This window comes from Streptomyces sp. ME19-01-6, assembly GCF_033793745.1.
Taxonomy (GTDB): Bacteria; Actinomycetota; Actinomycetes; order Streptomycetales; family Streptomycetaceae; genus Streptomyces.
Map to the genome: position 1 here is coordinate 112907 of NZ_JARAXF010000016.1, position 115343 is coordinate 228249.

A 115343-nucleotide genomic window follows, 5' to 3' on the forward strand; every position below is an offset into this window, starting at 1 on the left:
GTACGGTCGTGGAGTCCTGGCTCATCGAACTAAGCCCCCCTCGGTGGTCGCGTCCTCTCGGTCCTGCACGTTTCCCCTCGGTCCTGAACGGTTCCCCCGCCGGTCATGGCCAAGATCGAATCTACTGTGTCGCGTGTGGTCGCCGTGACCAGTTCACCACCCGCCACTATGTCGACATGACAACTTGGCGGGAAGCATTCGATCACGAAGCGTTGCACTCGTGGGCCTCCCTGTGAAGTACGCCTGGCCCTCGTACCCACTTCGCGTAGGGGGTAGAGGCCGCTCATACCCCTTTCCTCGCTGGTCGGAGGGGGTTGGGGCGGGCGTTTGCCAAGGAAAGAAGTTCCACGGGAAGTTGGCCGAAAAGGAGTGGGCGCAGACGTGCGGAAGGGTCCTCCGCCGGGCGTACGACCCGCTCGGTGACCCTCACCACTGTGTGCCCGAAGCGCTACGGAGCGCGCCCTCAGCCGCGTCGGCCGCCCCTGTGCGCCCCGATTCCGGTGCGCCCATGTCGTCCACGATGTGGACTGATGACCGTGCCCGCGAGCCTGGCGGCGGTGCGCTCGGAGCGGCGCAGCAGCGTCCGGCTGACGGCGGTGACCGCGGCCAGCCCGACGGCGGCGCCCGCCGCCGCGCCGAACGGCGAGCCGCACACCAGCAGGACGACGGGCACCAGGACGCAGCTGAACGCGCCCCAGCGGATCACCTCGCCCGCCGCCTCGCCGGCCGGGGTCCGGGCGAGGTGGCCGCTGCCTTCGCGGGGCGCGTCGTACTCGAGCGTGACGGGCACGTATCTGCTCCTCGGGGGGCGGCGGACGGGGGCCGGGGCGGGCGCGATCACCGCGCGGCTACTACAACGCCGGGCGGGCCCTTGGGTCACTGAGAACCGTCCGCGCGGTGTACGCGGCACGACGGCTCGGGGCTCGCTGGAGGCTCACTCGGGCCGCGCGCGGAGCCGCACATCGGCACGGTCGGGACCACTTGGGGCATTGCGTTACGGGCCGCCCTCCGGCATGCTCCGTGGAACGCCTCGGGCGGTTCGCCGTCCAAGAGCTCTCTGGGCAGGAGGGGAGTGGCGCCGTACCCTTAGGGGTAAGGGGTTGGAAAGATGAATCCCGGACGGATTCGGTTCGTTCGATACGCTCCCCCGAGCGCCAGCGAGCTGCCGTCCCCGACAACTGCAACCCTTGAGCCCCCGCCGTTCCCTCCTCACGAGGACTTCCTTCGCCGAGACACCGATGGCCGGTCACGACATCCCCGAACCCGCGGACCGCAAGCGGGTCGCCGATCACATGGCGCACCCCGAAGCGGCGGAAGAATCACGTCATTCATGCGATCCGGCGTTCCACCACGGCGTCGTGGTGGGATTCGACGGTTCGACATCGAGCGAGCGCGCCCTCGCCTATGCGATCGGCATGGCCCGGCGCTCCGGCTCCGGGCTGATCATCGTCCATGTGGCCAACCGGCTGCCGACGACCGTATGGGCCGGGTGCGAGCCTCCCGTCTTCGTCGATGTGCCCGATCACCGCACCGAGGTGCTGGGCCTGGAGCTGGCCTGCGCGGACCATCTCGCCGAGGTGCCCTGGATCCTGGTGGAGCGGGGCGGGGACATCTGCCATGAGCTGGAGGAGGTCGGCCGGGAGTACGAGGCCGACGCGATCGTGGTCGGCTCCACGCACGGGCTGGTGGGGCGTATTTTCGGCTCGGTCGCGGGGCGGCTGGCGCGCAGGGCGCAGCGGCCCGTGGTGGTCATCCCCTGACGTCTCCCGGACCCGGATGGTTCCCGGCGGGGTCCCGGACGGTTCCCGGCCACGGGGGCGGGCGTTGGGAATCGGACACCTTCAACTCCCTTTGAGCGCCGGTGAGATGGCGCCAAGTCCGGCTTGACAACCGGCAAATCTACCCGTGCGTAGAGGTGGATTGTGCGTTTGTGACGGGTACAAACCGAGCGAACGGGCGTGCGTTACGTGCCGTCGGTCGGGAAGTGACGGTTCCCGTCGGCGGCTCACCTGCCGGCGTAAGGGCGACGCCGGCACAGGGGAGGCGGCCCCCGCGTGCGTGGTGGCACACGCGGGGGACCGCCGAGCACTCACCTGACGGGCGGTCATTCCACCGTGACGGACTTCGCCAGGTTGCGCGGCTTGTCGATGTCGCGGCCGAGGGCCAGCGCCGTGTGGTACGCGAGGAGTTGCAGCGGCACCCCCATCAGGATCGGGTCCAGCTCCACCTCGTTGCGCGGCACCACGATCGTGTGGTCCGCCTTCTCCTGCTCCTGGTGCGCCACGGCCAGGATCCGGCCGCTGCGGGCCTTGATCTCCTCCAGCGTCGCGCGGTTCTTCTCCAGCAGGTCGTCGTCCGGGAGCACCGCGACGGTCGGGACCTCGGGCTCGATGAGCGCCAGCGGGCCATGCTTGAGCTCGGAGGCCGGGTACGCCTCGGCGTGGACGTAGGAGACCTCCTTGAGCTTCAGGGAGGCCTCACGGGCCACCGGGTAGCCGCGCACCCGGCCGATGAACATCATGCTCTTCGCATTCGCGTATTCCGCGGCGAGCTTCTTGATCTCTTCCTCGCCGCGCAGCACCTCCGCGATCTGCTCGGGCAGCCGCCGCAGCCCGGCGATGATCCGCTTGCCGTCGGCGACCGACAGGTCGCGGATCCGGCCGAGGTGGAGGGCCAGCAGGGCGAAGGCGACGGCCGTGTTGGTGAAGCACTTGGTGGACACGACGCAGACCTCGGGGCCCGCGTGGACGTACACCCCGCCGTCCGTCTCGCGGGCGATCGCGCTGCCGACGACGTTGACGACGCCCAGCACGCGCGCGCCCTTGCGCTTGAGCTCCTGGACGGCGGCCAGGGTGTCGTAGGTCTCGCCGGACTGGCTGACCGCGATGTAGAGCGTGTCCGGGTCGACGACCGCGTTGCGGTAGCGGAACTCGCTCGCGGGCTCGGCGTCCGCGGGGATACGGGCCAGCTCCTCGATCAGCTGGGCGCCGATCAGGCCCGTGTGGTAGGCCGAGCCGCAGCCGAGGATCTTCACCCGGCGCACCCCGCGCGCCTCACGGGCGTCCAGGTTGAGCCCGCCGAGGCGGACGGTGGCGAAGCGGTCGTCGATGCGCCCGCGCAGCACCCGGTCCACGGCGTCGACCTGCTCGTGGATCTCCTTGTGCATGTAGGTGTCGTGGCCGCCCATGTCGTACGACTCGGCCTCCCACTCCACGGTGGTCGGCGTGGCGGAGGTCCGTGAGCCCTCGGTGGTGTACGTGCGGAAGTCGTCGGCCTTGAGGGTGGCCATCTCGCCGTCGTCGAGGGTGACCACCTGGCGGGTGTGGCTGACCAGGGCGGCGACGTCAGAGGCGACGAACATCTCCTTCTCGCCGATGCCCAGCACCACGGGGGAGCCGTTACGGGCGACGACGATCCGGTCGGGGAAGTCCGCGTGCAGCACGGCGATGCCGTACGTGCCCTCGACCAGCGCGAGGGCCTGGCGGACCTTCTCCTCCAGGGTGTCGGCCTGCGAGCGGCCGATCAGGTGGGCCAGGGTCTCGGAGTCGGTCTCGGAGGCCGGCTCGATGCCGTCGGCGGTGAGCTTGGCGCGCAGCTCGGCGGCGTTGTCGATGATGCCGTTGTGGACGATGGCGACCTTGCCGTCCGCGTCCAGGTGCGGATGCGCGTTGACGTCGCTGGGCGCGCCGTGGGTGGCCCAGCGGGTGTGTGCGATGCCGACGGTGCCCGCGAAGCGCTTGGGGAGCCTGGCCTCCAGGTCGCGGACCCGGCCCTTGGCCTTGGCGGTCTTCAGGCCGGGGGGCTGTGCCGCTTGCCCCGATTTGGTGGGCTTGGCGTGGATCGCGATCCCGGCCGAGTCATAGCCGCGGTACTCCAGGCGCTGCAGACCCTCCAGCAGCAGCGGTGCCACGTCGCGCTTCCCGATATATCCAACGATTCCGCACATGGTGGTGTCAGTCCCTCCCTGTTGGGCCGCTCATGAGTGCTCGGCTCGGCCGTGGACGATTCAGCCGTAGACGATGCGGCGCAGCTGGCGCAGCGAGAGGTCGGGCGGCGCCACCGCGCGGTGCGGCAGCTCGGCCGTGATCCGCTCGAAGATGTCCGCGTTCGTCAGCCCGCCGGACTGCAGCTCCCGGTGGCGGCGGCGGACGAACTCCTCGGTCGTCTCGTCGAAGTACGCCAGCACGTCCAGCACCACCCGGGCGGCCTCGCCGCGGCTGAGCGGCGTGCTGCGCACCAGGTGGTCGATGAGGTCATCGTGGGACATGCGGCGATCGAGCACCCGTAGATACTGCGGTGGGCCGCCCCGTTTCGCAAGAATCCTGCCCGATATCGGGCAGGAGAGAGGCGTGAGTGACAAGAAGGTGACTAAAAGCGGCGGAGCACGGCCTGTTTGACGGTGGCGAACTCCTCCTCCGTGAGCACCCCGTCGCGGCGCAGCTCGCCGAGCTCACGCAGCCGGCGCAGCAGCGCGTCGTGATCCGCCTCACTGTCGCCGTCGCCGCCGTTTCCGGTGCTGCCGCCGATCGCGGCAGGGCCCTTGGCCCATGGCGCCGGCAGCGCCACCGGGACGGCGTCGGCGGGCTCCGGCGGCCCGGCGGGGTGCGGCAGCCGGGCCGTGACCGCGGCCGCGACCAGGGCCATCAGCGGGTCCTTCTTGAGTCCGTACGTCACGATGGCGTACGGGTCGTACTTGGGCGCGGCCGACGTCGGGACCTTGAACAGGGCGAAGCGGAGGTAGCCGTTCTCCAGACCCTTGGACGGAGTCCACTTCACCGTCTCGACGTCCGACACCGGGAAGACGCGCGGCCCGCCCGACTTCTTCGCCACCTCGGTCTTCCAGTTCCACTCCAGGCGGATCTGCTCGCCGTCGAAGGAGGCCGTGCCGTCGCCCGCCGACGCCGACAGTGGCACCGAGGGGCCCGGCAGCAGATAGCGGTCGCAGGGCCCGGAGTCGACCTGCTCCAGCAGCAGGGCCTGGCGCACCTCGTCGACCATGTACTCGGCGACGCCCGCGCGCTCGGACTCCACCGGCAGCTGGTACGGGTCCGCGGCGTCCGGCAGTTCGCCGCCCGCCGCCTGCAGCAGCGGGTCCGCGCCCTCGCGCAGCTTCAGCCGCAGCCGCCCGGTCCGGCGCCCCGGCTCGTACGTGATACCGGCCAACGCCCCCAGTGGCACCGCGAGTTCGCCGAGCGCCTGGCGCACCGGGTTCACGCGCTTGTCCCGGCCGGGGACGATCCGCACGGTGTCGCCGTCGAAGCTCCACGTTCCGTCGCGCTGGGTGATTTCCGCCATGACGGGAATTCTGACAGGTCGACAGCCGCCTATTGGTCTGCACCTTGACGTCAACCGGGTCTCGCGCTACCCGGGATGCAGGCTTGGTCCACCTGACGAAGGGGGCGCCGTGGGACGACGCCGGATCCGCCTCCACCGGGGCGCGGCCTGTGCCGCTGGACCTGGTGCGGCCGGCCGCGCAGGGGCCGCGGTGGGACGCGCTCGGCATCGGCTACTACCGCTCGCTCCAGGTGCCGTGGCCCACGCGCTGAGCCGCGCGGGCCACGGCCGTACGGGCCACGGCCGGGTGAAGCGAACCGTCAGCCCGCGAGGCCCAGATCGCGGGCGATCAGCATCCGCTGGACCTCGCTGGTCCCCTCGCCGATCTCCAGGATCTTGGAGTCCCGCCACATCCGGGCCACCGGATACTCGTTCATGAAGCCGTATCCGCCGTGCACCTGCGTGGCCTCCCGCGCGTTGGTCACCGCGACCTCGGAGGAGTAGAGCTTGGCGATCGACGCCTCCTTCTTGAACGGCTCCCCGCGCACCAGCCGCGAGGCCGCGTCCCGCCAGGCCACCCGGGCCATATGCGCCCGCATCTCCATGTCCGCGATCTTGAACTGGATCGCCTGGTTGGCGCCGATGGGGCGGCCGAACGCCTCGCGGGTCTTCGCGTACGCCACCGACTCGTCCGCACAGCCCTGGGCCAGGCCGGTGCCCATCGCGGAGATCGCGATCCTGCCCTCGTCCAGAATCCTCAGGAACTGGGCGTAGCCGCGGCCCTTCTCGCCGAGCAGATGGTCCGCCGGGACCCGGCAGTCGGAGAAGGACAGCTCGCGGGTGTCCGACGCGTTCCACCCGACCTTGGAGTAGGGGGCGGCGACGGTGAGACCCGGGGTGCCCGCGGGCACGATGATCGTGGAGATCTCGGGGCCGCCGTCGGGCTTGCGGCCGGTGACCGCGGTGACCGTGATCAGCGCGGTGATGTCCGTGCCGGAGTTGGTGATGAAGCACTTGGTCCCATTGATCACCCACTCGCCCGTGGCCTCGTCCAGCCGGGCGGTGGTGCGGGTGGCGCCCGCGTCCGAGCCGCCGCCGGGCTCCGTCAGGCCGAACGCGCCCAGGGACTCTCCCGAGCACAGGCCGGGCAGCCAGCGGCGCTTCTGCTCCTCCGTCCCGTAGCGGAAGACCGGCATCGCGCCCAGCGAGACCCCGGCCTCCAGCGTGACCGCCACGGAGGAGTCCACCCGGGCCAGCTCCTCGATGGCCAGACAGAGCGCGAAGTAGTCGCCGCCCATGCCGCCGTACTCCTCGGGGAAGGGCAGCCCGAACAGGCCCATCCGGCCCATCTCGCGGATGATCTCGTACGGGAACTCGTGGTGCTCCCAGAACTCCCCGATCTTCGGGGCGACCACGTCGTGCGCGAACGCCTCGACGGTGCGGCGCAGTTCCTCGTGTTCGGGAGAGAGACGGTGGTCGGTCGACATGGCTCAGATCTCCTTCGGGGAGAGCGCACGGACGGTACGGGACGGGCTCGGGCGGCCCAGGTGCCGGGCCATCCAGGCGCTGGTCGCGGCGAGTCGGCGGAGGTCGACCCCGGTCTCGATGCCGAGGCCGTCGAGCATCCACACCAGGTCTTCGGTGGCGAGGTTGCCGGTGGCGCTCTTCGCGTACGGGCAGCCACCGAGGCCGCCGGCGGAGGCGTCCACGCAGCTGACGCCGTACTGCAGCGCCGCGAGGGTGTTGGCCAGCGCCTGGCCGTAGGTGTCGTGGAAGTGGACCGCCAGCTTCTGCGCCGGGACGCCCGCCTCGCTCAGGGCGGCCAGCAGGTCCACCACATGGCCGGGGGTGGCCACGCCGATCGTGTCGCCCAGGCTCAGCTCCTTGCACCCCATGTCCATGAGGCGGCGGGCGACCGAGACCGTCTGCGAGACGGGGACCGCGCCCTCCCACGGGTCGCCGAAGCACATCGACAGATAGCCGCGCACCCCGGCGCCCGCGGCCCGGGCCTCGGCGACGACGGGCTCGAACATCTCCAGCACCTCGTCCACCGAGCGGTTGAGGTTGGCGCGGGCGAAGGACTCGGTGACGCTGGCGAAGACCGCCACGTCACGCACGCCGAGCGCCAGCGCGCGCTCCAGGCCGCGCTGGTTCGGCACCAGCACGGGCAGCCGGGCCGGGGTGCCCTCCAGCAGCGGGATCAGCTCCTCGGCGTCGGCCAGCTGGGGCACCCACTTGGGGTGGACGAAGCTCGTCGCCTCGATGGTGGCCAGCCCCGCCTCGGCGAGCCGCCGGATGAACTCGGCCTTCACCGCCACGGGGACCAGCGTCTTCTCGTTCTGCAGGCCGTCCCGGGGGCCCACTTCATGGATGCGGACCCGGGCGGGCATCCCGGGGGCCGGGAAGGTCATGGGCAGGGTGTCGGGGAGGGCCATCACTCACGCTCCTCGGTCTCGTGCGGGGCGACCACCGCCAGCAGCTGGTCCATGGAGACCGTGCTGCCGGGGGTCACATCGAGCTCGGTGACGGTGCCGTCGTGCGGGGCGGAGACGACGTGCTCCATCTTCATGGCCTCGACCACCAGCAGGCCCTGCCCGGCGGTGACCCGGTCGCCGACGGCCGCCTTGACCACCGTGACCGTGCCGGGCATCGGCGCGGTGAGCTCCCCGGCGTGGGCGCCGGCGCCGCCGCCGCGCAGGGCCGCCTCCACCGGGTCGTGGTCGACCACATGCCAGGCGTCGCCGTCCCGGCCCAGCCAGTGGCTTCCGCCCTGCGCGGCGTACGCGAAGGTGTGGGTGACGCCGCCCCAGTCCAGCACGGCCCGGGAGGCGGCGCTTCCCTTGAGCAGCACGGTGAGCCGCGCTCGGACCGTCGCGTCGGCGACAGGAGTCCGCGGTGCGTCGGGGGCGTCCGGGTCCGCCACCCACACCTCCGCGTCCTGGGCCCGGCCGCGCACCCGGACGGTCACCGGGGCGTGTCCGGGCACCCGCAGATGGTGGACGGCCCAGGCGGGCTCGCCGCCCAGCCGCCAGCCGGTCGGCACGGAGAACGGGTCGACCCAGCCCGAACCGTCCGCCGCGGAGGGCTCGCCCGGCTCCAGCGCCGCCTGGCGCAGCAGGGCCGCCGCCGCGTACACCTCGTCGGGTACGGCGGCGGGCACCAGGCCGGGGGCCTCGCGGTCGACGAGGCCGGTGTCCAGGTCGCCGGAGGCCACGGCCGGGTGGGCGGCGAGGCGGCGCAGAAAGCCGGTGTTGGTGTCCAGGCCCAGGGTGGTGGTGCGGGCCAGCGCGGCGCGCAGCCGGCGCAGGGCGGTGGGGCGGTCGGGGCCGTGGGCGATGACCTTGGCGAGCATCGGGTCGTAGACCGTGCCGACCTCGGTGCCGACGGCCAGCCCGGAGTCGACCCGCACCCCCTCCCCGTCCGGCTCGGACAGCGCGAGCACCGTGCCCGCCGAGGGGAGGAAGTCGACCCTGCCGCCGCTGACCCGGGCGGTCTCCGCGCAGATACGGGCCTCGACGGCGTGTCCGGTGAGGGAGATGTCGCCCTGGGTGAGGGACAGATGCTCGCCGGCCGCGATCCGCAGCTGCCACTCCACCAGGTCAAGCCCACTTTTTCCCTTGACGGACACAGCCAGCTCGGTCACCGGGTGCTCGACCTGAAGGCGGGTGTTCATCTCCATGAAGCAGTACGCGGCCGGGTCGGCGCCCGGGACGATGAACTCCACCGTGCCCGCGCCCACATAGCCGCAGGAGCGCGCGGCCTGGACCGCGGCCTCGCCCATGAGCGCCCGGGTGTCGGGGTCGAGCAGGGGGCTCGGCGCCTCCTCGATGATCTTCTGATGGCGGCGCTGCAGCGAGCACTCGCGCTCGCCGAGGTGAATGACGTGGCCATGGCTGTCGGCCAGTACCTGGATCTCGATGTGCCGGGGGCGGTCGATCCAGCGCTCGACCAGCAGCGTGTCATCGCCGAACGCGCCGCGGGCCTCGCGCCGCGCGGCCGCGATCTCGTCCGCGAGCCGCGCCTCGTCCCGCACCAGCCGCATGCCCTTGCCGCCGCCGCCCGCCGAGGGCTTGAGCAGCACGGGCATGCCGATCTCCCGGGCGGCCTCCGCGAGCTGGGCGTCGGTCAGGGCGCTGCCCGTGGAACCGGGCACCACGGGCACCCCCGCCGCCCGCACGCTCTCCTTGGCGCGGATCTTGTCGCCCATCAGCTCGATCGCCGCGGCGGGCGGGCCGATGAAGGCGAGCCCGGCGCCGGTGACGGCGCGCGCGAAGGCCGCGTTCTCCGCGAGGAAGCCATAGCCGGGGTGCACGGCCCGGGCGCCGGCCCGGTCGGCGGCGTCCAGCAGCCGCTTGAGGGACAGATAGCTCTCGGCGGGGCTCGCCGGGCCGAGCCGGACCGCCGTGTCCGCCTCGCGCACATGTGGCGCGTCGGCGTCGGCGTCGCTGAACACGGCGACCGAGCGCACGCCGAGCCGCCGCAGCGTGCGGATCACCCGGACGGCGATCTCGCCGCGGTTGGCCACCAGGACTGTCTCGAACATCGGCCTCACACTCTTCAGCTCCACGGTCCCTCACATCCGGAAGACGCCGAAGCCGGGCGTCACGGGATCCTGGCCGGGCTTGCCGGGAAGCGGCGCGTTCGCACAGGCGGTGAGGGCGAGGCCCAGCACCGCGCGGGTCTCCAGGGGGTCGATCACGCCGTCGTCCCACAGCCGCGCCGTCGCGTAGTAGGCGTTTCCCTGGGTCTCGTACTGCTCGCGGATCGGCGCCCGGAACGCCTCCTCCTCGTCCGCGGGCCACTCCTCGCCGCGCGCCTCCATCTGGTCGCGCTTGACGGTCGCGAGCACGGAGGCCGCCTGCTCGCCGCCCATCACCGAGATCTTCGCGTTGGGCCACATCCACAGGAAGCGCGGTGAATAGGCGCGCCCGCACATCGAGTAGTTGCCCGCGCCGTACGAGCCGCCGATGACGACCGTGAGCTTGGGCACCCGGGTGCAGGCCACGGCGGTGACCATCTTGGCGCCGTGCTTGGCGATGCCGCCCGCCTCATAGCTGCGGCCGACCATGAACCCCGAGATGTTCTGCAGGAAGACCAGGGGGATGCCGCGCTGGTCGCACAGCTCGATGAAATGGGCGCCCTTCTGGGCCGATTCGGAGAACAGGATGCCGTTGTTGGCGACGATGCCCACCGGGTGGCCCATGATGTGCGCGAAGCCCGTCACCAGCGTCGTGCCGAACTCGGACTTGAACTCGGCGAACCGCGAGCCGTCCACGAGCCGCGCGATCACCTCCCGCACGTCGTACGGTGTGCGCGAGTCGACCGGGACCGCCCCGTAGAGCCCCGCCGGGTCGACCGCCGGCTCCTCGGAGGGCTCCACCGGCCACGGAAGCGGCCCGCGCCTCGGCAGAGGGGCTGGGAGCGTCGAGACGATCGTCCGGACGATGCGCAGGGCGTGGGCGTCGCTCTCGGCGAGGTGGTCGGTGACGCCGGAGACCTTGGAGTGGACCTCGCCGCCGCCCAGCTCCTCGGCCGTGACCACCTCGCCCGTCGCCGCCTTCACCAGCGGCGGCCCGCCCAGGAAGATCGTGCCCTGCCCGCGCACGATGACGGCCTCGTCGCTCATCGCCGGGACATACGCCCCGCCTGCCGTGCAGGACCCGAGCACGGCCGCGATCTGCGGGATCCCGGCGCCCGACATCCGCGCCTGGTTGTAGAAGATCCGCCCGAAGTGGTCCCGGTCGGGGAAGACCTCGTCCTGCATGGGCAGGAAAGCGCCTCCGGAGTCGACCAGATACACGCACGGCAGCCCGTTCTCCAGGGCGACCTCCTGGGCGCGCAGATGCTTCTTGACCGTCATCGGGTAGTACGTGCCGCCCTTGACCGTGGCGTCATTGGCGATCACCATCACCTCGCGGCCCGCCACCCGCCCGATCCCCGCGATCACGCCCGCCGCCGGGGCCTGCCCCTCGTACATCCCGTCGGCCGCCAGTGGGGCCAGCTCCAGGAACGGCGAGCCCGCGTCCAGCAGGGTGTCGACCCGGTCGCGGGGGAGCAGCTTGCCGCGCGCGGTGTGCCGCGCCCGCGCCTTCTCGCCGCCGCCCAGCCGCGCCGCGGCCAGCTTCTCGCGCAGCCGCGCGGCCAGCTCGCGGTGCGCGGCCTCATTGGCCGCCCAGGCGTCGGACGCCGGATCGGCGGCGCTGCCCAGCACCGGTGCCTGTTCCATGACTACGGGCCCCCTTGCCTCGTGGTCCTGACTGCCTCGTGGTCCTGCCCCGTGGTCCTGCTTCGTCCGGTCCGTCCCGCACCCGGGCGGGGTTAATGAGCGTTAACGCATCCACCAGGTTAACGACCACTAACGCCGCTGTCTAGAATCAACTTCATGAGCACGCAAGCCCCTGCCCCCACCCGCCGCGAACAGATCCTGAGGGAGGCGGCGCGCCTGTTCGCCGAGCGCGGCTTCCACGGCGTCGGCGTCGACGAGATAGGCGCGGCGGTCGGCATCAGCGGACCGGGCCTCTACCGCCATTTTCAGGGCAAGGAGGCCATGCTGGCGGAGCTGCTGGTCGGCATCAGCGGCCGCCTCCTGGCGGGCGGCAAGCAGCGCGCCGCCGAGGCCTCGGCGCATGAGCGGGACCCGGCCGCCGCGCTGGATTCCCTGGTCCGCGGCCATATCGACTTCGCTCTCGACGACCGCCCGCTGATCATCCTCCACGACCGCGAGCTGGACCGGCTCCGGGACACCGACCGCAAGCTGGTGCGCTCGCTCCAGCGGCAGTACGTCGAGCTGTGGGTCCAGGTGGTGCGCGAGGTCCATCCGCGGCTCACCGAGACCGAGGCGCGGGCGTGTGTCCACGCCGTCTTCGGGCTGCTCAACTCCACTCCGCACCTCAGCCGCCCCGGCGCCCTCCCGGGCCGCGCGGCCACCGCCGAACTGCTGCACCGCCTGGCGCTCGGCGCCTTCCGCGCCGCGGCGGACGGCGGCCCTCCGGACGGCGGCGCTCCGGACGCCGGGGGTGAAGCCCGGCCCGAGGCCTGAGGGGGCGCCTACCAGGCAGGGGCGGGCGGGTCTGGACAGCCCGCCGACCGGCCGGTAGCTTTCGCTGAGCAAGCGCTTAGCCAGCCGGACCGAGGAGGTCGCCGCAGATGCGTCGCACGGTGTTCAACGAGGACCACGAGGCGTTCCGGGAGACCATCCGCGACTTCATCGCCGCCGAGGTCGTGCCGTACTACGAGGAGTGGCGGGAGGCCGGACAGGCCCCGCGCGAGTTCTACAAGAAACTCGGCGAGCTGGGCATCTTCGGCATCGAGGTGCCCGAGGAGTACGGCGGCGCGGGCGAGACCAGCTTCAAGTTCAACGCGATCATCACCGAGGAGACCGCCCGGGCCGGGGTCAGCTTCGGCGGCAGCGGCGTACACACCGCGCTGTGCCTGCCGTACCTCCTCAAGTACGCCACCGAGGAGCAGAAGCGGCGCTGGCTGCCCCCGTTCACCTCCGGCGACATGATGACCGCCATCGCCATGACCGAGCCGGGCACCGGCTCCGACCTGGCCGGCATGAAGACCACGGCCAAGCTCTCCGAGGACGGCACGCACTACGTCCTCAACGGCGCCAAGACCTTCATCACCGGCGGCGTCCTCGCCGACCGCGTCCTGGTCTGCGCCCGCACCGCCCCCGCCACCCCCGAGGACCGCCGCGGCGGCATATCCATCCTCGTCGTCGACACCAAGAGCGAGGGCTACGCGGTCGGCCGCAAGCTGGAGAAGCTGGGCCTGAAGACCTCCGACACCGCCGAGCTGTCCTTCACCGACGTCAAGGTGCCGGTGGCGGACCTGCTGGGCGAGGAGGGCCGGGCGTTCGAGTACCTCACCCACAACCTCCCGCAGGAGCGCCTGGGCATCGCCGTCAGCGCGTACGCGCAGGCCGCGGCGGCCGTCGAGTTCGCCAAGTCCTATGTGACGGACCGCACGATCTTCGGCAAGACGGTGGCGTCCTTCCAGAACACCAAGTTCGCGCTCGCCGACTGCAAGTCCGAGGTGGACGCGATGCAGGCGGTCGTCGACCGGGCCCTGGAAGCGCACGACGCGGGCGAACTCACCGCGGCCGACGCGGCCTCCGCCAAGCTCTTCACCACCGAGCGCGCGGCCGTCGTGATCGACAAGTGCCTCCAGCTGCACGGCGGTTACGGCTACATGATGGAGTACCCCATCGCCCGCCTGTACGCGGACACCCGCGTCACCCGCATCTACGGCGGCACCAGTGAGGTCATGCGGTCCATCGTCGCGAAGTCCATGGGCTTGTGAACCCCGCGACATGGGTCTGCAAAACTCCTTAGACCATGAACGAAGCACCACAAAGACCACCGCGAGGCGCGCTCCAGAGCCTGCTCGACCTGCTCGACCTGGAACAGATAGACCTGGACATCTTCCGAGGCACCAGCAGCGCGGCACCCCTGGTACCGCGCGTCTTCGGCGGCCAGGTCGCCGCCCAGGCCCTGGTCGCCGCCGGCCGCACCGTCCCCGCCGACCGCCCGGCGCACTCGCTGCACTCCTACTTCCTGCGCCCCGGCGACCCGAACGCGCCCATCATCTACACCGTCGACCGCATCCGCGACGGCTTCTCCTTCACCACCCGCCGGGTGGTGGCGGTCCAGCACGGCCAGCCGATCTTCCACCTCTCGGCGTCCTTCCAGCGCCACGAGGAGGGGCTTGAGCACCAGGAGCCGATGCCCGCCGTGCCCGACCCGCTCTCCCTGCCGACGGGCGAGGAGTTGCTGCCCCGGTACGCGCACCTCTTCAGCGGCCCGAGCGTGGTCGAGCGGATGCTGGAGGCGCGCGCCGCGATCGACCTGCGGTACGTGGACGCGCCGCCCTACGCGAGCGTCGGGCAGCCGCGCGAGCCGAAGTCGCAGGTTTGGTTCCGGACCAACGGCAAACTGGACGGCGCCGCCGACGACCCCCTGACGCACGTCTGCCTGGCCACCTATGTCTCCGACATGACCCTGCTGGACTCGGTGCTCCTCGCCCACGGGCGCGGCGGCTGGGCGATCGGCGACATCGTCGGCGCCAGCCTGGACCACGCCATGTGGTTCCACCGCCCGTTCCGCGCGGACGAGTGGCTGCTGTACGACCAGGAGAGCCCCTCCGCGTCCGGCGGCCGGGGGCTGGCCAAGGGCCGTATCTTCACCGCCGACGGGCAGTTGGCGGTCTCGGTGATCCAAGAAGGCGTCATGCGCGTCCCGCGCGCCGGGAACCCGTCTCGACGCGCGTAGCGGGACGCTTCGCGCGTCAGGGCTGGGCGGTGAGTCCTGCCGCGTCCAGCAGATAGGCGACCATCGGGTCGTAGAACCGCGGGTTGGTGACATGGTCGTCCAGCGGCACCACCACCTGCAGCGTGCCCTCCGCCTCGCCGAGGAACAGCGCCGGGTCGTTGCAGTCCGCGTACCCCACCGCGTCGATGCCCCGCTGCCCCGCGCACCCCGCCCAGCCGTGGTCGGCGACCACCAGATCGGGCAGCGGCCGCCCCTCCTGCTCAAGACCGTCCAGGATCGCGGCCATGGGGGCGGGGGAGTGGGTGTGCCACAGCGTCGCGCCGCGCTCCAGCATCGCCACGTCACAGAACTGGAAGACGTACCCCTCGTCCGCCGTCAGCCCGCCGGGGATCTCCACGATCTCGCACCCCGCGGCCCGCAGCGCCGCCGCCGTGAAGCGGTGCACGTCCAGCAGCCCGCCCGGGTGCCCGGTCGCGAACAGCACCCGCTCCCGCGCCTCGGCCGCCTTGCGCAGCACCGAGGCCATCCGGTCCAGCGCCCCCACCGTGAGCTCCGGGTCGATGGTGTCCTGCCCGGCGCGGTGCTCCGGGTCGTCGACCACGCCGCAGCGCTCCGCCATGACCGCCAGCACGTCCTGTTCATCGGCCCAGCGGTCGCCCAGTTCCAGGCCCAGCCAGTAGTGGCGGTCGCCGTTCGCGAGCTTGCGGTAGTGGGAGAGGTTGTTGTCTCGGGGGGTGGCGACGTCGCCGGCGATGCGGGTGCGGACCAAGTGGTCGATCAGTTCGGCCCGGCTGGGCGCGGAGCTGGGTATCGGCATGCGATCCATTGTCGCCTCTGCCGCGAGGAAATGGGGGCATCCACTACTGTCCGGGCCCTGACAGGATCATCCGGGCCCTGACAGGATCATGAAGCCGACCCCGGCCGGGACTTACCCGCCCGGCGGCCGCGCCGAGGGCCTCGGCTCCGGCGCTGTCCGGCGCCGCCGCCGGGGGCTGCCTGCTCCGCGGCCGGTGCGCTGATCGTGACGGGGACACCGGACGGGACCTGCGCGCCGGTGATCCGGGCCAGCTCGGTGTCTCCGGAGCGGACCCGGGCGGTGTGCGGGGTGATGCCCGCGTCCGCCATCAGGCCGCTCATCGCACGGCGCTGCTCCGGCAGGACAAGGGTGACGACGGTGCCGGAGCCGCCCGCGCGGGCGGTGCGGCCGCCGCGGTGCAGATAGTCCTTGTGGTCGGCCGGCGGGTCGACGTTGACGACCAGATCGAGGTCGTCGACGTGGATGCCCCGGGCGGCGACATTCGTGGCCACCAGCACGCTGACGTGGCCGGCCTTGAAGTAGTCCAGGGTCCGGGTGCGCTGCGGCTGGGACTTGCCGCCGTGCAGCGCCGCCGCCCGCACGCCGCTCGCCAGCAGGTGCCGGGTCAGCCGGTCGACGGCGCGCTTGGTGTCCAGGAACATGATCACGCGGCCGTCCCGGGCGGCGACCCGGGTGACGACGGTGCGCTTGTCGGTGTCCTCGATGTGCAGCACATGGTGCTCCATCGTGGTGACGGCGCCCGCGGAGGCGTCGACCGAGTGCACGGCGGGATCGTCGAGGAACCGGCGCACCAACTGGCCGACGTTGTGGTCAAGCGTCGCCGAGAACAGCATGTGCTGGCCGCCGGCCGGGACCTGCCGCAGCAGCCGGGTCACCTGGGGGAGGAAGCCCATGTCGGCCATCTGGTCGGCCTCGTCGAGAACCGTGACGCGCACCTGGTCCAGCCGGCAGTCGCCGCGCTCGATCAGATCGTGCAGCCGCCCCGGAGTCGCGATGACCACCTCGGCACCGTCCCGCAGCGCCCCCGCCTGGCGGTTGATCGACATCCCGCCGACCACGGTGGCCGCCCGCAGCCGCAGCGTCCGGGCGTACGGGGTGAGCGCGTCGGTGACCTGCTGGGCCAGCTCCCGGGTGGGAACCAGGACCAGGGCCAGGGGGCGGCGTGATTCGGCACGCTGCCCGGCGGTGCGGGCCAGCAGGGCCAGCCCGAAGGCCAGGGTCTTGCCGGAGCCGGTCCGGCCCCGGCCCAGGACATCGCGCCCGGCCAGCGCGTTGGGGAGCGCGGCCGCCTGGATCGGGAACGGCACGGTCACGCCCTGGCGCACCAGCTCCGCGGCGAGTTCGTCCGGCAGGTCCAGCTCGGCGAAGGAGCCGACGGCGGGCAGCAGCGGGGTGGTGCTCGGCGGCAGGGCGAATTCGTTCCCGTCAGCGGGTATGCGGGCGGGTACGGGGCCAGGCGCGGCAGCACCGCCCACGGGGGAGGAGCGGCGCTTGCGGGAGCGCGGTGAGGCGCTGCGGGACGAGCGGGCAGGGCGATTCATACGGGCCTTCCTCGTACGGCGCGTTTCGAGGAGGACTCCCCAGCGGGATTGTTCTTCCCGGGGGCGAGAAATTCGTAGAACGTGCCGGAGAGCGGAGTGAATGACGGGGCCGTATGCCAAGGCGTCGATCGGCCGTCGGCTGGGAGCGAAATGCCACCGTCTCTGAGCCCGGCCGCGAGGGGGCCGGTGCGGTCACGCGCGAGCCGGGGCCCGCGCCTCTTCGGGCGCGGACCCCGGCTCGTTACTGCTGTAGTGCTACGTCAGGCAGGCACGATGTTCTCGGCCTGCGGGCCCTTCTGGCCCTGCGTGACGTCGAACGAGACCTTCTGGCCCTCGTGGAGCTCGCGGAAGCCCTGGGTGGCGATGTTCGAGTAGTGGGCGAAGACGTCAGCGCCGCCGCCGTCCTGCTCGATGAAGCCGAAGCCCTTTTCCGCGTTGAACCACTTCACGGTGCCGGTAGCCATGTCATTTCTCCTTTTGCTGGGGGCAGAGCCCGAATCCGAACCTCTCGGATCCCGCGTCGCCGCAATGACCCCATCCGGACACGACCGGTAAAAACGAAATGCGCCTGATGGCTACATGTCCCGTCAGGCGCACATAAAGTTCATGGGTACCAAAACTGCAACTGCTACGACGCTAGCATGGATCGCGTCCGGAGTGGGGAGCCACGCCGAGTGAATCTTCCTACACCGCCGGGCGTCCGATGTGGGACCCTGGCCTTACCGGCTCCCTCCCTCCTCTCCCCTTGAGGTCCTATGCGCTGCGTCATCGCCAACTACGCCTTCGATCTGACCGCCAACGAGGTGAAGGAAGCGATGAGCGGTGTCAAGCCCGAACCGATCACCGGTCCCGCGGTCCGGATCGGCCGCCGCACCTACCCCGCCAAGCAGGTCGGAGCGGTGATCACCCGCCAGGACCGCCGCGACTTCACCGCGGGCGAGGTGGTCCGCGCCATGAAGCGACTCGGCTTCGTCTGCGACCTGGCGCCCGCTGCCGCGCCCACCGAGGCCACCGCCACCGACCCCGTCGCGGCCGCGGCGGCGGCGCTGGGGAGCCCCGCGGACAGCTGACCGGCGCGCGGGGCGCGCCCGGGGGCGGCGCCCCCGCGCCAGGCGTGACCTGGACGCGGCGTCCAAAACGACGGCCGCGGCCGTCGGGAACGTACATGTGCCTGCCCGGCGGCGCTGCCTACCCTCAAAGTCATGACCACAGCAGACCGCCGCCCCCTCGGCCCTGTCGACTCCTCCCGCATCCCCCGCTACGCGGGCCCCGCCACCTTCGCCCGGCTTCCGCGCGTCGACGAGGTCGGCGGCGCGGCGGACGTCGCCGTGGTCGGCGTGCCCTTCGACAGCGGAGTCTCCTACCGCCCCGGCGCCCGCTTCGGCGGCAACGCCATCCGCGAGGCGTCCCGGCTGCTGCGCCCGTACAACCCGGCCCAGGACGCCTCCCCCTTCGCCCTCGCCCAGGTCGCCGACGCCGGTGACATCGCCGCGAACCCCTTCGACATCGACGAGGCCGTCGAGACCGTCCAGGCCGCCGCCGACGACCTGCTCACCACCGGCGCCCGCCTGATGACCCTCGGCGGCGACCACACCATCGCCCTCCCCCTCCTGCGCGCCGTCGCCCGCAAACACGGCCCGGTCGCCCTGCTCCACTTCGACGCCCACCTCGACACCTGGGACACCTACTTCGGCGCCGAATACACCCACGGCACGCCCTTCCGGCGCGCCGTCGAGGAGGGCATCCTCGACACCGCCGCCCTCTCGCACGTCGGCACGCGCGGCCCGCTCTACGGCAAGCAGGACCTGGACGACGACGCCAAGATGGGCTTCGGCATCGTCACCTCCGCCGACGTCATGCGGCGCGGCGTGGACGAGGTCTCCCAGCAACTGCGCGAGCGCATCGGCGACCGCCCCCTCTACATCTCCGTCGACATCGACGTCCTCGACCCGGCCCACGCCCCCGGCACCGGCACCCCCGAGGCCGGCGGCCTCACCTCCCGCGAGCTCCTGGAAATCCTGCGCGGCCTGTCCTCCTGCCACCTGGTCTCCGCCGACGTCGTCGAGGTGGCCCCGGCCTACGACCACGCCGAGATCACCTCCGTCGCCGCCTCCCACACGGCGTACGAGCTGACGACGATCATGGCCCGCCAGATCGCGGCGGGGCGGGCCTCCGGCGGCGCGTGAGGCTTCAGCGGCGGGGTGCGCTTGGGCGGTGGCACGACATAACGTCGGCCGTATGGTGATCGAAGACCTCAAGTACGGCCGGTGTGCTTCTTGCGGAAGCGAAGAGATCCGCCAAACGGAGATCTACGTCTCCGGTTCCGCGCGGTTCAGCCTCTGCAAGCCCGGTGGCTTCAAGGTGAGGCGGGCTGACCTCGCGGCCTTCGTCTGTGCCGGGTGCGGCTTTGTCCAGTGGCACCTGAAGCTCGACGACCGCGGGCGTGACTGGCTGCGGAGGACGCTGCCCCGCGTCCCGTCGCGCCCTGCCCAGCCGCCTCAGCCCCCTCACCCGCCAAGGTGACGGCGAGGGCCTGACCCGGCTGTCGGTAACTGAATCGATGCAGTCCGTAAGAATTTCGTATTGTCTGATGCATATTCGGGCGCTCGCGACGCAAGAGGTAACAGAGGGCGCACTGGCATTGGGCCGGACCGGGAGCGTCGCGGGGGCGGCGTGTGAGCTGGGCTGAGATGCGGGGCGTCGCTGGACCTACCATGGCGTCATGGCCGTCGACCTATTCGCAGGCATCCCGGTGAACGACTACGCAACGGCGCTGACCTGGTACGAGCGGCTGTTCGGCTCCTCGCCGACGTTCATCCCGAACGACACGGAGGCCGTGTGGGAGCTGGCGGAACACCGGTATGTGTACATCGAGCACCGGCCCGGACACGGCGGCCACGCCATACACACCGTCTTCGTCGACGATCTCGACACCCGTGTCGCCGGGATCGCTGATCGGGGGCTGGAGCCCAGGACTCGCGAGACCTACTCAAACGGCGTGCGCAAGGTCACGTACCAGGATCCGGACGGAAACGAGATCGGGTTCGGCGGCGCTCCGCTCTGACCTCGACCAGTCTCCGGGGTGACCCGCCGAAGGATCATCTCGCGGTCAGCAGGCCCGGGGCGTCGGACAGCGAGAACCACACGCTCTTGCCGGTGGGCCGCAGCCCGCCGTGCCACACCGTCCCCCAGGCGTCGGAACACGCCTGGACCAGCAGCAGTCCGCGCCCGTGCTCCGCGTCGGCCTCCGTCTCGGGGTGGCGCGGTTCGGGCGGCCAGGGGACGCCGCGCGGGTCATCGTCCCGTACGGGGACGTGGAGTTGAGGGCTACGGACCGTCGCTTCGAGGGTGAGCAGCGACACCTTGGTGTGGAGGTGGACGTTCGCGACGACCTCGCTGACCAGGAGGCGCGCGGTCTCGACGAGGGCGGGGTGGCCGGTGGCCGTGAGCAGGCCCGCGACCATGTCGCGGGCCACTTTGGCGGTTTCGGGGATGTTGGGGGCGCGGAGTCGGTAGCGGTGGGCCGGTTCCGTTGCCTCGGTGAGGAGTTGGGGTGGCAGGTCGGTCATCGATGGTCCCTTCCGGCGCCGCGCGATGTGCTGTCTCAGTAGCGGTACGATCACAGAAGGTAGGTTGGAAGTGTGCCCCGTAGCAACGTTACTGAGTAGATGTCACTCCTGTGGGTGGTCGTAGGGGTACTGCTATGCGAGGCCCGGAGGGCCGGAAGGATGGGTGAACGTACGCGATGCCCGCCAGGGACAACCCCACGGCTCGACAAGCGCGCTTGGGCGCCGAACTGCGCAGACTCCGCGAGCGCGCGGGTAAGACGGCACGTGAGGCCGCTGGGCTGCTCGGCACCGACCAGGGCAAGATCAGCCACATCGAGTCCGGGCGGATCGGCGTCAGCGAGGAGCGCATCCATCGGCTCGCGACCTTCTACTCGTGCGGGGACGATGCGCTGATCGAAGCCTTGTGCATCATCGCGCGTGAGCACCGCGGTCAACACTGGTGGGATGAGTACCGGGGCATCCTTGCGCCCGATTTCCTCGATGTGGCGGAGCTGGAACACCACGCCACCTATATGCGCTCGGTGCGGAGCGTCTCGCTGCCCGGGATCTTCCAGACGGAGGACTACGCCCGAGCCATGTTCAGCGGAGTCGTCCCCAGGCTGCCGCACGATGAGATCGAGGCGCGAGTCGAGCATCGCCTGCGGCGCCGGGTCATCTTCGACCGTGAGACCCCTCCGCCAATTGTCGCGATCATTCACGAGGCCGCGCTGCGGATGCGCTTCGGTGGCCGCAAGGTGGCGCGGACCCAACTGGAACGGCTCCTGGAGGTCGCGGAGTGGCCCACGGTGACGCTACGCGTGGTCCCCTTCACCAACGAGGACTTCATCGAAGTCACGCAGCCAGTGCTCTACGCGGGCGGTGCTGTCCCGCAGCTGGACACGGTTCAGGTGGACACGCCGCTCGGCGGGCGGTATCTACACGCTGAGGCCGACTTGCAGAGCTACCGGGAACTGCTCGACATCGCCGAGGGCGGTTCGCTCGGCGTCGAGGACTCCCGGCAGCTCATCCGTCATATCGCACGCGAACTATGAGAAGGCAGGCATGAGCGAATCACTGAACTGGCGGAAGTCATCGTTCTCCGGCGGCAATGGGCCGGATTGCGTAGAGCTCGCGCGGCGCGCCGACACCACCCTCATACGGGAGAGTGACGACCCCCACGTCGTCCTCACTCCCACCCGCCCCGGCCTGGCCGCGTTCATAGCCGCTGTGAAGGCGGGCGACTTCGACCACCTCACCCCCTGAACCGGTTCCGCCCCGAAAACCAGTTGGCGCCCCGCCGCACCCAGGGCAGACTTGCCGCCCGTCGCCGCCAGGACACGAGGAGGACCCGCGGAATGAGGACGAACCGGCTCGGCCGCAGCACGGTAGAGGTCACGGAGCTGGGGTTCGGGGGCGGGCCGCTGGGCGGGTTGTTCGAGGCACTGGACGACGAGACCGCCGGATCCGCGCTGGCCGCCGGGTGGGACCTCGGCATCCGGTACTTCGACACCTCGCCGCACTACGGCATCGGCCACTCCGAGCGCCGGATCGGCGAGCTCCTCCGTACCAAGCCGCGCGACGAGTTCACGCTGTCCACGAAGGTCGGCCGGCTGCTCGTCCCGCAGGACCCGGCGGGCCGCATGGACGAAGGGTTCCAGGTGCCCGCGACGCACCGCCGGGTGTGGGACTTCTCCCGCGACGGCATCCGGCGCAGTGTCGAGGACTCCCTCACCCGCATGGGCGTCGACCGCATCGACATGCTCTTCCTCCACGACGCGGAGAAGCACTTCGACGACGCCCTGCGCACCGGCTATCCCGCCCTCGCCGAGCTGCGGGCCGAGGGCGTCGTAGGAGCCATCGGCGCCGGGATGTGGCACACCGGGATGCTGACCCAGCTGGTCAAAGAGGGCGATGTGGACGCGGTGATGCTGTCCGGCCACTACACGCTCCTCCAGCACGGCGCCCTCGACGACCTGCTGCCCGCCTGCGTCGAGCGCGGCGTCTCCGTGCTCGCGGCGTCGATCTTCAACTCGGGTCTGCTGGCCACCCCGCGCCCTGCCGAAGGCGCGCACTTCGAGTACGCGCCCGCCTCGCGGGAGCTGCTCCGGCGGACGCATCGCATCGCGGATGTCTGTGAGGCGCACGGCGTGACGCTTCCGCAGGTGGCGATGGCGTTTCCGCTGCGGCATCCGGTCGTCGCGGGCATTGTGGTCGGCATGCGCACCGCCGAGGAGGTGCGGAGCAATCTCGGCTCCTTCGGGGTCGAGATCCCGGACGGCGTGTGGGCCGATCTGCGGGGCGAAGGGCTGCTCGACGAGCGGGCGCCGGTGGCCGCGTAGAGCAGGGTGCGAGGGTGGCGGTCGCGGCGGGTACTGCGAGGTCCGAATGCCGCCAGCATGCGCCGACGGGGGCGACCATGCTGGCGGCATGACTGATTCATCGACGACGGACTCGCTGGCCATCCTCACCGGCATGTATACGGCCGAGGCGGAGTACCTGGCGGCCGGAGGTCCGGGTGAGGCTCCATTCGACGTGCTCGCGCCCTTCTTCGCGCCCGACGTCGTACTGCACCAGGCAGACGCTCTGCCCTACGGCGGCACCTGGCGCGGGCATGCGGGCATGGAGCGGTTCTTCGTGGAGATGAGCCGGACTTGGGAAGTGTTCGACATGGTGGAGCAGGAGTTTCTGGCCACCGGTGAGACCGCGGTGGTGCTCACCCAGGTGCGCGCTCGCGCTCGCGCCAGCGGCCGGGAACTCGCCTTTCCCATCCTCCAAACGGTCGCGTTCAAGGACGGGCGGATCGCCGAGGTCCACCCCTTCTACTGGGACACCGCCGCCATTGCCGCTGCCTGCGCGGCCCCGACGGGGACCTGACCAGCCCGGCGAGGATCGTCCCGTGTGTATGCGCCGGGTGCGGTGGCCGCGTGTGCTCCGTGCTCGTCAACCAGACCGAGGGCGGGGCACAGCGGGAGTGCACCGAGTGCGGCAGCCGTGCGTTCATCGCGGACAGCGAGGAGTGCTGGAGCGAGGATGTTCGAGGCGGCGGTGGCCTTCTCGCTCGGCGGCGTCGGGGCGGTCCGCTGGGTGACGGTAGCGTTGCGATGCGTCAATGACGGCGTGTCGGGAATCCGCGCCGACTGGAAGATCAGCCACGGGCCGGCGGATCACCTGCTGGGCACGGTCCAGGTCGCTCGCGGCGCATCATGCGACTCGGACGTCTTCGGCCGGCGCGGCGGGCTCAGGTGCGGACAGATGTGTCCGTTTGGGCAGCAGGAGCGGGGTGCCGAGCAGGAGTACGCCGGACAGGGTGATCGCGGCGAGCGGGCTGGTGAGTGTGGCGAGAACGCCCCAGATCACCATCAGGGCGGCTTGGAGGAGTTTGCTGATGGCACTCCAGGTACTGAGGACCTGGGCGGTGTGATCCGCGGGAGTCCGTTGCAGGCGTTCTGTTGCGTAGATCGGATTGAAGATGCCCATGCAGGTGATCAGCAGGCCCTCGACGATGATCACGATGAGGAGTCCGGGGACGCCGGGACGGACGAACGCGAGACCGAGTGGGAAGAGCGAGCGCAGCCAGCCGGAGACGATCATGACCCGGTGCCGACCGTAGCGGGTCACGAGGCGCGCGGAGAGGCGGGCGCCCACGAAGCCGCCGAGTGCCGGGATGCCGAAGGCAAGACCGTATTGCCAGGCCGCGAAGTGGTACTGGCCCAGCAGGAGGACGGACAGGAGCGGGGCGGTGGCCATGATGAGGCCGCCGACCAGGATCGAGTTGAGGAACAGGCGCCTCAGTCCGGGGTTGCGGAGGATGAACCGCCAGCCGCCGAGAAGGTCGGCTCCGCGCAACCCGGTGACCCGGTCGCGGGGTGCCGCGACGTCGCCTCCGCGGATGCGGAGGACCCCGAGCGCGGACAGCAGGTAGCTGAGGGCGTCGGCCATGACAGTGATGACCGGGCCGAGCAACCCTATGAGCGCGCCCCCGAGGGGCGGGCCCGCCGCGGTCGCCACCCAGGTCGTGCCCTCGAATCTCCCGTTCGCCACCAGGAGGTGATCGCTGCGGACGAGATACTTCAGATACGCGCCGGACGCGGCAGTGAAGGCGATGCTCGCGGTCCCGGAGATGACCGAGACGACCAGCAGTTGACCGTATGAAAGCAAGCCGAGGACGTGCGCGATCGGGACACTTGCCATCGCGACGAACCGGATCAGGTCCATCGTGATCATCACCGGACGCTTGGCCCGCCGCTCAACCCACGGCCCGAGCGAGAACGCGACAATCGCCGCGACGGCAAGCCCGGCCGCCTCCAGGAGCGACACGGCGAACGCCGGCGAGTGCAGCACACGGACCGCGATCAGCGGGAACGCGCCGAAGGCGATCCACGTACCGTATGTACTGACGGCGAAGGCCGACCACAGCCAACCGAAACCGCGCCCCAACTGCACGCCCATGCGACTCCCTCGCGACAACCGATGTTCGGGTCTCCGCATCACACCGGCCGCACCGTCGCAGGATCAAACAACCGGCTCCCGGGCGAGCCACAACCATCGGTTGGGCATGCTTATGCTGGCTCCATGGATACCGAGGCGGTGCGCTCGTTCGTCCGCGCGGCCGAGCTCGGACAGCTGCAACACGCGGCCGACGAGCTCGGCGTCACGCAACAGGCCGTGTCGAAGCGGATCGCAACCCTCGAGCGCGAACTCGACGTCCGGTTGTTCACCCGCACCGCCCGAGGGGTCGAGCTGACACTCGACGGCCAAGCTTTCCTCCCACACGGCCGGAACATCATCGCGGGTGTCGATCGCGCCATCACCGCGACCAGACCGGGCTCGCGGGCCCTTCGGATCGACGTTCTCGGCCTGCGATCCGCGCAGGCCGTCGTCCTGCACGACTATTGGCGGTCGCATCCCGAAACCGACCTCGACGTGGTGACCCTCAGGGTCAACGACCCGCGCGCGGCGGTCACCGCCGTCCAGGCAGGCGAAATCGACGCCTCGTTCCGCTCGGTCACCGACCCGGCCACACTGCCGCGCGACGTGCGAATGATCCACGCGTTCGACTCCCCGCTGGAACTCCTCGTCGGCCCGAGGCACCCGCTCGCCTCCGCCCGAACAGTGACACCGCCCCAGCTGCGCCGGCACCGGATCTGGGTGCCGGGTATCGCGCCGAGAAGCGAATGGGCAGAGTTCTACGATCAGCTCGCCACCGACTTCGACCTCCGCATTGACGCCGCGGGCCCGAACTTCGGCAACGAGGTACTCCTCGACATCCTCGCGGACTCCGCAGACGTGGCCACCCTCGTGGGCTCGCGCGACCGGTACATCTGGCCGACGAACCACGACCTACGCCGCATCCCGATCGTGAATCCGTCGTTCGTATACCCGCTCTCGCTCATCTTCCTCCGAGCGAATCCACACCCAGGACTCCGGGCGATCATCAACCACTTCGGAAGCCTGGCACCGCGCCCCGAGACAGCCTGGCTCCCCTCCTGGGCAACGACACCGTGCCCTCGATACGAACGCCGGGAAGCCCCCGGATGACATCTTCGCCCCAGGCAACTGAAGTGCTTTTCCGGTACAACCCCCGCCCCTGACGCACTGTCTACGCGGGTGATCGGAGAGACCGACCGACGGGGATGCGCCGCAGGCCGTGGCCGGCGGGCCAGACCAGGCGGGTCAGCTCGCCGACGAAGGTCGCCAGTGACCGGGAGTCGGCGATGGTGTCCAGCAGGGGCTCGGTGCCGAACTCGGGGCCGGTGACCTCGTGGTGAGCCCGAACGCGGCGGCGAGGGCGTCGTAGTAGGCGGCCCACTCGGTGCCGGGGACGATACCGGGCATCCAGATCCGGTGCCGGCGAGGTCGGCGGGGGCGAGCCGGCGGCCGGGGCGCACGGAGGCGACGGCCCGTTCCTGGGCTCGCAGGAGGTCGCGGGCGTGGGGCAGGAACGCCTGTCCGTCGATGGTGAGCTTCGCCCCGCGCGGGGTGCGGGCGAACAGCCGCACGCCGAGGGTCTTCTCCAGCGTGGCGACGCGTTTGGAGACGGCCTGCCGGGTGATGGACAGTTCGGCGGCGGCGTCCTGGAGCCGCCCCGCGTCCGCGGCGGCCATGAAGGTGCGCACAGCATCGAGATCCACGCCGAGCGCACTATCCGCACAACGATCCGTTGTGCCTTCCTGGCTGATCGGTTGTTTGCTCCCGCCGCCCGCTCCTCGCTTTGATGCCGGTAGTCAGGGAAAGGAAAACACTCGCGTGAGCACTGCCCCTCCACTCAACCCCGCACACACCGCCCTGCTGGTCATGGACTACCAGCCCGCCATCCTCGCCGCTCTGCCCGAAGACGGGGTGCGCGAGGTCCTCCTGAGCCGTGTGGAAGGGGCCGTCGCCGACGTTCGCGCGGGCGGCGGCACCGTCGCCTACGTCCGCGTCGGCTTCACCGAGGCCGACTGGGACGCGATCCCGGCCGCCAACAAGTCCTTCGCCCCAGTGGCCCGGCACCGCCTCATGCACCACGAGGACCCTGCCGTCGCCCTCCATGAGCGCCTGACTCCCGAGGAGGGCGACATCGTGGTCCGCAAGGTCCGTTACGGCGGCCTGTCCACCACCGATCTCGACCGGCGACTGCGCGAGCGCGGCATCGACACCCTGGTCGTCTCCGGCATCAGTACCAGCGGCGCCGTCCTGTCCACCGTCATGGACGCGGCCGACCGCGACTACCGGCTCTACGTGCTGTCCGATGGCGTCGCCGACCCGGACACCGAAGTCCACCACGTCCTGCTCCGCCAGGTCCTTCCCACTCGGGCCCACGTCATCGACACCGCCGAGTTGCGCACACTGCTGCGGGCCGGCTGACCCGAACCGCCGGGCCGGTCCCTCACGCCCCGCGGGTCCGCCGCGCGACCCAGCCGGCCATCGCCCGTACGCCGACGCCGATCGCGCGCTCGTCCGGGGCGAAGTCGGGGTAGTGGGCCCCGGCACCGAGTGATCGACAGACCGCGGCCCGCCGGGCCCGGGCGGTCGCCCAGGGCCCAGCGGTTTCCACGGTGGGGTCAGCGGGGTCCGCGGCGGCCCGCCCGGCCCGGCGCGGTCAGCAGCACCAGGCCCACGGCCAGGATGGCCAGGCCGCACCAGGACACCACCGGCAGCCGCTCGCCCACGACCGTGACGCCCAGCACGGCCGCCACCGCGGCCTCGGCCAGGCTGAGGGTGGTGGCGACCGACGCCGCGGTGTGGCGCAGGCCGTGGCCGAAGAGGCGGTAGGCGAGGAAGGTGGGGAACACCGCGAGGTGCAGGGCCACCGCGGCGCCGCGTACGGTCCCGAGCCAAGCCGTGCCGGTGGCGAGCGGGACGGGCAGCACCAGCAGGCCCGCCACGCCGAACATCGCGCCCATGACCACACCGGACGGGTGCCCCCGCCGGATGAGCCGCCCGCCGATGAGCGAGTACGTGGCGTACGACAGCCCCGCGAGCGCGGCGAGCGCGATCCCCGTCGCGTCCATGCGCGCCGGGCGCCCCGTGAGCTGTGGGCCGAGAATCAGGACGGCGCAGCCGGTCACCGCGGCCAGGGTGGCGACGGCCCAGCGCGTGGTCGGCCGCGCCTGTCCCGTGGCCCAGGCCAGCAGGCCGGTGAAGACGGGCGCGCTGCCCAGCGCGATCACGGTGGCCACGGCCACGCCCGTATGCGCCACGGCCGGGTAGAAGGTGAGCGGATATCCGGCCACCGCGAGCGCGCCGAGGGCGAGGAGCCGCCGCTCGGCGCCGGTGGACGCGGTGAAGAGTGTCCACCGCCCGCGCGTGGTGAGGAGCAGCAGCAGGCCGCCGAGCGTCAGGCTCGCGGCGCCTATGGCGGCCGCCGAGGTGCCGGAGGGGGCCATGGAGGCGGCGGTTCCGGTGGTGCCCCAGAGCACCGCCGCCGTGAGGATGGGCAGTGGGCCGTCGGTGAGGCGGGTCACGGGTGACGGGGACGCGCCGGGTGAAGAGCCGGGTGCGGGGGAGACGCCGGGCGAAGATGAGGTCTGGTGTGCCACAGGTCGTGAACTTCCGTTGTCGAAAACCGTCTGGACCGGATTCGCGAACGGGCGCACGACAGCGGCTCACGGCGGCCCGCGAGATCAGCGGGCGGCGGCCGGGAGCGGCGAGATCAAGCCTTCAGTGTGTGCGCCCGGTCAGGCGCACGGCGGCGGCGTTACGGCGTGCCAGTAGATGTTCACCCGGCGATCCTAATCGACGGGGCCGAGCGGCCCTCGGCCCGTGTGTCCGCCGCCGAGGCGACAACCCCGCGACTCCGGTGCCCGGTGGCCGATGTCCGGGGCGAAGGGGCTGGACGTGTGTTCTGTGGTTGAACTTCTGAAGTGGCCCTTTGATCCGCCTTGTTCGCCTCCTTATGGTCGCTGCGACCGTCACCGGCGAACCACGACGGAGAACCATGACGTACTCCCCCCGGCTGCCCCGCCCCGCCCGGCTGATCGCCCCGCTGCTCGCGGGCGCGCTGATCGCCGCGGTGCCCCCGACGCCCGCCGCGCCCGCCGCCCCGCACCACACCGCCTGCCCGCAAGGCGACGGCTCCGACGGCTGGGCGCTGTCCGCCACCCGGATCGACCCGGACAGCGGCTTCGACGCCTTCGTCGGCAACGGCTACCTCGGCCAGCGCGTGGCCCCCCACGGCGCCGGCTACGCCGCCACCGGCGCCAAGACCGGCTGGCCGCTGTTCACGCCCCGCTACGACGGCTCCTTCGTCGCCGGTCTGTACGCACGGGGTCCCGGGACGACCGAGGGCAGGCAGGTCGCCGCCGCCCTGCCGACCTGGACGGCCCTGGACGTGACGACCGGCGGGCCCGGCGCACAGACGTACTCCTCCGCCACCCCCACCGGCCGGATCTCCCACTACCGCCAGACGCTCCACCTCCGCTGCGGCCTCGTCCGCACCTCCCTCACCTGGACCGCGTCCGACGGCCGCGCCACCGACCTCGTCTACGACGTGCTCGCCGACCGCGTCCGCGCCCATGTGGGCGCCGTACGGCTGCGCATGACCCCGCGCTGGAGCGGCGAGGCGACCGTGACCGACCGGATCGACGGGCGCGGCGCCCGCCGGATCAGCCAGACCGGCGGCAGCGGCTACAGCTACGAGGGCCGCACGATGGACGTCGCGTTCCGTACGGACGGCACCGGCATCGACGGCGCGGTCGCCTCCACGCTGCTCCCCGGTGCGGGCGTGGGCGACGAACGGCCGCACACGGCGCGCCCCGTCCGGGATCTGTCGGCCCGCCAGACCGTCACCTTCCCCGTCGAGCGCGGCCGCTCGTACGAACTCGCCAAGTACGTCGGCGTGGACACCGCGCTCACCGCCCGCACCCCTCGCGCCGCCGCCCGCGCCGCCGCGCGCCAAGCGGCGGAACGGGGCTGGTCCGCGCTGCTCGCCGGGCACGCCGCCGCGTGGGAGAGGCTGTGGCGGGCGGACATCGAGGTGGCCGGGCGCAAACAGGGCGAGCTGCGGCAATGGGTGCGCTCGGCGCAGTACGGACTGCTGTCCGCGACCCGCGCGGGCGCCCGCGACAGCATCTCCCCGACCGGTCTGAGCAGCGACAACTACGCCGGACTGATCTTCTGGGACGCCGACACCTGGATGTATCCGAGCCTGCTCGCCGCCCATCCCGAGCTCGCCAGGACCGTCGTCGAATACCGCTACCGGACGCGCGCCGCCGCCCGCGCGAACGCGCGCGGGCTCGGCCATCCCGGTCTCTTCTACGGCTGGACGAGCGCGAGCGAGGGCGATCTGTGGTCCGAGTGCCACAGCTGGGAACCACCGCACTGCCGTACCCAGAACCACCTCCAGAGCGATATCGCGCTCGCGGCCTGGCAGTACTACCTGGCGACGGGGGACGCGGAGTGGCTGCGCGGGCGCGGCTGGCCGGTGCTCAAGGGGATCGCCGAGTTCTGGGCGGGCCGCGCCACCCGCAACGGCGACGGCAGCTACTCCGTCAAGGACGTCGCGGGCCCCGACGAGTACAGCAACGGCGTCGACGACGCGGTCTTCACCAACGCCGGCGCCGCCACCGCGCTGCGCGCCGCGGCCCGCGCCGCGCACGTCCTCGGCGAGCCCGCGCCCGCCGAGTGGACCCGGATCGCGGCCGGGCTGCGCATCCCGTACGACGAAAAGCGGCAGGTCTTTTGGCAGTACGAGGGCTATGACGGCTCGCTGATCAAGCAGGCGGACACGGTGCTGCTCATGTACCCGCTGGAGTGGCCGATGTCCGCCCGGGCGGCCGCCAACACCCTCGACTACTACGCCGCCCGCACCGACCCCGACGGCCCGGCCATGACCGACTCCGTGCACGCCATCGACGCGGCGGGCATCGGCGAGCCCGGCTGCGCGGCGTACACATATCTGCTGCGCGCCATCAAGCCGTTCGTGCGCGGCCCGTTCGCGCTGTTCTCGGAGGCGCGCGGGCAGAAGGCGGGCGCCGCGGACCCGCTGTCCGGCTCCCCGGCGCAGGACTTCCTCACCGGCAAGGGCGGGTTCCTGCAGATCTTCGCGTACGGCCTGACCGGCATGCGGATGCGTGAGGACCGGGTGCGCCTCGACCCGATGCTGCCGCCCCAGCTCGCCGCCGGGGTGACGCTGCGGGGGCTGCGCTGGCAGGGGCGTACGTACGACGTGGCGATCGGCGCGCACGAGACGGTGGTACGGCTGACGGGCGGCGCGCCCTTCACCGTCGAGACGCCGGAGGGGGACCGGCTGGTGAGCGCCGGTGCCCCCGCCGTCCTCAAGACCCGCCGCCCGGACCTGGTGCCGACCGACAACCTGGCCCGGTGCCGGGCGGCGACGGCGAGCTCCGAGGAGCCGGGCATGTACGCGGGCGCGGCGCTGGACGGCAGCGCGGCGACGGCGTGGGTGCCCGACGGGACGGCGGGCACGCTCACCGCCGACCTCGGGCGGACGTTGCGGATCGCGGAGGTCATGCCCGAGTGGACGGCGACGCGCCCGGTCTCGTACGCGGTGGAGACGTCGCCGGACGGGCGGCGCTGGCACGCCGGGGAGTCGGGGCTCGCGCGCTATGTGCGTGTCACGCTCCGCTCGGCGGACGACAAGAAGCGGGCGGGCATCGCGGAGCTGAGCGTGACGTCGGCCGGGTAGCGCCCGGGCCCGGCGGCTGAACGGCCCGCCCACACCGCCGCCGGGCCACCCGTACGGGGAACATGGACACTCCTTGCGGTGACGAGCGGATCCCTCACAACGCCGTCAGCACGCGCGGACCGTCCTCCGTGATGGCCACCGTGTGCTCGCTGTGCGCCGCGCGGCTGCCGTCCACGGTGCGCAGCGTCCAGCCGTCGGCGTCGGTCGTGTACGCGTCGCGGCCGCCCGCCATGAACATCGGCTCGATGGCCAGCACCAGCCCGTGCCGGAGCGGGTAGCCACGTCCCGGCCTGCCCTCGTTGGGCACCGGCGGGTCCTCGTGCATGCGGCGGCCGATGCCGTGGCCGCCGAAGTCCGCGGGGATGCCGTAGCCCGCGGCGCGCCCGACCGCCCCGATGGCGTGCGAGATGTCCCCCATGCGGGCCCCGACGACGGCGGCCTCGATGCCCGCCGCCAGGGCCTGCCGAGTGGCCTCGATGAGGCGCTGGTCGGCGGGGCGCGGGGTGCCGACGGTGAAGCTGACGGCGGCGTCGCCGCTCCAGCCGTCGACGATCGCGCCGCAGTCGATGCTGACCAGGTCGCCGTCGCGCAGCCGGTAGCCGTCGGGGATGCCGTGGACGATCGCGTCGTTCACGGAGGCGCAGATGACGGCGGGGAAGGGGGTGGGCGCGAAGTGCGGCCGGTAGCCGAGGAAGGGGGACCCGGCCCCGGCCTCGGCGAGCACGGCGCGCGCGGCCTCGTCCAGCTCGCGCAGCGACACACCGACCGCGGCGGCCCCTTGTACGGCGGCGAGCGCGGCGGCGACGACGCGCCCCGCCTCGCGCATGGCGTCCAGCGACGCGTCGGTTTTGATCTCCACCATGGCGGCCTCCCGGCGACCCGTACCTCGAACCAATTCTTATACCGGTATTAGTATCACGGGCATGGTGCGCACCCCTCTCACCCCGCTGGAACGTGAACGCGGCCGGTACCTCGGCGTCCTGCTCCGCCAGGCCCGCGGCGAACGCAGCATGACCGAGATCGCCGCCGCGGCCGGGATCTCCGCCGAGACCCTCCGCAAGATCGAGACCGGCCGGGCCCCGACCCCCGCCTTCTTCACCGTCGCCGCCCTGGCCGGCGCCCTCGGGCTCGCGCTCGACGAGCTGGCCCGGCGGTGCGCGGCGGTCACCCTCGTATCCGGGGAGGACAGCGCCGCGGCATAGCGGGGTTTGTTGCGGCAGGATGAAATCCGCACTCCAGAGCGTTGATGTCTTCCGGTAGCACAGGCAGACCGGGAGGTCACGGGTGGCGGACGCGATGGCGGACGAGGCGGATATACGGCAGGGCGATCCACGGCAGGGCGGCTGGGCACGGCGGCTGATCCGCTACTGCTGGCGGTACCGCCGCGACGTGACCCTGGCCCTCGGCGCCTCGCTCGGCGGGATGGCCGTGACGGCGCTGGTGCCGCTCGTCACGAAGCTGATCATCGACGACGTGATCGTCGAGCACCACCGCTCGCTCGCCCCGTGGGCCACCCTGCTGGTCATCGGCGCGCTCGTGGTCTACGGGCTCACCTTCCTCCGGCGCTACTACGGCGGCCGGCTCGCCCTCGACGTCCAGCACGATCTGCGCACCGAGATGTTCGCGGCGATCTCCCGGTTCGACGGCAGGCGGCAGGACGAGCTGAGCACCGGGCAGGTCGTCGGCCGGGCCACCAGCGATCTGCAGCTCATTCAGGGCCTGCTGTTCATGGTGCCGATGATGATCGGCAACGTCCTGCTCTTCGTGATCTCGCTGGTCGTGATGGCGGTGCTCTCGCCGCTGCTCACCGTCATCGCGCTCGCCCTCGCCCCCGCCCTGTGGATCATCGCCTCGCGCAGCCGCACCCGCCTGTTCCCCGCGACCTGGTACGCCCAGGGGGAGGCGGCGGCCGTCGCCGGGGTCGTGGACGGGGCGGTCACCGGTGTGCGCGTGGTCAAGGGCTTCGGGCAGGAGGAGCAGGAGACCGGGAAGCTCCGCGAGGTCGGCCGCCGGCTGTTCGCCGCCCGGCTGCGGACCGTGCGCCTGAACTCCTGCTACACCCCCGCCCTGCAGGCCGTACCCGCCCTCGGCCAGGTCGCCATGCTGGCGCTGGGCGGCTGGATGGCCACCCGCGACCAGGTCACGCTCGGCACCTTCGTCGCCTTCTCCACCTACCTCGCACAGCTGGTCGGGCCGGTCCGGATGCTCACGATGGTCCTGACGGTCGGGCAGCAGGCGCGGGCCGGCGTGGAGCGGGTCTTCGAACTGATCGACACCGAGCCCGCCATCGAGGAGCGCGCCGACGCCCGGGAGCTGCCGGCCGACGCGCCCGCGACGGTCGAGTTCGACCATGTCACCTTCGCCTACGACCCCGCCCGCCCCGTCCTCGACGATCTGTCCCTGCGGATCGAGCCGGGGGAGACCGTCGCGGTCGTCGGCGCCTCCGGCAGCGGCAAGTCGACGCTCTCGCTGCTGCTGCCCCGCTTCTACGACGTGTCGGCGGGCGCGGTGCGGGTCGGCGGCCACGATGTGCGCGAGCTGACGTACGAGTCGCTGCGCGCCGCGATCGGGCTGGTGCCGGAGGACAGCTTCCTCTTCTCCGACACGGTGCGCGCCAACATCGCGTACGGGGCGCCAAACGCCACCGACGAACAGATCCGCGCCGCGGCCCGAGCCGCCCAGGCCGACGGCTTCATCTCCGCGCTGCCCGACGGCTACGACACCGAGGTCGGCGAGCAGGGCCTGACCCTCTCCGGCGGCCAGCGCCAGCGCGTCGCCTTGGCCCGCGCCATCCTCACCGACCCACGGCTGCTCGTCCTCGACGACGCCACCTCGGCGGTGGACGCGCGTGTCGAGCACGAGATCCACGAGGCGCTGCGGGGCGTCATGGCAGGGCGTACGACCCTGCTCATCGCCCACCGCCTGTCCACCCTCGCCCTCGCCGACCGCATCGCCGTGCTCGACCGCGGCCGCCTCGCCGACGTCGGCACGCATGAGGAGCTGAGCGAGCGCAGCGCCCTGTACCGGCGGCTGCTGACCGACCCGGACGAGCTGAGCGGCATCGCCCGCGACCCGGCGGGCAGCGTGGGCCGCTCCGCGGGGGACGCGGTGGACGGCGCCGCGGGGCTCATGTGGGCCCCGTCGCTCGGCGACGGTGCGCCTGACGGGGCGACCGCCCGGGCGGGTGGCGCCGACGGCGCGGGCGGCCCGGCGGTGAACGGGAACGGCTACGCGGGTGGCGACGGCCATGCGGGCCGGGTCGCCCACCCGGGCGGGGCCGGGCAGAGGAGCGAGGACTCCCGCGCAGGCGGAGGCACCCACCCCGAGGGGCACGCGGGCTCCGGCGCGGACGCGCTCGCCGGGGGCTTCGGCGGGGAGGCTTCGGCCGCCGGGCTCGGCGTGCCGGGGCTGGACGGCGCGCCCGGCGCGCCGCATCACGACCCCGCGGCCGACACGCCGCACCCGGACGGCCACCGCCCGGCCACGGCCGAGACCTGGGCCGCCCGCACGGACCGCGCCGTGGCCCGCGCGGTCATCAGCAGCAGCCTCGCGCGGCGGGACGGCCGCCGCCGCGCGGAAGACGGCGATGGCGCCGGGCCGGGCGAGCCGGGTCGGCCGGAGTCGCCGCAGACACCGGCTTCGGCCGAGGAATCAATGGCACACACGGCCGCCGCCCGCGCCATGGACGGCGGCGCGCCCGACGGCGAGACCTGGCCGCTCGGTGACGGCCCGCGGCCCGTCCGGCGCGTCGTCGACGGCGTGACCCCCGAGCTGTGGGTGCGGCGCGAGGGCGCCGATGGAGCCGGGGTCGCCGCGGCCGGGCAGACCCGCCGCGCGAACGCCGCCCCCGCCGCGCCCGGGCCCGGGATGGCCGGGGCGCTCGCCGGGATGCCCGCCACCCCCGATCTGCTGGCCAAGGTCGCGGCGCTGCCGCCCGCCACCGACACCCCCGACGTCGACGAGGCGCTGGCCGTACGCCCCGAGCGGGCGTACGGGCTGCGGCAGCTGCTGCGCGGGTTCGGGGCGCCGCTCGCGGTCAGCCTGCTGCTGGTCTCGATCGACGCGCTCGCCGGGCTGCTGCTGCCGGTGCTCATCCGGCACGGCATCGACCAGGGCGTCCAGCGGTCGGCGCTGGGGGCGGTGTGGGCCGCCTCCGCGCTGGCGCTGGTCATCGTCCTCGCGCAGTGGGCGGCGCAGATCGGTGAGACGCGGATGACCGGGCGGACCGGCGAGCGCGTCCTGTACGCGCTGCGCGTGAAGATCTTCGCTCAGCTGCAGCGGCTCGGGCTCGACTACTACGAGCGCGAGCTGACCGGCAAGATCATGACCCGGATGACCACGGACGTGGACGCGCTGTCGACCTTCCTGCAGACCGGCCTGGTCACCGCCGTCGTCAGCGTGCTGACCTTCTTCGGCATCCTGGTCGCGCTGCTGATCATCGACGTCCAGCTGGCGCTGGTGGTGTTCGCGGCGCTGCCGCTGCTGATCGTCGGCACGTTCTTCTTCCGGCGCCAGAGCGTCAAGGCGTACGAGCTGGCGCGCGAGCGGGTCAGCGTGGTCAACGCCGATCTGCAGGAGAGCGTTGCCGGGCTGCGCATCGTGCAGGCCTTCCGGCGCGGGCGGGCGGGCCGGGAGCGGTTCGCGGGGCGCAGCGACGCGTACCGCCAGGCGCGGGTGCGCGGCCAGTGGCTGATCTCGGTGTACTTCCCCTTCGTGCAGCTGCTGTCGTCCGTGGCGGCCGCGCTGGTGCTGATCGTCGGCGCCGGGCGGGTCGGCGAGGGCACGCTGACGGCGGGCGCGCTGGTCGCCTACCTCCTCTACATCGACCTGTTCTTCGCGCCCGTCCAGCAGCTCTCCCAGGTCTTCGACGGCTACCAGCAGGCGACGGTCTCGCTCCGCCGCATCCAGGAGCTGCTGCGCGAGCCGACGAAGACTCCGCTCGCCGAGGAGCCGCGCGAGGTGCGGGCGCTGGTTGGCGAGGTGGCCTTCGACGGGGTGCGCTTCGGATACGGGGCGGCCGGTAAGGACAGCGAGGACACTGAGGAGGCGCTGGCGGGCGTCGACCTGACGATCCCCGCCGGGCAGACCGTCGCCTTCGTCGGCGAGACGGGCGCGGGCAAGTCCACGCTCGTCAAGCTGGTCGCGCGGTTCTACGACCCCTCCTCGGGGGCCGTGCGGGTCGACGGCACGGATCTGCGCGAGCTCGACCTCACCGCGTACCGCAACCGACTGGGCGTGGTGCCGCAGGAGCCGTACCTGTTCCCCGGGACGGTGCGCGACGCCATCGCGTACGGACGCCCGGACGCGAGCGACGCCGAGGTGGAGGCGGCGGCCCGGGCGGTCGGCGCCCACGCCATGGTGGCCTCCCTCGACGGCGGCTATCTGCACGAGGTCACCGAGCGCGGGCGCAATCTGTCCGCCGGGCAGCGCCAGCTCATCGCGCTGGCCCGCGCCGAGCTGGTCGACCCGGACATCCTGCTGCTCGACGAGGCCACCGCCGCGCTCGACCTGGCCACCGAGGCCCTGGTGAACCAGGCCACGGACCGCCTGGCGGGCAGGCGCACCACGCTGGTCGTCGCGCACCGGCTGACGACCGCGGCCCGCGCGGACCGGGTGGTGGTCCTGGACCACGGGCGGGTCGTCGAGGACGGTACGCATGAGGAGCTGGTGGCCCGCGAGGGGCGGTACGCCGAACTGTGGCGCGCCTTCACGGGGCGCGCCTTCACGGGGGAGACGGCGCCGACGGCCGTCGGCTGACGGCGGGCGGGTGCCGGACGCGTCGTCCGGCCGGCCGGGCGGGTGCCCCGTGCACCGGTCCGGCCGGGGCGTTCTGCCGCCGCGCGTGACCCCCGTGGTGACTCTCGGCATTCAGCCGATGTTACGCATCGTTACATCACGGTTCCATGCCGCTGGCCCTGGCTATCCCCTCCACCTCGCGCCGGTCCGCTTCCCGCTGCTCCGCCTCCGCCGCGACCCGCTGCTTGTGGCGCAGCAGGAAGTCCGGGTCGTCGGCCCGGTCCTGGGGGACCAGGACCTTCATTCCCTTGGCGTGCGGGCTGTCGCCGAGATCGACGACCACCCGCTCGTCCTGGGAGGTGAGCAGGCCGAACAGCACCAGCAGTTCCGCCTGCAGAGCGGGGGTGAACAGCTCTTTCTCCTCCGGCCCCATGCCGAGTTCGTACGTTCCCCCGCTGACGGCCGGTGAGGTGCTCAGCTCGCGCAGCAGCCGCATGAGCAGCTCCAGCGAGCGCGGATCGATTCGTTCCTGCAATTCGGTCAGATACTGCGTCAGCCGCTCGGCCCGTTCGCTCCGGTCGTGCCGTTCGTCTCGGTCCATGTAGGCAGGATGAGCCATCACAGCCCGCTACGAAAGAGGGCGGAGCCCATAACTCTGCGTATTGAGGCTTCAGTTGGCGGGTCTGGTGGGCCCACCTGTGCCCCGATAGGTTCTCGGCGATCTGTGCGAACTCGAGGCGCGAACTGAAGGGGAGGGCGAATGGCCAAGGCACTCAGATGGCTGCTGGCGCTCGTGATGCTCGTCGGGGCGGTCGGCGCGGGCGTCGGCAGCGCGACCGCGGCACCGGCCGCGGGGGAGCAGGCCGAGGCGGGACAGGCCGCGGCGGAGCCGGACATCAAGGACCGCATACTCGCGATACCGGGGATGAGCTTCGTCGAGGAGAAGCCCTATGAGGGTTACCGCTTCCTCGTGCTGACCTACACCCAGCCGATCGACCACCGGCACCCGTCCAAGGGGACCTTCGAGCAGCGGTTCACCCTGCTGCACAGGTCCACCGACCGGCCGACGGTGTTCTTCACCTCGGGATACAACGTCAACACCAGCCCGCGGCGCAGCGAGCCGACCCAGATCGTCGACGGCAACCAGGTGTCGCTGGAGTACCGCTTCTTCACCCCGTCCCGGCCCCAGCCCGCCGACTGGTCCAAGCTCGACATCTGGCAGGCGGCCGCCGACCAGCACCGCCTCTACCGGGCCCTGAAGCCGGTCTACGCCAAGCGGTGGCTGGCCACGGGCGGCAGCAAGGGCGGCATGACGGCGACGTACTACCGCCGCTTCTACCCGGGCGACATGGACGCCACCGTCGCCTATGTCGCGCCCAACGACGTGGTGAACCAGGAGGATTCGGCCTACGACCGCTTCTTCGCGTCCGTCGGCACGGCCGAGTGCCGCACCAAGCTGAACGCGGTGCAGCGGGAGGCGCTGGTGCGGCGCGAGGAGATCGTCGCCCGCTACCGGCAGTGGGCGGACGACGAGGGTCAGACCTTCGCGGTCGTGGGCAGCGCGGACAAGGCGTACGAGAACGTCGTCCTCGACCTGGTGTGGGCCTTCTGGCAGTACCACCTGGTGAGCGACTGCGCCGACGTGCCCGCGCCGACCGCCTCGACCGACGAGCTGTACGCCTTCATCGACGACATCTCGGGCTTCGCCGCGTACACCGACCAGGGCCTGGAGACCTATACGCCGTACTACTACCAGGCGGGCACGGAACTGGGCTCGCCCGTCTTCGACACCCCGCATCTGGACGGGCTGCTGCGCTACCCCGGCATCTACACCCCGCGCAGCTATGTGCCCCGGGAGATCCCGATGCGGTTCCGGCCGAACGCGATGCGGGACATCGACGGCTGGGTGCGGCACGACGCGCGGCGGATGCTGTTCGTGTACGGGCAGAACGACCCGTGGGGCGCGGAGCGGTTCCGGCTCGGCAAGGGCTCCCGGGATTCGTACGTGTACACCGTCGCCGGCGGCAACCACGGCTCGAACATCGCCCAGCTCGCTGCCGAGGAGAAGGCCAGGGCCACGGCCGCGGTGCAGCGGTGGGCCGGCGCCCGGCCCACGGCGAAGCCGCTGGCCCCGTACGACGCGCGGCTCGACCGCCGGGACGTGGAGCGCGAGCCGGCCCTGCGGCCGTAACGCGGCGACCCGATCTGCCGGCTCAGCCGCGGAGGGCGGCGAGATAGGACTCGGCGAGCGCGCCGAAGTCCGCTCGCCGCTCCTTCCACAGGGCGAGCGCTTCCGGGGACCCGGGGTCCAGGAGGTGGCCGAGGGGGCGTACGCGGCGCCGGAAGCCGACGCTCTCCCATCGCGCCGTGTCGCTTTCGCCCTTCGGGTCGACGACGACGGCGCCGCAGCCGTCCACCAGGGTCCAGATCGCCTCGGAGGCGAGGATCGGCCCGAGGCCGAAGCCCCGCCACGCCGGGTCGAGCTCGATGTGGTGAAGCACCAGCAGATCGCCGTCGGGCCGGGTCATGGTGTCGCGGAACGCCTGCCGATAGCCGCCGTGTCCCAGGTCGTAGATGCCGAGGACCTGGCCCGAGAGCTCTGCACCGTGGGTCTCCGCGGCCTCGAAGGGATGAGGGCCGAACCGGTCGTCCAGGCGCAGCCGGAAGAGCGTCATCGAGCCGATGACGCCCCCGACGGTGCGGCCCTTGAACCGCTTCGCCCGGATGGACACCGTCCAGTCGAAGAGGGTGTCGCCGTCCGCGCCGCCGACCGCGTGGGACAGGTGGTACTCCAGGCTGAGCGACCGGGGGTCGCCCGGCAGGTCCTCGATGGGTCGTCCGACGGGCCGTCCGGCGGGGCGTCTGGCGGAGATCATGCGTTCAGTATGGCCGGGTTCAGTACGACAGCCCGTGGCCGATCGGGTACAGCACCCGGTGCGGGGCGTCCGCGCGCCGTACCGGGACGGGCAGCCTGCCGCGCGGGTTCGTCCGGCCCGCGATGACCCGTGCGGCGGCGCGCAGTTCGACGTCCGTCCAGGAGTAGGTGGCCAGGGAGGCGGCGGGGGCCTTGCCCGGGGCGCCGGTCAGCCGGGCGATGTAGGCGATGTCATAGGGATTTCGCAGGGCCACATGGACCAGCGGAACGCCCGTGGCGGCGAGCGCGGAGACGAGGGCGCGCTGGCGGGAGCCCGCGCCGATGTTGTACGTCGCCACGACCAGCGCGTCCCGCCCCCGGGCCGCCGCGACCGCCGCCTTGATCCGCTCCGGCGTCGGTTCGGGCGTGGTGCCGGAGCCGGCGCCAGAGCCAATGGACAGGGACAGGGCTTCGGCGGTGAAGCCGAGGGCGGCCAGGGCGCGGGCGAGGACCGCCGTCGGCGGGCCGCCGGTGCCGGAGGGGGCGGCCGGGTCCGGGCCCACGACCAGCACCTTGCGGTGGCGGCGGCGGGACAGCGGCAGCAGGTGGCCGTCGTTGACGAGCAGGGTGGTGGTGCGCTCGGCGATCCGGCCGGCGGCGGCCCGGTGCTCGCGGCTGCCGACCGCGCGGCTCACGGCGCGGTCGCTGGTGTAGGGGGTGTCCAACAGGCCCCGGCGCGACTTGAGTTCCAGGATACGCAGGACGGATTCCTCGATGCGGGCCTCGCTGAGCTCGCCGCCCCGTACGGCCCGGCGGACGCCCGCCCAGGCGGCCCGCAGGTCCGGCGGGTTCAGCAGCTGGTCCGCGCCCGCCTTCAGGGCCAGGACCGGCACCCGGTCGTCGCCGTACTTCTTCCGCACCCCGGCCATGCCGAGCGAGTCCGTCACCACCACGCCGTCGAAGCCGAGTTCACCGCGCAGCACACCGGTGAGGATGGGCTTGGAGAGCGTGGCGGGGTCGTCGACGGGGTCGAGCGCGGGGAACCGCAGATGCGCCGTCATGATCGCGTCGACGCCCGCCGCGATGGCGGCCCGGAACGGCGGCGCGTCCAGCCGCTCCCACTCCGCCCGGGAGTGGGTGATGACCGGGAGGCCGACATGGCTGTCCACGGCCGTGTCGCCGTGCCCGGGGAAGTGCTTGGCGGTGGCCGCGACCCCGGCGCTCCGATAGCCCTCGACCTGGGCCGCGACCAGCCGGGACGCGGCCTTCGGGTCGGCGCCGAAGGAGCGTACGCCGATGACGGGGTTGGCCGGGTCGACGTTGACGTCCGCGACGGGCGCGTAGTTCTGCCGGATGCCGAGCGCGGCGAGCTCGGCCCCGGCGATCCGGGCGGCGGTGCGGGCGTCCGCGGTACTGCCCCCCGCGCCGAGCGCCATCGCGCCCGGGAGGAGCGTGGCGGGCGCGCCGACGCGGGCGACGATGCCGTGCTCCTGGTCGATGGCCAGCAGCACGGGGACGGGGGTGGCGCCCGCGAGCGCGGCCTTCTGGATGCCGTTGGCGAGGGCGGCGAGCTGGTGGGGGTCGCGGATGTTGTGCGCCCACCCCGCGTACATGATGCCGCCGACGTGGTACTTCGCGATCAGCTCGGCCGCGTTGGCGACGCCCGTCTCCTTGCGGTTCTGCGCGGCGTCGGCGGCGGTGGGGGCGGTGGCCGAATGGCCGTAGACCCGCATGACGAAGAGCTGGCCGATCTTCTCCTCGAGGGTCATCCGGCCCAGCAGCGCCTCGGCCCGCTCGCGGTCGCGGTCCCGGCGTTCGGCGCTGCCGCCCGCCGGGACGGCGGCGCGGCGGGTCGGCGGGGCCGCCCGGGTGGCGGAGGGTCGCTGCGGGGAACAGGCGGCGGCCGCGGCCGCGAGGGCGGCGGTCAGCAGGGCGCGGCGGGAGGCCGCCTTGGGGAATGCCGGGTCGTGCACCCGCACTCCTTCCGTCGGGGTCGAGGAGGGGGTGGCTGTGGTCCGTATGACACGAACATGCGGAAAATATGGGAGAAGTGAGGGAGCGTCAATCTGTGTCGCTCCACGTCAGCGAGGGGAACAGCCTCGTGCAGTCTCGGTCAATTGGCATATGACACCGATCGCGCGATGCCCGAACGATGTCCGGAAGTGACTCGCGACGGTCAGTCGGCGAAGCGCGGCCGCTCGGGCAGCCGGTCCTTGGGCACCTCGAAGACGGCGATCACATGGAAGGGCGCGAAGCACTCCGGCGGCGGCTCGGGGTGCGGGCCCGCGATCAGCTTCAGCGTGTCACCGGCGCGGTGGAGGGTCGCGGACGACCACTGGGCGCATCCGGTGGTCGTCGACCAGCCGACCAGGGTGGTGCGGGTGAAGTCGGTGCCCTCGGCCTTGTCGATGATCTCGCCCGACCGCTTGCCGAACTGCCGGGCGAAGGCGTCGACCCCCTCCGGCCCGCGCAGCACCGCCCGCACCTGCCGCACGGCGCCGGGCGCGCTCGCGAAGTAGACGAGCCCCGAGTCGACGCGGCCCTGGCGATATGGCGTGCCGGGCGGGGAGCTCGGAGTGCCGCCGTCGGCGCGGTTGCCGGTGGGCAGACCGACGGCGGCATGCTGCTGGCCGCAGGCGGCGGAGAGGGTGGTCAGCGACGCAGCCAGCAGCGCGGCCGACACCGCTCTGCGGAGACTCACCAGCAGCACCCCGCTTGGACGGCCCGCGCCCCGGGCCGGTTCCAGGGGGCACCGCCCAGCGGTAGCCGGGGGAGAACCGAGCCCCAAGGCTGCCGCGGACGCGCGGAATCGGTGAGGTGCGGGACGCATGCGGCCATGGTGGCAGCGGACGTCGCGAGTCCGGGGCGGGCGCGCCGTGGGGTGCGCCGAGTGGGGGTGCGCCCGGTGCCCGCGCGCGTCAGCGCGTGCGCTGCGGCCAGTGCTCTCGTAGCAGCCGTACGGTCTGCGTGATGGCCGGGCGGCGGGCCGCGCCCGTGCGCCACAGGGCGTAGAGGCGGCGTACCGGCACCGGTTCGAGAGGGACCGCCAGCACGCCGTGCGGCAGCGGGCCGCGGCCCAGGCGGGGCATCAGGGCGATGCCCAGGCCCGCCGCGACCAGGGCGATCTGGGTGTGGTTCTCCGCCGCCTGGTACGCCAGGTCCGGCTCGTGGCCCGAGGCGCGCAGCGTCCGCACCAGCCAGTCGTGGCACACCGACCCCGGCGGCTGGCAGATCCACCGCTGTCCCGGCAGGTCCGCGCGGCTCAGTTGGCCGCGCCCGGCCAGCGGATGCCCGGCCGGGACGAGCACATCGCACAGGTCGTCGCCGATGACCGCCCGCTCCAGGCCTTCGGGGGCGGGCAGCGGCGCGATGTCCCAGTCGTGCGCGACCGCGATGTCGATGACTCCTTGGGCCGCCAGGTCGACGGAGAGGTGCGGGTCGACCTCGACGAGGCGGGCGTCCAGGGACGGGTGTCGTTCGGCGAGTTCGGCGAGGACTTGGGGCAGCAGCCCGCGGGCCGCGGAGGCGAAGGCGCCGATGACCAGCCGTCCGGTGGGCAGCCCGCGCCGCTCCTCCAGGGTGGTCTCGGCCCGCTCCACGATCGCCAGCAGCTGCTGGGCGGTGGCGGCGAGGTGCTGGGCCTCGTCGGTCAGCGCGATGCCGCGGCCCTGGCGCTCCAGCAGGGTGGTGCGGGTCTCCCGCTCCAGCTTGGCGATCTGCTGGGAGACGGCGGACGGGGTGTAGCCGAGCGCGGTGGCCGCCGCGCTGACCGAGCCGTGCACGGAGACCGCGTGCAGGGCGCGGAGCCTGGCCAGGTCGAGCATCGCGCCTCTTTCCTTTCAGGGCTGCTTCATCCAACAATGAAGGAATCCGTGCTGGTGCTACAAGGTCGGCTGCCGTGATCCTCGACGTATGCGACCAGCACACATTCTCTTGGCCGTCCTCGTCACCGCCGTGTGGGGCGTCAACTTCGTCGTCATCGACATCGGGCTCGACCACTTCCCGCCCCTGCTGTTCTGCGCGCTGCGCTTCCTCGTCGCGGCGCTGCCCGCCGTCTTCCTGGTCGGCCGGCCCAAGGTCGCGTGGAAGTGGGTGCTCGGGGTCGGTCTGGCGCTGGGCGTGGCGAAGTTCGGGCTGTTGTTCATCGGCATGCACGAGGGGATGCCCGCCGGGCTGTCCTCGCTGGTGCTGCAGATCCAGGCGGTGTTCACGGCGCTGTTCGCGGCCGTGGCGCTCGGCGAGCGGCCGGGGCGCATGCGGTGGGCGGGTATGGGGGTGGCGCTTGTCGGTATCGGCGTGGCCGCTGTCGACGAGGGGACGTCCGGGCCGCTGCCGGCCTTTGCGCTGGTGATCGCCGCCGCCGTGTTCTGGGGTGTGTCGAACGTCCTGACCCGCAAGGCCGCGCCGCCCGACCCGCTCAGCTTCATGGTGTGGGTGAGCCTGGTGCCGGTGGCGCCGCTGCTCGGGCTGTCGCTGATGTTCGAGGGTGCGGACCCCGACCTGGAGGCGCTGCGCTCGCTCGACTGGACCGGGGTGGGTGTGATCGTCTACGTCGCCTGGATCGTGACCCTGGCCGGCTTCGGCGCCTGGAACTTCCTGCTGCGGACCTACGACGCCTCGGCGGTCGCGCCCTTCACCCTGCTGGTGCCGGTCTTCGGGATGTCCTCGGCCGCGCTGGTGCTGGGGGAGGGCATCAGCCCGCTGCGCTGGCTGGCGGCGGCGCTGCTGGTCGGCGGCGTGGCCCTGACCTCGCTGTCCCCGCTGTCCGTCAGGCTGCCTCGGCGAGCAGCCGCAGCAGATGGTCCCGGGCCGCGGGAAGCAGCCCCGCAAGCTCCGCCGCTTGTGGGTACCACCGCTTCTCGTACTCCCAGCACAGCCAGCCGTCCCAGCCCGCGCGGCTGAGCAGCTCCACGCACTCGGCCAGCGGCAGCACGCCCGCGCCCAGCGGCAGCGGGGTGGTGTCGTCGGCCGAGGCGATGTCCTTGACCTGCACATAGCCCAGGTACGGGGCGAGCGCCGCATGGGTGGCGGAGGGGTCCTCGCCACCCAGCCAGGGGTGCATCACATCCCAGATCGCGCCCACGCTCAGGTGGCCGACCTGCCCGAGGACACGGGTCACGTCGGCCCCGGTGCGGTGGGAGTCATGCGTCTCCAGGAGCAGCCGTACGCCCAGGTCGGCGGCGTACGGCGCGGCGGCCGCGAGGCGGCGGGCGGCGTTCGCGTCGGCTTCGGCGGCGTCGAGGTCACCGCCGCCGGGGAAGACCCGGACGTGGGCCGCGCCCAGGTCGTGGGCGAGTTGCAGCAGCTCCCGGAGTTCCTGGAGTGCGGGCTCGTCCGGCCCCGCCGCGGCGGCCCGTACATACCCGGCGACGGTGAGCACCGCGAGGCCGGCGGCCTTGAACTCCGCCACCGCGCGCGTCCGTTCGGCGGCCCCGATCCCCGGGTGTACCGGCTCCTCGGGGTGTGCCCGCAGCTCGACGCCGTGGTAGCCGGTGTCGGCGGCGAGCCGCACCACCTCCGGAATGGGCAGGCCGGGGACGCCGAGGGTCGAGAAGGCGAGCTGCATGCGGGCTCCGGTTGTTCGAATGGATCAGGTCTCTACTCTGTCATCTACCACCTACCCGACAGCCAGTCGCCACAGCGAGGTCACCTCCGCCGCGCGGGCCTCGTGCAGCGGGTCGTCCGGATCGGCGGCGCGGCGGTGGACAGGACGGGTGTCCAGCCGGTCCACGACCTTCAGCCCCGCCGCGTCGAACGCGGCCGACAACTCGGCGCGGGGGCGCAGACCGAGGTGTTCGGCGAGGTCGGAGAGGATCAGCCAGCCCTCGCCGCCCGGGGCGAGGTGGTCGGCCAGGCCGCCCAGGAAGCCGTGCAGCATCCGGCCGCCCGGGTCGTACACCGCGTACTCGACCGGCGAGGTGGGGCGGGCCGGCACCCAGGGCGGGTTGCAGACGACGAGCGGGGCCCGGCCGGGCGGGAAGAGGTCCTCCCGCACGACGTCCACCCGTCCGGCCAGGCCGAGCCTCGTGACGTTCTCGCGCGCGCACGCCAGCGCGCGCGGGTCCTGGTCCGTGGCCACGACGCGCCCCACGCCCCGGCGGGCGAGCACGGCGGACAGCACGCCGGTTCCGGTGCCGATGTCGTAGGCCAGCGACGGGTCGGCGGGCAGCGGCGCCTCGGCCACCAGGTCGACGTACTCGCCGCGCACCGGTGAGAAGACGCCGTAGTGCGGATGGATCCGGTCACCGCCCAGGGCCGGCACCGCGATGCCCTTCCTGCGCCACTCGTGCGCGCCGATCAGGCCCAGCAGTTCCCGCAGGGAGGTCACCGAGGGCCCTTCGGCCGGTCCGTACGCCTCCGCGCACGCCTGCCGTACGTCGGGCGCGCGGCGCAGCGGTACGCCGTAGTCGCCGTCCAGCGGGACGAGCAGCATGCCCAGCACCCGGGCCCGCCGGGACTGGGCCTGGCGGTGCTGGTGGAAGGCCTCGGCGGGGGAGGCCGCGGGGGCGCGCCGGCCCCGCGCGCGGCGCGGGCCGCGGTCGGCGCGGCGGGCCATGGCGCTCAGCAGCTGGCGGGCGCCCTGGTAGTCGCCGCGCCACAGCAGGGCGGTGCCCTCGCAGGCGAGGCGGTAGGCGGTGTCGGCCGTCGTGCGGTCGTCGGCGGTCGCCACCCGCCGGGGCGGGGGCGCCCCGCTCTCGGAGCGCCATTGGGCGTCGCGGGCCCGTCCGGCTTCGGTCCATTCGATGACCTGATGCGTACTCAGGGGGTGTACCTCGTGCTCTGGCTCGGTTCCGGCTGCTCACTCCTTATCCCGTGAGGGACCCTTGACGCGAGCGGTTTTCGGCCGGATGACGCCCCTTCAGGTCTCTGGCCGCCTTCGGGGTCCGGTTCTACGATGGGAGCGCTCCCGCGCATCTCGCGCACCTTATCCGGAGGAGAACAAGGGACCCCTTGGAGCCGCCATGATTTGTCATGAGCACAACCGTAGACGGTGGGTGGCACGGGCCTCGGCCGCCGCGTCCGCCGCCGTCCTGATGATCGCCATCCCGCTGGCGGACACCGCCGCCGCCCACGGCTCGGCCATCGGCCCGGCCTCGCGCAACTACGGCTGCTGGAAGCGCTGGGGCAGCGACTTCCAGAACCCGGAGATGAAGACCAAGGACCCCATGTGCTGGCAGGCCTGGCAGGCCGACGTCAACGCGATGTGGAACTGGAACGGCCTCTACCGGGAAGGCGTGGCGGGCAACCACCAGGCCGCCCTCCCCGACGGCCAGCTCTGCAGCGCCGGGCACACCTCCTCCGGCCGCTACAACGCGATGGACGTGCCGGGCACGTGGGAGGCCACGGCCGTCAGCAACAGCTTCACCTTCAAGAACCACGACCAGGCCAAGCACGGCGCCGACTACTACCGCATCTATGTCACCAAGCAGGGGTACGACGCCACCACCCAGCCGCTGCGCTGGAGCAACCTTGAACTGGTCGCCCAGACGGGCAAGATCGCTCCCGGAGTGGGGGAGCCCTCCACCGACCCCGCCCTCAACGGGGTCACCGTCTCCATCCCGGTCAACGCCCCCGGGCGCACCGGCCGCCATGTCGTCTTCATGATCTGGCAGGCCAGCCACTTCGACCAGTCGTTCTACTCGTGCAGCGACGTCATCTTCCCCGGAGGATGAGCCCGGCCCCAGGCTGACCCCGCCCGCCACGCTCGCGGCGGGCGGGGTTCGGGCTAGCCGGCAGCCCGCGGCGGGGCCGTGGACGCCCGGGCCATCAGCTCGGAGCGCACCATCGCCACCCCGCCCGGCGGCTGCGACTCGCGCCCCAGCGCCAGGCGTCCGGCGCGGGCGCCCGCCTCGTGGAGGGGCAGCCGGACCGTGGTGAGGGCCGGGACCGCGTCCGCGCTGAAGGGCAGGTCGTCGAAGCCCGCGACCGACACGTCCTCGGGGATCCGCAGCCCCTGGTCGCGCAGCGCAGCGCAGACACCGAGCGCGATGGTGTCGTTGGCGGCCACGACGGCCGTCAACGCGTTGTCCCGGCGCAGCAGTTCGAGCGTGGCGTCATAGCCGGAGGAGCGGTCGTACAGCCCGTGGACGGTCAGCCGGTCCACCCCCCCGTCCAGGCTGTCCAAGCCCGCCGCCGCCAGGGCCGCGCGATGGCCGTCGAGGCGGTCGCGGGTCGTGGTGCGCTCGGCGGGGCCGGCCACATACCCGATCCGGCGGTGGCCGAGGGCCAGCAGATGCTCGGTGAGCCGCCGGGCGCCGCCGCGGTTGTCGAACGTGAGGGTGATCGCGTCCTCGATCGGGGGGCGGCCGCACAGCACCACGCGGGTGCCGGACGAGGCCAGTCGGGACGCCTTGGCGGCGACCGCGGCCATGTGGTCGGGGTGCTCGACCGCGCCGCCGGTGAGCACGACCGCGGCGGCGCGCTGCCGCTGCAGCAGGGTGAGGTAGGTGAGTTCGCGCTCCGGGGAGCCGCCGGTGTTGCAGATCACGGCGAGCTTCTCGCCGTGGCGGCCGGACTCCGCGCCCGTGGCCGACCCCATCTCGGACTGCACGGCACCGGCGATGATCCCGAAGAAGGGGTCCGCGATGTCGTTGACGAGCACGCCCACCAGATCCGAGGTGGCGGCGGCGAGCGCGCTCGCCGGACCGTTGACCACGTACTCCAGTTCGTCCACCGCGCGCAGCACCCGGGCCCGGGTCGACTCGGCGACCGGGTAGTTGCCGCTCAGGACGCGCGACACGGTGGCCGCCGAGACCCGCGCCCGTGCGGCCACATCGGCCAGGGTCACTGCCATGATTCCTCCGTTGGATGGTCACCAGGTGGTGCGCCGCGCGCGCCCCTTCGCGCACGACCATGCTCTCACTGGCCAGGGTGGGTGCCGGAGCGGAATGCCGGGGGTCGAGCCCCGCCCGCGCACCCGTTCCCGACCCCTGTGCGAAGTTCCGATTCGAAAGTTTCACCAGGGGCCGGATTGTGCTCTCCAAGGTCTTGTCCGGTCATCCTGACCATGCCTAGGGTCCTCTTCAGCAAGCGCTTTCCCTTGGCGAGGAGCCCTGTCCATGGCCGCAGCCACCACCCGTATCCGTGCCGCAGTCGTCGGCACCGGAGGCATTGTCTCCGGAAGCCATCTGCCCGCGCTCCGCGCGCACGCCGACCGCGTGGACCTCGTCGCCGGGGTCGACGTGGACGAGGGCCGTCTGGAGGCCTTCCGCGCCCGGGCCGCCGAGCCCGACGGGACGGGCCCCGGATGCACCGTGACCGGCTACACCGACCTGGCCGCCATGCTGGAGGCCGAGCGCCCCGACCTGGTGCTCATCGGCACCCCGCCCTCCCTCCACCGCGAGCAGACCGCGGCGGCCCTGCGCGCCGGGGCCTGGGTGCTGTGCGAGAAGCCGCTCTGCCTCACGCTCGCCGAGTACGACGAGATCGCCGCGGCCGAGAAGCCCGACGGCGGCCCGTACGCGTCCGTGGTCTTCCAGCACCGCTACGGCTCGGGCGCCGTCCACGCCCGTGAACTGCTCACCAGCGGTGATCTTGGCAAGCCCCTGGTCGCCCACTGCCAGACCACCTGGCACCGCGACACCGACTACTACGCGGTGCCCTGGCGCGGCCGCTGGGACAGCGAGGGCGGCGGCCCCTCCATGGGCCACGGCATCCACCAGATGGACCTGCTGCTCCACCTCCTCGGCGACTGGACCGAGGTCCGGGCCATGGCCGGGCGGCTGGTCCACGACGTGGAGAGCGAGGACGTCTCCACCGCGCTCGTCCGCTTCGCAGGCGGCACCATGGCCACCGTCGTCAACAGCGTGCTCTCGCCGGACGAGGTCAGCCGGATCCGCATCGACTGCGCCGACGCCACCGTCGAACTCACCCACCTGTACGGGCACACCAACGACGACTGGGTCTACACCCCCGCCCCGCACACCCGCGACGCCGCCGACCGCATCGCCCACTGGCGCACTCCCGCCGCCGACCTGCCCAGCTCGCACGCGGCCCAGCTGGGCGTGGTGCTGGACGCGATGCGGGACGGGGTACGGCCCCCGGGCAGCGGCCCGGACGCGCGCCGCACCATGGAGTTCCTCGCCGCGCTCTACAAGTCGGCCTTCACCGGACGGCCCGTCCAGGCGGGCGAGATCGTCCCCGGGGACCCGTACTACGACGCCATGCACGGCAACCACCCCGACTGGGCGCCCGCGACCGCCGCCGCGTCTTCCGCCGCGTCCGCCAAGGAGCAGTGAGCATGACCGAGCCGATCACCGTCACCCACATCCACGGCGAGAGCGTCACGGTCGCCGCCCAGGGCGTCGAGCTGCTGGCCTACGTCTACAAGCCGGACGCCGACCCGTTCGAGTCGCTCAAGCCCTACACCCACCCGCTGCGCACCCTGGCCGGCAACGTGGTCTCCGGCTACCGCCCCAACGACCACCGCTGGCACAAGGGCCTGCAGATGACCGCGAGCCATCTGTCCGAACAGAACTTCTGGGGCGGCAACAGCTACCTCGGCCCCGATCAGGGGTACCGGCGGGTCGAGGAGCGCGTCGGCTCGATGCGCCACGACGGCTTCGAGGAGTTCACCGTCTCCGAGGACCGGCTGCGCTTCGCCGAGAAGCTGACCTGGGTCGCCCATCCCTCTGCACGACACAGCGGCGGCGGGGAGTGGGCGGAGGAGCTGCGCACCGTCGAGGTGCACTCCGTGGAGCCCGCCGAGGGCACCTGGGCCATCGACTGGTCCATCCGCCTCACCAACATCCGCGGCGAGGAGCTGCGCTTCGGCTCCCCGACCACCGCGGGCCGTGAGATGGCCGGCTACACCGGGCTGAACTGGCGCGGCCCCCGCGACTTCACCGGCGGCGACGTGTTCGGCCCCGGCGGGCGCGGCGGCGAGGGCGAGACGGGCGCGTCCGACCTGATGGGCACCCCGGCCGCCGAGGCGCCCTGGATCGCCTTCACCGCCGAGCACGACGCCGTGGACGGGCACTCCACCCTGCTGTTCGCGCACGCCCCTCAGAACCTGTCACAGGATGAGGGCGCCGTGCACGCCTCCCACTGGTTCGTACGCTCCGAGCCCATCCCCTCCGTCGCCTTCTCCTGGGCGTTCTTCGAGGAGTTCGCGCTGCCCCCGGGCGAGAGCTTCGCGTACCGCTACCGCGTGGTGGTCGCGGACGGCGCTTGGGACCAGGACCGCGCCGAGACCTACCTCAAGTCCCATGGGTGGTGAGCGGGAGATGACCGGGATCACCGATCCGCTGCCGGGCGGGGTGGGGCTGTCCCACATCAGCGCGTACGAGTGGGAGGCCGCCGACGGGGTGTGCGGCGGCAGCCCGCACCTCCACCTGGCCTGCACCGAGGCGTACGTGGTCACGGGCGGGAGCGGCGCCGTCCAGACCCTGACCGTCGAGGACGGCTATACCGAGACGCCGCTGGAGCCTGGCGCGGTGGTGTGGTTCTCGCCCGGCACGGTGCACCGCATGGTGCAGGGCGGCGGGCTGAGGGTGACCGTGCTGATGCAGAACAGCGGGCTGCCCGAGGCGGGCGACGCCGTGTTCACCTTCCCCTCCGAGGTCCTGGCCGACCCCGAGGCGTACGCCGCGGCCGCCGCCCTGCCCGCCAAGGAGGGGCCCGAGGCCGACGCCGCGGCCCGGCGCCGCCGCGACCTGGCGGTCACCGGCTATCTGGAGCTGCGCGAGGCCCTGGAGAAGGGCGACGACGGCCCGCTGCGCGCCTTCCACCAAGCCGCGGTGCGGCTGGTCGGACCCAAGGTCGCGGCCTGGGAGCCCCGTTGGCGCGACGGCGCGCTCGCCGCCGCGCAGCGCACCGGCGACCATCTGGCCGCCCTCGCGGCGGGCGACCCGGCCCATCTGGCCCGCGCCCGCGTCCGCGCGTCCGGGCCCACCCGGCAGGGCGGCTACGGCATGTGCGGCCGCCGCGACGAGTACGAACTCCCCGGCGTCACGCTGCCCTACTACGGCGAGTGACCTGACCCCTTCCCCACCACGGCGAACCCGCACATAATCGCCGGCCACCACATGTCGGAAAGATCAGAAGGGAGGCTGGCCACAGCATGCTTCGAATCAGGACAAAGGTGTCCTGCGCTCTGGCCCTCGCCTTCACCCTCGGCGCGACCCTCACCGGGTGCGGCGGAGGTGAGGGAGGCGGCTCGGGCGGCAAGGTCACGCTGCGCTTCACCTGGTGGGGAAACCCGGACCGGGCGGCCCGCACGGAAGAGGCCGTCAAGCTCTTCGAGAAGAAGAACCCCAACATCGACGTCCTCACCTCGTTCGCGGGCTTCGACGCGTACAAGCAGAAGCTCGCCACGCAGGCGGCGGGCGGCGACGCGCCCGATGTGATGCAGCTCGACTACCGGATGATCAACCAGTACGCGGACGGCGGTGTCCTGCTCGATCTGGGGACACACAACGAGCTGCGCACCTCCGAGATGGACAAGGGGCTGCTGGCCACCGGCGTCGTGAACGACAAGCAGTACGCGATCCCGGTGGCGCGCGGCTCGGAGACCTTGGTGTACGACTCGGTCCTGTGGCGCAAGGCCGGGGTGCCCGAGCCCAAGGTCGGCTGGACCTGGGACGACTGGGCCAACGCCATGATCGAGCTGTCGAAGTCCAAGGCCGTCAAGTCCGCCGGGCGGGCGGGCAGCACCGACCCGGGCCAGAGCGAGGACGTCTTCGAGATCTGGCTGCGCGGCCAGGGCAAGGCCCTCTATACCGACGACTACAAGCTCGGCTTCACGCCGGACGATCTGACGCGCTACTGGGAGTGGTGCACCAAGCTCCGCAAGCAGGGCGCGGTCAGCTCCGCCGAGCAGACCACCCAGATCGACGGCTCGGTGGAGAACACCCCGCTGGGCCGGCTGAAGGCCGTCTCGGACTTCAACTGGGACGCCCCCGCCAGCGGCTATCTGGCGATCGTCGGGGAGGGTGTGAAGCTCGCGCCGATGCCGTCGGGCGAGGACGGCACGCCCGGCCAGTACTTCAAGCCGTCGATGTTCTTCGGGGCGTCCGCGAAGACCGGCCACCCCAAGGAGGCCGCCCGGTTCATCGACTTCCTGCTGAACGACCCCGAGGCGGGTGCCATCCTCGGCAACTCCCGCGGCGTCCCGGCCAACGACTCCATCCGCAAGGTCGTGGCGCCCAAGCTGGAGGGGTTCGACCTGGTGGTCTCCGCCTACCAGAAGCAGTTCGAGGGCAAGCTCAAGGATCCGCCGCCCGCGCCGCCCAAGGGCGACGCGTCGCTGCAGACCACCTTCAGCCGCGACTACGACCAGGTGTCGTTCGAGCAGATGTCGCCGCGTGAGGCGGCCGAGGACTTTGTCACCGAGGCGAAGGCGGAGCTGAGGCAATGACCGCGACCGCAACCCGCCCCCAGCCGGCCCCGGCGAGCGCCGGCCGGTCCGGCAAGCGCCCCCCGAAGCGCGAGCGCCAGGGCGCCGCCTGGGTGTTCCTTTCCCCATGGGTGCTCGGCGCCAGTGTGCTGACGCTGCTGCCCATGGCGGTCTCGCTGTATCTGTCGTTCACCAACTACGACATGTTCAACGACCCCAGCTGGGTCGGCTTCCGCAACTACGTCCAGATGTTCACCGAGGACCCCCGCTACTGGCGGTCGGTCACCTCGACCCTCACCTATGTCGTGATCGCGGTACCGCTGCAGCTCGCGCTGGCCCTCGCGGTCGCGCTGGCGCTGAAGTCGGTCAAGCGCGGCAAGGGCTTCTACCGCTCCGCCTTCTACGCCCCCTCGCTGCTCGGCGCGTCCATGTCCATCGCCCTGGTCTGGCGGGCGATCTTCAACGACGGCGGCACCGTGGACAACATGCTGTCCTGGTTCGGCCTGGACATCGGCGGCTGGATCAACAAGCCGGGCTGGGCCCTGCTGGCCGTCGCGCTGCTGACGGTGTGGCAGTTCGGCGCCCCCATGGTGATCTTCCTGGCCGGGCTGCAGCAGATACCGGGCGAGCTGTACGAGGCGGCGGCCATGGACGGGGCCGGATGGTGGCGGCGATTCCGCTCCATCACCCTGCCCATGCTGTCCCCGGTGCTCTTCTTCAACCTGGTGCTGCAGACCATCCAGGCGTTCCAGGTCTTCACCCCGGCCTTCGCGGTCAGCGGCGGCAAGGGCGGGCCGGCGGACTCCACGCTCTTCTACACGCTCTACCTCTACGACCGCGGCTTCACCGCCTCCCACATGGGCTATGCCTCGGCCATGGCCTGGGTGCTGCTGGTGGCCATCGGCATCGTCACCGCGGTGCTGTTCCGCACCTCCCGCTCCTGGGTCTTCTACGCCAACGACGACAACGAGGGGGCCCGATGACCACCGTGGACACCACCCACGCGGTGGCGACGGACGGTATGGCGGCCCGCCGCCGCCCGCGCCCCGCCCGGATCGCCCTGCACGCCGTGCTGATCGCCGTGCTGCTGGTGATGCTCTACCCGCTGGCCTGGCTGGTCGCGACCTCCTTCAAGCCGGCGAACGAAGTGATCGCCAGCCTCAAGCTGCTCCCCAGCCATCTGGAGTGGAGCAACTACTCCACCGCGCTGGACGGCGTGAACGAGGTCAGCGTCGGCCAACTGCTGTGGAACTCGCTGCTCATCGCGGGCGGCGCGGTGCTCGGCAACGTCATCAGTTGCTCGCTCGCCGCGTACGCCTTCGCGCGGCTGCGGTTCAAGATGCGCGGCCCGCTGTTCGCCTTCATGATCGCGACGATCATGCTGCCGCACCACGCGGTGCTGATCCCGCAGTACATCGTCTTCAACCAGCTCGGCATGGTGAACACGTACTGGCCGATGATCCTGCCGAAGTTCCTGGCCACCGACGCCTTCTTCGTCTTCCTCATCGTGCAGTTCATGCGCTCGCTGCCGCGCGAGCTGGACGAGGCGGCGCGGATCGACGGCTGCGGGCCGTTCCGCTCGTTCTTCAGTGTCATCCTGCCGCTGACCAGGCCCGCCCTGATCACCACCGCGATCTTCACCTTCATCTGGACCTGGAACGACTTCTTCACCCAGCTCATCTACCTCTTCGAGCCGGAGAAGTTCACCCTCACCCTGGCCCTGCGGTCCTTCGTGGACGCCTCCAGCCAGTCGGCCTTCGGCCCGATGTTCGCCATGTCGGTCTTCGCGCTGCTGCCGATCGTGCTGTTCTTCCTCGCCTTCCAGCGGTTCCTGGTGGACGGCATGGCCAACTCCGGACTGAAGGGCTGAGCCGCCATGCCCCTCGCCACCACCCGGGAGCCGGGTGAACTGGTCGGCCCCCGCTTCGCCCTCTTCTCCGACGTGCTGCTGCTGGGCCTCGCGACCACCGTCGCCGCTCTGCCGGTGCTCACCGCGCCCGCCGCGATGTCCACCGCCTGCGCCGTGCTCGAACGGCGGGTCCGCCACGACGAGACGGTCACCGTCGCGGGCTACTTCCGAGCCCTGCGCGCCCGGCTGCGCACCGGCGATCTGCTGGCCGGCGGGGCCGCCGTGGCGGGCGGCGCGCTGCTGCTGTTCAACGCGCTGCTGACCGGGGCCGGTCTGCCGGGCGCGGCGGTCTTCCGCCCCGCCCTGCTGGCCGCGGGCGCCCTGCTGGCCGTGGTGCTGCTGCGCGCCTGCGCCCGCCCGGAGTCGGCCACCAGCTGGCGGGAGGCGGCGCGCACGGCGGCGTACGAGACGGTGCGCGCACCGCGCGGCAGCGCCGTACTCCTGCTGGCCGTGGCCACCGCCGCCGTCTGCGCCTGGGCCTATCCGCCGCTCGCCCTCCTCGTCCCCGGCCCCCTCGCGCTTAGCGGGGTCGCGGCCGGCAGGGGCGGCGTCGCGGGCCGCTAGCTCTCGCCTGGCTGCACCGCGCTCGTCGCACGCAGCGCCGCTGCGCTCTCCTCACGCGGCGCACCCAGACTCGGCTCCCGACCCGCTCCTTCTCCCGCCCCTGCCACCCGCGACCCCGCTAACCGCCCGGGCCGTCGAACACTCCGCGGCCACCCCGGCCACTCCTGAGCATTCCCGAACTACCACGGAGCACCCCAGATGACCCTGCACCGCCGTCACCTCCTCGCCGGGACCGCCGCCGTCGGCGGACTGCTCGCCGCCGCGCCCGAGTCCGCCGCGGCACCGGCCGGGGCCACGGACCTGCCCAAGGAACTCGACAAGGACTTTCTGGCCGTCCTCACCAAGGCGGCCGACGGCCGGGTGGCCGAGGTCCTGGACGGGCGCGCCGCCGCCATCGCCGAGCTGACCGACCAGGGCAAGGCCCGCTGGGCCGCCCGCAGTCTGCGCCTGCTGGCATCGGTGCACGTCTGGGACGACGCCGCCCACCACCACGACGCCGCGCTGGTCGCGCCGATGACCGAGCTGGCGGACGCGCTGGCCGCCGCGCAGTTCGACGACGGGCTCTACGACCAGGGGGCGGTGCACTCCCCGCCGGACACCGCCTTCTCGATCGTCGACCTGAGCCTGACGTACGGGCTGTTGGACGAGGACGGCCACGCGTCCACGCAGGGCATCCGGGCCACCCTCAAGAAGATCCTGCTGAAGGCGGGCAAGGGCCTGTCCGAGGGCGGCCTGCACACCCCCAACCACCGGTGGAAGATCTGCGCCGCGCTGGCCCGCGTCAACTCCTTCTGGCCGAACGAGGGTTACACCCGGCGCATCGACGCCTGGCTCGCCGAGGGCATCGACCAGTACCCGGCCGGCCAGTACAGCGAGCGCAGCGCCACCTACGCGCCGATCGTCACCAACCCCTCGCTGCTGACGCTCGCGCGGCTGACCGACCGGCCCGCGTTCTACGACAACGTGCGCCGCAACCTGGAGGCGACGCTCCACCTCATCGAGCCGAACGGCGAGGTGGAGACGGTGCATTCGCGCCGCCAGGACCAGAAGACGACGAAGCACGTGTCCGAGTACTGGCTCCAGTACCGGGCTCTGGCGCTCCGGGACAAGGACGGGCGGTTCGCGGCCGTCGCCGAGACCATCCAGCGGCGCGGGAAGGACCAGACCTTCGACGAGACCCCGCTCGGCGACTTCCTCGCCGAGGTGCTGGACCACCCGGAGCTGGCCGCGCCGCTGCCGAAGGCCACCGAGGCTCCGAAGGAGTTCACCTTCCACGACAAGGACAACGGGCTCGTCCGGATCGGTCACGGCACCGCCCGCACCACGATCTTCGGCGGGACGGACTTCCCCGACGTCCACGCCATCTCCTCCGGACTGTCCACCAACCCGACCTTCCTCAAGTGGCGCAAGGGCGGGGCGATCCTGGACTCGCTGCGGCTGTCCCCGCAGTTCTTCTCCCTCGGCCACTTCCGGGCCGAGGACCTGGAACGCACGGCTGGCGGCTGGCGGCTGACGGCGGAGGTCCGGGCCGCGTTCCACCTGCCGCTGCCGCCGCAGCACCGGCGCGCCGACGGGCTGTACCCGCTGACCGACGACGGCCGGTTCTGGTCCGCGATGGACTTCCCGCACCGGCCCAAGCAGTGGCGCACCCTGCGCACGGAGGTGCGGCTGAAGGAGTCCGGCGGCGGCTGGGACCTGGACTTCTCGGTCGGCCCCTCCGAGGTCCCGCTCGCCCTGGAGCTGTGCTTCCGCCCGGGCGGCACGCTCAGCGGTGTCGAGCCGGTCTCCGGCCAGGCGGACACGTACCAGCTGGTGAAGGGGTACGGGACGTACACCGTGGGCGATGACGTGATCACGTTCGGGCCGGGCAACGGCAGCGGACCGCGTCAGCCGGCCACCGTGGACGCGGGAGAGCGCTACAGCTGGATGGCCGGCAACCTCAATGTCTCCGGCATCCGCGTGCTGATCACCGGGCGCGCGCCCTTCAGGTACCGCCTGACCCTGCGCTGAAGCGCCGACCGCCCCGTGTCCGCTCTTCGGCCCCGCTCTCTGTGTGGACATGGACGGGCCGGGGCGGTTAGCGTATAGAAAGCGCTTGCTATGACTCTGGCGACGTCTGATGAGGATCTCGGTGAGGAGAAGAAAACCGTGACACGCAAGACAGTGCGGATCGCTATGAACGGTGTGACGGGCCGCATGGGCTACCGCCAGCACCTCGTCCGCTCCCTCCTCGCCATCCGCGAACAAGGCGGCCTCGACCTCGGCGACGGCACCGTGTTGTGGCCCGAGCCGGTCCTCGTCGGCCGCCGGGACCACGCCCTCAGGGCCCTGGCCGAGCGTCACGGCCTGGACCACTGGTCCACCGACGTCGACGCCGTCCTCGCCGACGACACGATCGACATCTACTTCGACGCCCAGGTCACCGCCGCCCGCGAGAAGGCCATCAAGAAGGCCATCGCGGCCGGCAAGCACATCTACACCGAGAAGCCCACCGCCACCGGCCTGGCCGGCGCCCTGGAGCTGGCCAGGCTCGCCGACGCGGCGGGCGTCAAGCACGGCGTGGTCCAGGACAAGATCTTCCTCCCCGGTCTGCTCAAGCTGAAGAGGCTCATCGACGGCGGCTTCTTCGGCAAGATCCTGTCGGTGCGCGGCGAGTTCGGCTACTGGGTCTTCGAGGGCGACTGGCAGAGCGCCCAGCGGCCCTCCTGGAACTACCGCGCCGAGGACGGCGGCGGCATCGTCGTCGACATGTTCCCGCACTGGGAGTACGTGCTGCACGAGCTCTTCGGCGCCGTACGGACCGTCCAGGCGCACGTCACCACCCACGTTCCCACCCGCTGGGACGAGCAGGGCAAGCCGTACGACGCCACCGCCGACGACGCGGCCTACGGCATCTTCCAGCTCGAAGGCGGCGCCGTCGCGCAGATCAACTCCTCCTGGGCGGTCCGGGTCAACCGCGACGAGCTGGTCGAGTTCCAGGTCGACGGCACCGAGGGATCGGCCGTCGCCGGCCTGCGCCGCTGCCGCGTCCAGCACCGCTCCGCCACCCCCAAGCCGGTCTGGAACCCCGACATCCCGCTCACCGAGTCCTTCCGCGACCAGTGGCAGGAGGTCCCGGACAATGCGGAGTTCGACAACGGCTTCAAGGCCCAGTGGGAGCTGTTCCTGCGCCATGTCGCCCTCGACGAGCCCTGGCACTGGGACCTGCTGGCCGGCGCGCGCGGTGTGCAACTCGCCGAGCTGGGCCTGCAGTCGTCGGCGGAGGGCCGCCGCCTGGACGTGCCGGAGCTGAGCCTGTGACCATCCACCTCCCCGCCGCGGACGGCACCACCCGCCCGTACCGGCCCCGCACCGAGCCCGTGGCCTTCGCCCCCGGCGGCGCGCCGCTCGCCTCCCGTACGGTCTTCTCCGCCGCCCACGTCGTCGCCGACCCGTACGCCGACATCACCCCCGACAGCCCCGCCGCCGTCGACTGGGACGCCACCCTCGCCTTCCGCCGCCACCTGTGGTCCCACGGTCTCGGCGTCGCCGAGGCCATGGACACCGCCCAGCGCGGCATGGGCCTCGACTGGTCCGGCGCCGCCGAGCTGATCCGCCGCTCGGCGGCCGAGGCCAAGGCGGTCGGCGGCCGCATCGCCTGCGGCGTCGGCACCGACCAGCTGCCCGTCACCGAGGTCGGCTACCCGTACAGCCTCGACGAGGTCAGGGCCGCGTACGAGGAGCAGCTGGAGGTCGTCGAGACGGCCGGTGCCCAGGCCATCCTCATGGCCTCCCGGGCCCTGACCGCCGTGGCCAAGAGCCCCGACGACTACCTGGAGGTCTACGGCCACCTGCTGCGCCAGGCCGCCGAGCCGGTCGTCCTGCACTGGCTGGGCCCCATGTTCGACCCGGCCCTCGAGGGCTACTGGGGCGCCACCGACCTGGACGCCGCCACCCGCACCTTCCTCGACGTCATCGCCGCCCACCCCGACAAGGTCGACGGCATCAAGGTCTCTCTGTTGGATGCCCAGCGCGAGATCGAGCTGCGCCGCCTCCTTCCGGACGGTGTGCGCTGCTACACGGGCGACGACTTCAACTACCCCGAGCTGATCGCGGGCGACGACCGCGGCTTCAGCCACGCCCTGCTCGGCATCTTCGACCCGCTGGGCCCGCTGGCCGCCGAGGCGGTGCGCCGGCTGGACACCGGCGATGCGGCGGCCTTCCGCGGACTGCTCGACCCCACGGTCGAGCTCTCCCGCCACCTCTTCCAGGCCCCGACCCGCTTCTACAAGACGGGCGTCGTCTTCCTGGCCTGGCTGGCCGGCCACCAGTCGCACTTCACGATGGTCGGCGGCCAGCAGTCGTCCCGTTCGCTGCCGCACCTGGCGCGGGCGTACGAACTGGCCGACGGTCTTGGCCTGTTCCCGGACCCGGCCCTCGCGGAGTCCCGGATGAAGAACCTGCTGGCGGTGTACGGAGTGAACCAATGACCGCTGACCTGACCCGGCTGAGCCTCAACCAGGAAACGATCAAGCAGTGGTCGCTGCCCGAGCTGGCCGAGGGCTGCGTCAAGGCGGGCGTCCCGGGCGTCGGCCTGTGGCGCGCGCCGGTGCAGGAGTACGGCGTGGAGGCGGCCGCCCGGCTGATCCGCGACGCGGGCCTGGCCGTCACCTCCCTGTGCCGGGGCGGCTTCTTCACCGCCGTCGACCCGGACGAGCGGGCCGCCGCCCTCGCCGACAACCGCGCCGCCATCGACGAGGCCGCCACCCTCGGCACCGACACCCTCATCCTGGTCTCCGGTGGCCTCCCGCCCGGCAGCCGCGACCTGTTCGCCGCCCGCGAGCGCATCGCCGACGCCCTCGCCGAGCTCGCCCCGTACGCCGCCGAGCGCGGCGTCCGCCTGGCCATCGAGCCCCTGCACCCCATGTACGCCTCCGACCGCTGCGTCGTCTCCACCCTCGCCCAGGCCCTCGACCTGGCCGAGCGCTTCCCGGCGGAGCAGGTGGGCGTCGTCGTCGACACGTACCACCTGTGGTGGGACGACACGGTGGCCGCCCAGATCGAGCGGGCCGGCGCCGGGGGCCGCATCGCGTCCTTCCAGCTCGCCGACTGGATCACCCCGCTGCCGGAGGGCGTCCTCCTGGGCCGCGGCCAGCTCGGCGACGGCTCGGTCGACTTCCGCTGGTTCCGCGAGCGGGTCGACGCGACGGGCTTCGACGGGCCCATCGAGGTGGAGATCTTCAACCCGGCCCTGTGGGCGCGGGACGGGGCGGAGGTGCTGGCGGAGGTGGCCGAGCGCTACCGGACGCTGGTGCTCTAACGGCCGCTTGATCAGATGACCGGCGGCCGGCCCAGCCGGGTCATCCGCCACATTGTGGCCCACCGCATCGGCCGACGCGGTGGGCACGGGGTGCGCAAGCCCTCGACGAAGCCGCCGAACCACGCCCGCAAACCGGCCACCGACCTGGTGCGAGCCATGGTCAGCGCGGTCCAGACCCCCAGGTAGACGGGGACGAGGAGGGCGGGAAGGTGTCGTTTGGCCAGCCAGACCCGGTTACGGGCGACCATACGGTAGAAGACCGCGTGCCGGGTCGGCGACGTCCACGGATGCTGGAGCACCAAGTCCGGCTCGTAGAGCACCTTCCAACCCGCGTCCAGGGCCCGCCAGGCCAGGTCGGTCTCCTCGTGGGCGTAGAAGAACGGCTCGGGCCAGCCGCCGATCTCCTCCAGCATCCGCATGGACAGGCCGTGGCCGCCGCCGAGGAACGTCGTCACCAACCCGCCACGCATCGGATCCGAGCTACGCAGACGGGGGACGTGGCGGCGCTGGGTGCGGCCCTGCTCGTCGGCGATACGGAAGCTGACGATGCCCAACCGCGGGTCGGACTCGTACAGCTCCACCAGCCGGGTGAAGACGTCCGTGCTGATCAACAGCCCGTCGTCGTCCAGGTCCACCACCACATCGACATCCCCGAACTCCTTCAGCCGGGCCAGGGCGGCGTTCCGGCCACCGGAGATACCCAGGTTCTCCGGCAGTTCGACACCGGTCACCCCGTCGGGGAGAGGCGGCAGCGGCGAGCCGTTGCCGACGACCACCACCCGCGCGGCAGGCGTCTCCTGCTCGGCGACCGAAGCGAGCAGGTCGGCCAGTTCGGCGGGCCGAGTGCCCATGGTCAAGATGGCGACGCCAACGCGCGGGTGACGCACGGATGAACTCCGTTCCAAGGATCCGGTGCCGGTGATGCTATCCGCCCCGCATACCGCGGGGCTGAGCGAGTGGTGCCGGATATCGTGCGGGCATGGACTCCGGGGAGAGCGGCATCATCCAGCCACGGCTGCGGCTGCGTGACGTCTTGCTGCGTGGGGCGCTGTACGGGCTGGCCGCCATTCCCATCCTCGTGATGGCCATGTGGTGCGTGGCCGATCACCACGACCGGATGGAGTTCCTGGCGGTCGTCGGCGGTCTCTCGCTCATCTTCGGCGGGGGCTTCCTCCTGTTCGGGTTCTTCTTCTGGTCGGTCTGCGGGGGCGATATCCGGCGGTGGCGCGACTGGCGTTCGGTGACCGGGCAGACGGAAGGTGTCACGATCATGGCGCCCGCCCTGGTGCGCTCTGGCGTGCTGGGGCTCGTGGCGGCGCCCGTCGCGCTGTGGCTGTACGGAGCGGTCGACGAGGCAGCGTACGGCAGCTGGTTGTACGGGAGTTGAGGGCGGGTCAGGCCGCCAGGGTCGTGCGGGCCGCCTCCTCTGCCCGCCGGGCGGGCGTTTACGTGTCGGCCTTCCGGTGGCCCCGCAACCTGGAGCCGAGGGCGCGCAGGGCGGGCGTGGCGGCGGCGAGTGCGGTCCGGTGGTCGGGGGAGAGGGCGGCGAGGGCGTCGGCGAAGAGCTCCGCCCAGGCGGCTTCGATCCGCGTCATTCCGTGTTCGGCGTCCAGGGTCGGATACAGCCGCACGGCCCGGCGGTCGTGTGGATCGGGCTCGCGGCGGATCAGCCCCTGGGCGACCAGGCCCCGCACGGTCGTGCTGACGTTGCTTGCGTGCAGGCCCAACTCACGGGCGAGGGTGCCGGTTCCCGTGCCGGGTGAATCCAGCACGTAGCGCAGGACCTCCAGGTCCGACGGGGGCAGGGGGAACAGCCCCGCCTCGGCCACGCCGCGCAGCCGCAGGACGCGGGCGAGGGTGTGAAGCGCCGGCGTCAGCTCGCGGGCTTCGCGCAGCAGATTCTCGTCGCCGGGTACGGCATCCCGTTTGGTCACCCACCCATTCTAGCTTTATCTATAGTTATATAACTATAGTCATGCCCGATCGCCTGTCCCTATCCCCTCAGGAGTGGCGTTGACCTCGCATGCCTCCACACACGCCGACCGGACGGTACGGAAGCCACCGCGCCCGGCCATGCCGGGCAGTCTCACCGCGACCCTCGCCCTGCTGTCGTTCGTGGTCCCGCTCTCCACGGACATGTATCTGCCGGGCTTTCCCGCGATGGCCCGGGAGCTGTCCACCGATGCCTCCGGCGCCCAACTCACCCTCACCGCTTTTCTCTTCGGGCTCGCGGCCGGTCAGCTGGTGCTGGGACCCGTCTCCGACCGGTACGGACGCCGAAAGCCGATCCTCATCGGAACCGGCGTCTGCACGGTGGTCACCGCGCTGTGCGCCATCGCCCCCTCGCTCGGGCTGCTCGCCGGGCTGCGCTTCGTCATGGGATTCAGCGGTGCGGCAGGCGTCGTCGTGGGCCGGGCCGTGGTCTCGGACCTCGCCTCGGGTACGGCCGCTGCGAGGATCTTCGGCATGCTGATGACCCTGGGTGGCATCGCCCCCATCGTGGCGCCGCTGGCGGGCGGCGCGGTGGTCGCGGGACCGGGCGGCTGGCGCGCGGTGTTCTGGGTGCTGACCGGCGCGTCCGCGCTGACGTTCCTGGCCGCGCTGTTCCTCGTACCGGAGAGCCTGCCCGCCGAACGCCGCCACACCGGCGGCCTGCGAGGCACGCTGCGAGCCGCCGTCTCGGTGCTGACCGACCGCTTCTACCTCGGCCACACCCTCGCCTTCTGCTTGGCCGGCGCCGCCCTGTTCTGCTACATCGCCGCTTCCCCCTTCCTCTTGCAGAACGTCCTCGGCCTCACCGTGGGCCAGGCGTCCGCCACCTTCTCCGCCGGCGCCCTCACCGCAACCTTGTCGAGCGCGGCCGCCACCCGCCTCGTGGGCCGCTACCACCCCCGCCTCCTGCTGCGCCTCGGCCTGGCCCTGCTGCTGACCACCAGCGCCCTGGCCCTGCTCGTCACCGTCACCGGACAGCTCGACCGTCCATGGGCCCTGACCCTCGTCGCCATCGGCTTCCTCGGCCTCGGCCAGGTCTTCGCCACCGCCCCCGCACTCGCCCTCGAACGCGTACCGCAGGCGGCCGGCACCGGCTCGGCGGTGCTCGGCACCCTCCAAAGCGCCCTCGGCGCGGCCGTCGCACCCCTGATGGGCATCGCCGGCGACCACACCGTCGTCCCGCTCTTCCTCGGCATGACCCTGTGCGCGCTGCTCGCCACGCTCGCGCTGCGGCTGACCCGGTAGGCCCGTGCGTCGTTCGGCGCGGTGGGCCTCACGCCCGGACCTCTGGCTCGCGGAGCTCGAACCAGACCCGCTTTCCCGTCTGGTTGCCGTCCGCGCCCATCCACGCCACGCCCCAGGCGTGGGAGAGGTGGTCCACGAGCTGTAGGCCGCGTCCAGTCTCATCTTTGATGCTTGCTTGACGGACCTCGGGACGCCCGCAGGGATCGTCGTCCCGCACGCCGACGATCACCCGGTCGTCCCGGATCGTCACGTCCACGGACATGTCCGGCACCTTGGTGTGGCGCAGCACGTTGGTCACCACGTCCGATGCGCACACCTGCGCGGCATCGACCAGGTCGGGGTGTCCCGTGACCAGCAGCAGTGATGCGAGGAGGTCGCGGACCACCTTCGGGCTGGTGGGGCAGTTCGGGGCGATGAGGTGGTAGCTCTGGGCTGGGTGGGCGTCAATGCGTGGAGTTCGGTCCAACGCGACTGTGCTCATTGCGTCTCCCGGCGCGTGCGGAGGGTTGAGTGTTCATGTGCGACGCGACCGTAGGGCGCAGCTTTGATGCGCCACAAGCTTGATGCGGAAGCTTCACACCTGTGGGTGACACGAAGTAGATCCGCGCGACGGTAGCGCGCCACACTGCTTCGCACGCAGGCCGATTGATGAGAGGTAGCGCGATGCCAGCCAGGAGCAACCCCACGGTCCGTCAGGCGCGGCTGGGAGCCGAACTGCGAAAGCTTCGCGAGGCGGCCGGGCTGCCCGCCCGTGCGGCGGCGGAGATGATCGGGGGCAACCAGGCCAAGATCAGTCATGTGGAGTCAGGGCGTTGGGGCGTCAGTGCCGAGCGAGTGCGGCGCCTCGCGGCGTTTTACTCCGCCGCTGACGATAGGCTGGTGGACGCGTTGTGCGCGATGGCCGAGGAGCGTGGCAAGGGCTGGTGGGAGGAGTACCGAGGGGTTCTGCCGCCGTCATTCCTCGATCTCGCGGAGCTTGAGCACCATGCCACGTACTTCCACTCCATCCAGGCACTCACGATTCCCGGCATCTTCCAGACCGAGGACTACGCGCGCTCCCTCTTCGAGTCGGTCATCCCCCCGCTCCCCGAGAGCGAGATCGAGGCTCGGGTGGAGCACCGGATCAGGCGGCGTCTGATCTTCGAACGCGCATCGCCGCCGACGTTCGACGGCATCATCCACGAGGCGGCCTTGCGCATGTGCAGTGGCGGCCGGAAGGTGGTGAAGGCCCAGTTGGAATACCTGCTGGAGGTGTCCGAGTGGCCTACCGTGACATTGCGCGTGATCCCGTTCGCCTCAGAGAAGTTCATCGGGTCGGCGCAGAATCTCCTGTATGCGGGTGGGGTCATCCCCAGCCTGGACACCGCGACGGTCGATACCGCCTACGGCAGTGCGTTTCTGGACGCCGAGGCCCAACTCGCCAAGTATCGCGCGATCTACGATGTCCTCGCAGGTGTCTCACTGGGCATCCGTGCATCGCGGGGGACTATTCGCGGCATCGCGCAAGAAATGTGAGAGTTCTGGCATGTCCGTCATACCCATATGGAAGAAGTCCTCGTTCTCGGAAGGGGAGGGGGCCAATTGCGTTGAGCTCGCTCGGCACGGCGGCCACATACTCATACGTGAGAGTGACGCTCCTCATGTGATCCTCACAGCCGCCCCTGCCCGGCTCGCACCGTTCCTTGCGGCCGTCAAGGCCGGGTGGTTCGACGGCCTCGGTCAAGACTGATACTCGCGGCCTATGGCGGCGAGACGGGCCCGCGCCGTTTCGCCGCATTCGGCGGCCTCCGACATCGTGGAGAACAACCTGAGGTATGTGGCGATGTCGCGGGGCTCGGTCACACTGATCGTCGCGTGCTCCAGGCTGATGGTGGCCAGGCGGTCGTCGAAGATCTGGTAGCCGTGTAGAGGAAGATCCTTGGGGCGTGAGGCGAACGGGATCAGGCCGATCTCCACATTGGCCAGCGTGGCGATGGAGGCGAGGTGGCCGATCTGTGCGGCCATGACCTCCTCCGGGCAGAACCCCCAGCGCAGCACTGCTTCCGTGAGGACGAACGTAAATCGTTTCTCCGTGTTGTACAGGGCTTGCTGGCGCTGCTGTCGGGCCGCGACGGCCGAGGTCAGTTCTGTCCCCGACAGATCAAGGGCGAAGACGCGCCGCGCGTACTCGGCCGTTTGCAGCAGACCTGGCATGGCGATGGGCGAGAAGTACTTCAAGCTGACCGCCTCGGCTTCGACTTGGGCGATCTGCGTCTGCTGTCGGGCCGCGCCCCGGCGGAGGATCGTCCGGTTGCTCTCGACGGTCGTGTGCAGCCGCGCCGTGAGGTCCAGTAGGTCGTCCTGCTGGGCCGCGTCCGCCCGGTAGAGCGTCAGCAGAGTCCGTACGTCCTCGACCGAAGGCAACAGCCGGCCGTTCTCCAGCTTGGAGATCTTGGGCTGTGACATGCCGACGCTGCCGGCCGCTTGTGATCCCGTCATGGCTGCCGCCTTGCGCAGGTGGCGCAAGGCGGCAGCCAGCCGCTGGCGGTCAGTGGCGTAACGCTCGGGGTTCATGCGAAGCGGCGCTTTCGGGTCGTGGATCAGGACATGGCCGTGTCCTGCCAATTCTGCCGCCAGTATTGGGGGTGGGCGTTCCAGTAGTCGGGGAACGGGACCGAGGCCGCCAGGGCGGAGTCTCTGTAGCGCACATGCGCGGCAACTTCGTCTGGAGCGTCGATCCGCTGAGCCCCGGTGAACTTCCCGTGGTCGTCGTAGTGCATGCGCAGCACCACGCGCTCGTCCATCATCCAGTAGTCGTAGTGGGGCAGGTCCGGCGCGTTGGGGGTCTCCGCTCGATCGAGAACGAAAGTGCGCTGCCCTCGGCGCTCGGTGGGCGTGTACGACCACTCGAACTCCCACCGTTCATAGTCGGTCAGTGGGCCGTTCGCGATACGGACCTTGCGGTAGGCGATGCCCTCCCCGGTCCGGCGCTCGATCTCCTCGTACCACCCTTTCGGCTCGGCGTTCGGGTCGTAGGGCTCTCCGGCCATGTAGGCGCGGAAACGTGGCTGCTCCACTGCTGTGCGGTATGAGCTGAGTGCTTCGAGGCGGAACCACTCGAAGCGCGCTTCGTCGAAGTACGCGTTCATCTCATCGCTACTCAACATGCGCGAACACCTCGGACAGGAGATGGATGGGGACTTCGATGGCCGACTCTTCGACGGGGAGTGCCAGTTGTTCCAGGGCTTCTGGGTCGGTGACGGCCGGACCGTGAATCACCACGGTGCCCCGATCTGTTGGTCGGAGAAGGTTGCTCGCCCCGTTGGTCGCCAGGGCCTCGGCCACCAGTTCGGCGGGGATCTCCACGGCCGTTTCGTCGGACGCGGGAGAGATCCCACTCGATGTTCGTGGGGAGGCCACGGTCCAGCCCTGGATCACTGCCGTGTGGTGATCGGTCCTGTACAGCGTCGGACATGTCTTCTCGTCGTTGCAGTTGCCGCGTACGCGGATGAGCTTCACTCAGGCCCCCTTGACTATTCAGTCTCCTTCTGAATTATTCTTATTCATGGCGAATAAATCAACCACCTTGCTGGCAGGCAGGGCTGATCAATAGTCAGGCTGAGGAGCCGCTGTGGGAAAGCACAACAAGCCGGATCCCGATCCTGGGCAGGGCACGCCGCCGCCAGGGAACACGGATGGACAAGTGCCCAAACCGCCACCGCCGGCAGGCACGCACAGGAAGTAGTCTCCATTGCCCCCGTTCGAAGAGCGGCAGATGCGGTTGGCCGAGGCCATGGAGGCCGGTGGCGACTGGCCCGACCGCTCCCCGTGGATCCGGGACGCCGTCGCCGCCCTGCCCCGGCATCTGTTCGCCCCGGACCGGCTCTGGCGCTGGGACGGCTTCCGCTACGAGCCGGTGGACCGCGCCGAGGATCCGGAGCGGTGGGCCGCCGAGGTGTACGCGGGGCCGAGCGACCCGGCCGTCACTCAGGTCATTGGCGGCCGGGCGTCGTCCAGTCTCTCCTGCCAGGCCGTCGTGGCGGACATGCTGGACACTCTGATGCTGCAAGAGGGGCATCGCGTGCTGGAGCTGGGCACCGGCGCGGGATGGAATGCCTCGCTGTTGGAGTGGCGGGCCGGGCCGGGGCGGGTGGTGAGTGTCGAGGTGGATCCGGGGCTCGCGGCAGGGGCACGGGGGTCCCTGGCGGTGGTGGGGGCGGATGTGGACGTGCAGGTCGGCGACGGCAGCCTCGGATGGCAGGCCGGCGCGCCGTACGACCGGGTGATCTCGACTTACGCCGTGGACCGGGTGCCCTGGGAGTGGGTGGCCCAGACGCGTGGGGGCGGGCGGATCGTCACCCCGTGGGGGCGGCTGGGGCATGTGGCTCTCACCGTGGCCGAGGGCGGTGGCTCGGCGACGGGCTGGGTGCAGGGGCTGGCGATGTTCATGCCCAGTCGGGGGAGTGAGGCGCGACTGGGGTGGAGCGAGGTACGGGGTGATGGGCCGCCGGAGGACGAGCGGCCGGTCGCACGGGAGCTGCTGTCGCTCCGGGTTGACGCGCACCTGTTGTTCGTCGTGCGTGTCGTCCTGCCCGACGTGGTAGTCATCATGAACGCAGGCGACGGCACGGCGGTCTGGGTCCACGACGGTGTCTCGTCGTGGGCCATGTTGTCCGAGTCCGACAATGAAGGCGCTGCCATCGCGCATCAGGGCGGGCCGCGCCGTCTCGTCGAGGAACTGGAGCGGGCCCGGGACTGGTGGGTGAGCGAGGGCAGTCCGGAACTGTATGACTTCGGCATGACCGTGGAGCCGGACCAGCAGTATGTGTGGTGCCGGGATCCGGTCGCGGGATCTCGGTGGCCCGTCTAGGGGCTGGACGTAAGGGAGTTGGTGGGCGCGTCAGGTCGCCAGAGCCGCCCGGGCCGCCGCGAGCGCCTGCTCGGCGTAGCCGCGGCCGAAGAGCACCGCGTGGACCAGCAGCGGGAAGAGCTGGTGCAGGCCGATGCGGTCGGTCCAGCCGTCGGCGAGCGGCGCCGCCTCCTGGTAGCCGTCCAGCACCCGGTCCAGATGCGGGCAGCCGAACAGGTGGAGCATCGCCAGGTCGGTCTCGCGGTGGCCGCCGTGGGCGGCCGGGTCGATCAGCCAGGCCTGGCCGTCGGCGCCCCACAGCACATTGCCGTTCCACAGGTCGCCGTGCAGCCGGGCGGGCGGCTCGGCGGGGCCCGCCAGCTCGGGCAGCCGCTCGCAGACGCGCTCGACCAGGGCCGCCTCGGTGGGGCGGATCGTGCCGTCGTCCACCGCGCGGCGCAGATACGGCAGTACCCGGTGCTCGGCGTACCAGCGGGGCCAGTCGGCGCCGGGGACGTTGCGCATCGGGGCGAGCCCGATGTACGCGTCCTCGGGCCCGCCGGGCGGCGGGGCGCCGAACGCGGGCGCGCCGACGGCGTGCAGGGCGGCCAGGTCGCGGCCGAACCGGGCCGCGGCGCGGGCGCTGGACGGGCCGGTCGGGACCTGTTCGGTCACCAGCCACCGCGGGTCGTGGGCGTGCACCACCGGGATACGGACCGCACCGGCCTCGGCCAGCCAGCGCAGCCCCGCCGCCTCGGCCCGCGCGGCGCCGGGGTCCGAGCCGCGCTTGACCATCACCACCTGCCCGCCGTCGAGCACGACTTCGGCGAGCGTCCCCGACAGCGGACGCCGACCGGTCACCGGGCGCCCGGTGAGGCGGGCCGCTACGGCCCCCGGGTCTTCGTCGTCTGGGGCCGCCGTCGTACGCACGGCCATCAGCGTACGGCGTCGAGGGTCGGGTAGTCGGTGTAGCCGGTCGGGCCGCCCACGTACATCAGGTACTTGTCGCGGACCGGGTTCACGGGCGCCCCGGTGCGCAGCCGTTCGACGAGATCGGGGTTGGCGAGGAAGGGCCGGCCGAGAGAGATGAGGTCGGCTCCCGCGGCCAGGAGCCGTTCGGCCGCCTGCCGTCCGCCGTCGGCGGGGATCCGGCCCCTGCCCAGGACCGGGTTGGCGATCAGCGTGCCGGGCCAGTCCGCCCGGATGCGCTGGAAGAGGGGCTGATCGGGGTCGGCGAGGACGACGTGGAGGTAGGCCAGGTTCTTGTCGGCCAGGCGCGCCAGGAGCGCCGGATACAGGATGCCGGCGTCGGTGTCGGCGATGCCGTTGACGGGGTTGCCGGGCGAGACGCGCAGGCCGACCCGCTCGGGGCCGATCGCCTCGGCGATGGCGTCGACGACCTCGACGACGAACCGGATGCGGTTCTCCACGGTGCCGCCGTAGGCGTCGTCGCGCCGGTTGGTGTTGGGGGCGAGGAACTGGTGGAGGAGATAGCCGTTGGCGGCGTGCACCTCGACACCGGCGAACCCCGCGTCGAGCGCGCGGCGGGCCGCGGCGGCGAAGTCGTCGACAGTAGTCCGGATGTCCTCGCGCGTCATCTCGCGGGGAGTGACCGCGTCCTGGCGGCCGGTGGGGGTGTGGATCGTCTCCGGGAGCGGGATCGGGGAGGGAGCGACGGGGGTCAGTCCGCTGTTGTCGGGGTGTCCGACCCGGCCGCCGTGCTGGATCTGCAGAAACATCGGGCCGCCGCCCGCGGCGTCCACGGCCTTGGTGACCTGCCGCCAGCCGGACACATGGGCGTGGGTGTGGATGGCGGTGATGTTGGGATAGGTCTGGCCGACCGCGTTGGGGGTGGCCGCTTCGGCGATGATCAGCCCCGCGGAGGCGCGCTGGGCGTAGTAGTCGGCCATGAGCGGTGTCGGGCTGCCGTCGGCGTCGGCGCGGTTGCGTGTCATCGGTGCCATGACCAGGCGGTTCGCCAGGTCCAAGGGGCCGAGTCGGGTGGCGGTGAAGAGGCGGGATGTGGTTGCCGTGTTCGTCATGCGGGTACCGTAGAACTTGCCATTGATGTCAGATTCAAGCTCGTACGGTGTGAGGTGCGTCATGCGGATCGGTGAGCTGGCCCGGCGTACGGGAGTGAGCGAGCGGTCCCTGCGCTACTACGAGCAGCGGGGGCTGCTGACGGCGCAGCGCACCCCCGGCGGCCACCGCGACTACACGGACACCGCCGTCGACCGGGTGCTGCGCATCCAGGAGCTGTACGCCGCGGGGCTGTCCAGCTCCAAGATCGGGCAGTTGCTGCCGTGTATGAGGGACGCCGACGGCGGCCCGTCCGAGACCGCCGACGCCCGCCTGGTCACGGACCTCACGGCGGAGCGGGACCGCATCGACCGCATGATCGAGGACCTGCGGCGCTCGCGCGCCATCCTGGACGAGGTGATCGACACGGCCTCGGGGTCCGGGGCGGCGAAGGGCTGAATGCCGGCATCCGCGTCAGGGCGCGGTGCGCCCGGTGTGAAGGACCTCCGGCTCCCACGCGTGCTGTGGTTGGGTGTGCAGCCGCCAGTAGTGCTCGGCGATGAGATCCGGGTCGAAATCCGTGCCGGGGGCGACTGGGCCGTCCACGGTCACGGTGGCCACGTGCACGCCGGAGGCGCCGTACTGTTCGCCGAGAAGCGTCACCAACGACCGCACACCGGCCTTGCCGAGGGAGAGGCTGACGTACTCCGGCTTCGGTTCGGGCATCCCGCCGGTGATGAGGAACGAACCGCTGCCGCGCTCCGCCATCGCCGGTACGACATGCGCGGCGGCGGTGATCGCCCCGACCACGTTGACGGCCCAGGCCTCCAGGTGCGCGGATACGGACAGCTCGCCGAGCGAGTCCGACTGGATGATCGCCGCGTTGTACACCACGACGTCGGGCAGGCCGAATTCCTCGATCGCGGCATCCAGAGCGGCGCGCAGGGCGTGTTCGTCGCTGCTGTCAGCGACCAGGGAGGTGACCGGCACTCCGGTGGGGGAGAGGGTCTCCGCTGCCGCCGTCAGTGTTTTCTCGGACCGTGCCACAAGGGCGATCGGCAGGCCCTCGCGCGCGAAGCGGCGGGCAACCGACTGGCCGATCCCCGGCCCCGCTCCAATGATCACTGCTCCCGGCATCTTTGCTCCTTCGTCGTCGGAAATCCCGGCGGAGGAAGGCTAAAGCCTCACATCAGTGTGAAGGTCAACCGGGGAAGGAGGCTCTAAGGTCCTCGCTTGTGACCGACGACCTTTCCTCCCACCTCAGTACCACAGCGGATGCCTACGACGCCGTGGCCGTCCTCTACACCGAACTCGTCCGCAATGAGCTTGACCACGTTCCGCTGGACCGCGCGCTGCTCGCCGCGTTCGCCGAGGTGGCGCGGGCCACCGCGGCCGCCGGACCCGTCGCGGAGCTGGGGTGCGGCCCTGGGCGTATCACCGCGCACCTGCGGGACCTGGGGCTGGATGTGTTCGGCGTCGACCTGTCGCCCGTGATGATCGATATCGCCCGCGAGACATACCCGGACCTGCGGTTCGAGGTCGGCTCCATGGACGCCCTGGACCTGGCCGACGGCGAGCTGAACGGCATCGTGTCCTGGTACTCGACCATTCACACCCCGCCGCAGAACGTGCCCTCGTTCTTCGCGGAGTTCCGGCGGGTGCTCGCGCCTGAAGGCCACCTCCTGCTCTCGTTCTTCGAGTCGGAGGGTGACCCGGTTACGGAGTTCGACCACAAAGTGACGACGGCCTACCGGTGGCCGATCGACGAGCTCGCGGGGCTGGCCGGCGAGGCCGGGTTCGTCGAGGTCGGCCGGATGATGCGTGAGCCGCGCGAGGGGGAGCGGCCGTTGCGCCACGGGCGTCTGCTGATGCGCAAGGGCATATGACTCCGCGGTTGATACGGGACAGCGACACGCCGTGACGACGGCGTGTCGCTGTCCGATACTCACTGCACACGGAGGCGGCCCTCGGGCATGTGATCAGCCCACCGGCTGGGCCGACCGCGCGAACCCCGAGGTCATCGCCGTCGGGACGCGGAAGAAGCCGTCGTCGTGGTTCTGCTCCGCGGCGTACAGGAGGGCGTCGGTGTCCCCGATACCGGCCCAGCCGAGCATGTAACCGAGCAGCGAGGTCCGGCCGGGCGATCCCGTGTAGAACCCGTTTTCGCGGGCCCTGGCCAGGACGAGCCCCTGGTATTCGTGCGCCCGGGCCAGCAGGGAGTCGTCGCCGAGCACCCGTCCCGTGGCGATCAGCGACTGGACGACGCCGCTGCTGCCGTGGCAGACCGACAGGTCCACCGGCCGGCGGGCGGGCAGCCGGGTCGCCGCCTCGACCAGGGTCGTCAGTCGGCGGCCGGAGAGTTCGTCCGCCCGGCCGGCGGAGAACAGGATCTCGGCGGAGGCCAGCAGCAGGCCGGCGGCGCCGTTGCACCACCCCGCGAGCGAACCTCCCGTGCCGGACCCGGCCCGGGTGGTCAGCCAGTCGGCGGACTCCCTGGCCAGAGCCTCGTCGCCGAGGACCCTTCCGATGCGGGCGCGGGCCCACTGGAGCCCCAGCTCGCCGTGCGCCAGGTCGAACCAGGGCGCGGTCCTGGGAGCCTGGAGGTGGCCCAGGGCCAGATCACGCAGGCGCGCGAGCCGGGGTTCGCCGCACAGGGCGGCGGGGTCGTCGCCGGCCTCCAGGCGGGACAGCAGGACCATCAGCAGGCCGGCCGGGCCGTTGCTCAGGTCGGTCTCCAGGTCGCCCGCCGCGGACCGCGCGTCGACCTTGTCGAGCACGGGTCCGAGCCATTCGGTCGGCGCCGCCTGGGGCCGGGTGAGCAGCAGGGAGGAGGCGCCGCTGAACACGGATTCCGGCGTCTGGTCCAGCATCTCGCCGTAGTCCGCGAGGAGCTCGTCGAGCCCCCGGTCCGCACGGAGGTGAAGGTGAAGGAAGCCGTCGTCCAGGCGGGTGGCCCGGTTCAGGAAGGCGACGATGCCGCCCATGTCGTGGAACGAGACGAAGTTGCCCGGGGTGATGGTGGCCGCGGCCCGCCCGGGGCCGATGCCGCCCAGCCAGCCGGTCCGCGGACCGTCCGGCGTGTGCAGGGTTACGCCGAGGTCGGCGATCCGCCGTGCGATCTCCGGCCACCATGTGCCCGGGCGGGCGTGCCGCAGGGGCGCCGCGAAGACGCTGTGCCGGGACAGCCCGGCCGGGCTGTCCTCGCCGAACACCTCGCCGAAGCACTCCTCGAGCAGGTGGTGGTGGTAGCCGTCCGGCCGGGCGGCGTTGAGGGTGACGCCACGCCGGGCGTGGTCAACCGACGAGGTCTTGAACGCCTCCGGGAAGCGCACCCGCGAGGTCGCCAGGTCGGTGGAGTCCGCACGCGAGCTGAAATAGGGCACGTTCCCCGTGTGCATACCGGCGCGCTCCTCGGCGCCGACGCGACTGGCCAACTCGGGCGTGAACTGGCCGGAGTTCCCGAGCAGCCCGAACAGCCGCTCGGCCTCCTCGGACCGGGCGAGGTAGGACGGGTGCGTCGAGGCGTCCATGAATCGGCTGTAGACCAGCGTCGCCCGCAGCACATACCGGACGGGCATGTCCCGATGGGCGTCGAGGAGCGCCGGGATCGCACCGCCGCGTACGAACTCGAGGGCGTCGGAGTAGCCGGCCAGCACATCGGAGAAGTAGTCGGTCGCGGACAGCGGCGCGTCCCCCAGCCGTGGCAGGTTGGCGTCCTGCCGGTAGGTGATGGGGTCCCGCCCGACGGACATGCTGTCGGTGCCGATGTCGCGGATCACCGTCTTGGTCATCTTGGAGGGCTGGTCGCCGGCCACGCCCACCCCCGCCATGAGGAAGTCGACGGGGGAGGCCGGGCTCTTCGCCGGGACGAGCATCGTGGAGACGACCGACAGCTTCATGTGATTGAGCAGCAGGTGCGGGAGGGTGTCGTTTTCGACGCCCACGTCCGGCCGCAGGATGGTCTCGGTGTCGATGACGCAAGGGTGTTCGCCGCGGGCCAGCAGATTCTCGTCGTGGAGGTCGGAGGCGCCGATGGCGGAGAGGACGGCGCACAGCGCGCCGAACCGGTAGAAGTACCGGGCCGGTTGATCGGGTGAGGTCATCGGCTCCGACGGGACGAACTGCTGCCAGCCATGGGATCCGGACGTCACCGAGACGGGCAGGCAGTCCCGCAGCGAGAAGGTGAGGTAGGGGTCGGCGGCCGTGTACAGGACCCGTACGAAGCGGTCCGTCGCGAGGGCGCGCGGCTTGAAGACCAGCTTGGTGCCGCTGGTCAGCCGCACGCCGATCACCTGACGGTTGTCGTTGTGCGGGTCGGAGCCGGTGAGGAAGATGTCCTCGATCAGCTCTCCGGCCGCCGCCGGGCGCGGCGTCAGACCGTCGGCCAGCAGTGCCTCCTGGTCCGCTGCGTACGCGGCGAACATGTCGGTGTAGGCGTCGAGCGAGTTGTCCGCCAGAGTCGTCAGCCGCTGCCGCAGCACCGGGTAGGCGTCGGCGATGCGCCGGCAGGTGCCGGGCGCGCCGAGATGCCTCCGGAACCGCTGCAGCGCCTCGTCACCGTCGGTCGTCATGGGCAGCCCGAGGCCCTCGCGGAAGGTGTGGAACTCGCCGATCAGCGTCCGGAAGGAGTGGCCCTCGACAGCCGTCAGCAGCTCCCCCCAGATGGTGTCCACCACCGCCTCGCGTCGTTCGGGGCGCGTGGCCGGAGCCATCACCTCGTGCAGTGCCGAGGCCACGGAGTTCCTGGGCACGAGGTGCTGGTAGAACGGGAGGAAGGCGGGGATGGAAACGTCCGGGTCGGGGATCGGGCCCTCCGGGCCGGTCGTGCTTTCCCGCCCCGATACCAGGACATCGGGGTCACTGTCCGCGTAGAGATTCATGTAGACCGATCCTCCGTTCAGCAATTCCTCGTGAGTGCCCTGCTCGATGACGCGCCCGCCGTCGAGCACGTAAATGCGGTCGGCCGCTTTGATGGTCGCCAGTCGGTGGGCGATGATGATCTGTGTCGCCCCGATGTCCTGGATGATGTCCGTGACGCGTCGCTCGTTGATGGTGTCCAGCGAGGCCGTCGCCTCGTCGAGCACCAGGATCGAGGGCCGCTGCAGCAGGGTCCGAACGATGGCGAGGCGCTGCCGCTGACCGCCGGAGAAGTTGGCGCCCATTTCCGAGACCACCGTGTTGAGCCCCATGGGAAGGTCCTCGAGGAAGTCGAGGATTCCGACGCTCTCGCAGAATTCACGTACCTGTTCCTCGGGGATGTCCTGCCCCATCGTGAGGTTCTCCAGGATCGTGCGATTGTGCAGATGCACTTCCTGGGGGATGTATCCGATGGAGCGGCGCAGCGAATCCTTGTCGTATTCGCTCATGTCCCGCCCGCCGAACTCGATGGTGCCCTGGGTCGGTTCGTACAGTCCGCAGATGATCCGTCCCAGGGTGGACTTACCGGAGCCCGAGGGGCCGACGAGGGCGACCTTGGCCCCGGCCGGAATGTCGATCGAGACATCGCTCAGGACCGGGTCGCTGTGGCGTGTGTACTGGAAGCCGATGTCGGTCAGGCGGATGGAGGTCGAGGGCAGCCGCTTGAGGTCGCCGCCGCGGTCCTCCGAGGGCGTCTCGGTGATGTCGTTGAGGCGCGCCATGTAGCGGGACGCCTCGGCGAACTCGGTGCAGGTCTGGAACACCGAGGTCGACAGCGCGAAGTAGGTGCCGGACACCGTCTGCACCGCCATGGCCTGGCCCAGGGAGATATGCCCGTGGCCGACGAGGTACAGGCTCGACAGCAGCAGGATCAGCGGGCCGAACATCTGGGTGGTGGAGGTCAGACCCGAGATCCGGCCCTGTTGCAGGCGCATGCGGTCCTTCATCGCGTTGAGCGACGAGGCGTACACCTTGCTCCAGCCGGCGAGGAACTCGGCGGCATAGCCGCCCATTTTGATGGTGGGCACCGAGACGATCGCGTCCAGCTGGGCCGACTGGCTCTTGCTCAGCTGAGTCATTTCCGCGTCCACGGACTCCAGCACCTGGACCCGGGTCTTCACCAGATACAGGGCGTTGACCAGGGAAAGGCCGGCCGCTATCAGGCCGAGGCGCCATTCGGCGATCAGCAGATAGCCGCTCACGCACAGCAGCGTTCCGATGTCGAGCACGCCCTGGGCCACGCGTGAGGACAGGAGATCCCTGATCACGTTCACGCTGTTGAGCCGGAACAGAAGCTCGCCGGGTTGTCGTGTCGTGAAGAACTTGTACGGCAGGGAGAGCAGCTTGGAGAATGTCTGGATCATCAGATGCTCGCCCATCATCGCCACCACGGACGAGAGAACGGCGACTCTGAGCAGGTAGAGCGCGAAATACCCGACGGCTACGGCGACGATGACCGAAAGGACCGTGGCCAGGTCGTCCAGACCTCCCCAGCGGGCGTATCGATCGACCGCCCATTCCGTCAGCATCGGTATGCCGAGGGTTCCGCCGTATCCACCGAGCGACAGGAGTCCCACCAGCGCGATGCGCCTGCGCGAACCCTTCGCGAAGAGCGGGATGCCCCGCCACTCCGCCATGAACTTCCGGGGCGTCGGTTCGAAGTCGGGGCCGGGCTCGGCGGCCACCGCGATGCCGCTGAAGGCGGCCTCCAGTTCCTCCCTGCTGAGGTGCCGACGCCCGAGCGCCGGGTCCATGATGACCGCCCTGCGGCCGTCGAACCGCTCGAGGACCACGAAGTGGTAGTCCTCCCAGTAGAGGATCACCGGCGAGGTGAACTTCGCGAGGGCCGACACGTCCTTGACGCGGAAAAGTTTCGCCTCCATGCCGCGCTCCCGCAGGAAGCGGGCCAGCTGGGTGGCGCTGAGGCCGTCCCGGCCGGCCTCCATGACCTGCCGCGCGCTGGAGATCTCCTCCGCGCGCCCGTGGTAGCGCAGGACCGCGACGCAGCAGCACAAGCCGCATTCGGTCTGGGTTACCTGCGTGATCGTCGGGACGCGCCGGGCCGGGGCGGACCGACGGCCGATGATGTTCCACGTCATGTCATCGGCCCTCCGCTGTCAGATCGACGGGGGACAGACGAACGGACGGATCGAGGCGGTTGACGAGATGGATCACCATCCCGGCGGTCCCGACCAGGAGGCTGTTGGTGTGCGCGTACCGGCTCCGCGTGTCACCGGCCTTGCGGGCGAACACCTCGGGGCGCAGCCATGTCCGCTCGACCTCCTCGACCGCGGCGCGCAGCGATTCCTCGGTGCTCGCCACGGCGGACAGGATGTCGTGGTTGCCGAGATCGCCGTGGCACCAGGTCAGATTCCGCCCGAAGCCACGGCGGAGCATGTTCCCCACGGCCACCTTCCGCATCCGCTCCACCGACGCGTCTTCGGACACCGCGCCGTATGCCGTGAGGGCGAGCGCGATACCGGCCGACCCGTGGCACCAGCCGGTGGCGAAGGACCAGGGGGTGGCCACGTTGGAGTACCAGTCGCCCTCGGCGGGGTCGTAGAAGTCCCGCAGTCGGCCGATCAGACGGGACAGCGTGGCCTCGACGGCTGCTCGCCGGCCCTCGGGCAGGCCTGGGTAGGCCCGGCTCAGCGCGTGGATGACGCCGCTGACCCCGTGTCCGAAGCCGGACTGGTCGAGTACGGGGTGGTGCGCGTCCTGCCGCAGGGCGTCCGTGAGCATGGCCGTCAGCGCGGCGGCCGAGGCGTCACTGTGCGGTCCGCCGATCGCGGTCACGCAGGACAGGACGCCCGCCAGCCCGCTGATCACGTCCAGGGGCAGGTCCGCCGTCGGCTGGTCGTCCACGAGGTCGAGCACGGTTGGCACCGCCTGCTGCGCGACGCGGACCCAACCGGGCGCTCCGAGCAGCCGGCCCGCCAACGCCAGCGTGAGCAGTGTGCCGGCCGATCCGGCGTAGGCCGAGAAGGGCGCCGCCCGCCGCGTGTCCGATGTCCCGGACGGGGGATCGGACAGGCCCTCCGCGGTGGCCGAGAAGATCTGCGTGGCCAGGTCGCGGTAGGCGGAGCGGTCCAGGACACGGCCGGCCGCCGCCAGGGCCAGCGCGGGGCCGACCCTCCCCGTGTACAGGTCGTATCCGAGCACCGCGGGCGGCCACGGCCGGTTGGCCTGCGCGGAGGCGAGCGGACCGATCCAGGTGTGGGGAAGGCGGGCGTACCGGTCGGGCAGGGCCGAGGCGACCATGGTGTCGCACAGCCGGGTCACGACCCCGGCGAGCGTGTCGCCCGGCCGCCCCGTCGGCCGTCCCCTCGCCGTATTGCGGGGCAGCCCGGGGCCGAAGCTGTCGGCCGAGGTCAGATGGTCGTCGGGGAAGCGGCAGGAGAACGCGGAGTGGATGAGTCTGAGCTGCTCACCCACCTCGAACTCGGTCAGGGCGGCGACCTTCGCCGTGGCCACATCGAGCGGGGAGCCGGCCAGCAACGCCCCGACCTCGGTCTCCTCGCCGTCCGTGAGGGCCACGTCCGCCGCGCCGACGGTGAAGTAGGGGACGTCGCGCCCCGCGAGCTGCCGCAGCTCGGACCGGACGATCGCGCGCGTGGCGGACCCGCCGGGAATGGCCACCCGCTTCAGCACCGCCAGATAGGACGCGGGGTCGCTCATGGCCCGGGCGCTCGATGCCGTGCGCAGCGTCTGCGCGTACACCATCGTCGGATGGTGCAGGTAGCGTACGCGCACGCCGGCTGCCGCCTCGCGCACCAGCGCCGTCCAGCGTCCCTTGTCCGACATCACCGCGCGGCACACCCGGGTGAATCCGGCCGCCATCCGCTCGCCCAGCGCGTGGACCTCGTCCTGGCTCAGCGTCCCCACGACCGTCCGCCGTTTCTCCGCCGCCTGCTTGCGCAGCGTCAGCCGCACCTCGTCGGTGAACGGAGCGTCGAACCGCAGGGACTTGAACGGCGACTCGCCGCCTCCCTGCTCCCCGAGGAAGCCGAGATCGACATAGCCGGAGTCCTCGTCCCGCCCGGCCATGAGCAGCGGCAGGATCCCGATGCCGTAGACCGACTGCGCGATCCTGTGGTGGGCGTTGCCCGGTGTCTCCTCCGGCGGACCGAGGTGGATCCTGACGGGCTGGAGGATCGTCTCCAGGTCGATCGGCACCGGGCCGCGACGGGTGGCCACGACATTCTCGACATGCATGTCCTGCGCGTTGAGCAGGTACATCACGGCGGCGAGCTCGCCACTCGCCTCCATGAACCGTGCGGACATGTCGGCGACGTCCGCCGCCGCCACGTACTCCACGTATCCGTAGCCGGCCCGCTCCAGGACCTCGGGGGCGACCAGGGAGGTGCCCAGCCATTCGTTGGCCTCGCGGGCGATGACGGCGTACGCGGCCTCGCAGGACACGTCCCGCGGCTTGTAGGCCAGCTTCCTGCCGGACCGGAACTCGAGGACGGACACGCTGCGGCCGTGGTGGTGGGCGTCGCCGTCGGCGAACCCGCAGGAGACGATCTGGTCCGCCGCGTCGATGCCGAAGGTGTCCGCGATGGCGTCCCGGTCGGCTATGAGCCGCAGGCACAGCTCCAGGAAGTTGTGTACCTCGTAGGCCAGTACGACGCGCGTGACATTCCGCAGCACGGGGAACGACAGCCCGCTCAGTTCCTCGAAGGAACCGCGGATCGACTGGTCGACGAAATACTCGTACCGCACAGCCGGGTTCGTGCCCACGAGCCGACCGCGTTGACGCGCCTGATTGACGGCGGCGACCAACGGCCTGGTGTACACCTCGCGCAGCCGGGCCTCGGCACGTTCCAGCACCTGCCGCAGCACGGCGAGGGGGTCGGCGAACAGCGGCGCGAACGGGGCGATGGGATCGGGGTCGGCGAGCGAGGCGGCGGCGTTCCTGATGATTTTCTGGAACGGATAACGCTCGGTGGCCGCGCACCACTGTGCGACCGCGCCGCGAGTGGCGGCGCCCGGAGACACGGCGGCCCTGGTGCTTTCGGTGCCTCGGAATACTTCGAGGGTCTGTTCATCGAATTGCGCCAGCGGCGCAATGGAATTCGCGATCTGAGCTTCGCTCAGTTCCGGATAGTACAGGGCTGAGGATTTCACGACTCGTAATACTCCATATTTGCGGGGACGCACTGGAATGCGGTGGAGCCGGCGGAGTGGGAGCCCGTCGGCGGGCTCCCACTCCGTCTCGATGTGCTTACGCACTCACCGAACGGGATGTCCGGCGCTCAACACCTGCTGGTGCACTTGGTGGTGGGGCAGACCGCCGCGGAGACCCCGGCGGCGATGCCGGTGATGCCGAGGAGGACGCAGACGGGTCCGGTGCCTCCGTGGGTGTCTGCCTCGCTCAGTTCGACGAGCTCGGCCTCGTCCCATGCGCCGAGGATGTTCGTGTCCTGGTCCATGACAACTCCCTTCTCCGGTTTTTCGTCAGTTGCAGTTGGGCTGGCATTCCTTGGTCAGGGTGCAGAACCACCCGTACGCGCCTCCCCCGAGGTACCGGCTGGTGAAGACGTCGGCGAGCGTGCCGCCGTTCTGTGTGGTGTCGTGGAAGTCCTGCTCCGCGAGTTCTTCCACGAGGGAAATGTCACCCTCGAATTCCGGCTGCATTTTCTGTCTCCTTCATCGGACTGAATGCGGGTGTCGATTGCCCCGCTCTTCCGGCGTCCCGTGAATTCATTCTGCGGGGCCGTTGTTGCTTGGCTGCACCGCGAAGAGCGGGGTCCGCGCACAGGCTGTGCATACGGCCCGCACAGGCGTCAGGCGGCCTGTGTCTGTGTCTGTGTCTGTGCCTGGGCCGTGACGAGGCGGAGGGCCGCCTGGCGGTCCCAGTTCAGGGCGGCGGCCCGCATCGCCGCGACGTTCGGCGGCAGATCGAGCCCCAGGTCGTCGGCGAACAGGCGTTGGCACCGGCCGATGACGTCCAGGGCGCCGACGGCGTCGCCGTTGATGCAGTGCACCGCGGACAGCAACTCCCAGAAGCGCTGCCGATAGGGGGCCTCGGCGATGGCGCTCTCGATCCGGTAGGTGAGCGTCTCGGTGCGGTCGGCCAGGACGGCGGCGGTGAACAGATCCTGGTACGCGTCGAAGCGCGCGCTGTTGAGCCCGGCCACATGCGCGCCGAACCAGCGGGTCGGCGGCAGACTCGGGCCGAACGGACCGCGCCACAGCGCCACCGTCTTCTCCAGCGCGGCCAGCGCCCGGTCCGCGTCACCGCGCAGCAGCAGGTTCCGGCCGTGCCGGGCGGACACCATGAACATCGGCACGTCGAACTCCTCGGGCGCGGCGTCCAGCGCGTAGCCGCTCTGGCTGCCGCGACAGGTCCGCACCCGCCGGCTCAGGCCCGGTTCGATCTGGTCGAGGTCGCGGCGCAGGGCGGTGAGGTGGCTGCGGATGTTGGCCGTGGCGGAGGCGGGCGGTTCGTCCCACAGCAATTCGGTGAACTCGGCCACCGTGATGGCCTGTCCGGTGCGGAGCAGAAGGGCGGTGAGAATGGCTCGCCGGAGTGGCGAGGCCGGTCCCTCTCCGCCGCGGACTTTCATGGGGCCGAGAACCCTGAAGAGCAGAAGACTTTCCTCTGCGCGCGGGTCTCGGTCGATGGCCGAGAGGGTGGCCGTTTCCCATTCGCTTTGTGTGGCTGTCACTTCTCTTCTCCCCGTTTTCCAGCTCGTCGGGATCGAGCGGACCGTGATGTCGCTCGATGGCCGGCAATCACATGCCTACCAAGGCGGCCCGGGCGGAACAACGGATCCGCGGCGTCCCGGACAGTCCGCCGCCGTCCCGGGCCGGTCAGCCGTGTCCGACCTGGTCACAGACGTGCGAGGCGGCCGTCCGGGACGGCGGCGGACGGATCCGCCGCCGATTGACAGGCAACCGGATGGTTGCCATTCTGGGTCACCGAGGGGTGACCACATGGACGACGCATTCCGGGCGCTCGCCGACGCCAGTCGCAGGCGTCTGCTGGACCGGCTTCACACGCGGAACGGGCAAACCCTGCGGGAGTTGTGCGAGGGCCTGGAGATGAGTCGGCAGGCCGTGAGCAAGCACTTGACAGTGCTGGAGACGGCCGGGCTGGTCACGGCCGTCCGACGGGGGCGGGAAAAGCTGCACTACCTGAATCCGGTGCCCATCCAGGAGATATCGGATCGGTGGATCGGCAAATACGAGCGCGGGCGGCTGAGCGCCCTCGGCCATCTGAAGCGGACCCTGGAAGGAACAACCGTGAGCAAGCCCGAATTCGTCTATGCGATCTACATCCAGACCACGCCGGAGCGGCTGTACGAGGCGCTGACCGACGCCGAGTTCGCCCAGCGGTACTTCGGTGGGTGGGGACCCAAGTCCGACTGGCGGGTGGGGTCGCCGGTGCTGTGGAAGATGGGCCCGGACGGGGACTACGAGGACCTGGACCAACAGGTGCTGGAGGCGGAGCCGGGCAAGCGGCTCGCGTACAGCTGGCACCGGATCTTCCCGATGCACCGGGAGATGTTCGGCTCGGACGAGGAGTACGAGGAGGCCCGCAAGGAGAAGTCGAGGGTCGCCTTCGACATCGAGCCGGCGGAGGAGCCGGCGCTGGGCGTGAAGCTGACCATCACGCACGACGGGTTCGACAGCCGGGACAGCAAGATGCTGGAGGGGGTGAGCGGCGGCTGGGTGATGATCCTCTCGTCCCTGAAGACCCTCCTCGAGGGTGGCAAGCCGGTGGCGGAGCAGTAGAGGTGATGCCGGGTGGCCTACCAGTTGCCCGTCGCCAGATCCGCCACGACCACCGCGTGGTCGGAGGGCCAGACGCCGGTCGACGGGACCGTCGCCCGCGCGGTATACGGAGCCGACGTGGCCGAGGCCGTCGGGTCTCGGCGGGCCGTGGTTTGCCTCGCCGTTGAAATCGGCGAGATCGGTCTCGAGATCCGTGCGCACGGCCCGCATAGTCTCCTCCATGCGCCGCACATGCTGGTTCGGCGAACACGTTATGCCGGTACTTCGTAAAGAAAATCAAGCGCATAGAGAGGAAAAGGGCATTACTTGCCTGTTCTGATCTTCGGTGCTCGGCCGTAAGCCAACATTCGTACGATGCTGGCATGCAGCTTCGCATCCAGTACCGCGTCACCCTGACGCCCGCCCAGCGCATTCACGCTGCCCGGGTGTTCGGGTGCCGACGCGTGGTCTGGAACGACGCGCTTGCGATCACCAAGCCGTGCAAGCTGTCGAACAAGCGGCTCGGCAATCCCAGGCACCGCGCGGCCGAAGGCCCGTACTGGGCGATCCCGAAGGCCGCCGAGCTGGGCAAGCTGCTCATCACCACTGCGAAGAAGACCCCCGAGCGGGCATTCCTCGCCGATGCGCCGGTCGGCGTCCTTCAGCAGACCTTCCGTGACCTGGACAGGGCATGGAAGGCACATGAGGACTCCAAGACGGGCAAGCGGCCTGGTCCTCGCGTTCAGCCGCCGCGCCGAAAGTCCCGCAAGGACAACCGGCAGACTGCCCGGTTCACGAACTCGGACCGGTTCCGCCTGCTTGGTGACGGCAGGCTCCGGCTGCCGAAGATCGGAGATGTGCGGGTCAAGTGGACCCGCGATCTCCCCTCGACCTGGGTCTCACCCGGTTCGCGGTCCTCTCCGACGGCACGCACATCGCCTCACCCCGGCACCTGCGGCGGGCAGAGAAGAAGCTGAAGAAGCGGCAGCGGGAGCTGCCGCGGAAGAAGGAGGGCAGCAACAACCGGGACAAGACCCGCATCAAGGTCGCCCGCGCTCACGCGGCAGTGGCGGATGCGCGCCGGAACTTCCATCACCAGTGGGCGCACAAGCTGACGAGTGAGAACCAAGCCGTCTTCGCTGAGACCCTGAACGTGCGTGGAATGGCGCGTGGCCGTCTGGCCAAGAGCGTGCACGACGCGGGCTGGTCCCAGTTCCTGCTGTTCTGCGAGTACAAGGCGACCCGGCGTGGACGGCAATTCGTCAAGGTCGCCCGTGACTGGCAGTGCGAGCAACCCCCACTCGCGTGGGGAGGAACCAGGAACCCACCCGGAGTAGGCAATCCTCACTCTACGAGGACTGCCCGCAGATGGAGAATCCTCGCCCGTCACGGCGATCGGAGGAGGTCAATTCTGGGGGGAGCCGGAGGCGGCCCAGGTCCAGTGCATGCCGAGCTCCTGCGCACGTCGGCCCGCGAGGTTCTCGTCGCCGCCCGCCCACACCTCCTGCAGCCCGACCACATGCGGCGCGGGGCGTCGGTCAAACGGCTGAGCGCCACGACCGGCAGCGGCGGCCGGTCGGCCCGTATCCGGTCGCTGGAGGGGGTGGTTCCGGCCGCTGGAGGGGGCGGTTCCGGTCAGTGTGCCGACCCCGGCCGCATCCCGTGACTGACGAGACGTCACGGATTGATAACTCCAGAAAATCGTGCAACCCTTCCGGCCCCACGTGGGTCGTATGTGGCGTCAGGCTTCCTGGAGGGGGGATTCCGGGGGGGGATCCCGGGGGGAATCGGGAATAAGAGGAAGCCTTGCGGAGGGGGAAGCGAGGGGCCCGGCCAATGGACCGGGCCCCTCGAAATGTGTGCGCCTGTGCCGCCTGTGCGGCCTCTGCGCCTGTGTCGCCTGTGCGTTGCGCAGGCCGATGCTCAGAACGGTACGCCGCAGCGCAGCAGCACATTCGCGTACGGCTGTGCTTCCCCCGTCCGCACCACCAGCCGCGCCGTCGCCGTCCGCGCCTTCAGCTCCTCGTGCGGCACCAGCTCCAGCACCGACCCGGGGAAGAGGCCGTCCAGCAGCGCGGTCGCCGACTGGTTGTGCTCCCGCATCTCCAGGGCCGCCGTGGCGCCCTCGATCACCAGCTCGTCGAGCAGCGCCGTCAGCACCTGCTCGAAGGACGGCACCCCCGCCACGAGGGCGAGGTCGACCACGGCCGGACCGTTGGAACCTGCGGGGATGGGCAGTCCGGCGTCGCAGACCATCACCGTGTCGGTGTGGCCCAACTCGGCTATGGCCCCGCTCAGCCGGCGGTTGAAGATCCCGGATCGCTTCACCGCGCCGCGACCTCCTCGGCCGTGGGGAAGGACTCCTGCGCGCCGTCGCGGGTCACCGCGGCCGCGCCGACCCGTACGGCGAACCGCACCGCCGTCTCAAGGTCGTCGCCGACGCCCAGGCGCCAGGCCAGCGCGCCGGTGAAGGCGTCCCCGGCGCCGGTGGTGTCCACCGCCTTGACCGGGAGGCTCGGGACGAGAACCGTACGGTCGCGGTCGGCGACGAGCGCGCCCGCGGCGCCCAGGGTCACCACCACCGAGCGCGGGCCGCGCGCCAGCAGGGCGGCCGCCCAGGCGTCGGGGGCCTCCTCGCGGCCCGCCGGGTCGTCCCCCAGCAGGAAACGCGCCTCGTGCTCGTTGACCACCAGCGGATCGCAGGCGGCCAGCACCTCGGCGGGGAGGGCGGCGGGGGGCGAGGGGTTGAGGACGAGGCGCGGCCCGACGCCTTGCGCGCCCTCGCCCGCCGTACCCGTACGCACTGCCTCGGCGACCGTCGCGACCGTCTCCAACGGGATCTCCAGCTGCAGCGAGACCACGCGGGCCGAGGCCAGCAGGTCCGCCGCGGCCCGTACGTCCGCGGGGGTCAGCCGGGCGTTGGCGCCGGGGGAGACCACGATGCTGTTGTCGCCGGACGGGTCCACGGTGATCAGTGCCACCCCGGTGGGCGCGCCGCCGACCAGAACGCCCGCGGTGTCCACGCCCGCGTCCCGCTGCGACTCCAGCAGCAGACGGCCGTATCCGTCCTCGCCGACGCGGGCCAGCAGGGCCGTACGGGCGCCCAGCCGGGCGGCGGCGACGGCCTGGTTGGCGCCCTTGCCGCCCGGGTGGACGGCGAGGTCCGAGCCGAGGACGGTCTCCCCGGCGGCCGGTCGGCGTTCGACTCCGATCACCAGGTCGGCGTTGGCCGACCCTACGACCAGCAGGTCGTAGTCGTGCATGCGTGTACGTCCCTTCAGGTGGCTGGTGTTACTGCTCGGCCCGGCGGCGCAGCCGCCAACCGGACGCTGCCCCGCCCCGCCCCTCCCCACAACCGGCCCTCCGCCCCGGCCCAGCGGGCCGGCCGGGGGTCGGCCACCGGCCCCCGTGGGCCGGGGGCGCCCCCAGTTGTGGGGCGGGAGGGGGCGGGGTGGGGCAGCCCGGGTGAGGGGTCACTTCGCGGCGACGACCTTCACCGGCACCTTCACCATCTGGTCCACCTTCTGCCCCTTCGCGAGCCGGATCGCGTTCTGCACGGCCATCTTGCCCAGCTCCTTGGGCTGCTGGGCGACGGTCGCCGCGAGCGTGCCGTCCTGGACCGCCTTGAGGCCGTCCGGGGTGCCGTCGAAGCCGATGACCTTGACGGACTTGCCCGCCTTGGAGCCCAGCGCCTTGACCGCGCCGAGCGCCATCTCGTCGTTCTCGGCGAAGATCCCGTCGATGCCCGAGTGGGCCTGCAGCAGGTTGGTGGTCACGTCCAGGCCCTTGGTGCGGTCGAAGTCCGCGGGCTGCTTGGCGACGACCTGGATGCCGGGGTAGGCCTTGAGGCCCTCCGCGAAGCCCTGGCCGCGCTCGCGCGAGGCCGAGGTGCCGGCCGTGCCCTGGAGGACCAGGATCCGGCCCTTGCCGCCGAGCTGCTCGGCCAGTGTCTTGGCGGCGAGCTTGCCGCCCGCGATGTTGTCGGAGGCGACCAGGGTGGCGATGTTCGCCTTGTTGACGGTGCGGTCGGCGGCGAGCACGGGGATGCCGGCCTTGTTGGCCGCCCGGACGGACGGGCCGGAGGCGTCGGAGTCCACCGGGTTGATGATGATCGTCTTCACGTTCTGGCTGGTGAAGTTCTGGAGCTGGTTGGCCTGCTGGGAGGCGTCGTTCTGCGCGTCGGTGACGGTGAGGCTGATGCCCTGAGCCTTGGCCTCCGCTTGCGCGCCCTGCTTCAGCTGGACGAAGAAGGGGTTGTTGAGGGTGGAGACCGACAGCGCCACCTTGATCTTGCCGCCGCTCCCGGAGGAGTCGGAGCGCCACACCGAGGCGCCGATCACGACCGCCACCACGGCCACCGCGGCGACCGCGTACTTGCCCATCTGGGCGGGCGTCATCCTGCCCCCGGGGCCGCCGGAGCCAACCGCCGCGCCTCCGGGCGCGCCCGGGCGGGACCCGGCGCGGCGGCGTGCGGTGTCGAGCAGCACGGCCAGCGCGATGACGACGCCGATGACGACCTGCTGCCAGAAGGCGGAGACCTCCAGCAGGTTGAGCCCGTTGCGCAGCACGGCGAGGATCAGCGCGCCGATCAGCGTGCCGGACGCCTTGCCGACGCCGCCGGAGAGGCTGGCGCCGCCGATGACGACCGCGGCGATGGCGTCGAGTTCGTAGCCGACCGCCGCCTGGGGCTGCGCGGAGGACAGGCGCGAGGCGAGCACGATGCCCGCGACGGCCGCGAAGGCGCCGGACAGGGCGTAGATGGCCAGCTTCTGGCGGTTGACCCGGATGCCGGAGAGCCGGGCGGCCTCCTCGTTGCCGCCGATCGCGTACATGGCGCGGCCGACGTACGTACGGGCGAGGACGCCCGCGGTGATCAGGCCCATCACGACCATGACGATCACCGGGACCGGCAGCCAGCCGCCGATGGTGTCGCCGAGGTGCGAGACCGAGTCGGGGAAGGGGGTCGGGCTGCCCTGGGAGATGACCAGGGCCAGGCCGCGGCCGACGGACAGCATGGCGAGGGTGGCGATGAACGGCGGCAGCTTACCGAAGGAGATCAGCGCGCCGCTGACCAGGCCGCAGGCCAGGCCGGTGGCGAGCGCGAGGATCACCGCGAGCCACACCGGCAGGCCCTGTGAGGTCGCGGACCAGGCGAGCACGGTGGCGGACAGCGCGGCCACCGAGCCGACCGACAGGTCGATGCCGGCCGAGACGATGACGAAGGTGACGCCGAAGGCGAGGATCGCGGTGACCGCCGCCTGGACGCCGACGTTGAGCAGGTTGTCGGTGGTGAGGAAGTCGCCGGAGAGCAGCGACATGGCCGCGAGGAGCAGTACCAGGGCGCTCAGCGCGCCGTTGTCGAGCAGCACGCGGCGCAGCACCGCCGGGCCCCCGGAGCTCTCCCCAGTCTTGATCGTGTCAGTGGCCACGGGAGCCCTCTCTTTCCTTGGTGTCGTCGAGCGCCTCGACGGCCTTGACGTCCTTCACGGCCAGGGCCATGACGGCGTCCTGGGTTGCTTCGTGGCGGCCCAGTTCGCCGGTGATCCGGCCCTGTGCCATGACCAGGACGCGGTCGCTCATGCCCAGCACCTCGGGGAGGTCGCTGGAGATCATCAGCACCGCGTGCCCGGAGGCGGTGAGTTCGTTGATGAGCTGGTAGATCTCGACCTTGGCGCCCACGTCGATGCCCCGGGTGGGTTCGTCGAGGATGAGCACCTTGCTGTTGGCCAGCAGCCACTTGCCGATGACGATCTTCTGCTGGTTGCCGCCGGACAGGGTGCGTACGCGCTGGCCGAGACCGGCCATCCGGACCGCGAGCTGTTCGGAGATCCGGGCCGCCGCGCGGCGTTGCCCGGCCCGGTCGACGAGCCCGGCGCGGGTGGCGGAGCGCAGCGTGACCAGGCCCAGGTTCTCCTGGACGGAGGCGTCGAGGACCAGGCCCTGGCCCTTGCGGTCCTCGGGGACGAGCCCGATGCCGGCGCCCATGGCGGCGCCCACGTCGTGCCGGGGCAGCCGCTCGCCGAGGACTTCGACGGTGCCGGCGTCGTACGGATCGGCGCCGAAGACGGCCCGTACGACCTCGGTGCGGCCCGCGCCGACGAGTCCGGCGAGCCCCACCACCTCCCCGGCCCGCACCTCGAAGGCGACGTCCTGGAAGACGCCGTTCCGGGTCAGGCCCTGGACCTTGAGCAGGGGCGCTCCGGCCTCGGCGGGCCGCCGCGGGTACTGCTGCTCGATGGAGCGGCCCACCATCAGCCGGACCAGCTCGTCCTCTTCGGTGGTGGCCGGGACCTGGGTGACGCTGCGGCCGTCGCGCAGGACGGTGACGCGGTCGCCCAGGCCGGCTATCTCCTCCAGGTGGTGGGTGATGAAGACGACGCCGACGCCGTCCGCGCGCAGGGTGCGGACGATCCGGAAGAGCTTGTCGACCTCCTCGGTGGTGAGTACCGCGGTCGGCTCGTCCATGATCAGGACGCGGGCGTCCAGGGACAGCGCCTTGGCGATCTCGACCATCTGCAGCCGGGCGATGCCGAGGTCCCGGACGCGGTCGGTGGGGGAGACGTCGACCCCGACGCGGGTCAGCAGTGCGGCGGCCCGCTCGTGCATCGCCTTGCGGTCGATCAGTCCCAGGCGGCGCGGCTGGCGGCCCAGGAAGATGTTCTCCGCGACGCTGAGGTCGGGGACGAGGTTGAACTCCTGGTAGATGGTGGCGATCCCGAGCCGCTCGGCGTCCTGGGCGCCGTGGATGCGTACCGGGGAGCCGTCGACGAGGATGCGGCCGCCGTCGGGGCGGTGGGCGCCGGAGAGCATCTTGATCAGCGTGCTCTTGCCCGCGCCGTTCTCGCCCAGCAGGACGTGCACCTCGCCGCGGCGCAGGTCGAAGTCGACGCCGTCGAGGGCGACCACTCCGGGGAAGGTCTTGCGGACGCCTTCCATGCGCAGCAGCTCGGCCGCGCCCGCGGTCTTCACGCTCAGCGGCTTGTCCGCGCTCGGCGTGCTCATGGCTTGCTCCTTTCGGGCTCGCCGCACGAGCGGCGGGTGACCAGGCGGGCGGACAGGATCACCGACTCGGCGGGCCGCCCCTCGACGCGGTCGATCAGCGCGCGCACGGCGGCGCGGCCGAGTTCGCCCGTCGGCTGGGCGATGGCGGTGATCGGGGGATCGGTGTGGACGAACCACGGGATGTCGTCGAACGCGGCGAGCGCCACGTCGTCGGGCACCCGCAGGCCGCGCGCGCGGATCTCGTCCATCGCGCCGAGCGCCATGAGGTTGTCCGCGGCGAAGATGACGTCCGGGGGCTTTGGCAGGTCGAGGAAGCGGGCGGTCACCCGCCGTCCACTGTCCGCCTGGAAGTCGCCCTGGTCTATGAAGTCGGCCGGCAGGGCCAGGCCGAACTCGCGCAGCGCGGACCGGAAGGCCTCCACGCGTTCACGTCCGGTGGTGGTGGCGGCCGGTCCGGCGATGATGGCGAGCCGGCGGTGGCCGAGCGCGTGCAGATGGGCCACCAGGTCGCGTACGGCGTCCCGGCCGTCCGTACGGACCACCGGCACGTCCACGCCCTTGATCCAGCGGTCGACGAAGACCATGGGGGTGCCCGCGCGGACGGCGTCCAGCATCAGCGGGGAGCCGCCGTCGGTGGGGCTGACCAACAGGCCGTCGATGCGGCGGTCCATAAGGGTGCGCACATGGTGGTCCTGGAGGTCGGGGCGCTCGTCGGCGTTCCCGATGACCACGCTGTAGCCCAGCGCGCGGGCCTCGTCCTCGACCGAGCGGGCGAGCTCGGTGAAGAACGGGTTGAGTACGTCGCTGATCACCAGCCCGAGGGCGCGGGTCTGGTCGGTACGGAGCGAGCGGGCCACGGCGTTGGGGCGGTAGCCGAGCTCGGCGACGGCGGTGAGCACCCGGTCACGGGTGCCCGCGCGGACGGACGGATGGTCGTTGAGCACGCGGGAGACCGTTGCCACGGACACTCCCGCGTGGTGCGCCACGTCCTTGATGCTCGCCATTCCACCTCCTCGTGGAATCGATTACAAAGAGGATTGGAATCGATTACACGAAGGTTGGGCAAGGGCCGGGGAGTGGCTGAAACCGGATCGTAATATTCCGGATGATGTATGCGGTCGCGTCCGACTTGTCGCGGGCCTGCCGGGGCCGCCGCGAGGGTCCTGCGCGGGGTTGCGCACAGTTTGTGCACAGGCCCCGGGGGCGTGTCGGCGTCCGGCGGTACCGTCGGGACATGCTCAAACTCGCGGTGGTCGAAGGGGTCCTGGAGCGGATCACCTACGCCAATGAGGAGAACGGCTACACGGTCGCCCGGGTCGACACCGGCCGCGGCTCCGGCGATCTGCTCACCGTCGTCGGCTCGCTGCTGGGCGCGCAGCCCGGCGAGTCGCTGCGGATGGAGGGCCGCTGGGGCTCCCATCCGCAGTACGGCAAGCAGTTCACCGTCGAGAACTACACCACCGTGCTGCCCGCCACCGTCCAGGGCATCCGGCGCTATCTGGGCTCTGGCCTGATCAAGGGCATCGGCCCGCGGATCGCCGACCGGATCACCGAGCATTTCGGCGTGGACACCCTCGATGTCATCGAGCGTCAGCCCGAGCGGCTGGTCGAGGTCCCGGGCCTCGGCCCCAAGCGCACCAAGATGATCGGCGCGGCCTGGGAGGAGCAGAAGGCCATCAAGGAGGTCATGGTCTTTCTGCAGGGCGTCGGGGTCTCCACCTCGATCGCGGTGCGGATCTACAAGAAGTACGGCGACGCCTCGATCTCGGTCGTGAAGAACGAGCCGTACCGCCTGGCCGCCGATGTGTGGGGCATCGGCTTTCTGACCGCCGACAAGATCGCCCAGTCCGTCGGCATCCCGCACGACAGCCCCGAGCGGGTCAAGGCCGGTCTGCAGTACGCGCTGTCCCAGTCGACGGACAACGGCCACTGCTTCCTCCCCGAGGAGCAACTGATCGCGGACTCGGTCAAGTTGCTCCAGGTCGACACCGGCCTGGTCATCGAGTGCCTGGCCGAGCTGGCCGACGAGGAGGGCGTGGTGCGCGAGAGTGTGCCGGGCCCGGACGGCGGCGAGAAGGTCACGGCCGTGTATCTGGTGCCCTTCCACCGCGCCGAGATCTCGCTCGCCGGTCAGGTGCTGCGGCTGCTGCGCGGCGCGGAGGACCGCATGCCCGTCTTCCGGGACGTGGACTGGGACAAGGCGCTGGCCTGGCTCGCCCGGCGCACCGGGGCCGACCTGGCCCCCGAGCAGAGCCAGGCCGTCCGGCTCGCGCTGACCGAGAAGGTCGCGGTGCTGACCGGGGGGCCGGGCTGCGGCAAGTCCTTCACGGTGAGGTCCGTGGTGGAGCTGGCGCGCGCCAAGAAGGCCAAGGTGGTGCTCGCGGCCCCCACCGGCCGGGCCGCCAAGCGGCTGGCCGAGCTGACCGGCGCCGAGGCGTCCACGGTCCACCGGCTGCTGGAGCTCAAGCCCGGCGGGGACGCGGCGTACGACCGGGACCGGCCGCTGGACGCCGACCTGGTGGTGGTGGATGAGGCGTCCATGCTCGATCTGCTGCTGGCCAACAAGCTGGTCAAGGCGGTCCCGCCGGGCGCCCATCTGCTCTTCGTCGGGGATGTGGACCAGCTGCCGAGCGTGGGCGCGGGCGAGGTGCTGCGCGATCTGCTGTCCGAGGGCAGCCCCGTCCCGGCGGTGCGGCTGACCCGTATCTTCCGGCAGGCCCAGCAGTCCGGCGTGGTCACCAACGCCCACCGGATCAACTCCGGCGTGCCGCCGATCACTCACGGCATGCCCGACTTCTTTCTCTTCGCCGAGGAGGACACCGAGGCCGCCGGGAAGCTCACAGTGGACGTGGTGGCCCGTCGGATCCCCGCCAAGTTCGGCCTCGATCCGCGCCGTGACGTGCAGGTTCTGGCCCCGATGCACCGTGGCCCGGCGGGCGCCGGAACGCTCAACGGACTGCTTCAGCAGGCCGTCACCCCCGCCCGGCCGGATCTGCCCGAGCGGCGCTTCGGTGGCCGGATCTTCCGTGTCGGCGACAAGGTGACCCAGATCCGCAACAATTATGAGAAAGGGGCCAATGGGGTCTTCAACGGCACGGTGGGCGTCGTCACCTCCCTCGACAGCGATGAGCAGCGCCTGACCGTGCTGACCGACGAGGACGAGGAGGTGGCGTACGACTTCGACGAGCTGGACGAGCTGGCGCACGCCTATGCGGTGACCATCCACCGCTCCCAGGGCAGCGAGTACCCGGCCGTGGTCATTCCGGTGACCACCGGCGCCTGGATGATGCTGCAGCGCAATCTGCTCTACACGGCGGTGACCCGCGCCAAGCGCCTGGTGGTGCTCGTCGGCTCGCGCCGCGCCCTGGGACAGGCGGTGCGCACGGTGTCGGCGGGCAGGAGGTGCACCGCGCTGGACCACCGGCTCGGCGCATCCGGCACATGAGGTTCGGATATGAAGTTCGGATATGAGGTTCGGGGCGAACGTGTCAGGAGGGTTTCCGGACCGTCACGAACGGGGCAGGATGGGCGTGGAAGCGGCACTCAGTGCCGCCAAAAGGCCCTTCGGCCGACCCCGAGTGCACGTTCATCGTCCGAATGGGGGAAGGTGGGGGGAGTCAGGGCACCTCGAAGAAGAGAACCAGACGTCGGTGAGGGATGACGTGAGTGACAACTCTGTAGTACTGCGGTACGGGGACGGCGAATACACCTACCCGCTGGTCGACAGCACTGTCGGCGACAAGGGCTTCGACATCGGCAAGCTTCGCACCCAGACCGGTCTGGTGACCCTGGACTCCGGTTACGGCAACACCGCCGCCTACAAATCCGCGGTCACCTATCTCGACGGTGAGCAGGGGATCCTGCGCTACCGCGGCTACCCCATTGAGCAGCTGGCGGAGCGTGCCACGTTCCTCGAGACGGCCTTCCTGCTGATCAACGGGGAGCTGCCGACCGTCGACGAGCTGGCCGAGTTCCGCGACCAGATCACCACGCACACGCTGCTGCACGAGGACGTCAAGCGGTTCTACGACGGCTTCCCGCGTGACGCCCACCCGATGGCGATGCTGTCCTCCGTGGTCAGCGCGCTGTCGACGTTCTATCAGGACAGCCACAACCCGTTCGATGAGAAGCAGCGCTACCTCTCCACGATCCGGCTGCTGGCCAAGCTGCCCACCATCGCGGCGTACGCGTTCAAGAAGTCCGTCGGCCACCCGTTCGTCTACCCGCGTAACGACCTTGGCTACGTCGAGAACTTCCTGCGGATGACCTTCTCGGTCCCGGCGCAGGAGTACCAGCTCGACCCGATCGTGGTCAGCGCCCTGGACAAGCTGCTGATTCTGCACGCCGACCACGAGCAGAACTGTTCGACCTCCACGGTCCGCCTCGTCGGCTCCTCGCAGGCCAACATGTTCGCCTCCATCTCGGCGGGCATCAACGCCCTGTGGGGCCCGCTGCACGGCGGCGCCAACCAGTCCGTGCTGGAGATGCTGGAGGGCATCCAGGCCGCCGGTGGCGACGTCGACACCTTCATCCGCAAGGTGAAGAACAAGGAAGACGGCGTGAAGCTCATGGGCTTCGGGCACCGCGTCTACAAGAACTTCGACCCCCGGGCGAAGATCATCAAGTCGGCGGCGCACGACGTCCTCTCGGCCCTCGGCAAGTCCGACGAGCTGCTCGACATCGCGCTCAAGCTCGAAGAGCACGCTCTCGCCGACGACTACTTCGTCGAGCGCAAGCTCTACCCGAACGTCGACTTCTACACCGGTCTGATCTACCGGGCGATGGGCTTCCCGACCGAGATGTTCACGGTGCTCTTCGCGCTCGGCCGGCTGCCGGGCTGGATCGCCCAGTGGCACGAGATGATCAAGGAGCCGGGCTCGCGCATCGGCCGTCCGCGCCAGATCTACACGGGCGTCGTCGAGCGCGACTTCGTCCCGGTCGAGCAGCGCTGACACCCAGTGCCACGCCGGCCCCGGGCGAGTGAGCCGAAGGGGCGCGCCCCTGTCGAAAGGGAGAACGCGCGGAGGCCGCGAGGAACGAGTGGCCGAGCACGATCGACCGTCGACAGGGGCTGAGGCGCCCCGGAGGCGGACCGAGCCTTAAAAAGGCAGAAAGCGCCCCGCTGCCGATCCCCCCACGGGTCGGAGCGGGGCGCTTCCATTCCCGGTTACGGATTCCCCCCACGGGATCCGGCCGGGGGTCTGTCGGCCGTACAAGCCCACAGAAGCCCTCAGTGTCATGACGCGATCTGCCGGGACGCGTACGCAACGGGAGGGCCGCTCAAAGCTCCCCGAGTACGTCGCCCCGGCCACGCGTAGCGGGATCCGTCCCCCAAGACGAACCCTCACCGCCCCATTAGACTCCCCACCCCCCGCGATGGTTACGTTCGGTCGCCTGTGATCTGCGTCTCCTGCCATATGGGGGCGTAAAAGGGCAAGAGCCTCTATTTGAAGATCGAGGACCCGGTGTATGGGTGTTGTGCGGCTTATGGGGACTTGGTGAATCTATGGAGATTCGGTGAAGGCTCGCAGTCGCAGGCTGTTGGTGACCACGAAAACCGAGGAGAACGCCATCGCGGCGCCCGCGATCATCGGGTTGAGCATCCCGGCCGCGGCGAGCGGCAGCGCGGCGACGTTGTAGCCGAAGGCCCAGAAGAGATTGCCCTTGATGACGGCAAGGGTCCGGCGCGCCAGCCGGATCGCGTCCGCTGCCACCCGCAGATCGCCCCGTACCAGCGTCAGATCCCCCGCCTCGATGGCGGCGTCCGTCCCCGTGCCCATCGCCAGGCCCAGGTCGGCGGTGGCCAGGGCGGCCGCGTCGTTGACGCCGTCGCCCACCATCGCGACCGTACGGCCCTCCGCGCGCAGCTGCCGGACCACGTCCACCTTGTCCTGCGGCAGCACCTCGGCGATGACCTTCTCGATGCCGACCTCCCGGGCCACCGACTCGGCCACCAGCCGGTTGTCGCCCGTCAGGAGCACCGGGGTCAGGCCGAGCCCGCGCAGCCGGGCCACGGCCTCGGCGCTGGTCTCCTTGATGGCGTCGGAGACCACCAGCACGCCCCGGGCCCGGCCGTCCCAGGCCACGGCGGCGGTCGTACGCCCCTCCGCCTCGGCCGCCGCCTTCGCGGCCGCCAGCTCCTCGGTCAGCTCGGCCCCATGGGCCGCGAGCAGCTTCTCTCGGCCGACAAGGACGGTGTGCCCGTCCACGACGCCCTGGACGCCGAGGCCGGGGACGGATCCGAAGCTCCGGGCCTCGGGCAGGGTGCCCGTCCGGGCGGCCGCCCCGTCGGCGACGGCGCGGGCCACGGGGTGCTCCGAGGCGTGCTCCAGGGCCCCGGCCAGCCGCAGGAGCTGGTCCTCGGTCACGCCGGGGGCGGTGTGCACGCCGTGCAGCCGCATCCGCCCCGTCGTCACCGTGCCGGTCTTGTCGAGGACGACGGTGTCCACGCGGCGGGTCGACTCCAGGACCTCGGGGCCCTTGATGAGGATGCCGAGCTGGGCGCCGCGCCCGGTGCCGACCATGAGGGCGGTCGGAGTGGCCAGGCCCAGGGCGCACGGGCAGGCGATGATCAGTACGGCCACGGAGGCGGTGAACGCGGCGGTCGCGTCGCCGGTCAGCAGGGACCAGGCCACCAGGGTGCCGACGGCGATGAGGACGACGACCGGTACGAAGACGCCGGAGACGCGGTCCGCGAGGCGCTGCACCTCCGCCTTGCCGTTCTGCGCGTCCTCCACCAGCGCGGCCATCCGGGACAGCTGGGTGTCGGCGCCGACGCGGGTGGCCTCGACGACCAGGCGGCCCGCGGTGTTCACGGTCGCGCCCGCCACGCTGTCGCCCACCGCGACGTCCACCGGCACCGACTCGCCGGTCAGCATGGAGGCGTCCACGACTGAGGCGCCCTCGACCACCGTGCCGTCCGTGGCGATCTTCTCGCCGGGTCGCACCACGAAGCGGTCGCCGACGGCCAGCCGGGAGACCGGGACGCGGACCTCCCGTCCCTCCCGCAGCACGGCCACATCCTTGGCGCCCAGCTCCATCAGCGCCCGCAGTGCGGCGCCCGCCCGGCGCTTGGACTTCGCCTCCAGGTAGCGGCCGAGGAGGATGAAGGCGGTCACCCCCGCGGCGGCCTCCAGGTAGATCGAGGACGATCCGTCCGTACGCGCGACGGTGAGGTCGAAGCCGTGCCGCATGCCCGGCATGCCCGCGTCGCCGAAGAACAAGGCCCACAGCGACCAGCCGAAGGCGGCGAGGGTGCCGAGGGAGACCAGGGTGTCCATGGTGGCCGCGCCGTACCGGGCGTTCGTCCAGGCGGCCTTGTGGAAGGGCAGCCCGCCCCAGACCACGACGGGCGCGGCGAGGGTGAGGGACAGCCACTGCCAGTACTCGAACTGCAGCGACGGCACCATCGCCAGGAGGACGACGGGTGCGGACAGGGCGAGCGAGACCAGGAGGCGTTGGCGCAGCGCGCCGGTCTGCGCGTCGGTGTCGGCGTCCGCGTCCGCGTCGGCGGGGCGGCCGGCCGCGGCTTCCCGGGCCGGGGCTTCCGCCGTGGCGTGGCCGGACGCCGCTTCGAGGTTGGGCTCGGGCTTGGGCTCGGCGGGCTTCGGCGGTTCGGCGGTGTAGCCGGTTTTGACGACGGTGGTGATCAGATCGGCGATCTCGATCTCCGCGCCGTAGGTCACCTTGGCCTTTTCGGTGGCGTAGTTGACCGTGGCGGTGACGCCGTCCATGCGGTTCAGCTTCTTCTCGACGCGCGCCGCGCAGGAGGCGCAGGTCATGCCGCCGATGACGAGCTCCACCTGGGAGGTCGCGGCCGCCGCGGGCGCGGCCTGGTCCGCCGTCGGTGTCTTCTCCTTCGCGGTTTCCGGGGCCGTGCTGCTCATTCTCGGTCTCCCTGGGAAGAGGGCCGGGCCGTGCGGGTGGGTGGCCGCCGCACGCGGCCCGGCGGGGGTGTCCTCGGGTGCTCAGGCCCGGCCGGTGAGCTCGTAACCGGCCTCGTCGACGGCGGCGCGCACGGCCTCGTCGTCCAGCGGGGCGGCGGAGATGACGGTGACCTGGCCGGTGGCGGCGACGGCCTTGACGGAGCTGACGCCGTCGATGGCGGAGAGCTCCTCGGAGACGGCGCCCTCGCAGTGACCGCAGGTCATGCCGGTCACCTGGTAGACGGTGGTGACGCCGGACGTGGTGGTGGCCTCGGAGCTCATGGCTTCTCCTGTGGGGTGAGCAGGCGGGATACGGCTGTGTCCATCGGTGTCCAGGGGGCGCGGGATGCCCGGTGTCCCCCGACGATGACAGCATAATACCCCTAGGGGGTATGAAGGGAGGGGGGATCGGCCGCGGGTGCGAGGGTGTCGTCAGGGGGTGCGGGGCGGGGTCTCGGCGCCGATGATCGGGGCGAGGTAGCCGTGGAGGGAGGCCTTCAACTCCTCGACGTATGCGTCCCGCTCCTCGCCCTCATGGGCCAGTACGAGCTCGAGGCCCGCCTTGAACAGGGAGAACACCATCGTCGCGGTGCGGGCGCGGCGCTCGGCGGAGAGCTCGGGCTGGATGAACTCGATCAGCTCCTCGAGGCGGGCCTGCAGGGCCGCGTGCAGCGCGTGGTGCTCCTCGGTCATCACGCCGGGGATGTCGCCCGAATGGATGAGCGTCAGAAAGACGGGGTTCTGGCAGTTGAACTCGATCATCGGATCGACGACCGCGTCCAGCATCTCGCCGAGGGGGAGCGAGGCGTACTCGGGGGTGAACAGCGCGCCGTGGGCCTCGCGCATCCGGTGGGTGAGGCGCTCGCCGAGCTCGACGGCGATGGCCTCCTTGTTCGGGAAGAACTGGTACAGCGTGCCGGGGGAGACGCCGGCCTCGCGGGCGATGGCGTTGGTGCTCGCCGAGGTGTAGCCCGTCCTGCTGAACACGCTGGCCGCGGCGTCGAGCAGCTGCTGGATGCGGCGCTCGCCGCGCGCCTGCCTGCGGCGCGGCTTCGCCTCGCCGGCGGGCTGTGCTGCCTTGGTCTCGGTCACGCGTCAATCCCCAGCTCTCAGTGTTCCATTGACAAACATGAGTACCCGCTCGCATTCTGGAGAAACGCGAGCGGCAGCTCGTGTTTGCCACATGTTGGGCAATCGTCGGCCCATGCTGCCTGCCTGCCGGAACTCCGGCGAGGCGCATGGACACAGGTGAAGGGGACACCGCGCTATGACCGTTGTCAAACGGCCGCACGGGGGCCGGACGCGAGGCTGGGCGGGAGTGGTGACCGCCCGCCCGCGGCTGACCCTGCTGCTCGTCCTGCTGCTCACGGCGCTGGCCGTCGTGGCCGGACGCGGGGTCGCCGACCGGCTGGGGAGCGGTGGCTGGCAGGACCCGGCGGCCGAGTCGGCGTACGCCACCAAGGCGCTCGAGAAGCACTTCCCCGCCTCGCAGCCGAATCTGCTCCTGCTGGTCGACAGCGGCACGACGACGGTCGACGCCCCGGAGGTCGCCGCCGAGGGCCGCGCGCTGGCCAGGAAGCTCGCGGGCGAGGCGTCGGTCACCGGTGTCACCTCCTATTGGGACGGGGCCGCCACCCTGCGGGACCGGGACGGGCGTGAAGCGCTGATCGCCGCGCGGATCGTGGGCGACGAGAGCGCCGCGGCGAAGGTGCTGGACCGCATAGCCCCCGCCTACCGGGGCGACCACGGGCCGGTGAAGGTCACGATCGGCGGCCCGGTCGCGGTGCGCCATGAGCTGCAGACCACCATCCAGGAGGATCTGCTGTGGGCCGAGATGATCGCCCTGCCCATCACCCTGCTGCTGCTCGTCATGGTCTTCGGCAGCGCGGTCGCCGCCCTGCTCCCGCTGGGCGTCGGCATCATCGCGATCCTGGGCACCGACGCCGTGCTGCGCGGCCTCACCGAGTTCACCGACGTCTCGGTGTTCGCACAGAACCTGACCACCGCGCTCGGCCTCGGGCTCGCCATCGACTACGCCCTGTTCATCGTGCGGCGCTTCCGGGAGGAGCTGGGCCAGGGCGCCGGGACGCTGCCCGCCATCGCCGCCACGCTGCGCACCGCGGGACGCACAGTGCTGTTCTCCGCGATGACCGTCGCCGTCTCGCTCGCCGCCATGCTGGTCTTCCCGCAGTACTTCCTGCGCTCCTTCGCCTACGCGGGCATCGCCGTGGTGTCGATCGCCGCGGCGGCCGCGCTGGTGGTGCTGCCCGCCGCCCTCGCCCTGCTCGGCCAGCGGGTGAACGCGCTGGACCTGACCCGGCTGTTCCGGCGCGGCCGCCCGGCCCGGGGCGAGCCGGGGGCGGGCTGGGGCCGGCTGGCCCGGCTGGTGATGCGCCGGGCGCCGCTGTTCGCGCTGGCCACCACCGCCGGTCTGGTGGTCCTCGGACTGCCCTTCCTGCGGGTGGAGTTCGGCACCGCCGACGACCGCCAGCTGCCCGCGAGCGCCGAGTCCCATGTGGTCCAGCAGCACATCAGGGAGAACTTCCCCGGCAGCCCCGGCGGAGCGATCGACATCCTGATCGACTCCCGGCCCGGCTCCCGGCTCGATCAGGCGAGCCTCGCCGACTACAGCGGCAAGGTCTCCGCGCTGCCCGGAGTGGAGCGCGTGGACAGCCCCGCCGGCCAGTTCGCGGGCGGTCGGCGGGTGGCGGAGCCCGGCCCGGCGCAGGCGGCGCGCGCGGCGGACGGGGCGGCGTATGTCACCGTGCTGGCCAAGGGCGAGGTCGTGGACCAGGCGAGCCAGCAGTTGGTGCGTGACATCCGCGCCCAGCACCCGCCGTTCACCGCCTCGGTCACCGGCATCGCCGCGGTGCTGGTGGACAGCAAGGACTCCATAGCCGACCGGCTGCCCTGGGCCCTGGCCATCATCGTCGTCGTCACCCTGCTGCTGGTCTTCCTGCTCACCGGAAGCGTGCTGATCCCCCTTCAGGCGGTGGTGCTCAACGCCCTCAGCCTCACCGCGATGTTCGGGGCGGTGGTGTGGGTCTTCCAGGAGGGACACCTCTCCGGCCCGTTGTCCTTCACCAGTACCGGGGACATCGAGACCACGCTGCCGGTGCTGATGTTCTGTGTGGCCTTCGGACTGTCCATGGACTACGGCGTCTTCCTGCTCTCCCGGATCAAGGAGGAGTACGACCGCACGGGCGACCACCGCGCGGCCGTCGAGTTCGGCGTTCGGCGCACGGGCGGACTGATCACCGCCGCGGCGGTGATCCTCGCCGTCGTCATGGTCGCCATCGGCACCTCGCGGGTCACCAACACCAAGATGCTCGGCTTCGGTATCGCCCTGGCCGTTCTGATGGACGCCATGGTGGTGCGCAGCCTGCTGGTGCCCGCGGTGATGCGGATGACCGGCCGGGCGACCTGGTGGGCCCCGGGCCCGCTGCGCCGGCTGCACGCCCGTATAGGCCTCAGCGAGGGGGAGTCCGCCGGCCCGGCGACCGGCACCGGCACGGACACCTCCGCCGACCCCGAAGCCCCGGAGGGGGCCGACCGGACGCCGCTCGCGGCCGGACGGCCCGGTGTCGTCAACCGCTCCGCCTGACGCCGCCCGCCCAGGTGTGCCCCTAGGCTTCGGGTTCCCGCCGGGAGCGGTTGCCGGGTCTGAGGGTCACCCAGGTCCGGATGGTGTCCGCGTACCAATACGGCTTGCCGCCCTCCACGAGATCGGGGGGCGGCAGCAGGCCGTGCTTGCGATAGGACCGTACGGTGTCCGTCCGCACACCGATGTGCGCGGCGATCTCCTTGTACGACCAAAGCCTCCGGTCGGTCATCTCTCGCGCCCTTCCTGCGGGCGCCGCAGTCACGGTCCGCCAGGGGCCGTTGGAGGAGCTGCGGCGCGACCGCCTGTGATCACTCAGCCTGTGCCCGGTCAACGACGGTGAGTGACGCCCGGATAGGCGTTGTTGAAGGGCTGTGACGGAAGGATCGCCGAGATGTGACGGCCGTGACACCTGAGTGACTCAGCCGCGGAACGCCGAGTGACTCAGGGTGAAGAACGCCGAGTGACTCGGGTGCGGAACCGCCGGGTGGCTCAGGCGTAGAACGCGGGGCGCTCGATCATCTCGACGGCCGTGCGCTCCCCCGTGGTCTGGGCCCGGACCCCCGCCGCGCTGACGGCGGCCGCGGCATAGCCGTCCCAGGCGCTGGGGCCCTCCACCTCGCCGCGCCGGGTGGCGTTCACCCAGGCCTGCACCTCGCGGTCGTACGCCTCCTCGAAGCGGGCCACGAAGTCGGGGGCGATCTCGCCGCCCCAGCCGCCCGCGCGGTTGATCAGCATGCCGTGGGCGTCGCCGACCCGCGCGGTGCCGCGCTCGCAGACCGCCTCGGCCTGCACCTGGTAGCCGAAGCCGCAGGTCGCGAAGATCTCGACATTGACGATCGCGCCGCCGTCGGTCTCCAAGATCACCAACTGGGGGTCGCTGAGCCCCCCGGGGGCGTCCGCGCTGGGGGTCGGGCGCAACACGGTCACCGCGGTGATCTCCTGCTCCAGCAGCCAGCGGGACTGGTCCATCTCGTGCACCACCGAGTCGGTGATGAGCATGTCGCTGGTGAAGTAGGAGTGCACGGAGGCGTTGCGGTGGCGGCAGTGCAGCAGCAGCGGACGCCCGAGCTCGCCGCCCGCGAGCAGCGACTTGAGTTTCATGAACTCGCTGTCATAGCGGCGCATGAAGCCGACCTGGACCCGGCGGTGGCCCAGCCGCTGCTCGGCCTCCAGCACGCGCAGCGCCGATGCCGGGTCCGGGGTGAGCGGCTTCTCGCACAGCACTGGCAGGTCGTGTTCGAAGGCGGTCAGCAGCGCGGCCTCGTGGGCCGGGCCGGGTGAGGCGATCAGCACCGCGTCCACGTCCGGCGCGGCCATGGCGGCGGCCGGGTCGGTGTAGGCCTGCGCGCCCTCGACACTGTGGGCGACATGCTTGGCGCGCGCCTCGTCGATGTCGACGACGGCGGTCACCCGCGCCCCGCTGACCACGTCGTTGATCCGACGGACGTGGTCGGCGCCCATCATGCCGGTCCCGATGACGGCGACCCCGAGCGTCCCCTGCTGCGTCATGGTGTGTCTTCTCTTTCTGTTCCGGTGTCCCGGTGTTCGGGTGGGGGAGGGTGGTGGGTGCGGGTCAGGCGCCGCAGGAGCGCAGGAAGCGGCGGGTGCGCTGGGCGATCGGGAACGGCTTGTCGGGCGGGCAGGGGTACATGTCCTGCTCGACGATGGCGAACAGGTCCACGTTCAGCTTCTGGGCCGCGGCCAGCACCGGTTCGAGGGCGGGGACGCCGTTCGGCGGCTCGCACATCACCCCGCGCTGGACGGCGGGTCCGAAGGGCACCTCGTTCCCCACGACATCGGCCAGGATCTCGGGGTCGACCTGCTTGAGGTGGAGATAGCCGATGCGCTCGCCGTAGGTCTCGATGAGCTTGACGCTGTCGCCGCCGCAGTAGGCGTAGTGGCCGGTGTCCAGACAGAGGTTGACCACGTCGGAGTCGGTGGAGTCGAGGAAGCGGGCGACGTTCTCCTCTCCGTCGATGTGGGTGTCGGCGTGCGGGTGGACCACGATGTCGAGCCCGAAGCGCTCGCGCACCTGGCGGCCCAGCCGCTCCATGCCGGTGGACAGGTCGCGCCACTGCTCGGCGGTCAGCCGCGGGGGCTCGATCAGCTCGGCGGTCTTGTCGTCCCGCCAGAAGGAGGGGATGACGACCAGGTGGCGGGCGCCCATGGCCTGGGTGAGCCCGGCGACCTGGGAGACGTGCTCCCAGGTGGCGTCCCAGACGCCGGGGCCGCGGTGCAGGGCGGTGAAGACCGTGCCGGCCGAGACCTTCAGATTCCGCCGGCCGACCTCCTCGGCGAGCCGCGCCGGGTCGCTCGGCAGATAGCCGTACGGGCCCAGCTCGATCCACTCGTAGCCCGCCTCGGCGACCTCGTCGAGAAAGCGCTGCCAGGGGACCTGCTGTGGGTCGTCGGGGAACCACACCCCCCAGGAGTCGGGGGCGGAGCCGACCCGGATGCGATCCAGAGCGGGTACGGGGGAGGCGGGAGTCATGGAGCGATCTCCTCTCGCCGGTCGTCGTCGACCGGGGAAGGGGGGCGTGCGGTGCGGGTGGTGAGCTGTGGTGCCCGGGTCATGCTGTTTTGGGCAGCTTCGTGGCCTGGATGGTCATCCGTCAAGATTTCGTCAGGACATTCGGACGTCCGGTCAGGATGCCAGATCAGGATCTCAGATGGAGGGGGGTCTGCACCGTCTCGGGGAGCTCCTCCACATCGACCCCGCGGACCTGTGCGAGCTCATGCTTGAGTGCGGCCGGTTCGGCCCCGGCCGCCATGACACGGCCGTTGTGAAGGGGAGCCAACTCCCCGGGGCGGCCGGCTGTCAAGGATTGTCATGACAACCTTTCGTCTGGATGTAGCGAGGCGATAACGCCACTCGCGGTGATCCTCGATAGGTCCGAATGTAAGGACAAATGCTTGACAGGGGATGGGAAACACCTCTAGACCTGGAGGGCCACAGCCGCCTGGGCGATGCGCGGACCGTGAGCCTGAGCTGCGTCTTTCCTGAAGGGGTACGCATGAGTGAGCCGTACGACCTGATCACCATGGGCCGGATCGGGGTGGACATCTATCCCCTGCAGATCGGCGTCCCGTTGCCGCAGGTCGAGACGTTCGGCAAGTTCCTCGGCGGCTCCGCGACCAATGTCGCGGTGGCCGCCGCCCGGCTCGGCCGCCGCACCGCGGTGATCAGCCGCACAGGGGCAGACCCCTTCGGCGAGTACATCCACCAGGCGCTGCGCGAGTTCTCCGTGGACGACCGCTGGGTCACCCCGGTCGACGCCTATCCCACCCCCGTCACCTTCTGCGAGATCTTCCCGCCCGACGACTTCCCGCTGTACTTCTACCGTCGGCCCAAAGCCCCCGACCTGGAGATCCGCCCCGGCGAACTGGACCTCGACGCCGTGCGCGCCGCCCGGATCTTCTGGATGACCGGCACCGGCCTCAGCGAAGAGCCCAGCCGCGCCGCCACCCTGGCCGCGCTGGAGGCACGCGCCAAGGCCGGCCCGACCGTCTTCGACCTGGACTGGCGGCCGATGTTCTGGCCCGACCCGGCCGAGGCCCGCCAGTACTACGCCCAGGCGCTGCGCCACGCCACCGTCGCCGTCGGCAATCTCGACGAGTGTGAGATCGCCACCGGCGTGCGGGTCCCCGCGGCCTGCGCCGAGAGCCTGCTGGAGGCGGGGGTGGAGTTGGCCGTCGTCAAGCAGGGTCCCAAGGGCGTACTCGCCGTACACCGCGACGGCACCACGGCCGAGGTACCGCCGGTCCCCGTCGAGGTCGTCAACGGCCTGGGCGCGGGCGACTCGTTCGGGGGCTCACTGTGCCACGGCCTGCTGTCCGGCTGGGACCTGGAGCGCATCATGCGGTACGCCAACGCCGCGGGCGCCATCGTGGCGTCCCGCCTCGCCTGCTCCTCCGCGATGCCCACCGAAGCCGAGGTCGAGGCCCTGCTCGCCGGGGACTGACCGGTGACCAGCCACCCCTTCTCTTGATCACTCGCCCCTCGACCCCGGCCGTCCCAGGCCGCGCGACCAGAGGGGATGGGGTGATCTCATGAATGCGACTGCGAGGAGCACGTCTTGAGCATCAGCATCTCCGACCTCGTCAAGGTGCGGAGCCGGCACCCGGAGGCCATCGCCGAGGCGGCCGCCCGCCGCGTCCGGCGCCCCCTCATCGGCGACAGCGGCCGTCTGATGATCGTGGCCGCCGACCACCCCGCGCGCGGCGCCCTCGCCGTCGGAGGCCACAAGCTGGCCATGGCCAACCGGTCCGAACTGCTGGAGCGGCTGTGCGTCGCGCTGTCCCGCCCCGGCGTCGACGGAGTGCTCGCCACCGCCGACATTCTCGAGGACCTGCTGCTGCTCGGCGCCCTCGACAACAAGATCGCGATGGGCTCGATGAACCGCGGCGGTCTGGCCGGGGCCTCCTTCGAACTCGACGACCGCTTCACCGGCCACCGCCCCCAGGACATCGCCCGGCTCGGCTTCGACGCCGGCAAGCTGCTGCTGCGCATCGACTACTCCGACGAGGGCTCGCTGGCCACCCTGCTCTCCACGGCCAGAGCCATCGACGAGATGGCCGAGCGCCGGCTGCCCGTCTTCGTCGAGCCCTTCATCTCCCGCCGGATCGACGGCAAGGTCACCAACGACCTGAGCGCCGAGGCCGTCACCAAGTCCATCGCCATCACCTCGGGGCTCGCCGGGACCTCGGCGTACACCTGGCTGAAGGTGCCGGTCACGGACGACGCCGACGACATGGCCGCCGTCATGGAGACCTCCACGCTGCCCGCGGTGCTGCTCGGCGGGGACGTCGGCAAGAGCCCGCGGGACCAGGAGGGCGCGTACGAGAAGTGGCGCAAGGCGCTGAGACTGCCCACCGTCCAGGGCCTGGTGGTCGGCCGCGCGCTGCTCTACCCGGCCGAGGGCAGCGTCGAGCAGGCCGTCGATACGGCCGTCGGCCTGTTGTGACGGCCGCGCCCAGGCAGCAAGCGCGGAACGCGGCAAGCACGGAACAAGGCGCTGACAAGGCGGAGACTGACGACATGACCACTACCGACCCTTCCACCAGTTTCCATCTGCGGGCCGGGAAGGCGGCCGCCGGACCGTACGCCGTGGACATCGACCCCGCGCGGGCCGGATGGGGCTACTCCTCGCTGCGCGTTCTCGACCTGCCGCCCGGCGGCTCGCACCAGCTGGCCACCGGCGACAGCGAGTGGATCGTGTTGCCGCTGAGCGGCGGCTGCAGCGTGATGACGGAGGGCCAGACCTTCGAACTGCACGGCCGGGAGAGCGTGTTCAGCGGCGTCAGCGACTTCGCGTATCTGCCGCGCGACGCGCACGCCGAGATCGCCAGCGCGGCGGGCGGGCGGTTCGCGCTCACCGGCGCCCGCTGCGAGCGGCGGCTGCCCGCCCGCTACGGACCGGCCTCGGCCGTCCCCGTCGAGCTGCGCGGCAGCGGCAACTGCTCGCGCCAGGTGAACAACTTCGCCGCGGCCGCCCCGGCCGGAGGCGGACAATCACGTGGCGGTTTCGAGTGCGACAAGCTGATCGCGGTCGAGGTCCTCACCCCGGGCGGCAACTGGTCCTCGTACCCGCCGCACAAGCACGACGAATGCCGCCCGGGCGAGGAGTCCGAGCTGGAGGAGATCTACTACTTCGAGATCGCCGAGGCGCACGGCAGCGAAGGCATCGGCTACCAGCGGGTCTCCCCCTCCGGCCGCGGCCGCGGCACGGACGTGCTCGCCGAGGTCCGCTCCGGCGACCTGGTCCTGATCCCCGACGGCTGGCACGGCCCGTCCATCGCCGCCCCCGGCCACGACATGTACTACCTCAATGTCATGGCGGGCCCCGGCCGGGACCGCGACTGGCTCATCTGCGACCACCCCGATCACGCCTGGATCCGCGCCACCTGGCCCGACCAGCCCGTCGACCCCCGACTCCCCCTCTACGACGCCCCCACGGGAGACACACGATGAGTGGAGCCACCCGCAGGCTCACCACGGCCCAGGCCCTGGTGGAGTTCCTGGCCCACCAGTACACCGAGCGCGACGGGAAGCGGCAGCGCCTCATCAACGCCTGCTGGGGCATCTTCGGCCACGGCAATGTGGCGGGCCTCGGCCAGGCGCTGCTCGAGACCGGCCAGGACGCCATGCCGTACCTCCAGGGCCGCAACGAGCAGGCCATGGTGCACGCGGCCGTCGGCTACGCCCGCCAGTCCAACCGGCTCGCCGCCCAGGCCGTCACCACCTCCATCGGCCCGGGGGCCACCAACCTGGTCACCGGCGCCGCCCTGGCCACCGTCAACCGGCTGCCCGTACTCCTGCTGCCCGGCGACATCTTCACGACCCGCCCCGCCGACCCGGTGCTGCAGCAGCTGGAGGTTCCCTCCGCGGGCGATGTGTCGGTCAACGACTGCCTGCGGCCGGTCTCCCGCTACTTCGACCGGATCGTCCGTCCCGAGTCGCTGATCCCGGCCGCGCTGCAGGCCATGCGGGTGCTCGCCGACCCAGCTGACACGGGCGCCGTCACCCTCGCCTTCCCGCAGGACGTCCAGGCCGAGGCGTTCGACTGGCCCGAGGAGTTCTTCGCCGACCGCGTCTGGCACGTACGCCGCCCGGCGCCCGACCCGGCCGAGCTCGCCGTGGCCGCGCGGGCCGTGCGTTCCGCCCGGCGGCCGCTGATCGTCGCGGGCGGCGGCATCCACCACAGCGAGGCCGAGGAGAGCTTGCGCGCGCTCGTCGAGGCCACCGGCATCCCCGTCGCCTCCACCCAGGCGGGCAAGGGCTCGCTGCGCCACGACCATCCCGCCGACATCGGCGGCATCGGACACACCGGCACCGCCGTCGCGGACGACCTCGCCCGCACCGCCGACCTGGTCATCGGCGTGGGCACCCGCTACAGCGACTTCACCACCGCCTCCGCGACCCTCTTCGCCAACCCCCAGGTCCGCTTCCTCAACCTCAACATCGCGCCGTTCGACGCGCACAAGCTGAGCGCGACGACCCTGGTCGCCGACGCCCGCGCCGGGCTCGAGGCGCTCACCCAGGCGCTGGCCGGGCACCGCGTCGAGGAGGGGTACGAGGCGGAGTACGCCGCCGGGAAGGCGAGCTGGGAGCAGCGGGTCGACGCCGCGTACGCCGCCGGGGACGAGTCCGCCCGGCCGTCCCAGGCCCAGGTCCTGGGCGCCCTGGACCAGATCGTCGGCGACGAGGACGTCGTCATCAACGCCGCCGGCTCGCTCCCCGGAGATCTGCACAAGTTGTGGCGGGCCCGCTCGCCGCGCCAGTACCACCTCGAATACGGCTACTCGTGCATGGGCTACGAGATCCCGGCCGCCATCGGCGTCCGGCTCGCGGCACCCGACCGCCCGGTGTGGGCGCTGGTCGGGGACGGTACGTACCTGATGATGCCGACCGAGATCGTCACCGCGGTCCAGGAAGGCGTCAACATCAACATCGTGCTGATCCAGAACCACGGCTACGCCTCCATCGGCGGCCTGTCGGAGGAGACCGGTGGTGAGCGCTACGGCACCGCCTACCGCTTCCGCGCCGCCGACGGCACGTACAGCGGCGACCCGCTCCCCGTGGACCTGGCCGCCAACGCCGCCTCGCTCGGCATGGAGGTGATCCGCGCCGGGAGCGTGGCCGAGCTGCGCGAGGCGCTGGCCGCCGCGCGCGCCTCAAAGCGGCCCACATGTGTCTATGTGGAGACCGAAACAGCCGACACAGTGTCCGGCGCGCCCGCCGCGCAGGCGTGGTGGGATGTGCCCGTCGCCCAGACCGCGACCCGCCCGGCAGCCGTCAAGGCGCGCGAGGCCTACGACCGGCAGGCCGCGGCCCGCCGCCGCCACCTCTGACCGCCGACTTGTGACTGAAGAGAAAGGCTCCGCACCCATGAAGACCGTCAACCACTGGATCGGTGGCAAGCCCGTCGAGGGCGTGTCGGGAGAGTTCGGCCCGGTCTACAACCCTGCGACCGGCGCGCAGGACACCCGGGTGGCGTTCGCCTCCGTGGCCGAGGTGGACGCGGCCGTCGCCGCCGCCAAGGAGGCCTGCGCGTCCTGGGCCACCACCTCGCTGACCAAGCGCACCGCGATCCTCTACAAGTACCGCGAACTGCTCGACGCCCACCGCGACGAGATCGCCCGGCTGATCACCGCCGAGCACGGCAAGGTGCACTCCGACGCCCTCGGCGAGGTGGCCCGCGGGCTGGAGATCGTCGAGCTCGCGTGCTCCATCGCCGAGAAGCTGAAGGGCGAGCTGTCCACCCAGGTCTCCACCGGGGTCGACGTCGCCTCGATCCGCCAGCCGCTCGGCGTGGTCGCCGGCATCACGCCGTTCAACTTCCCGGCCATGGTGCCGATGTGGATGTTCCCGGTGGCCATCGCCTGCGGCAACACCTTCGTGCTCAAGCCCAGCGAGAAGGACCCCTCGGCCTCCTGGCGGCTGGCCGAGCTGGCCGGCGAGGCGGGCCTGCCGGAGGGTGTGCTCAACGTCGTCAACGGCAACAAGGTGGCCGTGGACAGGCTCCTGGAGCACCCGGACATCGCCGCGGTCAGCTTCGTCGGCTCCACGCCGATCGCCAAGTACATCCAGTCCAAGGCCATCGAGCACGGCAAGCGGGTGCAGGCGCTCGGCGGCGCCAAGAACCACATGCTGGTACTGCCCGACGCCGACCTGGACTTCGCCGCGGACAACGCCATCAACGCGGCGTACGGCTCGGCCGGCGAGCGCTGCATGGCCGTGTCGGTCGTGGTCGCGGTGGGCGACACGGGCGACGAGCTGGTGAAGAAGATCGCCGACCGCGCCGCCAGGCTCCGCATCGGCCCCGGCGACGACCCGGCCTCCGAGATGGGCCCGCTCATCACCAAGGAGCACCGCGACAAGGTCGCCTCGTATGTGCACGGCGCCGCCGCGCAGGGTGCCGAGGTCGTGGTCGACGGGACGGGATACATGGTTGAGGGCCACGAGAATGGCTTCTTCATCGGCGTCTCGCTGCTGGACAAGGTCCCCACCACCGCCGACGCATACCGCGACGAGATCTTCGGCCCGGTGCTGTGCGTGGTCCGCGCCGAGACCTACGACGAGGCGATCGAGCTGATCAACAGCTCGAAGTGGGGCAATGGCACGGCCATCTTCACCCGTGACGGCGGCGCCGCCCGCCGCTTCCAGCTGGAGGTGGAGGCGGGCATGGTCGGCGTCAACGTGCCGATCCCGGTGCCCGTCGGCTACCACTCCTTCGGCGGCTGGAAGGACTCGCTTTTCGGCGACCAGCACATCTACGGCAACGACGGGGTGCGCTTCTACACCCGCGGCAAGGTCATCACCACTCGCTGGCCGGAGCCGTCGGAGGAGGTCGGCATCAACCTCGGGTTCCCGAAGAACCACTGAGAGCCCGTCGGTTTCGATCGAGCACTCGTTCGGGTGAAGCCTCCCGCCGGTATGGATCCGGCGGGAGGTTTCGTGTGTATCAAGGAAGGGGATTGCAAACGGACATCGCGCACGGGGGACGGGCGCGCGGAGGGACTTGGGGGATGCCGGTGGCGGGCAGAGGGCGCGCGGCGGGCGCGAGGTTCCTGGAGGGGGACGGCGCCGAGGATTTCATGGGGGCGTTCAAGCGGGCTGTGGCGCCGGAGGACCGGCGGGCCCTGTCGCGCGATGTGTTGCCGCCGGTGGTGCTGCTCGCGGAGGGCGGCGAGGGGGACGGCGATCCGGGCGCCGGTCAGGGCGCCGGTCAGGGTGGTGATCCGAGTGGTGGTCCGGGTGGTGGTCCGGGCGGTGATCCGGGCGGGCGGGCGCACCGGGCCATGCGCGGTCTGGAGCGGTGTCTGCGCCGCGAGCGGGGCGGCAAACTGGTGCCGTACGCGGCGTTGGGAGCGGCGGAGGCCGCCCGTGCCGCGCGGGGTGGCCGTCCGTTGACGCTGGCCGTCGGGCAGCGGCTGGGCGAGGACGTCCCGCCCAGGACCGGGCGGCTGCGCCTGCGGGACTTCCAGCTGATGCGCGATGTCGTCGAGTGCGCCCTGGAGCAGGGGCCCGAGGCCGCGCCGCTCACCGGCGAGCAGCTGCGCGACCGCTGTTATGAGGGGCGTCGCCAACGAGGCCCGGTGCTGCGGGCGCTGTGGCGGCTGGGCGGCGGTGATCCGCCGACCGCGCAGGGCGCCGCACAGGGTGGCGCCGCGCAGAGCCCCGGCTGGATCGGGCTCGCGCTGGGCGCCGTCGCCCGCCCGTTGCTGCAGGTCTTTCCGCGTTGGTGGTGGGCGCGCCGGCGCACCCGTCGGCTGCTGTGGTCGGACACCACCGGGTGGTTCGCCGACTGGCGGGAGATCGGCCATGGACGGCGCGCCGAGGAGTTCTTCGGCAGCGCCGCACAGCTGGTGGAGTCGGCAGCGCTGCAGGACGGAACGGGGGACGGAACGGGGGACGGGACGGGCGGGGGAACGGGGGGCGAGGCGCGGGACGAGTTGGAGCAGCTTCTGCTGCGCGCCCTGCTGGCGGATCTGAAGGCCGCCGTTCGACCGGGGCGGATCTCGCCGTGGCGGCGCCGGAGGGCCACCCGCTTCACCGTGCTGCTGGAGCTGGCGGACGGCGGAAGCGGCGATCCGGCGGCGCGCTTTCTGCGGGAGTACGGGCCGGCGGCCGAGGAGCTGGCATGCGCGGCCGTCGTGGTGGTGGCCACGGGCCCGGCCGGGACGGCGGCGCCGGGGGAGCGCTGCGCCAGGCTGTCGGACGCCGCCTCGGCGCTGGACCACGCGGCCGGGGCGCCCGAGGGCGACCTCGAACCCCTGCTGGCGCCGTTGGTGCCGGTGGCGCCGCTGCCTCCGGGCGCCCGACCGCGTTCCGCGCCCCGCTCGGGTCCGGTCTCGCCGCCGGACTTCCGGATGGGCCCGGTCACCGAGGTGGTGCTGGAGGGCGTGGCGCTGGTGGCCGTCTTGGGCGTGCTGGCGTCGTGGCTGATCCCCAAGATGCCGGGTGGCGAGGACGAGACCTGTCTCGGCGGCGTCGCCGGGGGCCCGCTCTCGGGCCGGGCGGAGCTGAGCGCGGCGCCGCCCCGGCAGCAGTACGAGGCCGCGGCGCTCATGATCGAGAAGGAGAACGAGCGGGTCGCCGACGCGGTGCGGCGGCGCGGAGCCGAGGCCCGCACGGTCGTGCACATCGGGGCGGAGGTGGCCAGGGACCAGGAGGGCCAGCGATACAACGGCGCCGTGCCGGAACTGCGCGGCATCGCGCTGGCCCAGCGCGCGCTCAACGAGGAAGCGAGGAACGACTCGCGGAAGGTATGGCTGCGCGTGCGGATGCTCAACGCGGGCGAGGGGTTCAAGGACGCCGAGAGCCGCGCGGGGCAGGTGGTCGAGGAGGCGGGGCGGAAGGACTCCGGCATCATCGGCGTGGTGGGCTTCTCACAGAGTCTGAAGCAGACCCAGGCGGCCATCCGCGAGCTGGGCAGGGCGAAGATTCCCGTGGTCGGCACCACGGCCACGGCCGACGCGATGGACGTGAGCCGCTACTACCGCCGCGTGGCGCCGACCAACAGCCGCGAGGCGCGGATCGAGGCCGACTTCGCCCACCGGGGAAACATCATGGACAGCGGCTCGGGCCGGTGCGCCCCGGCCGAGGCGGCGGTGGTGGTCCAGGACCCCCAGGACCTGTACAGCAACGAGATCGGAGATCGCTTCGCCGCGCAGTTCGGCGGGGACTGGTCCAAGCTGGAGTATGCGCCCGGCGGCCGGTCCGGCGGTGCCCCGGAGCCGGGCAGCGACCGCGTCTCGCGGAAGGACAGCATCGAGGACGTGGCCGACGCGGTGTGTGAGCGGATCAAGGAGCGGCCCCGCACGGTTCTGTACTGGGCCTCCCGGGCGCGCGAGTTCACCGCGTTCCTCGATGTCTTCGGGGACGACACCTCCTGCGAGGGGCGGAAGTTGACGGTCCTGGGCGGCAATGAGCTCACCACCGCCGCCCTCTCCGGCGAGTACGAGGACCGGCCGTGGCTGCGGCTCTACCACGCCGCCCATGTGCTGCCCGCCGGGCATCCGCGCGGCAGCGACATCACCAAGGAGTTCAACGCCCAGTACGCCGCGGTGTTCGGCGCCAAGGACCTGTGGCGCAACGACGGCCGGGCGGCGCTGGCCCATGACGCGATGCAGCTGATGGCCGCCGCGGCCAACGAGGCGTTTGCGAGCACGGGCGGGGTGGAGCGGTCGAATGTGCAGATCAGCCTCGACAACGGCATCAACAAGGAAGGGGCCAGTGGCTACCTGGACTTCGGGCGCGGCGCCAAAACCTCCCGCGACAAGCCGCTGGTGATCCTGCACCACACGGCCAAGGGCTCCGAACCGGTCCTGTTCTGCGGCGCGTTCGCGCAGAACACCGGCCGCATCGAACGCTGGGGGCCGAAGGACGAGTTCGCCTGCCCCAAGGACGGCTGACACCTGGACGCCGCGCTGTTACGCCCCTGTTGCACAGCGACAGGGCAACCTTCCGATCTCCGCGCGGGTCTCTTTTGATGTTCGACCGATCAATGGTCACAAGCACGCACACAGGCTGACACAGCACTGCACAGGGGGAAATCTCATGCTTCGTACTCTTCGTCGTTCGACCGCCCTCGCCGGGGGTTGCGTGGCCGCGCTCGGCCTCGGTCTCGTCCTCGCCGCCGGTTCGCCCGCGGCCGCGTCCGCGCAGACCGACCCCAACGGCCGCTACACCGCGGAGGAGATCCACCACTTCCTGGAGGGCTTCTACGGCAACCACGGCCCGACCGCCTGGGAGCGTAAGCACCTGGTCTCGGACCAGCTCAAGGAGAAGGCCGCCGAGAACCCGGGC

General features: G+C 71.4%; 101 protein-coding genes and 3 pseudogenes (2 of these 104 running past the window's edge). 53 read left to right on the forward strand and 51 right to left on the reverse strand.

Annotated elements, in window-relative coordinates:
- Both PV419_RS30265 and PV419_RS30270 read right to left on the reverse strand, forming a co-directional pair.
- A protein-coding gene (locus tag PV419_RS30265) for a helix-turn-helix domain-containing protein (protein WP_319694373.1) crosses the window boundary here: on the reverse strand, positions 1–25 show its beginning. The gene continues 1283 nt to the left of window position 1, outside the view; the window shows 25 of its 1308 coding nt (coding positions 1–25); its start codon is at positions 23–25; its stop codon lies off the left edge, out of view.
- Positions 26–463: 438 nt separating this feature from the next.
- Positions 464–790 (reverse strand): hypothetical protein, encoded by a 327-nt coding sequence (locus PV419_RS30270; RefSeq protein WP_319694375.1) that lies wholly within the window; start codon positions 788–790, stop codon positions 464–466.
- A gap of 448 nt (positions 791–1238) precedes the next feature.
- Between PV419_RS30270 and PV419_RS30275 the strand changes: the two genes are divergently transcribed.
- A complete protein-coding gene (locus PV419_RS30275) occupies positions 1239–1760 on the forward strand; it encodes a universal stress protein (RefSeq protein WP_319694377.1) in 522 nt (173 codons plus the stop codon).
- Between the two features lie 344 nt (positions 1761–2104).
- Here PV419_RS30275 and glmS read toward each other — a convergent pair whose 3' ends face one another.
- The 3 genes from glmS to PV419_RS30290 all read right to left on the reverse strand — a co-directional run bounded on the left by glmS (position 2105) and on the right by PV419_RS30290 (position 5295).
- A complete protein-coding gene (glmS, locus tag PV419_RS30280; protein ID WP_319694378.1) occupies positions 2105–3946 on the reverse strand; it encodes a glutamine--fructose-6-phosphate transaminase (isomerizing) in 1842 nt (613 codons plus the stop codon).
- A 60-nt stretch (positions 3947–4006) separates the two neighbouring features.
- Complete coding sequence (locus PV419_RS30285) at positions 4007–4282, reverse strand: hypothetical protein (RefSeq protein ID WP_319694380.1); 276 nt, start codon at positions 4280–4282, stop codon at positions 4007–4009.
- Positions 4283–4368: 86 nt separating this feature from the next.
- Positions 4369–5295 carry a DUF4429 domain-containing protein gene (locus tag PV419_RS30290; RefSeq protein WP_319694381.1) on the reverse strand — a complete coding sequence of 309 codons (927 nt, stop codon included), beginning with the start codon at positions 5293–5295 and terminating at the stop codon, positions 4369–4371.
- Positions 5296–5378: 83 nt separating this feature from the next.
- Here PV419_RS30290 and PV419_RS30295 point away from each other — a divergent pair, with 83 nt between their 5' ends.
- On the forward strand, positions 5379–5546 hold the full coding sequence (locus tag PV419_RS30295; protein ID WP_319694547.1) for a hypothetical protein: 168 nt from the start codon (positions 5379–5381) through the stop codon (positions 5544–5546).
- Positions 5547–5594: 48 nt separating this feature from the next.
- Here the strand turns inward: PV419_RS30295 and PV419_RS30300 are convergent, their stop codons facing one another.
- Genes PV419_RS30300 through PV419_RS30315 form a run of 4 tightly spaced genes read right to left on the reverse strand, consistent with a single transcriptional unit; the run spans position 5595 to position 11500 of the window.
- On the reverse strand, positions 5595–6761 hold the full coding sequence (locus PV419_RS30300; RefSeq protein ID WP_319694383.1) for an acyl-CoA dehydrogenase family protein: 1167 nt from the start codon (positions 6759–6761) through the stop codon (positions 5595–5597).
- A 3-nt stretch (positions 6762–6764) separates the two neighbouring features.
- The gene (locus tag PV419_RS30305) at positions 6765–7709 is read right to left on the reverse strand and encodes a hydroxymethylglutaryl-CoA lyase (protein WP_319694384.1); all 945 of its coding nucleotides are present in this window, start codon (positions 7707–7709) and stop codon (positions 6765–6767) included.
- Complete coding sequence (locus PV419_RS30310) at positions 7709–9817, reverse strand: biotin carboxylase N-terminal domain-containing protein (RefSeq protein WP_319694386.1); 2109 nt, start codon at positions 9815–9817, stop codon at positions 7709–7711. The genes PV419_RS30305 and PV419_RS30310 overlap by 1 nt, the downstream gene beginning before the upstream one ends.
- A gap of 30 nt (positions 9818–9847) precedes the next feature.
- Positions 9848–11500 (reverse strand): carboxyl transferase domain-containing protein, encoded by a 1653-nt coding sequence (locus PV419_RS30315; RefSeq protein WP_319694388.1) that lies wholly within the window; start codon positions 11498–11500, stop codon positions 9848–9850.
- Between the two features lie 156 nt (positions 11501–11656).
- On the opposite strand from PV419_RS30315, the gene PV419_RS30320 reads away from it, so the two are divergent.
- The 3 genes from PV419_RS30320 (at position 11657) to PV419_RS30330 (ending at position 14546) form a co-directional block, all read left to right on the forward strand.
- Positions 11657–12313, forward strand: a complete 657-nt coding sequence (locus PV419_RS30320) for a TetR/AcrR family transcriptional regulator (protein WP_319694390.1) — start codon at positions 11657–11659, stop codon at positions 12311–12313.
- A gap of 107 nt (positions 12314–12420) precedes the next feature.
- Positions 12421–13578 carry an acyl-CoA dehydrogenase family protein gene (locus tag PV419_RS30325; RefSeq protein ID WP_319694392.1) on the forward strand — a complete coding sequence of 386 codons (1158 nt, stop codon included), beginning with the start codon at positions 12421–12423 and terminating at the stop codon, positions 13576–13578.
- 35 nt (positions 13579–13613) lie between these two features.
- Complete coding sequence (locus tag PV419_RS30330; RefSeq protein ID WP_319694394.1) at positions 13614–14546, forward strand: acyl-CoA thioesterase II; 933 nt, start codon at positions 13614–13616, stop codon at positions 14544–14546.
- Between the two features lie 16 nt (positions 14547–14562).
- Here the strand turns inward: PV419_RS30330 and PV419_RS30335 are convergent, their stop codons facing one another.
- The 3 genes from PV419_RS30335 to PV419_RS30345 all read right to left on the reverse strand — a co-directional run bounded on the left by PV419_RS30335 (position 14563) and on the right by PV419_RS30345 (position 17368).
- Positions 14563–15363 carry a phosphatase gene (locus tag PV419_RS30335; protein WP_319694396.1) on the reverse strand — a complete coding sequence of 267 codons (801 nt, stop codon included), beginning with the start codon at positions 15361–15363 and terminating at the stop codon, positions 14563–14565.
- An 86-nt stretch (positions 15364–15449) separates the two neighbouring features.
- Positions 15450–16904: a DEAD/DEAH box helicase gene (locus PV419_RS30340; RefSeq protein ID WP_319694398.1), complete on the reverse strand. Its 1455-nt coding sequence runs from the start codon at positions 16902–16904 to the stop codon at positions 15450–15452.
- A gap of 260 nt (positions 16905–17164) precedes the next feature.
- Positions 17165–17368, reverse strand: a complete 204-nt coding sequence (locus PV419_RS30345; RefSeq protein WP_311729690.1) for a cold-shock protein — start codon at positions 17366–17368, stop codon at positions 17165–17167.
- Between the two features lie 291 nt (positions 17369–17659).
- On the opposite strand from PV419_RS30345, the gene PV419_RS30350 reads away from it, so the two are divergent.
- From PV419_RS30350 to PV419_RS30360, 3 genes are all read left to right on the forward strand, one after another.
- Positions 17660–17974: an SCO5918 family protein gene (locus PV419_RS30350; protein WP_319694402.1), complete on the forward strand. Its 315-nt coding sequence runs from the start codon at positions 17660–17662 to the stop codon at positions 17972–17974.
- A gap of 132 nt (positions 17975–18106) precedes the next feature.
- A complete protein-coding gene (speB, locus tag PV419_RS30355; RefSeq protein WP_319694403.1) occupies positions 18107–19090 on the forward strand; it encodes an agmatinase in 984 nt (327 codons plus the stop codon).
- Between the two features lie 536 nt (positions 19091–19626).
- Entirely contained in the window at positions 19627–19968 is a 342-nt protein-coding gene (locus tag PV419_RS30360) for a VOC family protein (RefSeq protein WP_319694405.1), read from the forward strand.
- Between the two features lie 34 nt (positions 19969–20002).
- Here the strand turns inward: PV419_RS30360 and PV419_RS30365 are convergent, their stop codons facing one another.
- Complete coding sequence (locus PV419_RS30365) at positions 20003–20473, reverse strand: ATP-binding protein (RefSeq protein ID WP_319694407.1); 471 nt, start codon at positions 20471–20473, stop codon at positions 20003–20005.
- Positions 20474–20649: 176 nt separating this feature from the next.
- Here PV419_RS30365 and PV419_RS30370 point away from each other — a divergent pair, with 176 nt between their 5' ends.
- The 4 genes from PV419_RS30370 to PV419_RS30385 all read left to right on the forward strand — a co-directional run bounded on the left by PV419_RS30370 (position 20650) and on the right by PV419_RS30385 (position 23326).
- A complete protein-coding gene (locus PV419_RS30370; RefSeq protein ID WP_319694408.1) occupies positions 20650–21504 on the forward strand; it encodes a helix-turn-helix transcriptional regulator in 855 nt (284 codons plus the stop codon).
- A gap of 10 nt (positions 21505–21514) precedes the next feature.
- On the forward strand, positions 21515–21715 hold the full coding sequence (locus PV419_RS30375) for a DUF397 domain-containing protein (RefSeq protein WP_319694409.1): 201 nt from the start codon (positions 21515–21517) through the stop codon (positions 21713–21715).
- Positions 21716–21807: 92 nt separating this feature from the next.
- Entirely contained in the window at positions 21808–22791 is a 984-nt protein-coding gene (locus PV419_RS30380) for an aldo/keto reductase (RefSeq protein ID WP_319694411.1), read from the forward strand.
- 88 nt (positions 22792–22879) lie between these two features.
- Positions 22880–23326 (forward strand): nuclear transport factor 2 family protein, encoded by a 447-nt coding sequence (locus PV419_RS30385; RefSeq protein ID WP_319694413.1) that lies wholly within the window; start codon positions 22880–22882, stop codon positions 23324–23326.
- A gap of 327 nt (positions 23327–23653) precedes the next feature.
- On the opposite strand, the gene PV419_RS30390 is transcribed toward PV419_RS30385, so the two are convergent.
- Complete coding sequence (locus tag PV419_RS30390; RefSeq protein ID WP_319694415.1) at positions 23654–24901, reverse strand: MFS transporter; 1248 nt, start codon at positions 24899–24901, stop codon at positions 23654–23656.
- A 123-nt stretch (positions 24902–25024) separates the two neighbouring features.
- Between PV419_RS30390 and PV419_RS30395 the strand changes: the two genes are divergently transcribed.
- Positions 25025–25990 carry a LysR family transcriptional regulator gene (locus tag PV419_RS30395; RefSeq protein WP_319694417.1) on the forward strand — a complete coding sequence of 322 codons (966 nt, stop codon included), beginning with the start codon at positions 25025–25027 and terminating at the stop codon, positions 25988–25990.
- A gap of 88 nt (positions 25991–26078) precedes the next feature.
- On the opposite strand, the pseudogene PV419_RS30400 reads toward PV419_RS30395, so the two are convergent.
- A pseudogene (locus PV419_RS30400) lies at positions 26079–26583 on the reverse strand (LysR family transcriptional regulator); the annotation flags it as partial.
- 115 nt (positions 26584–26698) lie between these two features.
- Here PV419_RS30400 and PV419_RS30405 point away from each other — a divergent pair.
- Positions 26699–27298 carry a cysteine hydrolase gene (locus PV419_RS30405; protein WP_319694418.1) on the forward strand — a complete coding sequence of 200 codons (600 nt, stop codon included), beginning with the start codon at positions 26699–26701 and terminating at the stop codon, positions 27296–27298.
- 22 nt (positions 27299–27320) lie between these two features.
- Here PV419_RS30405 and PV419_RS30410 read toward each other — a convergent pair whose 3' ends face one another.
- Together PV419_RS30410 and PV419_RS30415 are read right to left on the reverse strand one after the other, a co-directional pair.
- A complete protein-coding gene (locus PV419_RS30410; RefSeq protein ID WP_319694549.1) occupies positions 27321–27488 on the reverse strand; it encodes a hypothetical protein in 168 nt (55 codons plus the stop codon).
- Between the two features lie 7 nt (positions 27489–27495).
- Positions 27496–28398 carry a DMT family transporter gene (locus PV419_RS30415; RefSeq protein WP_319694420.1) on the reverse strand — a complete coding sequence of 301 codons (903 nt, stop codon included), beginning with the start codon at positions 28396–28398 and terminating at the stop codon, positions 27496–27498.
- A gap of 473 nt (positions 28399–28871) precedes the next feature.
- On the opposite strand from PV419_RS30415, the gene PV419_RS30420 reads away from it, so the two are divergent.
- Complete coding sequence (locus PV419_RS30420) at positions 28872–31580, forward strand: glycosyl hydrolase family 65 protein (protein ID WP_319694421.1); 2709 nt, start codon at positions 28872–28874, stop codon at positions 31578–31580.
- A 94-nt stretch (positions 31581–31674) separates the two neighbouring features.
- Here the strand turns inward: PV419_RS30420 and map are convergent, their stop codons facing one another.
- Positions 31675–32442: a type I methionyl aminopeptidase gene (map, locus tag PV419_RS30425; RefSeq protein ID WP_319694422.1), complete on the reverse strand. Its 768-nt coding sequence runs from the start codon at positions 32440–32442 to the stop codon at positions 31675–31677.
- Between the two features lie 61 nt (positions 32443–32503).
- Here map and PV419_RS30430 point away from each other — a divergent pair, with 61 nt between their 5' ends.
- Together PV419_RS30430 and PV419_RS30435 are read left to right on the forward strand one after the other, a co-directional pair.
- Positions 32504–32782, forward strand: a complete 279-nt coding sequence (locus PV419_RS30430; RefSeq protein WP_319694423.1) for a helix-turn-helix domain-containing protein — start codon at positions 32504–32506, stop codon at positions 32780–32782.
- 94 nt (positions 32783–32876) lie between these two features.
- A complete protein-coding gene (locus PV419_RS30435; RefSeq protein ID WP_319694541.1) occupies positions 32877–37337 on the forward strand; it encodes an ABC transporter ATP-binding protein in 4461 nt (1486 codons plus the stop codon).
- 136 nt (positions 37338–37473) lie between these two features.
- Here PV419_RS30435 and PV419_RS30440 read toward each other — a convergent pair whose 3' ends face one another.
- Positions 37474–37917 (reverse strand): hypothetical protein, encoded by a 444-nt coding sequence (locus PV419_RS30440; protein ID WP_319694424.1) that lies wholly within the window; start codon positions 37915–37917, stop codon positions 37474–37476.
- A gap of 159 nt (positions 37918–38076) precedes the next feature.
- Here PV419_RS30440 and PV419_RS30445 point away from each other — a divergent pair, with 159 nt between their 5' ends.
- Entirely contained in the window at positions 38077–39507 is a 1431-nt protein-coding gene (locus tag PV419_RS30445) for a S28 family serine protease (protein ID WP_319694426.1), read from the forward strand.
- Positions 39508–39529: 22 nt separating this feature from the next.
- Here PV419_RS30445 and PV419_RS30450 read toward each other — a convergent pair whose 3' ends face one another.
- The 4 genes from PV419_RS30450 to PV419_RS30465 all read right to left on the reverse strand — a co-directional run bounded on the left by PV419_RS30450 (position 39530) and on the right by PV419_RS30465 (position 43994).
- Positions 39530–40192: a hypothetical protein gene (locus PV419_RS30450; protein WP_319694427.1), complete on the reverse strand. Its 663-nt coding sequence runs from the start codon at positions 40190–40192 to the stop codon at positions 39530–39532.
- 19 nt (positions 40193–40211) lie between these two features.
- Positions 40212–42143: a glycoside hydrolase family 3 protein gene (locus PV419_RS30455; RefSeq protein ID WP_319694428.1), complete on the reverse strand. Its 1932-nt coding sequence runs from the start codon at positions 42141–42143 to the stop codon at positions 40212–40214.
- A gap of 203 nt (positions 42144–42346) precedes the next feature.
- Positions 42347–42871, reverse strand: coding sequence for a hypothetical protein (locus PV419_RS30460; RefSeq protein WP_319694430.1), 525 nt, complete (start codon positions 42869–42871; stop codon positions 42347–42349).
- Between the two features lie 217 nt (positions 42872–43088).
- Complete coding sequence (locus PV419_RS30465) at positions 43089–43994, reverse strand: LysR family transcriptional regulator (RefSeq protein ID WP_319694431.1); 906 nt, start codon at positions 43992–43994, stop codon at positions 43089–43091.
- 88 nt (positions 43995–44082) lie between these two features.
- Here PV419_RS30465 and PV419_RS30470 point away from each other — a divergent pair, with 88 nt between their 5' ends.
- Positions 44083–45072: an EamA family transporter gene (locus PV419_RS30470; protein WP_415925407.1), complete on the forward strand. Its 990-nt coding sequence runs from the start codon at positions 44083–44085 to the stop codon at positions 45070–45072.
- On the opposite strand, the pseudogene PV419_RS30475 reads toward PV419_RS30470, so the two are convergent.
- A pseudogene (locus PV419_RS30475) lies at positions 45071–45736 on the reverse strand (sugar phosphate isomerase/epimerase family protein); the annotation flags it as partial. The gene PV419_RS30470 and the pseudogene PV419_RS30475 sit on opposite strands and share 2 nt — an antisense overlap.
- Before the next feature lie 51 nt (positions 45737–45787).
- Positions 45788–46933, reverse strand: coding sequence for a class I SAM-dependent methyltransferase (locus PV419_RS30480; RefSeq protein WP_319694542.1), 1146 nt, complete (start codon positions 46931–46933; stop codon positions 45788–45790).
- 199 nt (positions 46934–47132) lie between these two features.
- Between PV419_RS30480 and PV419_RS30485 the strand changes: the two genes are divergently transcribed.
- Complete coding sequence (locus PV419_RS30485; RefSeq protein ID WP_319694434.1) at positions 47133–47843, forward strand: lytic polysaccharide monooxygenase; 711 nt, start codon at positions 47133–47135, stop codon at positions 47841–47843.
- A 53-nt stretch (positions 47844–47896) separates the two neighbouring features.
- On the opposite strand, the gene PV419_RS30490 is transcribed toward PV419_RS30485, so the two are convergent.
- Positions 47897–48964 (reverse strand): LacI family DNA-binding transcriptional regulator, encoded by a 1068-nt coding sequence (locus PV419_RS30490; protein WP_319694436.1) that lies wholly within the window; start codon positions 48962–48964, stop codon positions 47897–47899.
- Between the two features lie 265 nt (positions 48965–49229).
- On the opposite strand from PV419_RS30490, the gene PV419_RS30495 reads away from it, so the two are divergent.
- The 11 genes from PV419_RS30495 (at position 49230) to PV419_RS30545 (ending at position 61278) form a co-directional block, all read left to right on the forward strand.
- Complete coding sequence (locus PV419_RS30495; protein ID WP_319694437.1) at positions 49230–50408, forward strand: Gfo/Idh/MocA family oxidoreductase; 1179 nt, start codon at positions 49230–49232, stop codon at positions 50406–50408.
- Between the two features lie 2 nt (positions 50409–50410).
- The gene (locus tag PV419_RS30500) at positions 50411–51388 is read left to right on the forward strand and encodes a PmoA family protein (protein ID WP_319694439.1); all 978 of its coding nucleotides are present in this window, start codon (positions 50411–50413) and stop codon (positions 51386–51388) included.
- A gap of 7 nt (positions 51389–51395) precedes the next feature.
- A complete protein-coding gene (locus PV419_RS30505) occupies positions 51396–52145 on the forward strand; it encodes a cupin (RefSeq protein ID WP_319694440.1) in 750 nt (249 codons plus the stop codon).
- A gap of 86 nt (positions 52146–52231) precedes the next feature.
- Positions 52232–53527: an ABC transporter substrate-binding protein gene (locus PV419_RS30510; protein ID WP_319694442.1), complete on the forward strand. Its 1296-nt coding sequence runs from the start codon at positions 52232–52234 to the stop codon at positions 53525–53527.
- A complete protein-coding gene (locus PV419_RS30515) occupies positions 53524–54489 on the forward strand; it encodes a sugar ABC transporter permease (RefSeq protein ID WP_319694444.1) in 966 nt (321 codons plus the stop codon). Before PV419_RS30510 ends, PV419_RS30515 begins: the two co-directional genes overlap by 4 nt.
- A 38-nt stretch (positions 54490–54527) precedes the next feature.
- Complete coding sequence (locus PV419_RS30520; protein WP_319694544.1) at positions 54528–55376, forward strand: carbohydrate ABC transporter permease; 849 nt, start codon at positions 54528–54530, stop codon at positions 55374–55376.
- A 6-nt stretch (positions 55377–55382) separates the two neighbouring features.
- Positions 55383–55979 carry a hypothetical protein gene (locus tag PV419_RS30525; RefSeq protein WP_319694446.1) on the forward strand — a complete coding sequence of 199 codons (597 nt, stop codon included), beginning with the start codon at positions 55383–55385 and terminating at the stop codon, positions 55977–55979.
- A 198-nt stretch (positions 55980–56177) separates the two neighbouring features.
- Entirely contained in the window at positions 56178–57989 is a 1812-nt protein-coding gene (locus PV419_RS30530) for a hypothetical protein (protein WP_319694447.1), read from the forward strand.
- Between the two features lie 138 nt (positions 57990–58127).
- The gene (locus PV419_RS30535) at positions 58128–59279 is read left to right on the forward strand and encodes a Gfo/Idh/MocA family oxidoreductase (RefSeq protein ID WP_319694448.1); all 1152 of its coding nucleotides are present in this window, start codon (positions 58128–58130) and stop codon (positions 59277–59279) included.
- Entirely contained in the window at positions 59276–60448 is a 1173-nt protein-coding gene (locus PV419_RS30540; protein WP_319694450.1) for a dihydrodipicolinate synthase family protein, read from the forward strand. Before PV419_RS30535 ends, PV419_RS30540 begins: the two co-directional genes overlap by 4 nt.
- Positions 60445–61278, forward strand: a complete 834-nt coding sequence (locus PV419_RS30545; RefSeq protein WP_319694452.1) for a sugar phosphate isomerase/epimerase family protein — start codon at positions 60445–60447, stop codon at positions 61276–61278. Before PV419_RS30540 ends, PV419_RS30545 begins: the two co-directional genes overlap by 4 nt.
- Before the next feature lie 11 nt (positions 61279–61289).
- Here PV419_RS30545 and PV419_RS30550 read toward each other — a convergent pair whose 3' ends face one another.
- Complete coding sequence (locus PV419_RS30550; protein WP_319694454.1) at positions 61290–62165, reverse strand: glycosyltransferase family 2 protein; 876 nt, start codon at positions 62163–62165, stop codon at positions 61290–61292.
- A 92-nt stretch (positions 62166–62257) separates the two neighbouring features.
- Between PV419_RS30550 and PV419_RS30555 the strand changes: the two genes are divergently transcribed.
- Complete coding sequence (locus PV419_RS30555; RefSeq protein WP_319694456.1) at positions 62258–62665, forward strand: DUF6336 family protein; 408 nt, start codon at positions 62258–62260, stop codon at positions 62663–62665.
- A 58-nt stretch (positions 62666–62723) separates the two neighbouring features.
- On the opposite strand, the gene PV419_RS30560 is transcribed toward PV419_RS30555, so the two are convergent.
- Entirely contained in the window at positions 62724–63212 is a 489-nt protein-coding gene (locus PV419_RS30560; protein ID WP_319694458.1) for a MarR family winged helix-turn-helix transcriptional regulator, read from the reverse strand.
- A gap of 79 nt (positions 63213–63291) precedes the next feature.
- On the opposite strand from PV419_RS30560, the gene PV419_RS30565 reads away from it, so the two are divergent.
- Positions 63292–64515, forward strand: a complete 1224-nt coding sequence (locus PV419_RS30565) for a multidrug effflux MFS transporter (RefSeq protein WP_319694460.1) — start codon at positions 63292–63294, stop codon at positions 64513–64515.
- A 28-nt stretch (positions 64516–64543) separates the two neighbouring features.
- Here PV419_RS30565 and PV419_RS30570 read toward each other — a convergent pair whose 3' ends face one another.
- On the reverse strand, positions 64544–64996 hold the full coding sequence (locus PV419_RS30570) for an ATP-binding protein (RefSeq protein ID WP_319694461.1): 453 nt from the start codon (positions 64994–64996) through the stop codon (positions 64544–64546).
- Positions 64997–65178: 182 nt separating this feature from the next.
- On the opposite strand from PV419_RS30570, the gene PV419_RS30575 reads away from it, so the two are divergent.
- Positions 65179–66030 carry a helix-turn-helix transcriptional regulator gene (locus PV419_RS30575; protein WP_319694463.1) on the forward strand — a complete coding sequence of 284 codons (852 nt, stop codon included), beginning with the start codon at positions 65179–65181 and terminating at the stop codon, positions 66028–66030.
- Between the two features lie 10 nt (positions 66031–66040).
- Positions 66041–66244 (forward strand): DUF397 domain-containing protein, encoded by a 204-nt coding sequence (locus PV419_RS30580; RefSeq protein WP_319694464.1) that lies wholly within the window; start codon positions 66041–66043, stop codon positions 66242–66244.
- Here PV419_RS30580 and PV419_RS30585 read toward each other — a convergent pair.
- Genes PV419_RS30585 through PV419_RS30595 form a run of 3 tightly spaced genes read right to left on the reverse strand, consistent with a single transcriptional unit; the run spans position 66235 to position 68013 of the window.
- Positions 66235–67068 (reverse strand): helix-turn-helix transcriptional regulator, encoded by an 834-nt coding sequence (locus PV419_RS30585; RefSeq protein ID WP_319694465.1) that lies wholly within the window; start codon positions 67066–67068, stop codon positions 66235–66237. The two genes, PV419_RS30580 and PV419_RS30585, sit on opposite strands and share 10 nt — an antisense overlap.
- A 26-nt stretch (positions 67069–67094) precedes the next feature.
- Positions 67095–67661: a DUF6879 family protein gene (locus PV419_RS30590; RefSeq protein WP_319694467.1), complete on the reverse strand. Its 567-nt coding sequence runs from the start codon at positions 67659–67661 to the stop codon at positions 67095–67097.
- Complete coding sequence (locus PV419_RS30595) at positions 67651–68013, reverse strand: hypothetical protein (protein ID WP_319694469.1); 363 nt, start codon at positions 68011–68013, stop codon at positions 67651–67653. The genes PV419_RS30590 and PV419_RS30595 overlap by 11 nt, the downstream gene beginning before the upstream one ends.
- A 232-nt stretch (positions 68014–68245) precedes the next feature.
- Between PV419_RS30595 and PV419_RS30600 the strand changes: the two genes are divergently transcribed.
- Entirely contained in the window at positions 68246–69364 is a 1119-nt protein-coding gene (locus tag PV419_RS30600; RefSeq protein ID WP_319694470.1) for a protein-L-isoaspartate O-methyltransferase, read from the forward strand.
- A 30-nt stretch (positions 69365–69394) separates the two neighbouring features.
- Here PV419_RS30600 and PV419_RS30605 read toward each other — a convergent pair whose 3' ends face one another.
- Together PV419_RS30605 and PV419_RS30610 are read right to left on the reverse strand one after the other, a co-directional pair.
- On the reverse strand, positions 69395–70273 hold the full coding sequence (locus PV419_RS30605) for a fructosamine kinase family protein (protein ID WP_415925408.1): 879 nt from the start codon (positions 70271–70273) through the stop codon (positions 69395–69397).
- 5 nt (positions 70274–70278) lie between these two features.
- On the reverse strand, positions 70279–71385 hold the full coding sequence (locus PV419_RS30610) for an alkene reductase (protein ID WP_319694474.1): 1107 nt from the start codon (positions 71383–71385) through the stop codon (positions 70279–70281).
- A gap of 61 nt (positions 71386–71446) precedes the next feature.
- Between PV419_RS30610 and PV419_RS30615 the strand changes: the two genes are divergently transcribed.
- Positions 71447–71821, forward strand: a complete 375-nt coding sequence (locus PV419_RS30615) for a MerR family transcriptional regulator (RefSeq protein WP_319694475.1) — start codon at positions 71447–71449, stop codon at positions 71819–71821.
- Between the two features lie 15 nt (positions 71822–71836).
- Here the strand turns inward: PV419_RS30615 and PV419_RS30620 are convergent, their stop codons facing one another.
- Positions 71837–72499 carry an SDR family NAD(P)-dependent oxidoreductase gene (locus tag PV419_RS30620; protein ID WP_319694477.1) on the reverse strand — a complete coding sequence of 221 codons (663 nt, stop codon included), beginning with the start codon at positions 72497–72499 and terminating at the stop codon, positions 71837–71839.
- A 98-nt stretch (positions 72500–72597) separates the two neighbouring features.
- On the opposite strand from PV419_RS30620, the gene PV419_RS30625 reads away from it, so the two are divergent.
- Positions 72598–73248, forward strand: a complete 651-nt coding sequence (locus PV419_RS30625; RefSeq protein WP_319694478.1) for a class I SAM-dependent methyltransferase — start codon at positions 72598–72600, stop codon at positions 73246–73248.
- Between the two features lie 93 nt (positions 73249–73341).
- Here PV419_RS30625 and lanM read toward each other — a convergent pair whose 3' ends face one another.
- The 5 genes from lanM to PV419_RS30650 all read right to left on the reverse strand — a co-directional run bounded on the left by lanM (position 73342) and on the right by PV419_RS30650 (position 82851).
- Positions 73342–78378 (reverse strand): type 2 lanthipeptide synthetase LanM, encoded by a 5037-nt coding sequence (lanM, locus tag PV419_RS30630; protein ID WP_319694480.1) that lies wholly within the window; start codon positions 78376–78378, stop codon positions 73342–73344.
- Position 78379: 1 nt separating this feature from the next.
- On the reverse strand, positions 78380–81280 hold the full coding sequence (locus PV419_RS30635; RefSeq protein ID WP_319694481.1) for a type 2 lanthipeptide synthetase LanM family protein: 2901 nt from the start codon (positions 81278–81280) through the stop codon (positions 78380–78382).
- A gap of 257 nt (positions 81281–81537) precedes the next feature.
- Complete coding sequence (locus PV419_RS30640) at positions 81538–81714, reverse strand: class II lanthipeptide, LchA2/BrtA2 family (protein ID WP_319694483.1); 177 nt, start codon at positions 81712–81714, stop codon at positions 81538–81540.
- A 25-nt stretch (positions 81715–81739) separates the two neighbouring features.
- Positions 81740–81919 carry a plantaricin C family lantibiotic gene (locus tag PV419_RS30645; RefSeq protein ID WP_319694484.1) on the reverse strand — a complete coding sequence of 60 codons (180 nt, stop codon included), beginning with the start codon at positions 81917–81919 and terminating at the stop codon, positions 81740–81742.
- 149 nt (positions 81920–82068) lie between these two features.
- The gene (locus PV419_RS30650; protein ID WP_319694485.1) at positions 82069–82851 is read right to left on the reverse strand and encodes an AfsR/SARP family transcriptional regulator; all 783 of its coding nucleotides are present in this window, start codon (positions 82849–82851) and stop codon (positions 82069–82071) included.
- A gap of 370 nt (positions 82852–83221) precedes the next feature.
- Between PV419_RS30650 and PV419_RS30655 the strand changes: the two genes are divergently transcribed.
- From PV419_RS30655 to PV419_RS53430, 5 genes and pseudogenes are all read left to right on the forward strand, one after another.
- On the forward strand, positions 83222–84022 hold the full coding sequence (locus PV419_RS30655) for a metalloregulator ArsR/SmtB family transcription factor (protein WP_319694487.1): 801 nt from the start codon (positions 83222–83224) through the stop codon (positions 84020–84022).
- A gap of 12 nt (positions 84023–84034) precedes the next feature.
- Positions 84035–84292 (forward strand): hypothetical protein, encoded by a 258-nt coding sequence (locus PV419_RS30660; protein WP_319694488.1) that lies wholly within the window; start codon positions 84035–84037, stop codon positions 84290–84292.
- Positions 84293–84384: 92 nt separating this feature from the next.
- Positions 84385–84978 carry a helix-turn-helix domain-containing protein gene (locus tag PV419_RS30665; protein ID WP_319694489.1) on the forward strand — a complete coding sequence of 198 codons (594 nt, stop codon included), beginning with the start codon at positions 84385–84387 and terminating at the stop codon, positions 84976–84978.
- Positions 84870–85220 (forward strand): annotated as a pseudogene (locus tag PV419_RS53425) (RNA-guided endonuclease InsQ/TnpB family protein); the annotation flags it as partial. The gene PV419_RS30665 and the pseudogene PV419_RS53425, both read left to right, overlap by 109 nt.
- Positions 85221–85442: 222 nt before the next feature.
- A complete protein-coding gene (locus PV419_RS53430; RefSeq protein ID WP_415925409.1) occupies positions 85443–85667 on the forward strand; it encodes a hypothetical protein in 225 nt (74 codons plus the stop codon).
- A gap of 257 nt (positions 85668–85924) precedes the next feature.
- Here the strand turns inward: PV419_RS53430 and rbsD are convergent, their stop codons facing one another.
- From rbsD to PV419_RS30695, 5 genes are all read right to left on the reverse strand, one after another.
- Entirely contained in the window at positions 85925–86329 is a 405-nt protein-coding gene (gene rbsD, locus PV419_RS30675) for a D-ribose pyranase (RefSeq protein ID WP_319694492.1), read from the reverse strand.
- Positions 86326–87264, reverse strand: coding sequence for a ribokinase (gene rbsK, locus PV419_RS30680; protein WP_319694494.1), 939 nt, complete (start codon positions 87262–87264; stop codon positions 86326–86328). Before rbsK ends, rbsD begins: the two co-directional genes overlap by 4 nt.
- Positions 87265–87474: 210 nt before the next feature.
- Entirely contained in the window at positions 87475–89430 is a 1956-nt protein-coding gene (locus PV419_RS30685) for a substrate-binding domain-containing protein (RefSeq protein ID WP_319694495.1), read from the reverse strand.
- Positions 89420–91003: a sugar ABC transporter ATP-binding protein gene (locus PV419_RS30690; protein WP_319694496.1), complete on the reverse strand. Its 1584-nt coding sequence runs from the start codon at positions 91001–91003 to the stop codon at positions 89420–89422. The genes PV419_RS30685 and PV419_RS30690 overlap by 11 nt, the downstream gene beginning before the upstream one ends.
- Positions 91000–92007, reverse strand: coding sequence for a LacI family DNA-binding transcriptional regulator (locus tag PV419_RS30695; RefSeq protein ID WP_319694498.1), 1008 nt, complete (start codon positions 92005–92007; stop codon positions 91000–91002). Before PV419_RS30695 ends, PV419_RS30690 begins: the two co-directional genes overlap by 4 nt.
- A 230-nt stretch (positions 92008–92237) precedes the next feature.
- On the opposite strand from PV419_RS30695, the gene PV419_RS30700 reads away from it, so the two are divergent.
- Entirely contained in the window at positions 92238–94448 is a 2211-nt protein-coding gene (locus PV419_RS30700) for an ATP-dependent RecD-like DNA helicase (protein ID WP_319694499.1), read from the forward strand.
- 217 nt (positions 94449–94665) lie between these two features.
- Positions 94666–95955, forward strand: coding sequence for a citrate synthase (locus tag PV419_RS30705; protein WP_319694500.1), 1290 nt, complete (start codon positions 94666–94668; stop codon positions 95953–95955).
- A gap of 552 nt (positions 95956–96507) precedes the next feature.
- On the opposite strand, the gene PV419_RS30710 is transcribed toward PV419_RS30705, so the two are convergent.
- From PV419_RS30710 to PV419_RS30720, 3 genes are all read right to left on the reverse strand, one after another.
- A complete protein-coding gene (locus PV419_RS30710; RefSeq protein WP_319694501.1) occupies positions 96508–98889 on the reverse strand; it encodes a heavy metal translocating P-type ATPase in 2382 nt (793 codons plus the stop codon).
- A gap of 81 nt (positions 98890–98970) precedes the next feature.
- Positions 98971–99210 carry a heavy-metal-associated domain-containing protein gene (locus PV419_RS30715; protein ID WP_319694502.1) on the reverse strand — a complete coding sequence of 80 codons (240 nt, stop codon included), beginning with the start codon at positions 99208–99210 and terminating at the stop codon, positions 98971–98973.
- Positions 99211–99360: 150 nt separating this feature from the next.
- Positions 99361–100020: a TetR/AcrR family transcriptional regulator gene (locus tag PV419_RS30720; protein WP_319694504.1), complete on the reverse strand. Its 660-nt coding sequence runs from the start codon at positions 100018–100020 to the stop codon at positions 99361–99363.
- A 175-nt stretch (positions 100021–100195) separates the two neighbouring features.
- Here PV419_RS30720 and PV419_RS30725 point away from each other — a divergent pair, with 175 nt between their 5' ends.
- Positions 100196–102532 (forward strand): MMPL family transporter, encoded by a 2337-nt coding sequence (locus tag PV419_RS30725; RefSeq protein ID WP_319694506.1) that lies wholly within the window; start codon positions 100196–100198, stop codon positions 102530–102532.
- A gap of 22 nt (positions 102533–102554) precedes the next feature.
- Here PV419_RS30725 and PV419_RS30730 read toward each other — a convergent pair whose 3' ends face one another.
- The 3 genes from PV419_RS30730 to PV419_RS30740 all read right to left on the reverse strand — a co-directional run bounded on the left by PV419_RS30730 (position 102555) and on the right by PV419_RS30740 (position 105023).
- Entirely contained in the window at positions 102555–102761 is a 207-nt protein-coding gene (locus PV419_RS30730) for a helix-turn-helix transcriptional regulator (RefSeq protein ID WP_319694508.1), read from the reverse strand.
- A 260-nt stretch (positions 102762–103021) separates the two neighbouring features.
- Entirely contained in the window at positions 103022–104041 is a 1020-nt protein-coding gene (locus tag PV419_RS30735; RefSeq protein ID WP_319694510.1) for a Gfo/Idh/MocA family oxidoreductase, read from the reverse strand.
- Between the two features lie 64 nt (positions 104042–104105).
- A complete protein-coding gene (locus PV419_RS30740) occupies positions 104106–105023 on the reverse strand; it encodes a sugar phosphate isomerase/epimerase (RefSeq protein WP_319694511.1) in 918 nt (305 codons plus the stop codon).
- A 523-nt stretch (positions 105024–105546) separates the two neighbouring features.
- On the opposite strand from PV419_RS30740, the gene iolC reads away from it, so the two are divergent.
- From iolC to PV419_RS30775, 7 genes are all read left to right on the forward strand, one after another.
- Entirely contained in the window at positions 105547–106494 is a 948-nt protein-coding gene (iolC, locus tag PV419_RS30745; protein ID WP_319694513.1) for a 5-dehydro-2-deoxygluconokinase, read from the forward strand.
- A gap of 114 nt (positions 106495–106608) precedes the next feature.
- On the forward strand, positions 106609–107496 hold the full coding sequence (locus tag PV419_RS30750; RefSeq protein ID WP_319694514.1) for a deoxyribose-phosphate aldolase: 888 nt from the start codon (positions 106609–106611) through the stop codon (positions 107494–107496).
- A gap of 74 nt (positions 107497–107570) precedes the next feature.
- Positions 107571–108503 (forward strand): 5-deoxy-glucuronate isomerase, encoded by a 933-nt coding sequence (gene iolB / locus PV419_RS30755; RefSeq protein ID WP_319694516.1) that lies wholly within the window; start codon positions 107571–107573, stop codon positions 108501–108503.
- Positions 108500–110383 (forward strand): 3D-(3,5/4)-trihydroxycyclohexane-1,2-dione acylhydrolase (decyclizing), encoded by a 1884-nt coding sequence (iolD, locus tag PV419_RS30760; RefSeq protein ID WP_319694518.1) that lies wholly within the window; start codon positions 108500–108502, stop codon positions 110381–110383. Before iolB ends, iolD begins: the two co-directional genes overlap by 4 nt.
- A gap of 37 nt (positions 110384–110420) precedes the next feature.
- Complete coding sequence (locus PV419_RS30765) at positions 110421–111917, forward strand: CoA-acylating methylmalonate-semialdehyde dehydrogenase (protein WP_319694520.1); 1497 nt, start codon at positions 110421–110423, stop codon at positions 111915–111917.
- A gap of 149 nt (positions 111918–112066) precedes the next feature.
- The gene (locus tag PV419_RS30770) at positions 112067–114949 is read left to right on the forward strand and encodes a hypothetical protein (protein ID WP_319694521.1); all 2883 of its coding nucleotides are present in this window, start codon (positions 112067–112069) and stop codon (positions 114947–114949) included.
- 145 nt (positions 114950–115094) lie between these two features.
- Positions 115095–115343: the 5' portion of a hypothetical protein gene (locus tag PV419_RS30775; protein WP_319694523.1), read on the forward strand. Its footprint extends 207 nt past the window's final position; 249 of the gene's 456 nt are visible here — the first part of the coding sequence; it begins with the start codon at positions 115095–115097; the stop codon falls past the right edge of the window.

Coding starts and splice junctions, on each gene's coding strand:
- PV419_RS30360 (WP_319694405.1), top strand. CDS start 19,627: ATGGCCGTCGACCTATTCGCAGGCATCCCGGTGAACGACTACGCAACG.
- PV419_RS30335 (WP_319694396.1), bottom strand. CDS start 15,363: ATGCCGATACCCAGCTCCGCGCCCAGCCGGGCCGAACTGATCGACCAC.
- PV419_RS30300 (WP_319694383.1), bottom strand. CDS start 6,761: ATGTCGACCGACCACCGTCTCTCTCCCGAACACGAGGAACTGCGCCGC.
- PV419_RS30495 (WP_319694437.1), top strand. CDS start 49,230: ATGGCCGCAGCCACCACCCGTATCCGTGCCGCAGTCGTCGGCACCGGA.
- PV419_RS30380 (WP_319694411.1), top strand. CDS start 21,808: ATGAGGACGAACCGGCTCGGCCGCAGCACGGTAGAGGTCACGGAGCTG.
- PV419_RS30645 (WP_319694484.1), bottom strand. CDS start 81,919: ATGCAGCCGGAATTCGAGGGTGACATTTCCCTCGTGGAAGAACTCGCG.
- PV419_RS30365 (WP_319694407.1), bottom strand. CDS start 20,473: ATGACCGACCTGCCACCCCAACTCCTCACCGAGGCAACGGAACCGGCC.
- PV419_RS30445 (WP_319694426.1), top strand. CDS start 38,077: ATGGCCAAGGCACTCAGATGGCTGCTGGCGCTCGTGATGCTCGTCGGG.
- PV419_RS30515 (WP_319694444.1), top strand. CDS start 53,524: ATGACCGCGACCGCAACCCGCCCCCAGCCGGCCCCGGCGAGCGCCGGC.
- PV419_RS30385 (WP_319694413.1), top strand. CDS start 22,880: ATGACTGATTCATCGACGACGGACTCGCTGGCCATCCTCACCGGCATG.
- PV419_RS30545 (WP_319694452.1), top strand. CDS start 60,445: ATGACCGCTGACCTGACCCGGCTGAGCCTCAACCAGGAAACGATCAAG.
- lanM (WP_319694480.1), bottom strand. CDS start 78,378: ATGACGTGGAACATCATCGGCCGTCGGTCCGCCCCGGCCCGGCGCGTC.
- rbsK (WP_319694494.1), bottom strand. CDS start 87,264: ATGCACGACTACGACCTGCTGGTCGTAGGGTCGGCCAACGCCGACCTG.
- PV419_RS30310 (WP_319694386.1), bottom strand. CDS start 9,817: ATGTTCGAGACAGTCCTGGTGGCCAACCGCGGCGAGATCGCCGTCCGG.
- speB (WP_319694403.1), top strand. CDS start 18,107: ATGACCACAGCAGACCGCCGCCCCCTCGGCCCTGTCGACTCCTCCCGC.
- PV419_RS30620 (WP_319694477.1), bottom strand. CDS start 72,499: ATGCCGGGAGCAGTGATCATTGGAGCGGGGCCGGGGATCGGCCAGTCG.
- PV419_RS30345 (WP_311729690.1), bottom strand. CDS start 17,368: ATGGCTACCGGCACCGTGAAGTGGTTCAACGCGGAAAAGGGCTTCGGC.
- PV419_RS30330 (WP_319694394.1), top strand. CDS start 13,614: ATGAACGAAGCACCACAAAGACCACCGCGAGGCGCGCTCCAGAGCCTG.
- PV419_RS30715 (WP_319694502.1), bottom strand. CDS start 99,210: ATGAGCTCCGAGGCCACCACCACGTCCGGCGTCACCACCGTCTACCAG.
- PV419_RS30420 (WP_319694421.1), top strand. CDS start 28,872: ATGACGTACTCCCCCCGGCTGCCCCGCCCCGCCCGGCTGATCGCCCCG.
- PV419_RS30530 (WP_319694447.1), top strand. CDS start 56,178: ATGACCCTGCACCGCCGTCACCTCCTCGCCGGGACCGCCGCCGTCGGC.
- PV419_RS30615 (WP_319694475.1), top strand. CDS start 71,447: ATGCGGATCGGTGAGCTGGCCCGGCGTACGGGAGTGAGCGAGCGGTCC.
- PV419_RS30470 (WP_415925407.1), top strand. CDS start 44,083: ATGCGACCAGCACACATTCTCTTGGCCGTCCTCGTCACCGCCGTGTGG.
- PV419_RS30610 (WP_319694474.1), bottom strand. CDS start 71,385: ATGACGAACACGGCAACCACATCCCGCCTCTTCACCGCCACCCGACTC.
- PV419_RS30290 (WP_319694381.1), bottom strand. CDS start 5,295: ATGGCGGAAATCACCCAGCGCGACGGAACGTGGAGCTTCGACGGCGAC.
- PV419_RS30585 (WP_319694465.1), bottom strand. CDS start 67,068: ATGAACCCCGAGCGTTACGCCACTGACCGCCAGCGGCTGGCTGCCGCC.
- PV419_RS30520 (WP_319694544.1), top strand. CDS start 54,528: ATGGCGGCCCGCCGCCGCCCGCGCCCCGCCCGGATCGCCCTGCACGCC.
- iolB (WP_319694516.1), top strand. CDS start 107,571: ATGACCACTACCGACCCTTCCACCAGTTTCCATCTGCGGGCCGGGAAG.
- iolC (WP_319694513.1), top strand. CDS start 105,547: ATGAGTGAGCCGTACGACCTGATCACCATGGGCCGGATCGGGGTGGAC.
- PV419_RS30640 (WP_319694483.1), bottom strand. CDS start 81,714: ATGGACCAGGACACGAACATCCTCGGCGCATGGGACGAGGCCGAGCTC.
- PV419_RS30465 (WP_319694431.1), bottom strand. CDS start 43,994: ATGCTCGACCTGGCCAGGCTCCGCGCCCTGCACGCGGTCTCCGTGCAC.
- PV419_RS30710 (WP_319694501.1), bottom strand. CDS start 98,889: ATGAGCAGCACGGCCCCGGAAACCGCGAAGGAGAAGACACCGACGGCG.
- PV419_RS30305 (WP_319694384.1), bottom strand. CDS start 7,709: ATGGCCCTCCCCGACACCCTGCCCATGACCTTCCCGGCCCCCGGGATG.
- PV419_RS30590 (WP_319694467.1), bottom strand. CDS start 67,661: ATGTTGAGTAGCGATGAGATGAACGCGTACTTCGACGAAGCGCGCTTC.
- PV419_RS30765 (WP_319694520.1), top strand. CDS start 110,421: ATGAAGACCGTCAACCACTGGATCGGTGGCAAGCCCGTCGAGGGCGTG.
- PV419_RS30505 (WP_319694440.1), top strand. CDS start 51,396: ATGACCGGGATCACCGATCCGCTGCCGGGCGGGGTGGGGCTGTCCCAC.
- PV419_RS30430 (WP_319694423.1), top strand. CDS start 32,504: ATGGTGCGCACCCCTCTCACCCCGCTGGAACGTGAACGCGGCCGGTAC.
- PV419_RS30370 (WP_319694408.1), top strand. CDS start 20,650: ATGCCCGCCAGGGACAACCCCACGGCTCGACAAGCGCGCTTGGGCGCC.
- PV419_RS30350 (WP_319694402.1), top strand. CDS start 17,660: ATGCGCTGCGTCATCGCCAACTACGCCTTCGATCTGACCGCCAACGAG.
- glmS (WP_319694378.1), bottom strand. CDS start 3,946: ATGTGCGGAATCGTTGGATATATCGGGAAGCGCGACGTGGCACCGCTG.
- PV419_RS30395 (WP_319694417.1), top strand. CDS start 25,025: ATGGATACCGAGGCGGTGCGCTCGTTCGTCCGCGCGGCCGAGCTCGGA.
- PV419_RS30575 (WP_319694463.1), top strand. CDS start 65,179: ATGCCAGCCAGGAGCAACCCCACGGTCCGTCAGGCGCGGCTGGGAGCC.
- PV419_RS30525 (WP_319694446.1), top strand. CDS start 55,383: ATGCCCCTCGCCACCACCCGGGAGCCGGGTGAACTGGTCGGCCCCCGC.
- PV419_RS30695 (WP_319694498.1), bottom strand. CDS start 92,007: ATGGCGAGCATCAAGGACGTGGCGCACCACGCGGGAGTGTCCGTGGCA.
- PV419_RS30700 (WP_319694499.1), top strand. CDS start 92,238: ATGCTCAAACTCGCGGTGGTCGAAGGGGTCCTGGAGCGGATCACCTAC.
- PV419_RS30665 (WP_319694489.1), top strand. CDS start 84,385: ATGCAGCTTCGCATCCAGTACCGCGTCACCCTGACGCCCGCCCAGCGC.
- PV419_RS30580 (WP_319694464.1), top strand. CDS start 66,041: ATGTCCGTCATACCCATATGGAAGAAGTCCTCGTTCTCGGAAGGGGAG.
- PV419_RS30390 (WP_319694415.1), bottom strand. CDS start 24,901: ATGGGCGTGCAGTTGGGGCGCGGTTTCGGTTGGCTGTGGTCGGCCTTC.
- PV419_RS30650 (WP_319694485.1), bottom strand. CDS start 82,851: ATGAAAGTCCGCGGCGGAGAGGGACCGGCCTCGCCACTCCGGCGAGCC.
- PV419_RS30340 (WP_319694398.1), bottom strand. CDS start 16,904: ATGAATCGCCCTGCCCGCTCGTCCCGCAGCGCCTCACCGCGCTCCCGC.
- PV419_RS30725 (WP_319694506.1), top strand. CDS start 100,196: ATGACCGTTGTCAAACGGCCGCACGGGGGCCGGACGCGAGGCTGGGCG.
- PV419_RS30450 (WP_319694427.1), bottom strand. CDS start 40,192: ATGATCTCCGCCAGACGCCCCGCCGGACGGCCCGTCGGACGACCCATC.
- PV419_RS30690 (WP_319694496.1), bottom strand. CDS start 91,003: ATGAGCACGCCGAGCGCGGACAAGCCGCTGAGCGTGAAGACCGCGGGC.
- PV419_RS30510 (WP_319694442.1), top strand. CDS start 52,232: ATGCTTCGAATCAGGACAAAGGTGTCCTGCGCTCTGGCCCTCGCCTTC.
- PV419_RS30275 (WP_319694377.1), top strand. CDS start 1,239: ATGGCCGGTCACGACATCCCCGAACCCGCGGACCGCAAGCGGGTCGCC.
- PV419_RS30440 (WP_319694424.1), bottom strand. CDS start 37,917: ATGGACCGAGACGAACGGCACGACCGGAGCGAACGGGCCGAGCGGCTG.
- map (WP_319694422.1), bottom strand. CDS start 32,442: ATGGTGGAGATCAAAACCGACGCGTCGCTGGACGCCATGCGCGAGGCG.
- PV419_RS30490 (WP_319694436.1), bottom strand. CDS start 48,964: ATGGCAGTGACCCTGGCCGATGTGGCCGCACGGGCGCGGGTCTCGGCG.
- PV419_RS30325 (WP_319694392.1), top strand. CDS start 12,421: ATGCGTCGCACGGTGTTCAACGAGGACCACGAGGCGTTCCGGGAGACC.
- PV419_RS30570 (WP_319694461.1), bottom strand. CDS start 64,996: ATGAGCACAGTCGCGTTGGACCGAACTCCACGCATTGACGCCCACCCA.
- PV419_RS30730 (WP_319694508.1), bottom strand. CDS start 102,761: ATGACCGACCGGAGGCTTTGGTCGTACAAGGAGATCGCCGCGCACATC.
- PV419_RS30740 (WP_319694511.1), bottom strand. CDS start 105,023: ATGACTCCCGCCTCCCCCGTACCCGCTCTGGATCGCATCCGGGTCGGC.
- PV419_RS30375 (WP_319694409.1), top strand. CDS start 21,515: ATGAGCGAATCACTGAACTGGCGGAAGTCATCGTTCTCCGGCGGCAAT.
- PV419_RS30735 (WP_319694510.1), bottom strand. CDS start 104,041: ATGACGCAGCAGGGGACGCTCGGGGTCGCCGTCATCGGGACCGGCATG.
- iolD (WP_319694518.1), top strand. CDS start 108,500: ATGAGTGGAGCCACCCGCAGGCTCACCACGGCCCAGGCCCTGGTGGAG.
- PV419_RS30435 (WP_319694541.1), top strand. CDS start 32,877: ATGGCGGACGAGGCGGATATACGGCAGGGCGATCCACGGCAGGGCGGC.
- PV419_RS30500 (WP_319694439.1), top strand. CDS start 50,411: ATGACCGAGCCGATCACCGTCACCCACATCCACGGCGAGAGCGTCACG.
- PV419_RS30555 (WP_319694456.1), top strand. CDS start 62,258: ATGGACTCCGGGGAGAGCGGCATCATCCAGCCACGGCTGCGGCTGCGT.
- PV419_RS30485 (WP_319694434.1), top strand. CDS start 47,133: ATGATTTGTCATGAGCACAACCGTAGACGGTGGGTGGCACGGGCCTCG.
- PV419_RS30320 (WP_319694390.1), top strand. CDS start 11,657: ATGAGCACGCAAGCCCCTGCCCCCACCCGCCGCGAACAGATCCTGAGG.
- PV419_RS30315 (WP_319694388.1), bottom strand. CDS start 11,500: ATGGAACAGGCACCGGTGCTGGGCAGCGCCGCCGATCCGGCGTCCGAC.
- PV419_RS30655 (WP_319694487.1), top strand. CDS start 83,222: ATGGACGACGCATTCCGGGCGCTCGCCGACGCCAGTCGCAGGCGTCTG.